Origin of the sequence: Affinundibacterium fentianense, from assembly GCF_018139545.1 — a bacterium.
Lineage (GTDB): Bacteria > Pseudomonadota > Gammaproteobacteria > Burkholderiales > Burkholderiaceae_D > Undibacterium > Undibacterium fentianense.
Window position 1 is genome coordinate 519,043 of record NZ_JAGSPJ010000001.1, and the last position, 93,523, is coordinate 612,565.

Below are 93,523 nucleotides of genomic sequence, written 5' to 3' on the forward strand. Positions count from 1 at the left end.
CATCCCCATCATCACGACATTGGTGATTTGACGCTCACCTTTTGGACCGGGCTCAATACCTTTAGTTCTGCGCAGTTCAAACTCAGCCATCCATAATTGGCCAATAATTTCGCCCACGCTTAAATTACGATTAAATCCTTGTTTGCCGGTCGAACAAAAACGGCAATTAACTGCACAGCCAGCCTGTGTAGAAATACACAAGGTGCCACGATTTTCCTCCGGAATAAATACAGTCTCAACCGCATTTCCGTTACCTACATCCACCAACCACTTACGAGTACCATCACTCGACGTGTGATCACTGATGACCGCTGGCGCGGAAATATGCGCGCGACCAGCCAACTTCTCCCGCAAGGATTTTGCCAGATCTGTCATTTCATCAAAATTGCGAGCGCCGAATTGGTGTATCCAGCGCTGCAACTGCTTTGCGCGAAACGGCTTCTCACCCAACTCGCCGCAATACGCCACGAGTTGTGCAGGATCAAAATCCAATAAGTTGGTGAGTGCCGTCATCTAAATCTTCTTAATTAATACTTTTCAATTAATTTCGCGCATGGAGCGAATACCCCAAACAAAACCAATACCTACGTTAAACTTACTTCAACACGAATATTAACGTGAGTACACATTCAATGCTGGGAAGAAGTAAGCGATTTCAACAGCTGCAGTTTCCGCAGCGTCAGAACCGTGAACTGCATTCGCATCAATAGACTCAGCGAAATCAGCACGGATTGTGCCTTTTTCAGCCTTCTTAGGATCAGTTGCGCCCATCAAGTCACGATTTTTCAAAATCGCGCCTTCGCCTTCCAACACTTGCACAAAAACTGGGCCAGAGATCATGAAATCAACCAGATCTTTAAAGAATGGACGTGCTGCATGAACAGCATAAAAACCTTCCGCTTCCGCACGAGACAATTGTGTCAAACGAGCTGCCACAACTTTCAAGCCAGCGCCTTCGAAGCGACTGACGATTTGACCGATTACATTCTTTGCCACTGCGTCTGGTTTAATGATTGATAATGTACGTTCGATAGCCATCTAAAAACTCCAATAAAAAGAAAGGGTTAAGACAAAATTTCAAGAATTCATCTAACCTTAGATTTTAGCACGAAACCCTTAACTCTAGGGAACAAGTGCCAATATGCAATCTTAAAAAGAAACTCATTTTGCAAAAATAGCATATTAATTAAACCACCTCACCATTGAATACCCAAAACACTCACCTCTAGATGTCGGGGCGACAGGTAAATGTCATAGGTCAAAAATTCAAACTTGGTGCTTCTTCACTGCAACTGTTAGACTTCGGCTTCACTCTTTTTTAAATTTTGCACGACGCCATGATGCCTCTAACCAAACGCTTTTCAGATCTACCGCTCTCTTCGAGTTTGATTCAAAATCTGGGGAGTCTGGGATATCACGAAATGACGGATATTCAGGCAGCAAGCATTCCCGTTATGCTCGAACAAAAAGATCTGATCGCACAAGCAAAAACTGGCAGTGGCAAGACTGCTGCGTTCGGGATTGGAATCCTAAGCAAGCTCAATCCAAGCTACTTTGCCACCCAAGCTTTAATTATCTGCCCAACGCGAGAACTCGCAGATCAAGTTTCAAACGAACTACGTAGACTGGCCCGCGCAACGCCTAATATCAAAATCCTGACACTGTGTGGCGGCACCGCAATGCGCCCTCAAATTGCATCGCTGGAACATGGCGCTCACATTCTCGTTGGAACGCCTGGTCGTCTACTTGACCATATTGGAAGGAAAAGTGTGAATTTAAGCACCGTCCAAACTTTGGTTTTGGACGAAGCGGATCGAATGGTCGATATGGGATTCTATGAGGATATTGTTGGAATCGTTGCAGCATGTTCGCCCCGACGTCAGACATTGCTTTTTTCTGCCACATATCCTTCTGATATGCGAATGGCGACTGCTAGTTTTTTGCGCGACCCGATAGAAATTCGCGTTGAGAGCCAACATGCAAAGCAGCACATCGAACAACAATTTTTTTTAGTAAGTGCGGAAAATCGGAATTCAGCAGTCAGCAAACTATTGCTTCACTTCCATCCTATTTCAAGCATCGCGTTCTGCAACACAAAGATTCACTGCGATGAATTAGCCGAAGAACTACAACAGCAAGGCATTGCTGCGCTTGCATTGCACGGAGATTTGGAGCAACGCGACCGTGATGAAATTCTCATCTTGTTTGCGAACCAAAGTTGTTCAGTTCTCGTCGCGACCGACGTGGCTGCACGCGGAATTGATATTCAAGCACTCGGTGCGGTCATTAACGTCGACGTATCGAAAGATGCGGAAGTTCACGTTCACCGAATCGGCCGCACTGGTCGCGCTGGCGAACGCGGCCTCGCATTAACATTGGCGACGTCCAGTGAAAGGAAATGGGTCAAGCTCATTGAAGATTATCAAAACCAAGCAGCGAATTGGCAGCAACTTGAAGATCTGTCGACTAAACACATTGCGTTAACTGCACCCATGATTACTGTCTGTATTTCAGGCGGCAAGAAAGACAAGCTACGACCCGGAGATATACTTGGCGCATTAACAGGTGACGTTGGCCTCAGCAAGGACCAAGTTGGAAAAATCCACATCTTGGAATTTATCTCTTATGTCGCGGTCAAACGGGAAGTGATTGATATCGTCCTAAACAAATTATCAAGATGCAATATCAAGGGCCGCCAATTTAAAATTCGTGAAGTCACTTAAGCTTTATTTACGACTCGCCCAAAGCGCCATTTTTCTACCCGACTCTGACTCTCACTTAATTTATGATTCGAATACTCATAGCCGATGACCACACCATTATGCGCGAAGGCCTAAAACGCATACTCGATGGAAATGACGACATTCAAGTCATTGGCGAAGCAATCGATGGACATGACACGATTACCAAGGTTCGTTCCGAAGCGTTTGATGTTTTACTATTGGATCTATCGATGCCTGGGAGGAGTGGTGTCGATTTGATCCACCAGATTAAGGACGAGTTCCCCAAGCTGCCAGTACTGATATTAACGATGCACGAAGAGGAACAATATGCTGTCCGTGCGATTCGCGCAGGTGCAAATGGGTATCTAACAAAGGAAAGTGCTGGTACACAACTTGTCACAGCGATTCGCAAAGTGGCCGCTGGCAGACCCTACATTAGCATGGAAGTTGCAGAGCAACTTGCCATGTCAGCGATGCCAACCAGCAATCATCATCAGTCCGCACACACCTCTCTATCAGACCGCGAGTTTGAAGTTTTTTGCCATTTAGCAAAAGGCAAGTCCATCACCGAAATAGGCGAACTCCTTCACCTTAGCGTAAAGACAGTGAGTACACATAAAACACGTATTATGCAAAAAATGGACCTTCAATCTATTTCTGAACTGGTTCAGTACGCTATGACGCATCATTTGTTAAACTAAATTACGCCTCACTCACTTTTCATCTACTTGCCATACAGCATGGCAACTGGTACGCGCAGCCTGTCGGTCTACTTTGATCAAGTGAGGCTTACTCGCTAGGAATATTCCTACATTGGATTGGCAAATTCCCACAATTTAAATCAGCAATCACTGATTTAAATCAAGCATCGATCTCGCCATAATGGACACATGCAATCAACGCAAATCCATTAAAGAGCATCCGTGCCATGAACCTGTTTATCGTTGAAGATTCACTCCTAATTCAAAATCGCCTCGTCAGCTTTATCGAGGAGTTGTCTGATATCAGTATCGTTGGCATCACGCCAGACATCGGGAGTGCGTACGACAAGATTCTAAATGCGCATGCTGACGCCATGATCCTTGATATTCAACTTAGCGACGGCAATGGTTTGAATCTACTCAAAAAGATCAAGAATACACATCCAGAAATTCGAGTCGTTGTTCTGACAAATCATTCGAGCGAAGCAAATCGGATGCAAGCCTTAAGGGCTGGCGCAGACAGCTTCCTCGACAAATCCACCGATTTTGAACAGATCCCCAGCATTCTGCATCGCTGGCAAGCAACCGGACTAGGCCATTAAGCAACGACTAATTCAGCGATCAACCCATTTCCAAATTTAATTTCATAGAGAGTCAATCATGTCGAACTTATCTACAATCGCACAAGCAACACCAGCTCGCTTCGCAGACATTGGAACGATCAATGACAGCTCATGGCGTCAACAAGGTAGCTTATGGTCTAATTTACGTCAGATTTGCGACTTGCTTTCCATTCAAGCTCCCGCTACTGCGGATGACGAAGACACCCTCTTTCAGCATGTCCGTTTTAAAGCTGGTCAACGCATTCATCGAATCGGACAAGCTTTTGATACACTTTACATCGTCAACTCTGGTTTCTTGAAGACTGTTCATATCGATGAATATGGCAACGAACAGGTGCTAAGTTTCCCAATGAAAGGTGACCTATTAGGCATCGATGGCATTCACAAACAACACTACGCATCTGAAGCAATCGCGCTTAGCGACTGCGACATGATTTTAGTGCCGTACAAAACATTTGCAGCACTTGGTCGGCTCCATGTGGAATTAGAACAAGCTATGTTTAGTGTCATGAGTAGAGAAATCGTCAGAGAACAAATGATGATCAGCATGCTAAGTGCGTTGAGCGCTGAAGCTAAAGTTGCTCGCTTCCTAACCAATTTGGGAGAAAGATTCAATCAAATGGGTTACTCTGGACGTAGTTTCAACTTGCGTATGACCCGGCAAGAAATCGGCAGCTATTTAGGACTGACGCTAGAAACAGTTAGCCGTACTTTGTCGGCGCTAAATGAATTGGGAATGATTTCAGTCGAGCAAAGAGAAATCAATATCATTGACCCAACTGCATTAAAAACGCTACGCCGCTTGCCACCTGCAAAGTCAAGGATTAAAGTAACAGAAAAAGTTACAGCCTTAGTCAATAAAAATTTGCTTCCACAATGGAACGGTGAACTTGCGGCTGCGATGAATTGATTTTTCCACGACTTGAAATGCTGAGGTGACCATGACATACAAGACGCTTTTAGTCCACGTCGATGAATCAAAAAGTTCCACAAAAAGAACAGAACTTGCGCTTCAAATTGCAAACAAATTTGATTCTCATTTGACCGGGGTCGCACTCACAGGTATTTCTCGATATATTTTTGAAAGTACGGAATTAGGTGCGGGTGATCCCAACATCATGTTCCATCTATCTGCACTTCGTGAAAGAGCCGATAACGCTGTCAAACATTTCAAACGAATTTGTCTAGAACAAAATTATGAACGCTCAGAATCTTTGATCGCGAATGATGAGGCAAATGGTGGATTAGGCTTACGGGCACGTTACGCAGATTTGATTATCATTGGACAAACCAATCAGAATGAACCATCGCCCTCAGTCATGTCTGATTTTCCTGAATTTATGATAGTGAATTCGGGACGACCAGTGTTGATCGTGCCGCACACAGGCGAAACCAAAGATATCACCGGGCCATGTGCCGTCGCTTGGGATGGAAGCAGAGAATCTGCGCGTGCCATAACAGATGCCATTCCGCTGCTGAAATTAAGTGAACTTGTCCACTTGATTTTAATAAACCCAGAGCCAAAAGAGGGCACACATGGGGAAGAACCTGGAGCCGACCTTGCACTCTATCTCGCTCGTCACGGCATCAAGATTGAAGTAGTTCAACGATTGAGTAAATCAGATACCGGTGGAACCTTGCTGCAAATCTGTCAAGAATTGCAAGTCAACTGGTTAGTCATGGGCGGTTACGGGCATTCTCGCTTCCGTGAAATGATCATGGGGGGGACGACACGTACCATTTTGGAAAAGACCCACATTCCGGTTCTCATGTCACATTAAGCTTCTACCTTGTTGTACCCTGCTTCGACTCAATTGAGCAGGGTCATAACTACCAACGAGTTCGGAACTTCGGAGTCTTCAGCTCAATAAGACCAAGAGAAATTTGTCGTGTGCATTGTCAAAGATTCCTAGGTCGAGGCATCCTTGGTGAACGAAGCGGCAACTTCCAACCTTGTTTTTTCTATATTCAAGAATGCATTTCAATTAATCTTTAGCACACAGTACAATTCCCACTTCTAGTCAATGCCATCGCGTCCACATGAAAAATTTCATCCCCGCAGAATTGAAACGTCTCACTTGGACGAGTTTTGTGCTACTCGCACTCTCAATCAGCCTCTGGTCTAATCGCGAGTTAGTTGCAGAATTTAAGGTGCCACATGCACTAACCATACACACCGCCCTAGAGACGGCGACCATCATCATTTTTGCGTCGGTATTTATCGTCTGTTGGAATGCTTTCGGTGAACTGCGGAAACGAAGTAGCTTAATTCTCGCCGTTACATTCTTATGCGCAGCCATATTTGGTTTTTTTCACATTATTTCTTTTCAAGGAATGCCAGGATTTACCGAACCAATCGACATGCACAAGTCCCTCAGCTTTTGGCTATTATCACGCTCATTGATCACCTTCACGCTGCTTGGGCTAGTCATACACACTGCAGATATCGATGTGCCGAATCATTTCGCACAACTCAGCATTTACCTAGGCTTATTGGCGACTGCAGCAGTAACGCTTTTGGTATTTCAAGCTCCTGAAATATTACCAATTACCTATTTAAAGGATATCGGACAAACGAGTTTTAAAGTGCATTGCGAGATCGTGTTAGTGGTTACGAATAGCATCACTGCATTCCTCTTCTATCAACAAGTGTTCGCGACCAAAAATTTAAGTGTTGAAGGCCATCTTAAAATCAAACGCAGCTTACTTTTTTTTGCTGCAGCGATGATGGCCGTTTCTGAAACTTATTTCTCTCTTTATCGCCTTCCAGACGAATTATTTGTCGCGATTGGGCATGCCTTCCAAGTTTTTGCGGCACTAGCAATCTATCGCGGCATGGTGGGCATCAACATACATGCACCTTATTCCAGTCTAATAGAAAGCACCCAGCATTTGCAATCGGCGGCGGACGAACTGAGAATTCATAAACAACGGTTGACAGGCGTAATTGAGACTGCGATGGATGGTATCCTGACAATCGATGATCAACATAAAATTATCCTTGTCAATCCAGCAGCCGCAAGTATTTTTGGTTATACAGTCAATGATTTACTCGGCTCGTCAATTGAAGTAGTCATTCCAATGCGGCATCGGCATGTGCATGGGCACCACGTTAATCAGTTTGGTGAACGAGGGACTACCCGACGCAAAATGGGCAGTAGCTTTGATGACTACTATGTTACAGGTCTTCATGCCAACGGCTCTGAATTCCCAATCGAGGCGTCGATTTCCAGCTTAATCGAAAATAACAAACGCTTTTTCACTGTAATTTTTCGAGACATCAGTGAACGTAAACTTGCAAAAGAAAAAATGGCACAGTACCACTCTGAACTAAGCCAACTATCATCAGCACTTCAGAGTATTCGTGAAGAGGAGCGCAAACACATCGCGCGTGAACTCCATGATGACCTAGGTCAGCTTTTGGCAGCATTACGAATGGATTTATCACTATTACAGAGGGAACAAAATTTATCCGATAGGTCGAGACGCACGCTAACCAGCATGGACCAACTTCTGCTCACGTCGATCACGACTCTGAGGAGAATCGCGACAGATCTACGGCCGCGCGCGTTGGACGAAGGTGGTTTATTTTTCGCTTTACAAACTCTGCAAAAAGAATTTTCTCAAAGGCATGGTGTTCATTGTGATTTGATTGCGGATGAAGAACAACTGATACTCGATGATGAAAAAAGTACAGCTATCTATCGCATAATTCAGGAATCACTGACGAACGTTGCACGCCACGCGAAGGCAAGTCATGTCAATATTCAATTTTCTCGGAGTCACGACGTCTTATCTTTCATCATTCAAGACGATGGACGAGGCATTGAAGAAGGGGCAATGAACAAAACGCGTTCTTTTGGCTTAGTAGGAATGCGCGAGAGAATTAAAGCGATGCAAGGAGAATTCAAAGTACAAAGCGAGGTCGGCAAAGGAACGCAAATTCAAATTCAAATCCCTCTATTAAATCCAATAAAAATGGGCAATCCGCCAAATTTGCAACATTCAATTAGTGCTGACCTTCATCACTAAGAATCAAGGCAAGAGCTTAATAGAGAATATTCGATGTTAAATCTTGTCAAACAATTTAATCCGCACTATCCACGCCGGCATAGACCATTAAAATTTGCTTGCAGCTTAGAAAAAATCCACTAAGCTTACAACAAAGAATCCGTCGTCTAAAAGCTTAATTTAATTAAAAGGCTCCGCAATGTCTATTGGCGCACTCAATGCAGGTCTATCCGGACTCAAAGCGTTCCAGTCCGCACTCGACAACAACGCAAACAATATTGCGAACGCGTCCACCAAGAATTATCAGGTTGCCAGCGTTAGTTTTCAGGAAGGAGCAAACGGTGGTGTCGTAGTAAATATTAGCAAAGCAAGTGAAGATTTGGCACGCCAAGAAATCATGGGTGAACCGAGCAATTCAAGCAGTACTGATCTTGCGAATGAACTGACACAACAACTACAATTCAAAGCAGGATTCCAGATCTCCGCAAAATTGATCGACACGGCAGATGAGGTCTTCAACTCGATTCTCAAATTGCAAGAATAATATTTCTTCACTCCCCTCTTCTCGCACGAAACAAATCAAACTAATTTCCCACAAGCCACTACCATCATCAACGTGGCGTGACGCATAAGAAATCTGGCATTCTATCCATATTTCCAAAGTACATTCCCACAACACCTAGCGTGATCAAAATAAATGCAAAAAGCATTTGTACAATTTGCATACGACTACTCTGCTTCAACTTTCTCGAGATTGCCTGTGCGACTAGCAAGTGAGGAAGAGCCGCCAAACCGAATAGCACCATCAGCAAAGCACCTGACCACATCGCACCTGACAAGAGAGCAAAAGGCGCAATGGCATACGATAATCCACAGGGCAATGCCCCCCAAGCCATCCCAGTCAAGAACGGCTGGCGTCGACCACTCTGCATCAACGGTATTAATTTTGTGTAGCCATATTGAATAAATTGACCGAACTTCTCTGGTAAAAAATGGCGAAATTGAATTCCAGCGAGCCGAAGTCCCAACAAAATTAAAGCAAAATTACCCAGGTAATAGAACCAAGATGAAATAGTGGAATCGACTTTCCAGCTTAAGCTCGCACCTCCCAAGCCACCAAATGCTGCACCTACCATGCCATAGGTAAATAATCGGCCTAGATGTAATTTTGCTTGAAAAAACCAATATGAGGATGCAGTTCCACTGGAAAAAGAAAGAGATTTTGAAGCGACTTCTGTCAATGAAATAGGGACTATAGGGATCACAGAAGTCGGATTTATTTTCTGCCCATTTGACATGTGACTAAAAATACTAGCGATTCCACCGCACATTCCAACGCAGTGAAAACCGCCAATTCCACCCGCCGCCAAGGCGGCCAAAATGAGCGGGAAAGTCAGCATGTTTTTTAGTAGAAATTAGATAAGCTTCGAATATTTGGCAGCAGTTTGACGCGACAAATATTGATCGAAAATCATACTAAATGCCCGTACAAACATTCTTCCTTTTGGTTTCACACTAATTTTTGCGGAAGTAATATCCATTAAACCTTCATTGGCATACTCTTGAATTCGTTCAATTTCTTGTCCAAAGTAATCAGCAAATTGAATTTGATGGCGTGACTCAATATCATTAATATCGATGGAACTGCAACACATCAAAGTCATGATCAATTCGCGCCGTAATAGATCATCTTGGCTTAAATCAAAACCCTTCTCAACTGGCAATCTGCCTTCATCTAGTGCGGCGTAGTACTCATCCAATGTGCGGACATTTTGTACATATGATGCACCTACCTTCCCGATAGATGACAATCCGAGTGCAATCAAATCACAATCAGCCCGCGTAGTGTATCCCTGGAAGTTACGATGCAAAGACTTATCTTTCATCGCAACAGCCAAGCTATCATCGGGTTTTGCAAAATGATCTAAGCCAATATAGACATACCCCTCGTCTAAAAGACGACGCAGTGACATAAGAAAAATTTGCAATCGTTGTTCAGCAGGTGGTAAGTCCGCCTCATTTATTCGACGCTGCGGTTTAAATCGAGTCGGCAAATGGGCATAGTTATACAAGGCAATTCGTGCTGGTGACAAAGCAATTACCTGATCCAAAGTTCGGGAAAAACTTTCTAAATTTTGCTTAGGCAAACCATAAATCAAGTCAAAATTTATCGAGCCGAAACCCACTGCCCGACTTTGCTCAATACAATTTTTCACCATTTCAAATGGCTGAATTCGATGCACCGCTAGTTGTACTTGTTCATCAAAATCTTGTACGCCAAGACTTGTACGATTAAAACCCACATCCGCTAACAGTTGAAGTGACTCTTCAGTGACGGTGCGAGGATCAATCTCAATCGAGATTTCCGCATCCTCAGAAAAGCTAAAATTAGCGCGAAGCATAGACATCAAGCGACGCATTTCCTCAGAGCTCAAAAATGTCGGCGTGCCACCACCCAAATGCAATTGCGAAATTATTTCTTGGCCAGGCAAATGACGCTTCACCAATTCGAGCTCTTTGGTCAAATAATCGAGATAAATTGCCGACTTGGACCTATCCTTTGTTATCACCTTATTGCAGGCGCAGTAGTAACAAAGCGATGCGCAAAACGGAATGTGAATATACAGAGATAAGGGTGCTTTCCTTGATGCTGAATTCCGCTCTTGCAAGTACTTAACATAGGATGACTCAGTAAAGCCAGTGTGAAATCGATCTGCTGTCGGATATGATGTATAGCGAGGACCTAAAGAATCAAATTTCCTAATCAACTCTTCAGAGATCTCTAAGTTGTCTTTGATAATTTTTTCTGGTGTGGTGGACGATACCATTTTGTTCTATCGAATTTTCTGTAAAAGTAATGCTGTTAGCCAGCTTGATATAACACCAAGTGCCCAAAACATCAAAAAACCAATCGTATAGGCTCCAAGCATGTGGACTTGCAATTTTTCATCTAATACGATCAACTCCATAGGATCTACCAAACTGAAAAATACACCGGTCCCAACACATGCCATCAAAAATGCTGGCCACAAGACGACCATAAGCATCGAGCGAACGGAAATTTTTTCGTGTTGCACTTCGCTATTCTGTTCCAAACTTCACCTCTCTACTTTTTATTTATACGAGACAAGCCAACAACATAATTCTGAGCATACAACAACCAAGGAAAAACAACCACGCCTAATAATATAAATCTCACTCCACTTTTAATTCAATGGAGAAATCGATAGTTTTTTCTCCAAAGGATTATGCCAATCCCCCGTCAAACGCCATTCATTCGTTTCAAGTTTGACGTGAAGAATTTGGATTTTCGATTGGTTCAAGGCTTTCTCAAATTTTGGATCTTGCAACAAATTTGCCTCATACGTTCCAGCACCCACTAGCTTCATTGGCAGACGACGAACAACCTCTTCGACCCCTCCTTCTAAGGCCCCAGAACTGGCCAAACTAATTTGGACTTCTTGCGGCAAAGCTTGGTTCGACTTAACGCTCATCAAAATTTTATTGTTTGAAAGATCCAGCTGTAGAGAAGCGTTTAATGCTAACTCTCGTGCTTTAGCATCACGCTGTAAGTTTGTATTGATCATCAGGCCTTGGCGATAGTAATCCTTTGCCACAACTTGATCGGCGCCACGAAAAGCGATCAAGCCAGTAAACAAACTAGCGCATACAACCAGCAATGGGCCGCCAACAACTAGCAAAAGCCAAGGTTCCTTAAACCAACTGTCTTTCTTAATCGGCTGCGTCAAAATTCCGCTATTCATACTTATTCCTCTATTTGGGGACGATAAAGACAGCTTTTTCCGTCACTGTTACTTTACTATTTTGATCATCTATTACACTGAACTTTATCCGATTTGAGCCGATCGGAGCAGAGCCTGCGGGAATCCGAACTCGCACAGGAAAGGCTCGACTAGTCGCGGCATTAATTGAAATTTGTGTTTCATTAACAATCTCCGCACCGGGAATCCCTTTTACACTGATTTGATACTTTCTTTCAGTTTCTTGCGTATTCATAATTTGCAAGCGATAGACATTCTCGATCGCACCGACCTCGGTAATTTTCGGCATCGCACGATCACGAATCACGTCTACCTTTAGAGGAATTCGGTACGCCAAGGAAATCGCGGCAGCGAGGATAATCATGCCAAGTATGGAACCGTAAATCAGGGTACGCAATCGAAATACATGCTTCCACATCGCATCTTTAGACATCTTTTGGGCTAAAGCATGTTCTGTGGTGTATCGAACCAGACCGCGTTCGTAACCCATTTTATCCATCACTTGATCGCAGCCATCAATACACGCGCCACACGCGATGCATTCATATTGCAAACCGTTACGAATATCGATGCCAGTTGGGCAGACCTGCACACAGATACCACAATCAATACATGCCCCTAGGCCTTCGGCTTTGTAATCTATTTTCTTAGTGCGGGGGCCACGAGGCTCTCCTCGTTCAGTATCGTAAGTAACGATCAATGTATCTTTATCAAACATCGCGCTTTGAAAGCGTGCATAAGGACACATGTATTTACATACTTGTTCACGCATAAATCCTGCATTGCCATAGGTCGCAAATGCGTAAAAAAGAAACCAAAAGGTCTCCCATGGGCCGAGTGAAAATCCAGATAATTCAGTCGCTAAAGTATGAATGGGGGTGAAGTAACCGACAAAAGTAAACCCGGTCCATAAAGCAATCGCCAACCATATCAAATGCTTGGTAGTTTTCAAGCGAAACTTGGTGAAAGACATAGGAGATTGATCTAGGCGAATTCGCGCACTGCGATCCCCTTCGATTTTCGCCTCAACCCACATAAAAATTTCTGTATATACCGTCTGCGGACAAGCATAGCCACAGAACAACCGCCCCGCAATTGCCGTGAACAGAAATAAAGACAAGGCGGAAATAACCAACAAAACCGCAAGATAAATAAAATCTTGCGGCCATAAAATCATGCCAAAAATATAGAACTTACGATTGACTAAATCAAACAAAACCGCTTGCCTATCATTCCAATTCAGCCAAGCCGTTCCATAAAATAAAAATTGCGTAAAAAATACCAAGACCCAACGCCAAGTTTGAAACCAGCCTTTTTGAGTTCGCGGATAGATTTTCTTCCGCTCTTCGAATAGTGCTAACTCAGCTTCCTCGATCGGCACTGGGATGATTGGTATTTTCTTCATAATTAACTTTGGTCTAATTAAATTGCCGGCGGCTAGCCGGCAAAATTACAGCTATTTAGCTACTGGAGCGTTTGGAGTCTCGCTGGTTGCAGATGCACTTTCAATCTGTTTCAACGCTACCGCCTCTGGTTCGCTGACCATCGTCTTACCAGAATTAGAAAGCCCCCACACATACGCCGTTAACAAATGAATCTTGGCATCTGTCAAAATTGCTTTGTGTGCAGGCATCTGATTTCCACGTCCTTTATTGATCGCTTCCATAATATTGTCAATGCCACCGCCATACAACCAAATTTTGTCGGTTAAGTTTGGCGATCCAATCGCTTGATTGCCTTTGCCGTCGGCACCATGGCAGGCCGCACAAACACCAAATTTCCCTTTGCCCAATGCAGCCTTAATTGGATCATGCGCCGCACCTGATAAACTCATCACATAATTGGCAACGTTTTTCACATCATCCTCAGAACCCAATGCAGCTGCCATTGGAGGCATCTGACCTTGACGACCTTCTTGCAAAGTCAACTTGATCGTTTCCGGTGACCCGCCATATAACCAGTCCGTATCAGTAAGATTAGGATACCCCTTTCCACCTTGCGCATCCGATCCATGACATTGTGCACAACTATTTAAAAACAAGCGTTGACCAATCTCATGTGCTTTAGGATCAGCAGCGACTTGTTTAACGTCAGTATTTAAATACTGGTTAAACAAGGGACCATATTGTGCTTCGCCATCCTTCATTTCTTTGGCATAGGCGCCTTCCTGACTCCAGGAAAACGTTCCTTGGTATGCACCCATTCCAGGATAAACAACCAAGTAACCAACACTGTAAATCAGCGTCAAGTAAAACAACCACATCCACCATTTTGGTAAAGGATTGTTTTGCTCCATCAAAGATTCGTCCCAAACGTGACCAGTCGTTTCAGCAGGCAAAGGCTTGCCATCCGAACCGATTTTCACCTTTACTTTCGATTGCGACCATAACAAAAATGCACATGCCGCGATACTGATTGCAGTAACGATGGCGATCGCGGTACCCCACCATTCACTTATAAAGTCTGCCATGGCTATTTTCCATTCTCTTCATCTTGTGGCAATTGTGCCAATTCTTCAAATCGGGCCTTGTTATTGGAACTAAAAGCCCAGTATAGGATCCCGATGAAGGCAATCATGCTGATTACCGTCATCGCACTACTTAAGATTGTAAAATTCACTTTCGAATCTCCTAATCAGCTCTAGTTATCCTAGTTTTTGTTCTTAATTGCTGTACCCAACACCTGCAAATACGCAATTAAAGCTTCCATTTCGGACTTACCTGCAACATCGTCTGAAGCTTTTGCGATATCTTCGGCTGTATAAGGCACGCCTAATGTTTGCATCGCGCGCATTCTAGGAGCCATTCCAGCACCATCAACAGATGCTTTCAATAACCAAGGATAGGCGGGCATATTTGATTCTGGCACCACAGAACGAGGGTCAGTCAAGTGATCCTTGTGCCATGTATCGCTATAACGTCCACCGACGCGCGCCAAGTCTGGACCAGTCCGTTTACTACCCCACTGGAATGGATGATCATATACAGACTCGCCCGCCACTGAATAATGACCATAGCGTTCGGTCTCAGCGCGGAAGGGACGAATCATTTGTGAATGGCAACCATAGCAGCCTTCACGTAAATAAATATCCCGTCCAGCCAATTGTAAAGCTGTGTAAGGTTTAACGCCTTGCACTGCCTGAGTTGTCGACTTCTGAAAAAACAGTGGCACGATTTCAACCAAACCACCAACACTGATCGTCAAAATAACCAGCACCAACATAAGACCGATATTGCGCTCGATCAAATCATGAGTAAATTTACGCATTGAGATTCTCCTGATGATTACTCGAGATTAGGCGTGAGCCGAATTTGCTGGCAATGCTGGAATCGCATTGTTTGCAGGTTTAGCGAGCATCATCGTTTTAGCAACGTTATAGACCATCAACAACATACCGCTGAGGTACAACACGCCGCCTGCTAAACGAATGACATAGTATGGATAAGTTGCTTTTACAGATTCAACGAATGTATAAGTCAAAGTGCCATCTTCATTCACCGCACGCCACATCAGTCCCTGCATCACACCAGCAATCCACATCGCAGCGATATACAAAACGATACCAATCGTCGCAATCCAGAAATGTATTTCAATCAAACGCTTGCTGTACATTTCAGTTTGCCCAAACAGTCGCGGAACGAGATAGTACAAACTACCAATCGAGATAAAGCCAACCCAACCTAACGCACCGGAATGAACATGTCCAACAGTCCAATCAGTGTAATGCGACAAGGCATTCACTGTTTTGATCGCCATCATAGGACCTTCAAATGTCGACATACCATAGAACGACAATGAAACGATTAAGAAGCGCAAAATTGGATCTGAGCGTAATTTGCTCCACGCCCCAGATAAAGTCATGATGCCGTTGACCATACCACCCCAAGATGGAGCCAGCAAAATCAACGAGAACAACATACCGATGGACTGCGCCCAATCTGGCAACGCTGTGTAGTGCAAATGATGCGGACCTGCCCACATGTAAGTAAAAATCAATGCCCAGAAGTGAACGATAGACAAACGATAGGAATACACAGGGCGACCAATTTGCTTAGGCACGAAGTAGTACATCATCCCCAAGAAACCAGCAGTCAAAAAGAAACCGACCGCGTTATGACCATACCACCATTGAACCATCGCATCTTGTACGCCAGAATAAGCAGAATACGATTTCAAGAATGAGACTGGCATTGCAGCACTGTTGACGATATGCAAAACCGCAACAGCAACAATGAATGCGCCAAAGAACCAATTCGCAACATAAATGTGCTCAACCTTACGCTTTACGATCGTACCGAAAAACACAATAGCGTAAGAAACCCACACTAAAGCGATCAAGATATCGATTGGCCATTCTAATTCAGCATATTCTTTACCTTGCGTAAAACCTAGAGGCAAAGTCACAGCTGCAGCCACAATCACCAACTGCCAGCCCCAGAATACAAATTCAATCAAAGGACCACCAAACAAGCGCGCATTTGTCGTACGTTGCACGACGTAAAACGAGGTTGCAAACAAGGCGCAGCCACCAAAGGCAAAAATCACCGCATTTGTGTGCAATGGGCGCAAGCGTCCATAGCTCAACCAGGAAATACCGGATAAAAATTCTGGCCAGGCAAGTTGAGTTGCAATCAGCACGCCCACGAGCATGCCGACTACGCCCCAAACTACTGCCATGACAGAAAATTGGCGAACAACTCGATAGTTGTAGGTGTTTTCATTGTTTATTGTCATGATCTCACTCGGTTAATAAAATTACAGATGCAGGATAGCAATCGTTCCCCTGAGCTACATTGATACAAATCAAATATAACCTGTATTGCAAAGCAACTTTTCATTGAATAGAAGATTTACTTCAGAACACGATAAAAACACCACAATTAGCGTTCAATTGGACAAAAAAAAAGACAGTCGCGAGGACTGTCTTTTTATCTTCTAGATCGTTGAATTAAGGTGCATTCGTACCAGCTTTACGGTTTAGCGCCGCACTATTTATTTCAACTTTTGCTTTTTTCTTCAATGCTTCGATATAGCTATATACGTCCTGTTGTGCGGTAGCATTTTCCAATTGCTGCGCCTCACTTGCTCGACGTGCAGAATCCGGTGTACCGCTTGCAACTTTAGAGATACGATAAATTTCGTAGCCAATTCCGGGCACATCAATTCCCACGAAAGCAGGTAGTTTTTGAACATCTGCTTTAACGATTGCAAGCAAAGACTCATTACTAAAATCTGCCTTCTTCAAACGCGAAACTGTTTTCACCTCAGAAAAGCCTGCGGCGTTGTCCGCTGTCTTCAACGCTTGTAGTTTCGCCTCACCGGTTTTTTTCGCAAGTGCCAACGCTTCAGTTTCAGTGACACGCGCCTGAATAACAGCCTTCACCTCATCAAAAGGCCTCTTTGATGCAGGTTTATACTCCACCACACGCCCAGATAGCAAAGTGTTTGGCGCAATTTCGATCGCCTCGATGTTATTTTTCTTTTTCAACGCATCTTCAGAAAAGATTGCAGTCAAAAATTTAGTATTATTTGCAATCATTGTAGCTGGCATTCCTGGAATAGGTTGGCGATTTAAATTGGAAACCTTTTCTATTTTTAGCTTCAATTTATCAGCCACCGCCTGCAAGCTATCAGACTGCTCATAGACCGTGTTCGTAAACACCTCTGCAGCTTCAGCATATGCCTTCGATGCTTTTTGTTTTTTAATGTCAGCCACAAGCTGGGCTTTCACTTCTTCGAGCGGCTTGACTGCTTTCGGTTTAATTGAAGTCAGTTGAATGATGTGTATGCCGTAAGCGGTTTGCACCAAGGAACTGATTTCGCCCTCTTTCAATTTGAATGCCGCTTCATCAAAATTTTTCTCCATCGAACCGCGCGCGAAGAAATCTAAATCACCACCGCGTTCCGCTGAACCGGGATCTTGAGAATTTTCTTTAGCTAACTTTGCAAACTGCGTCGGATCTTTGCGAACTTGTGCTAATAATGCTTCTGCTTTCGCCTTAACAGCCCTAGCCTCGGACTCAGGAGCATCTTTCTTCAGATTCAACAAAATATGACTTGCCCGACGCAATTCATCGGTCGTGTAATTCGTCTTATTTTGTTCATAGTGACCGGCAACTTCCGCATCACTCACAACGATTTGCGCTGCCAAAGCGTCATTACTTAAGACAACATATTCAGCATTGACTATTTCAGGAATTTCAAACTGCTTAGGATTCTTGTCATAGTAGGCACGCATCATTTGTTCGCTTACTTTGACTTCAGATGCAAAATCTTTTGCTTTGAAGTTCAATAACTGCACATCACGTTCTTGCTCAGAAATCGACGCAATCCGTTCAGCGACGGTTTTTGGACTGATCGCGGTATTTTGAATTGATCCAATTAACTGCTGTAAGACGAGATCCTGACGCAAACTGGACTCGTACATTGCTGGCGTCATATTCTGCATCGCCAACAAGCTCTTGTAACGCTCGGTATCAAAACTATTATCAGGTTTCTTTAAACCTGGCGTTTCCAAAATATTTGCTTGCAAAGCTTGATCAGTCACCGTTAACTTAGTTTTAGCAGCTTCGACGATCAATGCTTTTCGAGCGATCAAATCATCCAAAATTCCTTTGCGAGCCTCAGGCGTATTTAACATTTGCGCATCGAAATCCGGCCCGTACGCTTGTTTCAAGCGATCTAGTTGATTGCGTAGTGCTTGGTCGAATTCTTGTTGACTAACGGCTTGCCCTGCCACCGTTGCAACCGACGTATTCGCGTCACGTGAACGCAAAAAACTGTCGACGCCAAATAGCGCGAACGAAGGGAAAATGATCACCAAGAGCACGCCTTGCATGATGCGTTTATGGGTACGAATATACTCAAACATGATTGACCAATCAATTCGAAATTTACAACTTGAAAATATAAAAAAAGGCGAACAAACGTTCGCCTTTTAGATGTTGGCGGAGCGGACGGGGCTCGAACCCGCGACCCCCGGCGTGACAGGCCGGTATTCTAACCAACTGAACTACCACTCCAAATACAGCACTATTAAAGTCTGGTGGGCGCTGAGAGGCTCGAACTCCCGACCTAAGCCTTGTAAGGGCTCCGCTCTACCAACTGAGCTAAGCGCCCGACAATTTAATAGTTGTGCAATCTGATCACTCAAATTGCTAAGTGCATTAGTTTACCGCATCTTTCAAAGCTTTGCCAGGCTTAAATTTTGGAACCTTAGCAGATTTGATTTTAATTGCTTCGCCAGTACGTGGATTGCGACCAGTACGTGCAGCACGCTTGCCGACAGAAAAAGTACCAAAACCAACCAAAGTCACAGTCCCGTTTTTCTTCAAAGTTGTTTTCACAGCCGCAATCACCGCATCCAATGCACGAGCTGAAGCAGCTTTCGACAAATCCGCGGATTTAGCGATATGGTCGATCAATTCAGTTTTATTCACTTATGGTCCCCTCACAAAAAATTAAGACTTCGATGGTATTTCCGACTATTTATTTCAGCACATACTTACTCTACAAACTAGTGGAAAATTTGCATGCGGTATTAGATCAATTCGATCTATATTGTGTCAAGCAGTTTGCATGCTTTTTTATAATCTACTTATAAAAAAGGCCGTCAACGCGTATCGAATAAGACATTTAGCGGTATTTCGATTTACATTTTTCTTCAGCGTTGCGCATCAGTGCTAAACATTTCTGTCGACGCAATTACAAAAGAATCTGCGAACCGATTCGTACAAAATAGAAGAATATCAAATAATCTCAGGCGGTTTTCGGTCCCACAATCCTCGAAAATCGCATATAGTTGTGCCCTTTCTAGCGATTTATTACGGTTTATTTTCATGATGAAATTTGATGTAGCGATTGTTGGCAGCGGATTAGCAGGTTTATCAGTAGCATTGCATCTGGCAAAAACACACAGTGTGGCAATCATATCGAAGAGAACGCTACTCGATGGCGCAAGCAATTGGGCGCAGGGTGGAATCGCTGCCGTACTTGACTCGCATGATAGTCATGAACAACACATCCACGACACAATTATTGCTGGTGGGGGCCTATGTGACGAGGCTGCCACTCGTGCAATCATAGAACAAGGTCGGGCCGCAATTGATTGGCTGATCGAACAAGGTGTTCCATTTACGAAAGACCAAGATGCAGAATTGGGATTCCATCTGACCCGCGAGGGCGGACATAGCCAACGGCGTATTATTCATGCGGCAGATGCAACGGGGCATGCCGTACAAGTCACCCTAGAGCAATTGGTGAGAAATCACCCGAATATCACACTGTTCGAACATCACTACGCAATTGACGTGATCACATCCTCTAAAATCGGCGATGAATCCGCTACACCTCGCTGCTGGGGTTTATACGTTCAAGACGTCAAAACGGGTACAGTTCATACCTTTGCAGCCCAACACACCGTGATGGCAACGGGCGGCGCAGGTAAAGTCTATCTGTACACGACGAATCCAGATACGGCGACTGGAGATGGAATCGCGATGGCGTGGCGTGCTGGCTGCCGCGTCGCCAATATGGAATTTATGCAGTTTCATCCAACTTGTCTGTATCACCCATATGCAAAGTCATTTTTAATTACTGAAGCGGTACGCGGCGAAGGTGGCATATTGAAACTGCCTCAAGAAGCGGGTAGCGCAGCCGGGTCGAGATTCATGCTCAATCATGACGACCGCGCCGAACTTGCGCCGCGTGATGTGGTGGCACGCGCTATTGACTTTGAAATGAAGAAACGAGGTCTCGACTACGTAGAATTGGATATCAGTCATCAACCACCAGAATTCTTAAAAGAACACTTCCCAACGATTTATGCTCGCTGCCTAGAACTCGGGATTGACATCACAAAACAAGCGATTCCGGTCGTTCCTGCTGTGCATTTTACATGTGGTGGCATCGTCACCGACACAATTGGAAGAACCGATATCCCCGCACTTTATGCGGTTGGCGAAACTGCTTATACCGGGCTACACGGCGCCAATCGACTTGCCAGCAATTCACTGCTCGAATGCCTCGTCATCGGCAAAGCCACAGCCGAAAATATTGGAGAACAAGAAAAGATTACGATTCCAGACTTGCCAGCATGGGATGAAAGCCGAGTCGCCGATGCGGATGAAGAAGTTGTGATCGCTAACAATTGGGATGAGCTACGCCGTTTTATGTGGAATTATGTTGGCATCGTCCGCACGACCAAAAGACTAGAACGAGCAAAACATCGCATCAAACTATTAAAAGAAGAGATCGATGAATACTATGCCAACTTCAGAATTTCCAATCATTTGCTGGAGTTACGCAATTTAGTCGACGTCGCATCCTTAATTGTCAATAGCGCACTGTCGAGAAGAGAAAGTCGTGGCTTACATTACAGCCGTGATTATCCGAATACCTTACCAAAGGCCTTACCAACGGTGCTGTCTCCGAAACTCAAAATAAAAGGCTCAAAAAAATAGTCAATGATAAAGTTAAGCGCAGGCCATCCCGCATTGATTCCATACCAATTCAATGCGGTATCCGCTGGCAGATCTCGCTAATCTACCAAACCATCAACATCACGAATCTTATTTAGAGCCTCATCAATCCGATCAACTGCCACGATTTGTAATCCCTCAATTTTTTGTTTGGGCGCATTCGATTTTGGAATCATCGCAATTGAAAATCCCAATTTTGCAGCTTCCCGCAAGCGCTCCTGACCTCTCGGCGCAGGACGAATTTCGCCAGCCAAGCCCACCTCACCAAAAACGACCAAGCCTCGCGGCAAAGGCTTATTTCGCATTGACGAGTTAATTGCCATCAGAACCGCCAAATCAGCCGCAGGCTCTGTAATTTTGACACCCCCAACTGCATTGATAAAGACATCCTGATCAAAGGCAGCCACACCTGCATGACGATGCAAAACAGCGAGCAACATCGCAAGACGGTTTTGCTCCAGCCCCACAGAAAGTCGTTTTGCATTTGGCGCATGGGAGGTATCCACCAATGCTTGGATTTCCACCAAGAGAGGTCTCGTTCCTTCTTGCGTTACCATCACACATGATCCAGCCACCTGCGTATCGTGTTGCGACAGAAAAAGTGCGGATGGATTAGACACGCCTTTCAATCCTCGCTCCGTCATAGCAAAAACACCTAGTTCGTTGACCGCGCCAAAGCGGTTCTTGATTGCTCTAACCAAACGAAAACTGGAGTGCGTATCGCCTTCAAAGTAAAGCACAGTATCCACAATATGCTCAAGAACACGCGGCCCAGCCAGCGCACCTTCTTTGGTCACATGCCCGACCAAAATCATGGTGATATTCATCGTTTTAGCAACACGAGTCAATTGCGCTGCGCACTCTCTTACTTGCGCAACGGATCCTGGTGCGGAGCTTAATGCATCCGAATACAATGTCTGAATAGAATCAATTACGACAACTTGAGGTTTATGTTCGGCTAATGTATTTAAGATCTTTTCAAGTTGGATTTCCGCTTGCAAAGACAAATCTTTGGTCTCGACAGCCAAACGTTTTGCCCGCAACGCTATTTGAGCCCCGGACTCCTCACCGCTCACATACAAGACTTTTTTTATCCGCGCCAGGTTGGAAAGTGCTTGCAGTAATAAAGTCGACTTACCTATTCCGGGATCTCCACCGATCAATACCACACCACCTGAAACTAATCCTCCACCCAACACACGATCAAATTCTTCTATTTCGGTCCCAAACCTTGGGACGTCTTGTGCCTCTATTTCCGCCAAATTCAAAATGGGTGCACTTTGCGCTAGGCCTTGATATTTGTTCGAGAACCGATTTCCTACCTCCTCAACCAAGGTTTCGACCAAAGTATTCCACTGCTGGCAAGATGGACATTGCCCAGCCCATTTGCTTTGAACTCCGCCACATTCTGTGCATGTGTAATTAGTTTTTTGTTTAGCCATTCAATTTGCGCCCCGCGATGCCATCAACATCAGCTGAACCTAGTGTGTGAAAACACTGATATTTTACCCAGTATTGATTGAAATGCTTGTGGTATTTCAAGGAAACTGTACGAATTTCATGGTATAAAGCATCCCTGCTAGGCAAAGCAAATGAATAAGCAAAGGTCGACAGGACGAATGAAACGCGGTTTTTATACAATCATGGCAGCGCAGTTTTTCTCTTCGCTTGCTGACAATGCATTACTAATTGCTGCGATTGCACTCTTAGTCACTATGGATGCTCCAGCGTGGATGACTCCTCTATTAAAATGGAGCTTTGCGCTCTCCTACGTTTTACTCGCTGCATTCGTTGGCGCTTTTGCTGATTCACGCCCCAAGGGTAAGGTGATGTTTTTCACCAATTTAATTAAGATCGCAGGTTGCGTGATGATGTTCTTTAACGTTCATCCCGTAATCGCCTACGGCGTCGTCGGTTTTGGTGCGGCAGCCTACTCTCCAGCCAAATATGGAATTTTGACGGAACTATTACCCGCAGAAAAATTAGTCGCTGCGAACGGATGGATCGAGGGACTCACAATTAGTTCTATCATTCTTGGGGTCGTACTTGGTGGGAAACTTGTTGATCCCCAAATTTCAATTCGACTATTAAGTTTCGATTTTCCCTTAATAGATTTCGGAATCAACACCACCAATCAGTCGGCACTATGCGCAATCACAGCTTGTTATCTAATCGCTGCAATATTCAATCAGTTTATCCCGGATACCGGCGTCAAATATCAAAAACAGAAATCTCATCCTTTGTGTCTTCTTCGTGACTTTACCCATTGCTCCATCAAGCTTTGGCAAGACAAACTAGGTCAAATTTCTCTCGCCGTGACGACACTTTTTTGGGGGGCAGGTGCGACATTACAATACTTAGTATTGAAGTGGGCCGAGGTCAATCTTCAAATGCCTCTGAATAAAGGCAGTGAATTGCAAGGTGTTTTTGCAGTTGGGATTGCAATCGGGGCCCTTTTCGCAGCGCGAATCGTCCCCCTCAAAAAGTCATTATCGGTCATGCCACTTGGTGTCCTTATGGGACTGGTTGTGACGACAATGATCTTTGTAACGAATGTCTGGTTCGCGTACCCTCTCCTAATTTTTATTGGCGGTCTCGCAGGATTTTTTGTAGTGCCAATGAACGCCTTACTTCAGCATCGAGGGCATGTTTTAATGAGCGCTGGACATTCTATTGCGGTGCAAAATTTCAACGAAAATTTATCGATACTAGTGTTACTTGCTCTCTATGCTGTAATGGTGTCGCTGCAACTTCACACCCATATCATTATCGTTATTTTTGGTTTATTTGTCGCATCAACCATGTATGCCGTCATGCTCAAACATCGCGCCAACCAAAAGGAATTCGATTCAGTCGCACTAATAGGCGAATGCAAACATTAAACGCCAGCATATCGAAATTTAATTGACTCTCTCATGTTAAGCGAGAAGTACGGACGGTTTGGTACGCTTTCGCCGGCCAACTGTTGGCGACGACCATACCACGACAAATCTCTTGCATGACATCTCCATTCCGCTTCATGATAGCGACCAAGATTGGCGTGTCATCCGACGAAAAATGGCGGTGTAAAGTTTCAAGAATGAGACTCTTATCCATCACACTCTCAACGCTTACCTGAGCAGGCGCCAGCCATTGCAATCGATCCAGCTTCAAAGCGAAGGGAATAGCTAACTGCTCAAATTCTTGCATTGTCCACCAAAATCCCTTGCAATGATCAATGGCAATGCCATCGACTAATTCTTGCCGCTCCGAACTATGATAGAACAACCAACCTTTAATCAGCGCTTTCGCGCTGCTGATGCGTGTGCTCACCAATTTTTTTGCTGCATCATGCTGTGAAAGCGTTAGCTGGCGCTGCATGATTTTTTGCATTTTTGCACCAAGACTATCATTCAAATTCGGACCGAGATAATTGAACAAACTTGCTCTACCAAGTTCACTCTCATCACCGTAAAACAGATAGAATTTTGTCGCCAACTCGAGATGCTGCAATCCGTTATCTGCGTACAGCAAATAATCAAATTCGCCGATAGTCTCAGATCGCTCATTGCGCACCTGCAAGCCTTGTGCATATAACAAACCAACATGATTGAAGTAAAACGACAGTAGCCTTTCAGCGTAATGTCCGAGTCTTAGGAATTGATGAATTTTAAGTGACTCATGTAGCGGGGTTGGATGTGCATTAAGCTGAGACAGCCAAAGCTTCAACTTCTCAGATTCAATCATTTGAATTGCACCGACTTGTTGCCACCAGATCGGCGAACTCTGACATAGCAAATCGGGCGACGTCAGAATCCACGCCAATGCACGCACATGCGGATCAGTGAGGTGCTCCCACTCACGATGAAACTGAAATTGATAAGTATGCATTGCATCACCTCACATTCGTTAGTGTGATTCAAGCCAAATACAGATTTACTGCCACAATTCACAAAGTTGACGCCAGGCGTCCTTTTTTAACTCCGGATTTTGAATCATTGATATGGTGTTGGGTAGCTTCACCAATCGAATCCCTTGATAATTTACACCCGTCGGTAACATCGGATCATGGGATTTAGACGCAGCAAAAATTTGATAAAAAGTCGTGCGTTCGCCGCCGAGCAACACAATAAATCGAGGTTTGCGCAATGCAATTTCGATCTGTAAATGATGAAAACAAGCAAGCTGACTTTGATAGACCTCTTCCGGAATCGCTTTCACTCCCTCATCCTGGTTCACTCGCGCGCGAATCAAAGAACTCTTGTGAACCGTCGATATGCCCAAATTATAGATACTATTGACGATATTCTGTACCAACTTCGCATGTGCATCATTTCCTTCGCAAACCGCAAATTCCGTGACTAGCAGCACTTCGGATTGCTGAACAAATCCTTCAACTTCCTGTTTTCCATATCTTTGACAGAGATGGCAGCGATCACACAATTGCACGGAGCGTGCAAACTGATCTGCACTCAAATTAATTGCATCTAAATTTTGAATTGGATAGTCGTTAATTTGAACTTCATCATTGTTGGCAATAGCAAGTCGATCGTCAGTTGGTCTCTGCACTCTATTTGCATCCTCAAACCGTCCCCCAGACTCGGTCGCAGAATTGTCAAGAATATGCGCTCCTTGGCGTTCACGCCAAATCTCGCCGATCCCTAAATTACGTAAAAAATAGTCCCTCATGACACGCATCTTTCAAAAAAACTGCAACTTATGACGCCTAGACTAAACTCATACGCATAACAATCGCATCTTCCCTTTGTCCATTATGTGCGGGGTAATATGCTTTGCGACGCCCAATTTCTTCAAAGCCAAATCGTTGATAGATTTCCCTCGCTCTTCGATTACTGATACGCACCTCGAGGAGAATAGAGTGAAATTGTCTTGATGCCGCAAAATCCTTTAGATATCGCAATAAAATCAATGCATAGCCTTGACCTTGCTTGCATTGATCGACAGCGATAGTCAAAAGATGCAACTCATCAACTACCGGCATTAAGACAAAATAGCCAAGCAATTTATCTGAAGCATCGCGAATACCACATACCGCATGCCCCTGTTCGAAAGAATCTAAAAAATTACCGCGGCTCCAAGGGTGTGTGTATACAAGCTCCTCGATCGCCATAATGGCATTTAAATCCTCAATACCCAAATTACAGAATTGATACCTATCCATCGCTGCAAGTGAAAATGTCTGATTCATCATCAATTAAGAAGTCCGTGCCGACTCTCTCTCTAGCGTTGTAAGTGCCACCTTATTTCGTAAATAAAGTGGTTGCGCCATTGCCGGACTACATATCAACTCATCGAACAGAGCTTGTTTCGCGATTGGCAATATGAATTCTGCGGATGGTGATTCATATAAACATTTCACCAATGGATTTGAACATGTCAATCCAGTGCCGAGAACAATAGGGAGTTTTCTTTCAAACGAATAATTTTCGGATTCTGCCAGTGGGCCCAAACGAAGTTCGCCCACTAATTGCCAACGCATTCCATCAAATTGATAATGTCCTGAATACACTTCATTCATACGCGCATCGAGACAGCAAACAACATCCGTGACATTGAAGTGTCGACGCGCCGCCTCGGCCATAGGGATAAGACTGACAATTGGCAATACAGGTTTGTCCAAGCCAAATGCAAGCCCCTGAACAACGCCGCAAGCAGTTCTAACCCCCGTAAATGCGCCGGGACCGCATCCAAAAGCGAGCGCATCAACGTCGCGCAAGTCAATTTGAGCCTCGCCCAAAATTTCTTGTATGGCTGGAAGCAATCCAAACGAATGAGTGCTCACACCAGCCAACGTGCGTTTAAAAATCTGAGATTGGGAAAGCAATGCGACCGATGCAACATCCGTCGAAGTTTCGATAGCTATGATTGTTTTCATAGTTATATTTTACTCTTCATTCACAAAATAGTTGATGCGTTTCGCCAAGTAAGTATTGCGTGAGCATGGTGACAAACAAACTGATCAGGTAAAATAAGTTATGGATAAATCGAACTCGATCGACGACCTACAACTCGTCAAACTGAAACTAAATCAAACTCCCTGGCTAATTTGCTGCCTCTGCGCTGCATGGTGTGACACTTGCCAGATGTATCGCCGCAACTTTGAAGTAGTTCAAAGCCACCATCCTGAAAAATGCTTTGCTTGGCTTGATATTGAAGATCACGCCGACTTAATAGAGGATATCGATATCGAGAATTTTCCAACCATTCTCATTCAACACGATAACAAAATATTGTTTTTTGGCACGATGTTGCCTGACGCTAGTTTAGTCGATCGCCTCATTATTTCACTAGAAGATCGAGTCAAAGATAACAATGCAAGTGATATCCCACCGACCATACAAAGCTCATTCGGCAACCCGAATTGGGATTTGCGTCAAACTCTATCTACTCTGTGACTAAAGCCTATTCTTTCCATAAGTAAGAAGTAATAGTGCACAGCCTTTATGAAGTCAGCTCACCGACTTTCATCGCTAAAATAACGAAAAAAGGGACTAGATTTTCATCTAGTCCCTCTGATCTGGTGCGGCTGGCAGGAATCGAACCCACGACCCCTTGGTTCGTAGCCAAGTACTCTATCCAGCTGAGCTACAGCCGCGAAAAACAAAATTATAGCAGACTATTATCTAAAAATGAAGTATCTAATTCGATGAAATAAAGATCTCTACGACCAATCGATATTTAAACGAACCGTCTCGATAGAGAACTATCACAAATTAACTCAACGAAAAAAGGGACTAGATTTTCATCTAGTCCCTCTGATCTGGTGCGGCTGGCAGGAATCGAACCCACGACCCCTTGGTTCGTAGCCAAGTACTCTATCCAGCTGAGCTACAGCCGCGAAGACCAATATTCTAACACAAGTATTCGAATTTTATTGGTCAATTATTCTTAAATCCTCAAGCATTTTTAAATTTAACAATTCCTTGATTAGATTTCTACCTGGGCCCCAACCTCGATAACGCGATTGCTCGGAATCTGATAATAATCAGCAGCATCACGCGCATTCCGCGACATAGTTACAAACAAACCCTCGCGCCAACTCGCCATTCCACTGCCCGGACTAGAGATAATAGTCTGCCGAGAAATGAAATATGACGTTTCCAAAGGCTCAAACTCCAAACCGAAGGGAGCGCACAATGCCAGCGCATTCGGGATATCCGGCTCATTTTTAAATCCATAGTACACATCAATTTGAAAACAATTATTTTTTAAATCGCTCACTTTGATGCGTTCACTAAATGGAACCCATGGAATTTCTCGATTATGCAAGGTAATAAAGATAACGCGCTCGTGCAGGATTTTATTATGGGACAAATTATGCAACAAAGCATGTGGCACGCCATCGGCCTCGCCACGCAAAAAAACCGCGGTTCCCGCCACACGAACTGGCGGGGAGACAAACAGCGACTCCAGAAACTCCTCCAACGGGATCGCATGTTTTTTTAAGTTATCAAAAACCAACGAACGTCCGCGCCGCCAAGTCAACATGACAGTACAAATCCCAATACCCAAGGCAATTGGGAACCAACCACCACTAAAGAATTTCAAAGCATTTGATGAAAATAGTGCGATATCAATTAAGAAGAAGAAACTGGTCGATGCAATACACAAAGCCAAATTGTATTTCCAACCAAAACGAATCACAAAAAATGTAAGGATAGAAGTGACTAACATTGTGCCAGTATTCGCAATACCATATGCCGACGCCAAATTAGACGCAGAGCCAAATCCAATGACAGCAGCAACCACCGCAGCCAGTTGCAACCAATTCACGACTGGAATATAAATTTGGCCAATCTCCTTCGACGAGGTATGAACGATCTTCATACGTGGTAGAAAACCGAGAGAGATTGCTTGCTTTGTCATTGAGAAAGCACCAGAAATAGTCGCTTGCGATGCAATCACGGCTGCCATAGTTGACAAGACGACCAATGGATAAATACTCCAATCACCCAATTGATTGAAAAATGGATTTTCAACTGCCGTCGGCTCAACCATGAGCAAAGCCCCCTGCCCCAAATAATTGAGGCCCAATGCCGGAAATACGATAAAAAACCAAGCAGTACGGATGGGTTTGGCACCAAAATGTCCCATGTCAGCATAAAGAGCTTCAGAGCCAGTAAATGCCAAGACAACCGCACCTAGTGCAATAAATGCAGACCATTTATGCAAAACCAAAAACTCAACGGCATAGAGTGGGTTAAAGGCAGCCAGAATCCCCGGCATTCGAAGAATATTGTACAAGCCCATGGCGGCCAATACGGCAAACCATAGAACCATTACGGGACCAAATAGCTTGCCAATCGTCGCTGTGCCTCTCGATTGTACCGCATAGAGACCAACTAGGATCATTAGCGTTATGGGTACAACAAATGGCTTCAATGCTGGAGTCGCAACCTTGATCCCCTCAATGGCCGATAGAACGGTCATTGCTGGTGTGACGACGCCATCCCCATAAAATAAGGACGCACCAACCACTCCTAAGATCACGAGTGGAAAATACAGTTTCGAATTCTTGCCGACCGATTCCAGGGTTAAAGCAGCAAGCGCCATAATCCCCCCTTCACCGCGGTTACTTGCTCGCAATACCAACGTGACATATTTCAATGAAACAATAAATATCAATCCCCAAAGGATCAACGAAACGATGCCAAGAATATTTTCTAAACTTAATGCGAGCCCATGCTTGTGATCAAAAACTTCTTGCATGGTATAGAGAGGACTTGTGCCGATATCGCCATAAACGATACCGATTGCAGCCAGGGTCAACGCCGAAAGGCTGCTCTTAGTTTGATCGTGGGCCAATTGGTTTCCTTGTAATTATTGGTGCATTGCACAATAGTCGAAGGGCAAGCGAAATTCAAGATGCATTATCAAAAAAAAGACAGCCTACGCCTAAAAAAGATTTTACGAAAGCACAAAAGAAAAATGCCCGCTTAATTTACATTAAGCGGGCACCAATTCTTTGGCGGAGACGGTGTCTGCTTAAAAATATTCCAACACAATCCAATCACAACTTAAATATCATTAAAAATCAATAGATTAAACAAAACCCCGTCCAACAAAATCCAATCAAAGCTATCAAAATCCACTGAAAAATGGCATACTGAATGGCATACTGAAATTATCAATCCACCTTAAAAACATCGTATAAATGGCTACATTAACAGATGTCAAAGCACGTTCAATTACCTCTGAATCTGGAATTCTTCCCCACGGAGGAGTGACAGGATTAGCGTTACACCCATCCAACACTAAAGGATCGGGCAAATGGGTTTTACGTTTTGTCAGTCCAATTACACAAAAACGCCGAAACGCTGGATTAGGAAGTTACCCCGAAGTTAGCATCGCCCAAGCTGCCAAAGCAGCTATAGAAATGCGATCACAAATTGAACAAGGGATAGACCCTCTAGAAGAAAAAGCAAAGATTGCAAAAGTATCGAAAGCTCCGACTTTTCAAGAAGCATCTAAACTCCTGCACGCAGAGCTTCTACCAAGTTGGAAGAATGATAAACATGGGCAACAATGGATTAACACTCTAGAACAATATGTGTTCCCAATTATCGGCAAATTACTGCTTGATCAAATTCAACCGAGACACATCGCAGATACTTTACGCCCCATTTGGCTAGAAATACCTGAAACGGCTGGTCGAGTTAAACAACGCATTCATGCTGTTATGGCTTGGGCTTGGGCACACGAATATTGCCCGTCAAACCCTGTCGACGTTGTGCAGTACCTACTTCCCCCTCAACCTAGCAAATCAGTTAGAACTAAGCACCAACCTGCAATGCCCTGGGCGGATATACCATTGTTTATCAAAACGCACTTAAGAAATGGAAACAAGTATGACGTCACACGACCCATGCTGGAATTCCTAATTTTAACTGCGGCACGCTCAGGTGAAGTCAGGGAAATGACATGGTCTGAAGTTAACTTTCAAGAAGAGACTTGGATCGTACCTGCTGAACGGATGAAAGCTAAATTACTACACCGTGTTCCCCTTTCAAAACGTGCAATCGAAATTTTACGATCTCAACAAGGTTTTCATGAGGAGCTAGTATTCCCTTCTCCACGTAAACAAAAAGAACTATCTGACATGGTACTTACTTCATTTTTAAGAAGAGTAAAAGCGAAAAGCGATACTCCCGGAAGATTTGCCACAGCACATGGATTCAGATCAAGCTTCCGTGATTGGTGTAGTGAGCAAGGATATGCTAGGGATTTAGCTGAAAGATCATTGGCACATACTGTCCAGAACAAAGTGGAGGCAGCATATCATCGGACAGACTTACTTGAGCAGCGTCGAAGTCTACTTGAAACTTGGTCTCATTTTTGCACATCAAGAAATCAGCAAATAGTCTGACAACTAACATCTGAAGCATGCTCAACTTACAATGAATGCGAAACTTCAACGAAGAGAATGTCGAAGACCCAGAACACATAAAATTTTTTCAAGCAAAATGCAACCTTAGATAATCTCTACTCGGACAAATTTCTATCAACTCGGCTCTGACCAGACTGCTTTGTACACCAGATCAATCGGGGAAAAACCGCTTTGAGCTCATCTACTGATACATCAATCGATAATTACGACCCGCTACAAGAAGCCACACTATAACCAAAAGAATCGTCACAAAAATCGTTGACCCAGTTCCACTGAGACGCTCCGCCCAAATCACCAATGCTCACCATACTGACCCAGCACTTACACGTACATATTAACGACGCGAATGGTACACAAATTGCACCACACCGCAGAACTTGTCAAATAAACCCTACCATCAATAATGTCACATTCTTGCTATGAGGACTGGAATAACTTACTTAAATTTGAATCCCAAAATCCCGAGCACCATACCTAACACATAAAGAAATCTTTTCCTTTCTAAAAAGAGACTCAATCCGTAAATCACTTCTTTGTTACGAAGTGATTTACGGACTTCATCAATATCAAACTAAACCAAACTAACCGTCGCGTCCTTCAAATTAGCGACAGGCTGCAAGGTCTGATTCACTGTTCCAAACTGTGCACTTGACACAAGATTCAATGCAGGTGCCATTGTGAAGCCAGACAAACTGCCCGTTTTCGTATATTGATAAGCAAGGTCACCACCCATTGCAGCAGTGTCGCTACTATTCAAATAAAACTCCAACAGCGACGCAGACAATGCCCAACTGGTCAATGAAGGATTCGCCGCTCTGGCCTGATCAAACTTGGTCACCAAACCATCAAAATTGAATTGTTCAATCTTTTTGTTATTTAGCTTATTAGTCGATGCAGCGTTATAGTCCGTCGTGCCTTCAATCACTACCTGTAAATTGGCGATGCTGTGATTGTTGACGTTGGCGTACCAGTCTTTCATCGTGACTTGTTCACTCGTGCCTGTGACTAAGATTAAGTCATTGCCCGATTTCTTGAACAGTAAATCGGCGTATTTAATCCCTTTGCCGAGCGATAGCGTGTTGTCTTTGCCTGTGCTGGCATTGACGATGTCCATACCATCACCGCGATTAAAGGCAATCACATCGGTTCCGGTACTGGTCGTGATCGTATCGTTGCCTAGGCCACCGGCGATGAAGTCATTGCCAACGCCTGCGGCAATGACATCAATTCCTGCACCGCCATCGAAGATATTATTGCCGGCAGTGTCGGTCAAGGTGTCGTCGCCTGCTGCGCCTTGCAAAATATCATTGCCTGCGGCACCGTTAAGAACATTATTGCCGCTATTCCCAGTCAATAAATTATCTAAAGTGTTGCCAGTGCCGTTGATAGCCGTTGTGCCGGTCAGTAGCAAAGCTTCCAGATTGGCGATCAGTGTGTAGGTCACTGAGGATTTGACTTGGTCATTGCCTTCGCCCGTATTTTCTGTCGCAACATCGCTAGCGTTATCGATGATGTAGATATCGTTACCCGCACCACCCGACATGGTATCGGCACCTGTGCCGCCATCGAGAATATTATTGCCGCTATTGCCGACTAGGATATTCGCCACAGTATTGCCGGTGGCGTTAATCGCTGCACTACCAGTTAAGGTGAGATTCTCTATGTTGGTGCCGAGGATGTAGCTGATACTACTTTGGACAAGGTCAGTACCAGCACTCGCAGCCTCAGTGACCACGTCTGCTGTATTGTCTACGATATAGGTGTCGTCCCCTGCACCACCTATCATGTTATCCGCGCCAGTACCACCGTCCAGTATATTGTTACCAGCATTGCCCGTGAGGGTGTTCGCTAGCGCGTTACCGGTGCCGTTAATGCTTGCCGTTCCGGTCAGCGTTAAATTCTCGACGTTGGCAGACAATGTATACGACACACTGCTATTGACTTGGTCGGTACCTTCTCCGCTGTTTTCGGTGATGAGGTCGCCGATATTGTCGATCACGTAGATGTCGTTACCTGCACCGCCAATTAAAGTATCGGCACCGGCACCACCGTCCAAGGTGTTGATGGCGCTGTTACCTGTAATAGTGTTGGGCAATGCATTGCCTGTGCCGTTAATGGCGGTGGTTCCGGTGAGAATGAGATTTTCAACATTCGCAGGTAACGTCAGGGTGACGCCGCTCTTGATGGTGTCAGTACCTTCATTCAGGTTTTCTGTGACGACATCAGTGACCACATCGACCACATACGTGTCATCACCTAAACCACCAATCAGGGTATCTGTGCCTGCACCGCCATCAAGGACATCGTTACCAGCATTACCGGTCAATTTATCATTGCCCGCTAATCCGCTTAGGGTGTCGTTGCCTGCGCCACCGGTGAGTGTATCTGCACCGCTGGTACCTGTGAGGTTGAGATTGGTGACGCTGACGACCAAGTCGAATACATCAGAGGCTGAGAGGTTTCCTGCATCTTTCGCCGTTACCTTCACGCTGATAGTTCCAACTGCACTCGGCGTACCACTAAATGTTCGTGTACTGGTATTAAAGCTTAGCCAAGATGGTAAAGCTGAACCATCGGCTAAAGTCGCGGTATAACCGAGTACATCGCCTGCATCTGGATCAGTAAAACTTGTACTTGGGACTGTATAAGTAAATGCCGTTGAAAGTGCGGCAGTTTGATCAACTAATGGTGTCGCTAAGACAGGCGTACGATTTGCTGCACTCACCGTCATCTTTAACGACTGACCGATGGCTAGTCCATAGTTATCAGTACCCCACAACGTCAGGTTCAAGGCTCCAACATTGCCTGCCGCTGCCGTTCCAGACAGTACTCTGGTGCTCGAATTAAAGCTAAGCCAGCTTGGCAATGCAGAGCCGTCTTGCATCTTCAGGCTATAGGTAACCGAATCACCAACATCGGTATCTACGATAGTATTCACGGGAACAGTGAATGAATACACTGTTCCCACTATCGTTGTCTGATTTGGCACTGCTGTTGCTATGGTCGGTGCCTTGTTGTTGGTCGCACGATCAACCATCGTTTGAATCATCACTTGATTCCAGGTGACCGCATTCGAGAATTCAACTTTATCGATTTTGTAATCGGCTGCTTCGCCATTCAAAGTTGTATTCGCTGCATAGTAATTACTGATACCAATTTGATCCGTTGTACCTTTAATCTTGAGGAATAAGGTATTACCCGACTTAAACGCAAGCACATCGGTATCCACAATATTGCCAGCAAAACGAACAACATCTGTTGCCGTTAGCAAGTCTTTATTGTCAACAGTGTCTTGCCCATCTCCACGATTGTAGACATAGATATCATTGCCTAATCCACCTGACAAATAATCATTCCCTCTAGCACCAGTGAGAACGTTACTACCCTCATTCCCCCAGAGTCCATTATTCAAGGCATTACCAGTTGCGCTGAGATCACTCCCACCATCTAACGCCAATCTTTCGACATTATCACTGAGTGTGTAGCTGACATTCGAGCGGACAAAATCATCGCCCTCATTCAGATTCTCGACAATGACGTCACCTTCATCTTCGATGCTGTAATAATCATCACCTGCACCACCCACGAAAGTATCTTTGCCATACCCCCCATACAGTGTGTCATTTCCAGCCAGACCATAAATCGTGTCGTTACCAATACCACCTCGCAGCGTATCATTGGCAGATGTGCCAGAAATGGTCTGATCTTGATCCAAATAAATTGAAAATGTTGTCGATGTTTTTAGTTTTCCACTATCCTCTACGCTTACCTGCAAATAGATCGTGTCTGTGGCATTTAGGATGCCGCTAAATGTTTTTGTCGTCGCATTAAAACTCAACCAAGCTGGCAACGGAGTACCATCAGCCAAAGTAGCCGAGTAATTTAAAGTATCGCCAACATCCATATCACTAAATGAATTGCTTGGAATAGTGAAATTAAACGCCCCACCATTCTTACCGGCCTGATCACGAATGCCATTGGTGACGTAAGGCGCATGATTAATATTCGCGGTAGCCTTATCGAGAAGGTCTTGCACATTCCAAATCGTGCCGTCAGCAAATTGCACTCGCTCTACGCCATTTTGATAAAGGTAATAGGTAGACCAAGGTGTCTTACTTTCACTGCTTCTCAAAATAATTTGATCTTCGGTATTTCTAATTTTGAGATAAATCGCAGATTCACTTTCCCCAATACCAAACTCAACCCGCACATCGGCAGGCAAGATCGTATTATCAAAAATAATGGTATCTAACTCTGTTGCTGATGGTGTCCCTTGTTCCTCTACAAAATCTTGACCGAAACCACGCGAGAATCGATAAATATCAGCACCACTACCACCGACAAGAACATCATTACCGATACCACCAATCAAGGTATCATTCCCTAGGCCACCAAATATCTTGTCATCACCACGATTCCCATTGAGGGTGTCGTTACCGCTATCGCCTTGAATAACATCATTGCCGTCAAGAGAATCAATGACGTCATCCCCACCACTGCCAGCGATCAAATCATTTCCAGAAGTTGGAGAATTCGCATTTCCAGATAATAGACGTGAAACAATTGTAGAGCTATCCCAATAGCTACCGTCGGCGAATACAATTTTTTCTATCGTATTAGTGAGCTGCAATGAGGATTGATCGACAAAGAAATTGTCGATGTCGAAGACATCCGCGCTTCCTTGTAAGCCAACCGACAATGTCGTCCCGTTGCGGCTAAAAAGCACTTCGTTTGCATGTACATCCAACGTGAATGCAACTCGATCACCGGCGGAATTAGCCCCCCAATCGCCACTATCAGAAATCAGGCGATCATGACCATAGCCATGACCAAACACAAATGTCGTATCACCCTTTCCACCGTATAAGCTGTCATCGCCTTCACCACCATCTAAGGTATCAGCGCCTGAATACGAGACCAAGGTGTCGTTACCTAGCCCGCCAATCAATTGATCTTGATCATTGACGAGTCCGTACTGATACGAATCAATTTTTCGTGAGCCCTCTTTAGAACAATCGTAGATAACGTCGTTCCCAGCTCCACCAATTAACGTATTGCTTGTTGAATTACCAGTGATGATGTTGTCAGATGCGTTGCCCGTAATCGAATTGGGACCATTTAATTCATAAGCCCAATCTTCTAAAGCAATGTTTTCTATCTGCTGATAATCTGACAGCTTATAGTTACCCGGTTTATTAAATGCAACCGTATCATTGCCTTCACCGACGTTCTCATGAATGACATCATTCACATCAACAATATAGGTATCGTCACCCAGACCTCCGCTTAAATGATTTATCGCAGAATTTTTGCTGCCATCTAAGCGATTACTCAACTCATTACCTGTGCCATTGATCGCGTTTGTGCCTGTCAGGCTAAGGTTTTCTACATTTGCAGGAAGTGCATAACTAACGCTGGACTCAATCGTATCTCCCTTAAACGCACTCAATGAATCAGAGCGATTCGTCAACAAGGTCTCAATGACAATGTCATCCACGTTATCGACGATAAAGGTATCGTCGCCACCACCGCCTATCATCGTATCTTTGCCCAAGCCGCCGTCAATGATCGGATTGCCACTTGAAATACCAGAAGCATCAATCACGTTATCCAGTTCGTTACCATTGAAATGATTCACGATATACGTGCTGGTCGGGAAATACCATGCATACATTCCTTCGCCACTGACCACCAGTTTTTCAACATTGGCTGGTAAGGTCGCGTTATAGGCCGTTGTAGTGATGGTATCGTAACCTTCATTAGCATTTTCAATGACGGTATCATTTATTTTGTCAGCATTAATCTCGTCTAATTTAGCACCATTACGATCCATAAATCCACGAGCGAAATAGAGATCATTGCCTTTACCACCAGTCAGGGTCGCGTGATCATAATAAAAATCTCCCAGGCCATTTTTACGTAAAATATTATCGCCACTATTGCCCGTAATGGCTCCACTTCCCCAACTAGATGCGTTGAGATTGAGTACGCCCGATAACTCAATATCTGCGACCAAATTATTGGGCAACTCGTAAGAAACTGAACTCACGATGCGATCATGCCCGCCTCTTTCTCCAGACACTTGATCGAGTGAATGATCAACCGTAAACGTATCGTCACCGGTTGTAGCAGTGAAATTGGACACCGTACCAGATTGATTAATCAATTTAGTCAGGATATCTGCTTTAGTCCAAACGACACCATTTCCGAACACAATAGATTCGACCGCCATATCTTCGGTAGTAGAAAAATAATCGGCAATACAAAGTTGTTCGTTAGAACCATCAATCACGAGAATCAAGTCATCGACATTATTTGCGTTATAGTAGGCAGAGTTCACACTAGACGTGCGATACAAACTGACGTTCACTGGCAAAACATCGGCATCCAACACGATTTTATCTTCACCTCCGACACCAACTCCTGCAGTTCGATCAATCACAAAATCACTTCCTTGATTTCGACCAAATCGATAGGTATCGTTACCTGATCCACCTAACAGGATATCGTTACCACTGCCACCAAATATCGTGTCATTGCCTTCGCCGCCGATCAGGAAATCATCGCCAGCATCACCTTGCAAGAAATCATCACCGATATTACCGACTAAAGTATCATTTCCGCGCAAGCCGACAATCGTGTCATCAAGACTCGTTCCCCGAATCGTGTCATTACCGTTAGTGCAGGTCAGTTTCGTAATGAGGAAATCACGCAAGGTCAATTTATCACCATTGTCGAATTGAATTTCCGAGTTCAAATACGCCTGGTCACCTGCCCGACTATAAGCAGTGAAAAAGATAGAACTATTATTTCGGGTGTCTGTGATCGTGACATCGTCACCTTCTCGTGTAATAGATAAGTTATCTCGCTCGATACCCGCGCCGAAACGTATGATGGATTTCCCGGTAAGATCAATTACTGTATCTGCGCCCCAATTTAATTCAAATTGATAGAAATCATTTCCAGTTTCACCTTTCAACACATCGTTGCCTAAACCGCCGATCAGGAAATCATCGCCAGCAGCACCTTCGAGCAGATCGTCACCATCAAATCCGTTAAGAACATCATTGCCGATGAAGCCTCGCAGATAATCCTTCTGTGAGTTTCCAATCAAAGACAATGCCTGAATGTCATTGGCGTTCATTGAAGATCCATTGGAGAACATGATCTCGCTAATCATCGAATTCCAATTCGAATCATCCAAATTGTTGAATGCATTTTTGATACGAAGCGAATCATTATTTCCTATGATAGAAATCTGCAAATCAGAGCCGATTCTCCTAAACGTAAGATCAGTGCTTACGAGCGATCCAAGAATTAATAATCTATCTACATGATCGACAGTTTCGTTATAACTTTCGATTCTATCCTTCCCACTTCCTAATCCCCATGCATACACATTATCTCCACTCCCACCACTCAAAATATCGTCGCCAGAGCCTCCCCAAAGAAAATCGTTACCATTTTCTCCAAAAAGCGAATCATTACCATTTCCTGTAAGAATAAAGTCGTCGCCATCATCACCTCGGACTAATTCGCTTAATATGTTCCTGATTAAAATATCATTTCGTTTCGAAGATTGAGTAGAGGACTGTGTAACTTCATTAAATTTGACAGTCCATTCAGTCATCTCTTGGGAAAATGATTCCACTTGAGAACTCGAAAAGCTCATCAATTGCTTAAAGATAAAAATTTTGGCGTCCCACCCCATCTCCAATAATGACTTTGAACCAACTGAACTCACAAACTCAAGTAGATCAACAATACCCTCTCGCCCTTTCTGACTTATCTCAGCTAAAAAACGGCCCTCAATTTTTTCATTAGAGAAGTCTCCCTCAATAATCGACGAGTCCATAATATCCAAATAACCACGCATTCTAGTTTGGGGAAGCAATGATTCGTAAATATCTGACTTTAAACGATCGTATGCCAACTCTATCGATGCAATTTGCGCCCCGGTAAGAGTAACCGACAGTGCCCCAGAGGAAGGTGTAAGATATTCGAATCGAGCCTCCCCCGTCGGCCCGCCGTATGAAAATCCCATAAATCGTTCCACAACACCGAGTTTTCGCATAAAACTCTCATAATCAGCATTGCCGGGAAGGTAAGTGGCTAAATGGTAGCTTAACGAGACACCGCTTTCTGACAAATCAAGAGCTTGTTGCCGATAAGACTTCATATCAGAAGTATCAGCCCACAATTGAATGAATTGATCTAGGTAATCGATCTGAAGACTGCGAGTTGTGAGGTTTGAATAAATTTGGACAAAATCTCCCAAACTAGACGATAAACTTATTGACTCACGCAGATTCCTGACACGACCAGAGCCAAAGAGATCAGGCAACGATTCTGCTTGCGAAGTAAGTGGAATCGCGTCGACAAATTTTCTATAGAACGTATCAACTAGTAGGTCTAAATTCGCAACTGCTGAGGTCGTTTCACTCAACTGCCCAGCTGATCCACTTGTACGTGTAAAGGTTCCAGTTGCAGTCTGAACATTTCCATTGCCAAGATCAAGTCGACCACCAATCGAACTAACATTAATCGAAGACACTCCTATCTCAGCGAGCGTGCTCAATTCCTCAATTTGACTTACCCCATCTTGATTTAAATCCCGCCATACTCGCAAATTCTTAAATTCCGCATCGTCCGCATCAATTTTGCTATCACCATTCGCATCCAAGTCAGACAAAGCGTCAAACCCGTTCTGAGCAAATTCCCCATTCTTTTTTAGTGTATCTACTCCCAAAAGCTCCCGACCAGAATCGATACTGCCATTTCCATTTTTGTCGATTGCTAACCAACCATCATCAGGTTTGATCCAACCACTACCAGTCTTGATACCATCGTTATTGTGATCAAACAATATTATCGTTCCATCACGCGAAGATGTTGTTTCAATTCCATCACCATCTAAATCTATAGCGAGAGGATCCCTTACCGGCGGACGTGTACCAGCAGACCCAGCGTTGCCAGCCCCGCCCCCCATACCACTCGCCCCCCATCCGCCACCAATTCCTCCAATCCCGCCCGCAGGTATTCTGAGCACTCTCGGGCCGCTTGCGATACGTTTTATATTTCCACTTTGAATACCTTTTGCTCGCACCCAATTTGGAATCATAGCTGGTATCGCGGGAAGCATTCCGCCACTAGGCACAACGCCAGCATTCACCAACACTTTAGTCGCGAAAGTCGTACAATTGTTCATCCCCTCCAAATTATAGGGGCCCGGATTCGCTTTAATTTTCTCGGCAAAATCAATAATTTTTTGGACTTGAGCGTCGGAAATTGAATACTCTTTCGAGAAGTCAGGATTAGGATGTAACGTATTGTCTTTAGTTTCGACCCTGCCTTCGGACCAAGGAGAAGGTGTCTGTCCGAAAAGAATATCATTTGGAGTAAAGCCGTAAGAATGATCTACACCCTTGGAGTCGGTAACAACAACCCAAACGTGCCCAAACATAGTTCCATCAGTTCCTCGATTAATCTGATTTATTACAACTTTTGAATCTGGCATTTCATTTTCCTTAATAATTTTTCACTTCAATTGATCTGATAAATTTGCGCTCAATAATGGTTACGTCAATTTCAGGCCTTGATTTTGACAATGCAACTACTTGAAATATCACTCTGAATCTTGGTTTTTTATTCTTACAATTAAAGTAAATTTCCAATTCGGTCCGATCATGGTCTGAAAGTGAATTCGTAAAATCACAAGGAAAAAGGGCTACTTTGACTACTTTATCAAACAACGGACTACGAACAGTCTGATCTGGAATTTCAATCAAAGTACAATCGCTTTCAGAACCAAACCAACTTACAATTCCGCATTTTGAGTCACCATCTCGAACCGCAGAAACACCAAAATTATTTTCGAGGTCTTGCTTATTCAGCTGCGCGTTAACGATAAAGACAAGATTTTTTGATAAATCTGAAGGGGTTGACGCAACAAAACCAGAAAAAACAATAAACATCACAGATATAAAAATCACAAAAAAAATTAACCAAAAACCTATTTTTTTCATTGAATCTAATGTAGCAACCTTCATGAAAACACAAAGTTTAGTTATTAAATTTATCATCATATATCCCAAAACCTTAAAAATATTTACCTTACGATAAAACAGCATGTACTATTTTCAAGCATCTTCATTTGCTTGGCTTCATCGCAGTCAATGCGAATAGCACGCGAATATTTCAACGCTCCCGCCCAGCCTCATTCACCGTTTTTTGCACAGGCGATAACAAATACTCCAGCACACTACGCCTTCCCTGATTGATCTCCGCCACAATTTGCATACCTGCATTCAACTGGTACTTCTTGCCTTGTGCATCGATCAAACTTTGTTGATCCAACTGGATGCGTGCTTTGTAGGTGGCTGTCACGCTCGCATTGTTTTCATTCGTTCCTGTCGCATTACTATTGCTAGCTGCAGTATTGGGCTTGTTAACTTCCGTGGCATCGGCACTGAGATGGGTTAGCTTGCCGCTTAACATGCCGAAGCGTTGAAACGGATAGGTGACGACTTTGATTTGGACTTTTTGACCCACTTCCACAAAGCCAACGTCTTCGTTTTTGATACTGACATCGGCATACAGTTGTTCGCCTTTGGGAACGAGCGTCATGACGACACTGCCGGGTTGCACCACTGCGCCAACCGTGGTGGTGGCGATGTCTTTGATGGTGCCGTCTTGGGGGGCCTTGAGTTCCATCAAGCCTTGTTTGTAATTGCTTTTGTCTAATGTGGGTTGGAGTTGACCGATCTTTTGTTGAAGGTCGGCGAGTTCTTTTTGTAGTTCAGATTGGTAGGTGCTTTTGATTTGTGTGAGGCGTTTTTGTTGGGCGCTGATGGTGGCATTGAGAGCGGCTACTGTGGCTTGCTGGGCGTCGAGATTTTTTTGTGTTTCGATAGCGGCGCGCTGTTTTTCTGCGCTTTGTGAATTGGCGACGATGCCTTCTTTTTCTAATTCGGCATAGGCGTCAGCAGTCTTTTTATGGGAAGGTAAGATTTGTTCGTATTTGCTTAAAATCTCTAGCGCGCTTTTACGTTCGTGTTCGGCTTTTTGAAGTAGAGAGAGTTCTTGATCGAGATTATCGCGTAGAGTTTTTCTGTGGGCTAGATATTGGTTATGGATTTGATTGAAGAGCGCATTGTCGTCTCCTGCTTTGCTTTGCATAGCTTGATCATTGAGTTCAGCTTGTAGTCGGCGCACTTGCATTTGTTGGGTGCGCAGGTCATTGCTGATGCTGCTTTGATCGGCGTTGGCTAAGGTGGTATCTAAACGTGCAATGACTTGCCCTGCTTTGACATTGTCGCCTTCATTGACCAGAAGTTCTTTGATGATGCCAGATTCAGCGGGTTGTACGATTTTGACTAGGGTTTGTGGGACTAATTTGCCTTCGCTACTGGCAATGATGTCGAGCTTGCCAAAGGCTGCCCAGATGATGAGGATGAAGACTAGTATCGATACTGACCATAGGACGATGCGACCTGTTTGACTAGGCGGATTATTTTGAATAAGTTGTAGTGGGTCGTGCCAGCGCGTGGGTGGGCGTAATTGGATAACTTGGGCGCTTAGTGTTGCTGGCGCAGCTTGCACATCTTGCGCTGGGTTATTGGTATTTGCTTGTTTCATTTTTTACCGTATTAATTCTTATGTTTATTGTGCACGTCACATCTTTATTCGCGGCCAATCCAATTAAGTAGATGCTCTAAGCATTGCTACCGACTGCTGGTGCTAATGCGACACGTTGTGCTCCCTGTGCACCCAGTCGATACACAGCGTCAACATGCAAACCTTTGGGTAAGCCGTGCGTAATGAAGAGCATAGTCACTTTGCCGCGCAGGCCGTTGATAGTTTGCGCGAAGTGCTCTGCCGTATTGATATCGAGTGCACTGGTGGCTTCGTCGAAGACTAAGATACTGGGGCGTTTGAGTAAGGCTCGGGCGATGGCGATGCGTTGTTTTTGTCCGCCAGATAAGCCAGCACCGCGTTCGCCGATTTCGGTTTGGTAGCCTTTCGGTAAAGCTTCAATGGTTTGATGGATCTCGGCCATTTTGCAGGCAGCAGCGATTTGCTCGAAACTGGCATCTGGACTGGCCATTTGTAGATTGTCGTAAATGGTACCGGAGAATAAGGTGGTCTCTTGGGGCACCACGCCAAAGTGAGCGCGTAACTCGTTGGCAGATAAATAGCGGATATCGACGCCATCTACCAAGATGCGCCCGGCAGTTGGTTGGTAGAAGCCTTGCAGTAGTTTGGCGAGCGTGCTTTTGCCACAACCGGATGGTCCCATGATGCCGATGGTTTGACCGGGTTCTACTGTCAGGCTGAGATTGTCATAGACCAAGGGTAATTCTTCAGCGTATTTGAAGGCGATTTGTTCTATCTGCACTTTGCCACTCTTTTTACCGTCACGGCTTGGCACCATGGAATAAGGCTCTGTAGGCGCGTTCATCAAATCGCCCAAACGATCCACCGATAAACGGGCTTGTTGAAATTGCTGCCATAAACCGACCAAGCGCAACATCGGTTGTGATAAACGTCCTGAGAACATTTGGAAGGCGACCAGCATCCCTATCGTGAACTCAGTGCTATGCATGACGGTGTAGGCACCTATCGCGAGGATAAACAGGGTCATGATTTGCTCTAATAGATTGGAGACGGTGTTATAGGTATTAGCGAGTTGTTTGGTGTCGAAACCAGCTTGCAGATAGCTGGCTAGATAGCCGCTGTATTTGCTATTCAATTGGGGTTCTAGTTGCAGTGATTTGACCGTTTCTAAGCCGACGATGTATTCAGTCATAAAAGCTTGATTGCGGGCACCGAGTTGAAATTGTTGTTGTAACTTGGTTTGAAACATCGGGGCGACGATGGCGCTGAGCGTCACAATCACGGCGAGTATGGCTAACACGATCAAAGTCAAGGTCACGCTGTAATAGAACATGATCGCCACGAAGATCAATAAAAACGGCAGATCGAGAATGATCGTCACCGCAGCACTGGCGATAAATTCTCGTATGGTTTCTACACCGTGCATACGGGCAGCAATCACACCGGTGGAACGGTGCTGAAAGTACAGTGGTGGGAGTTTGAACAGGCGTTCAAATACGGCAGAACCTAAAACCGCATCGACTCGATTGCCAGTGTGCAGCACTAAGTATTGTCGCAACCACGATAAGCCTGCGGAGAAAATCATAAAAACTAACATGCCGATGGCAATCACGATCAGCGTACTTTGAGTGCGATGAACGACGACTTTGTCGATGATAGCTTGGGTGAAAAGTGGTGTTGCTAGTGCGATGAGTTGAATCACTAAAGAGGCCAGCAAGATTTCTTGCCAGAGTTTTTTGTGTTTTAAGAGTTCGGGGATAAACCAACTAAAGCCAAATCGTCGCGCTTGGCGTTCTTGTTCTGCGCTGTCGGCGTCGATACCGGAATCTATTTTTGGAGTAACACGGGTGATTTGGCCGGTATAGCGTAATTGAAATTGCTCTAGCGTGATGGTTCGTGGAGCGCTGTCGGTTTGCTCCACCACCAACACATGCGTGCGGTCGGCTTGCAGAATTAAGGCCGGTGAGATGAGATTGCTTGAACTAGCTACCGTACTGCTTTCAAGTTCTGACGACATCGGCGCACGACACCAGGTAATGAGCGGAAAGGATTCTTGGTGCAGTTTTTTGGCAGCGCATTTGTGAGTGCTGGCTGTTAGACCCGTTTCATCCAAAGCATGATGCAAGGCCTGATTACTATAAGGAGCTGCACATTGCTGTTGCGCAAGTTCTAAGGAAAATGGCTTGCGGTGCAAGGCACAGAGACCTTGTAATGCCCAAAAAAAAGAAGTCTGATTCAGTTCTTGATAATTCATCGCTATTAAATTCGTTACAACTAGTTACAATCACGAACATGACGTTATAGCAATGCAATTTTTTTATCAATAGCAATCTGATATTATTTCTAGGAAATTTTGAAATTTAAATTCTTTATCAAGTTTTATTCATCACAATCAGCAAAAAAAATGATGCCATAAACTGTTTTGTGACTTTAAAAAAGCCCTCTGAAAAAGTGGCACAGTCATTGAACGACTGTGCCACTCTACTCCATTTCAGTTACAGTTTCTCAAATCAAGAATCTTAAAATCAGATAGTTTCACCCAACCAATTGTCTTGATTGGAGCATCCTCAACTCCGGGCACAGTAGCAAGTTGTACAAAACCATTAGCTTCAGCCTTGATGGTAAATGCATCGAAAGTTGTGAGAACTTGCTTTTCGCTTGGCGCAGGAGTTGGCGAAATGTAGATGGGTTTGATAAATTCTAATCGACCACCTTTACCCGGTTTCGATTTTGGATAGACACATTGCCCCACGTTTGATGCGGCAAAAACTTGACTGCAAGCCGCAAGCAATGCAATTGAGAGAACGATTGAACGCATTTTTATACCTTTCACATTTGTTTAAAAAAATTGACCAAAGTTTTTTGGTCGAGAGGCAGCGGAAATTTGAGTAAGTCAAAAATACAATTAACTCAATCAACCGCCATAGTTCTACACACCTACACAGCAGTTAGCAGTACCAAAACAAAACAAGTAATCCAGACGAAAAAATATGCTGGGCTTTGCTTTAATGCTCCCGCGCGCTTGAACAAATAAACTGGTACTAGCCAAACCCAACTGCCAAATTTCCCAGTGTCAGTACCAGAGAGCTTCAATTTCTTTTCATCCCAAAATGAAAGCCCAATATTTAAGAAGAGTGTTACATACCAAAACGTGCCATTGGCAATTGCCGCCTCTGCCGCTTGCTCATTCGTGTGGTACACAGCACCTGCAATAAAGTGCTCTAACAAGAACCCTAGAATTGGCGCAAATGCCAAAACCCAGACGAGCGTGTTATTGACATGATCACCAGTAAGTGGCGGTGGTGATGTGCTATCCAAATACGTCTTGAGTTCTGTATTTTCGATTTGAGTCCAATTGGGAAATCCTTTACGCCAAACCAGCGCGCCATGCGTCAAAAATTTATTCCGAATTAAAGTAATCATTTCTTCTTCGGAAATCGCGCCGATCCTCTGCCCCGCATTTTCATAGAACCATTGATTTTGTTCCGTACTCGATTGCATTTCAGTTGTAGTCATATTGCGTCCGCATTTTTAATAAGTTTTAGAAGAAGTGGATGAATTACTTTGATGGGTCGTTTGTGTCATTGAGAGCTAATTGCACACCGTCTTCTCGTACCACGCTACCGTCAAAAGTGATGGTTGAACTGCCTCCCATTTTAGGAATGACGATTTCAATCAAGTTCTCTGATTGTTTGAAAGTAGCGTCGGTTGAGCAGGTTCCAAAATAAGGTGTGAAATTGAGATTCGCTTTCTCGATGGTGAGGAAGAAGAATAATGCCTCACAGCTGTTACCCATGCCCCCTGAGGTTCTCATCAAGATGACTTCTTTTCCACCTGCCAATTTGAAACCACGCACAATCTCGTGCCACTGAGCGCCTTCACTTTGAAAGATCGCTTTGTTATTTAACGTGATGGAGGCCTGATCCATTCCAGGTGTACTTGCCGCGAATGTTCCTATTGAAGTCGTAATACTAGGGAGAAGTCCATTGGCATAATAAACATTCCCTTCCGCTATCGTATTTTGTCCCGAACTAACTTCAGCGGTTGAAGGTGAACTCGCCTTCGGTGCCGCATCTTCAAGAATAGATTGCAATTGTGCTTCCGCTTCCTTCGCTTTGTATTGCTTGTAAGCTGGAGCGCCGACTGCAACGACAATGCCCAAAACAAACGAAGCACAAGCAAGTCCAATTCCCCATTGAGACCATTTTTTCTGTACTGAATTGAAATGATCCAAGTCACGCCATGCACGATTTTTCCAAGCCATTTCACGGCCTTTAACTCCCAGCCAAATCATGACAACGATATTGACGTAAGGGATTAGCGCTAACAGACCTATCCATGTACGATTTCCAATTGCCCATATCCAGCTAAGAAAGAATGCTCCCCAACTCCATCCTTTCACACCCGCAATATCATGTATCGGTGCACTAACTGGATTGTCAGTTTGAGAGTTTGAGGGCAAGTCAGGAGGTAAGGTACCCACCGATTCTGCGTTGGTTCGAAGATGTGGAATTTCTGGTGGAAATGCTGAAGACAATTCGGCAGCAGACATCTCAGATGATTGAGTCGCCCGTTTCGGTGCTGCCTGCGCAGAGCTAGATTTATCGCCATACATTTTTAAAAACATGATTAGCGAACGAATGCCGACAAATATCAACAAAGGGCCTTGTACAACATATAGACCCATGAAATAGCAAATTAGAGAAGCCGCTGAAAACAATAGCAGCAAGAGCCAATCTAATTCTTTGGTGCCTGCGAAATTTTCTTTCTTATGCAGAACAAATAATCGAATACTCAAACCAGCGCACGCACCTGTCGTGATGCTGATGATCGATGTCGACCGTGTGAAATATAAAAGAGCGACCGTTAAAAGCGATATAGCAATCAATGCTATATGAAAATTTTTATTTGATTGATTCATTGCTGTGACTTTCTTATTCGGAGTTAATTAAATTTTTGTGTGCTTATGCGATGAAACTGAAGAATCGTGTATCTACAAAATGCGATGAACTCATTTCCAATCAATCTAACCAAGATATGCCGCTTGATGGTTCGCACAATTTCGAGATACGCAGTCCATAACAGTCTATCAACCTAATTGGTTGATAGTCAACCTTATAAGCACTTCATGTTTTTTGGTTGAACGACGACCATTTGGGTTGATCGGAGGAGCGGCATGAAGGTAAATGAAAAGACTTTGGCGAAAGGAATAGGGCATGCAATTTCAAAACGCCGTATTGCGAGTGGACTAACACAAGAGGATGTGGCAGAACGACTTGGTGTTGGTAATGAAGCGATATCAAGAATGGAACGCGGCTCCGTCATTCCAACAATCTTGCGTTTGGTAGAATTGGCCGAGATCTTTGATTGCCCAATAGGTGAATTACTTTTTGAAACCAGTAACCGCCCTGAAGATCAAGCACAAGTCATCACAAAGATGTTGGAAAAGCTAACATTGAATGACCGTATCATTGTTCTTGATATCTTAGAGAAACTTACAGACAGACTACGGCGCAAGTAACTCAACAATCACAACCAAGATGAAGCGGAATCGTCTGTTATAGAGCGTTCGGCGTGCCGAGCACAATGTCGGACTGGGCAACAACTGATTCAAGAGCCGCCGTTGGTATCGTGATTTTCGAACCTTTCCTTGCGAGAATTTGATCGAGCTTGCCAGTCAAATTTGATGGCACATTCTCAATTGAAGTTGCCTGACGAGCATCGTTACCATCCAGTTCGCCAGCATTCACATAAAATTCATCAAGCAAGTTTTTAACTTGCTCAGAATCTTCTTCAAATAGACCATTTTTGAAACCTGAACGTGCAGTCTCGTCTAAGACGTTCTGATCAAACCCATATTCCCGCCTCTTTGAATCTTCCGCTCTGGCCTCTATGAGAGCTTGTTCCAGTGATACCCCATCGCGAATCGTTATATCGACATAATAGACTGGGCTGCGATGACTCATAGTCGTGCTCTTGCCACGTAACTTCAATTGCAGCGGTAAACAAGCAAGACGATCACCTGACGTTGCCTGATAGTACGAGAGCCGCGCTGTCAATGTACGGATACTGTTATAGCCAGTCGTTCTAAAGATAAACGTACCAAACTCATCATCGTCATTCAGTTTTACGTTTAGACGACCAAACGGCTTGCAAGTGCCACCCTCTGCAAATTCGCATTGATCCGGCGATGGACAAGCTAAATTTTGAATGCCACTACTACTATAGCGGCGACAGGTTTCTCCATTACCTACGCAAATTGGACGACCAGTTTTTCGGTCAAAAAAACAGTATTCCGCACGCAGATTTAACGCAGGATCATTAAAGAGCAAACGTACAGGAATCGACCTTAACTTATCTTGTCCTGATGTTTTAAGTAATTGATCGTGAACCGGATGTTTAATCCAGCCATCTTTGCCCTGAATATTCGAGGTGATAGTGAAGAAATCTTCTTTCACTGGAAGACGCTTACCATTTTTCTCGACCACACTACCAATGGCGATTCGCCCTAATGTAGGGGGAGTGATTGCTAAACCTTTTATCATGATGATGTATTCCCATAAAAAATGCCCGTACTCGGATCAACACGAGACGGGCGTGGATTGAGTAATTTAATTGTTGCGATGATCAAATAGAGAACCTCGCTACGTTGAAATAAGGAACCGACGATTACCAGGCTTCACAAGTGGATAGCGTTCAGGAATGTCAGGCTGGTCAAGCAGTAACTTGGCAATGTCAATACCATGGCTATCTTTTGATCGCCTGAAGCTGACCTTTCCAGTCTCGAAGACGGCGACACTTGCGTCCCCCATCTTCTCTTGAATCTTTTGTTTCAACAGTGATTCCAACTCTTCACGATTGGCAATGTCTGCACGTAAGTTGACCAAGTCAGCGAACGTGGCAGACATTTCCGTATCATCGGCAAAATCGATGGTGTTGCCAGTATCCTTCGGATAAAGGTAGCGCAAAGCGCGATCTGCTGATTCAGAGCCATCAGCGGGTGGTGGAGTATCAGTTTCGACGTAGTGCCAGAACTGCCGTTCCAGCTTGATTAAGCGTGCAATCAATTCATCGTCACGATGTATGCGGTAGACGCGAATTTCTTGACCACAAATGAGCACGCAAACATCCGCAGATCCTTTTCCTGTCACTGCTAGTTGATGCTGTACTTGACAGACAACGTAGTCCGGCACGCCGTCACGCCAAAGGCGCGCACCAAATTCTCCAGCCGTTTTACATTCAAGGATTTGCACATCATTCGCGCCAACGACTTCGCGATCGATATTCGCCAGCATCCAAGATTTATCTTCGTCAGCATGCTGTAACACGGCATTGATTTTACGAACCCGATTGCCTGTACGCTTGGTGTAGTGCGCTGCGACGATTGGTTCTAGTAAGCTCCCCCAATACGTCGGGCTTGTTTCATCATTGGGATCGATTTTAGGCATATCACCATCACGCCCCGTTTTGATCATCCACAATTCTAAGGGTGATTGATAAGGGTTGAGGCCGACAGCGGTACCAGCATCACTGCTGCCAATTCCACGTTTTCTGACTTCTAACCATTCGTCACGACTCAAGTCTTGAGTTTTTACAAGGCGGAGTGCTGGACGATTTACTTTAGATGATTCTATTTTCTTAGCTATGTGCATAATGTATTCTCCATAGACAAAATAAAAAGCCCGGTGAGCATTCACTCGACCGGGCAGGGATTTAGCATTTTCAGTTTATTGTGCCCATAATGCTGAAAGACACGAGTTGTTATTAACACTCAGATAAAGTGCTGCAAGACTTAGGCAATCATGAGCAGAGCTTGATCAAGCGCTTTTTGCTTGAGTGATGCCCCCTGACCAAACCAAGCAGAATCAAGCCGATGATCAATCGATTTGGCGCGACGTTCATGGTCAACAAACTCTGTAATGGAATTGAGTAGGCCAAACGCCGTATCTTTCGACGAGGCGAGTTCGGCTCCTCGACCACGTCCATCGTAAAGCTCCTGCACTTTCTTAATCGCACGCTCATTTGACAGTCCTGTTGCAGTGGTGTTGGGATCTGTGAATACCTTCAGAAAATAATTCATCGCCTCGTGTGATTTCACTTTACGCTCCGAGAGCGTTTTCATGCGATACATAAATGCATCCCATGAGGCCACAGAGACGCCCAATTGACGTTTGACGGCCTGCGCATCAAAGCTCGTGCTGTGCGGTACCTTAACGGCATTGCTGCCACTGTTTAATGCGATAGCTAATGTATTCTGGCAAACGACGCGCACACTCGTAAATTGTGCCGTGGTCGCCAGCGTTCCATCACATGCAGTGGCAAGCAATAAATAACCGTTGACGACATCATTTCCTTTTAATGCGGCTGTTTGATTGGTCTTCGCCAACGCCCACACCTTGCGCCCATCTTTGAGTACGCCTGCCGTTTCCAGTTCAAAGCCAGATATCTGCGTCAAGTCGCGATAGAACTCCAAAATTTCTCGCGGTTGCACGACTTGATAACGGTTGGAAACCACTGATAGAGCTGTTTTAGTATCCGAACGGTACAAAACTTTTTGCTCCGGAAAAGACATAATGGCACCAAGGCCACCTGCGCTTTCTGTCATGAAGCGCACTGGTGATTCCTTGATGTCAAATGCCATTCCTGCTTGCTGTGCCCATACTTCTATTGATTGTTTCTTGGTAAGTTGATTGCCTAGTCCGTGCCAGGGTACTGCGTCGACGTAAGCCATAGTTTGAATTTGATGTGCCATGGATGATTTCCTTAAAATTGAATGAGTGAAGTCCCGCCGTTGAAATAATCGACGGCATCTTTGAATGAACTATTTGGAATGTTGCAAATGATTGCGTAGATGAACTACGGGAGAATTGACTTAATTTTGCTACTAAGCGAAGGCTGTGGATGAATCTGAAGGAATACTAAATTCGTGATGACAAATGAGGCACTGATAGTTACTGAAAAGGTGCTCATCAAAAGTTTCACCTATTTTTGAGCCAGCGATGCATCCTGTAGACCCTCCAATTAAGCCGCCGAAAATAGCACCTGCCATACTGCCTAAAACTGCTCCAGCGGGGCCAAAAACAACCCCAACAGTCATGCCAATCTCAGCACCGCTCATCGCACCAGCAGCGCCAGCCGCAGCGCCTGCGACTGTGCCGATGGTGCCTCCTGCTTTTTTACCGTAGTCTTTTGTTTCTATTCTTAGTGAGTCACAACTTGGACATTGAATTGCCATGAATAATTGCTCCTTGTAGTTGATGGTAATCGTCATGAAAACGCGAATGAAAAATGCGTTATCAGTAATTGAGCAAAGAGATTTGCTTCATCACACTAGTAGGATATATATCCGAGATTTTTTAGTTTCTAACACTGAGTGATAGTTTCGAAAAATCTAAAATCAGTCCAGTAAACTACCTTATCCCTACTTTGATTAGCGACAGGTATCTGTCAATTGAAATTAATTACTTTTAAGAAATTGATTTACACCGCGAAAAGGCATGACAATTTTTAAGCATGCATATAACATTTACAATCCTTACAAATTCGATCTTTTTAAATAGTGTCACAAATGAATCAATCCGATGATCTCAAGCTAAAACGAGCAGTGCAACTTCTTTGCTCGACTGGAATACGTCGTCCGATGTCAATGGAGAAAATAAAAATTTGGTTGAAACAGTTCGATCCTGGACCAGAACAAACCTTAGCGTTATTAATTCTTCGTCATCTTATCTATAGAACGACAGATCAAATTGAGTCTTCCTTAATTCAAGCACTTCGTAAAATGACTTTACATTTTGCGACTAACAACTCTGACCGCGAAGAATTCAACTGGAAAGATATTTTAGGCGGGAAAACAAATTTGAGTTTCATTTTTGGCCCACCAGCGCACGAGTATACGAAACCAGGAAAAAGCGGTGAACTTGTAATTCGACTACTCAAACAGATTTTTCCGTTAGATTCAAATCAAATTCAGTATCCGGGGACGATAACTAAACTCGAAGAAGACGAGCGCTACCTGATGATAGATGACGGAACATTCACTGGAGATCAACTCAGTGGGGTTATTGAACAATTTGGTGGAATGATGAAATCACCAGGGAAGACTGGGATTATCGTCTCCATAGCGCATGAGAAAGCACTAGAAAAGCTTCAAAAAACTTACCCGGGTATTCCTATTTTTTTTGGTGAGAAAATGAGTCATCTAGACGGACTACTCGAATTATCAAATCGCTGGATTTCTGAGGGGAATTGGCCTTATATAGAAATAACGCCCTATGAAGTCTATCAAAGTGTAGTTGAAACTAAATGTCGATTCGAAGAAAAACAACCATTGGGCTATGCTGGACTTGGTCTCTTGGTCGCTTATGAACATGGCATTCCTGACGATTCATTGCAATTTTTGTGGTGCAAATCTGAATCTTGGACACCACTTTTTAATAGGTAATTGAGATGAAAATTCTGGACCACGCAATTCTCGCGAAAACTCGGGCTGAGGAGCACGAGGCTGATGTATGGGGGAAATTTTTCATACCTCCATATTTTGAAAAACTCAGTTTAAAAACTGCTACTCGATCAACCTACATTGTTGGGAAGCGTGGTTGCGGAAAAACCATGCTTCTCAAATATATGGATTACCACACTGCGTTTTCTCCGCGTCGAGCGACCATACCAAATGAAGAGCTTCAGCATGTCGGAATTTACTGGCGTGTTGATACTCAATTTTGTAATTCATTGAAGGCAAGAGGCGTAGACGAACTACAATGGATATCAATTTTTGAAAGCTACTTCTCGCTAGTTGTATCAATTGAAATTATCAGAGCCACCCGCACGATCGCGAAGAGTACCTATAAAGGTTTTAATGAGCAAAATATTGCAGAACTCAAATTCAATTGCGCCACTGATTTCCATCCTGATTTTCCAATCGAACCTGATAAATTAGAAAAATATTTAGAAGGTAGACGAAGGTTATTTTCAACTTGGATATCTAACATGTCATCGATGGAACAGCCGTTGCTGCCCCCAGGACGAGCATTCATTGAGGCACTTATTGCGGACTTAAAGAACACATCTGCCTTGCGCGACATATCTTTCTATATTTACGTTGATGAGGTTGAAAATCTAGTACCGTATCAGCGACGTGTACTAAATTCATATCTCAAGCATAGTCAAAAACCATTTATCGTCAGTTTCACTTCAAAAGAACTTTCCGACGAGAGTTCAACAACTGGCTCAGAATCTGTAAACGCTACCCATGATTTTCGACTCATTACACTTGATGAGATGCTAGATGATCAATGTAGAAATGTTTTTTTTGCGGAAGTATACCTTGCAAACTTAGAGCTCGCTGCAGGTAATCAACAGGGGTATTTTATCCAATCAATGTTATCACCAGATGGTCTAGCAACACGCCAATCAGATTCCTATCGTGAACAAATATTACGAAACATTCGAAGTCGATTTCCGTCCAAGACATCAAAAGAATTAGCTAAAGCAGCGCTTGAAGAACCACGAATCAAAAGAATACTGGAAGAAAGAATTGGACGTGCTTTGGAAAAAAAGAAGTCACATTTGAAGTCTAGTGTCTTCATGCATTATCAAGATATTCCCGAGGCCTTAGTGATCGTGCCTGCTTTACTTAGCCGCCCAAAGCACACATCAGAATATGTGATAGATGAACTTGAAAAGTATCGCAAAAATGGATCAGGTGCGTTTGATACAACTTGGATTCATAACAATTTAGTTGGAGCATTGCTTGAACTTTATCGACCATATCAAACCATTTGCCCAATTTACAGTGGGTTTGACACGTTCTGTACGATGGCAAGCAATAATTTACGGCACTTCTTAATTCTTGCCTATAAATCGCTTGAGGTTAGCGAACTGCTTGATCAAGATGTCGAAATCTTCACGGTGAATACGCAGGCAAGAGCCGCATATGAGGCCGCAGACAAATTAATCGACGAGATCAAAACTTTCGGACAGTACGGAGAACGTCTTCGTATGTTTGTTTTGCGCTTAGGAGGCGCATTCCGTGGACTTCAAGCTCAACAGGCAATGAGCGAGCCAGAGCAAAATCAATTTACTATAAATTCCGGATCTCGCTCACTATTACAAGATGAAATCCAGTTTATACGTGAGGCGATGAAGTACGCAATTCTTATTGAACAACTCGAGACAAAAACTAAGAGCCTTGTAGGTGCAGACATCGTTGATTACCAGCTAAATCCAATCTACGCTCCTTACTTTCAAATCAGTTATCGTAGAAAGCGAAAAATCGAAATATCGGTAGAAGACTTTCACGTGCTCTCGCTGGGAACTGAAAATGACTATCGCGCATTTTGCTCTCGTATCTTCAAAGATGATCAGAACCAAATTGCAACTTCACAAATGGGGCTGTGGCAATGACATCCGCACATTTCTTTTGCAGTAGTCATAACGATGCTTCTCAATTGGGCATCTTGCCTGGTAGTGTAATTTTTCATGGAACAAGCATAGATGAACGGGGCATTTTAGCATTAAGTATGGAAAGTACTCCTGAACACGAAAAAATACTTGTCACGTATGATATTGAGGATATGACCTTAAGTGTAGCTGGACATACTTCTAACGCTGATGAATGTGTCAAACTTTTAGAAAAGTATGTAAGTGCGCGTCAAATCATATTGGAAGCTACTACGCTGGGATTCGCAGAATTGTTCAGTTTAGTTCGCGCCTTTATTAGATTGAACGTGAAAACCTTTCTGATCGTTTATGTCGAACCACAGGATTACACAAGACCTAAGGGAGAAGAATCATTTGCGCTTTCGGAACTAATTTCTGGATATCACCCAATTCCTCACGCGATCGTAGACTTATCTAGCGATGAAGTTGAGGCTGGCGTATTTTTTTTAGGATATGAACCAGAGCGTATAGCGCGCGCACTCGCTGAATATCAAATGATTGCCACGAAGTCTGTAAAGGTCGTTTTTGGGGTGCCCGCTTTTCAAGCTGGATGGGAACTCAATGCTATTATTCCACACCTTCCGATGTTATCAGAGCAAAGTAACTTTGACGTAGCATATTGTTCAGCAAATGACCCGGCTTCCGCTTATGATTGTTTAGAGAGAACTCGTAGTTCACTCTCACCCGGCGCAAAGATGTTTGTTGCTCCAATAGGAACCAAGCCTTGTGGGATTGCAACCGCTGTATTCACGAGTCTTTTTCCAGATGAGGCAGGTATAATATTTGATCATCCCCAAAAAAAGAAAAGTCGCTCCTCTGGAGTAAATATCTGGCACAAATACAGCATCAAAATTGGTGAATCTAGTACCTGATTTTGGGATTAGACTAATTCATGAGCTGTTTAGAATATAGGATGTGTTGTTTTGATGTCTTCATGTAAAATTGATTTGGTGCGATGCGCTTAGGCTCATGTGAATCGAGATCTCTCAAAAAAGGTAATATGGTACTTCCTCCTCAGCTTAATCTGATTCGACCAAGTACTACTTCCGACTCATGGGGGCGGTACTATACAGAACAAAACATTAGCGACATTTTGATTGACTCTATTGGCGATCTTAGGCCCAAAGTAATCGTCGAACTCGGCGTCGGACGTGGATCGATTTCTAGTTCGGCTGTAAAGAAATGGGGAAGTGCTCGCCTCGTGACTGTCGATACCGATTATGGAACTGCGCCAGAATTAATAGGACTAGATAGTACTCAGCACGCGCATTTCATACATGACGCTTTAGATGATGAACTTGCATCTAAAATTGGACTGTCCTTTGGAAGCGTAGATCTTGGATTATGCAATCCTCCTTATGTTCGTCCGAAGTGGAGAACTGGTTATGGTGCAATCCTTGAAGAAGCCGGTTTATCTGGAGCCCTTGACTCTGTTCGAGATGCAGGTGCTGACTTATTATTTATTGCGCAGAACCTTCGATTGCTGAAACGCAGTGGCAAACTTGGACTAATACTTCCGGATGGACTTTTAACCGGTGAAAAATTTGGCCGAGTGCGCTCAACTCTTTTAAATCAACATTTGATAAAGGAAGTAATCCAGCTTCCACGTAGAGTCTTTGCTGGCACAGATGCACAAACCCATTTATTGGTTTTGGCAAAGTCTGGTGGTGCGACACAAGAGGTAATTTTACGAAATTTGTCAATTGAGGGAGTGTTATCACAACCGCTGAAAATTTCAGCTGATATGGCTACACGGCGTCTTGATTATAGTTATCACTTCTCAAGGAAAATTGCGTCAAAATCCAACAAAAAAAATAGCGATGTCTTGATTGAGAAGCTGTGCATTAACCTTACTCGTGGTTCATTTAACTCAAGTCAATTAAATTCACTTGTAGTACCCATTTTCCATTTGAGCGATTTCCCCAACGATAATCAGGGAATTACCCCTCGAGTACCTAAACGCTTTCTTCGCTCACCTACATCACTATCAAAATTGCCTAGCAATGTACGAATTGCAACGGATGGTGATATTCTCATCGCAAGGATAGGAAGAAATCTCCACAATAAAATTTGTCTAGTTGAAGGTGGAGGGTGCGTGATTAGCGACTGTGTGTACTCGCTAAAAGTATTACCCAAGCATCGAGAGAAAGTTATGAGTTTTTTTTGCAGCGATATTGGCCGTCAAGCCTTGCTCACTGCCGCTCACGGTGTAGGAGCGAAGTACCTATCTCGCTCAGACCTTATGCAGATAACTGTGCCTATCTAAATCAAAAATGAAAATCATTGAAACAAACAGTGTTCCGAACGAGGAGTATTCAGCACTTGAGCAGAGAGCCGACTATATACCGGCTGCTGACTTAATATCGGAAACTGCTCCAGATAGTGAAATTTTCAGGAGTGTATTAAGAGCCTTGTTAGCTCCTTCACTAAAGACCATAGTTGGGCCGCGCGGATGTGGGAAAACTCATATGATGCGCTATGCATGGATAACCTGTCTAAACGATCAAACTAAACCATTTGCGGTGTACGTCTCGTTTAATAAATACTACCGTTTGGAACCACTACTCGTCTCTCGCGCATCTCCACCAGATGAGTTTCATGCATGGTCGTTGGGCTTGGTAATATTGGCCACATATGGAAGCCTCGATTTCATTGGGAAGGGAAATTCTGATGTGCCACAACTTGAAACGACATTTGGATTACAAAAAAGTAAACTTGAGTCACTGATTGCTGCTCTCGAGAGAAATCAACCACTATCACCAGAAGAGGTTGTACTTTCAAGATTGATTACAGTTACCAAAGTGCAACAATTATTAGAGGCCGCATCGTCTATTGCAGGTCGAAAACGTACAGTGCTTTTACTAGACGACGCCGCATTAACACTGACACCAGCATATCTTATCGAATTATTGGATGTAGTACGCGCTCTTAAAACCTCAACTATTGCTCCTAAAGCTTCAGTTTATCCAGGCACAACCGAATATAGTCCACGCTTTCACACCGGACAAGATAGCACAGATGTATTTGTTTGGACTTCTGTTGAGGCAGAAGAGTATGCCACTAGCATGGATCAGATCGCTCGTTGCCGTTTTTTAGATTTCGACCAACTACCTAGGGAAATTATCGAGATTTTTCGCTTTGCTGCTTTTGGTATTCCAAGAGCTTACCTTACTATGTTGCAAGCATTCAAAGAAAACCCTAGTAAATATACACAATCAAAAGTCAATCAGGTTATTGAAGCTCATCTCTCTGCCCGTCTTGCTGAATTTAGATCTCTTTCAACCAAAGTCCCAAAACTTGCTCATCTTTTAAGTACAGGTGAACAAATTTTAAATGGAATGGTGAAGGCCATAAAGGACTCAAATGTTAATCGGGATATAGTCCAACTAACTGTAGGGGTACCGAAAGAAGACCTCACGCCAATTGTCCATAGAATGTTTCAACTACTCATTGAAGCAGGATTGATCTTTGACGCCAAAGAAGTTAAACATGGGACTCCAGAAAGAATATATCGGAGATTCATCCCTCATGGGGCAGCACTTTTGAACAACCGAGCACTTACTTCAAATGATGCTGGAGGGACACTAAAGAGTACAGTTGAGGCAATTCATGCCCGCCGTGCAAAGCACCCCATAAGAAAAAAATTGGAAAAATATGTCGATGTACCGTCTGCACTCGGTGAACTAGATTTCGCACTACCACCATGCCCAAGATGTGGTGAAAAACGCGTCAATGAAACTCAAAAATTTTGTGTTAACTGTGGCACTCAATTAGTTGCAGTTTCTACTTTTGATGCTTGTATGAACGTACAAATCGAGAAGGTGCCAGGACTCACTGAATTTCAAATTAGGCAAATGAAAAATGATTTGCCACAACTTCAGACAATTAGAGACTATTTAGCTATGCAAAACCCAGTAGCAGAATTATTAACCGTATATGGTTTTGGTCGACGTCGAAGTACAAGAATTGCAGATGTACTTCTTAGTTTCGTAGATGACTTTCTTTCCTAGAATATGGCGACCTCAAATGTTTCAGCGGATTATTCCGCAATCACAAATATTGGATTGCTGGGAATCAGCCCTTGCCCAGACACCGTTAGCCTATTTGATTGTAATTATTCAGAGGTATCCACTTCAGCAGTTGACATCTATATCGAAAATTGTAGAGAAATAAATAAACTTTGGGCTGGTTCAAGTAGTGTTTCTCCGGAATTTTCTAGACTGTTACTCCTTGGTTACGTATCTGCAGTAGAAAGCTATTTTAGAACAATTATTAGCACCGTAATCAATACAGATGATAAAGCTCGCGCAGATGCACATACATATACTATCTCGTTTGGTGCAGTACTCTTTCAGAATAAGCAATCTATGGCAGAAGCACTTCTCGAGGGCATTTCATTTGCGAGCGAAGAAGCTATAAGAAAGGCTTTCTTAAAGTTTCTTGCAATCAAAGATATCCCGGAAGACATTAAGTCATTACTTCTAGAATTTGAAAAAATTTGTCATATGCGGCATTGTTGCGTTCATCGTTTTGGGAAACTTGGTACACAAAATGGAATCGCACTAGGCCTAGAACGCCATAAGCGAGTACTTGAAAAGCCGTTAACTCTTGGAAAAGATGCGCTTGGAGATATTGCATCTTGGTTAATGTCATTTGTGAAGGCGATTAACAATTTCATGTTTAGGACTCTGCTTGATCGAAGTAATAGTGATAAAAATCCCTATAAAATAAATTGGACTTGGAATTATTCCAAAGATCGTGCAATCTTTTTAAGATTTTATAAAATGTTTGCATCAATTAAAGATGGCACTCCATCGCCAAGTATAAATGAGCTTTACCAAAGATTCCTTCTTGCAAGAAAACCCAGACCAAAAGCCCCAGGTAATTAATTAGAACATAAGTTTTGGCTCGACAGATCGAAAAGACCACAGTTGAACGAACTAAACCTCTGATCGCCCATAGGCTCGTTTCGCTCGCCTCGCATCTTTCACGAATACATTAGGCAAAAAATAGAAATCCTTCAACATCAAGTATTCCAAATCAGCTGATAAACTTCTTAAGACATCATTTTCGTTTGCGGCAATAACACCTACCCCTGACGAGCGCCGCATCGTAACGCCCTTTTTACAGATCAAATAACTGCCCTGATTATTTGTTACTGATTCCGCCCAAAACTTGCCAAATTTATCCGCAATAAAATCGGTCAACAACAAATCAGATTTCTCTAGCAGTAGAACAAAATGAAAATAAGTACCTTTCAATTTCGAATACTCAAGCTTCCAGATATAGCCGATCACATTTCTAAAAAGCGCATTGCGATGATTATCTTTCAAAAAAATCTTAAGCAACGCATGCGCAGCATCTATGTCAACTGGCTGTGGGTTAGGACACCGTGAAGTCAGCAAATCGATACGAACAATATGCAGTTGTGCATGCATTTTAAAAAGCGATGAAATATGCGATGAAACACTTTGGCAGTTATGCACCGCACTTTTTCTCCGACTGTCCAATCGCCTCCGGTAATCATCTCCCTTAGCCGCCTCCATAAGTTTTACAATAATCTCATTGTAAGAATCGATCGCGCAAACATTTGATCGTCGTCCACTAGATCGTAAAAACTGACCAACCTGATCCCAAAACAGTTCGACTTGTTCACTGTAACGAAATGGCCGTTTAAACTCTAACTCGTCAAACATTTCAGAAAACTTATCAAAGTATTTAGCCAGCCGCTTCTGAGTCAGGTCAGTCGAAGATTTTTCTCCAAGATATAGGCTACTTCTGATTTCAAACTCAACAGAAGTAATGAAATTCATGAATTCATGAATTTTGGCAATCACTTTGAAGTGATCCGACAATTCATCGTCCTCAAAAATCATACGTTCTTTGCCAATACCAGCCACTACTCTAAAATTGTCTGCCGCGATCCTGGGATAAATTTCAGAACTTGCGAAATCAAGATGTGAGATGTTTATCTTATTCATCAGGAAAATATTAAATCGATTCAACTTCCAATTGATCAGAGACAGAGGCAATCATAATTGTTCTTGGCCGCCCTCTTCTGACTTCATTGATTTTCGGAAAATGCTGCTTCCTGATGATTTTACGATATGGCTCAGCGTCTGATCGGATCATTTGCTGCTCTTTGCAGACGTAGTGAATCACCATATTCAACAAATTGACTTGTAAATCATATTCTTGCCAATGTATCGGACCAATCCCACAAATTCCTTTCTGACGATATTGTTCAATTTTCGCATTCACGTTCCAATAAGTGCCGCGACCAAGTGTGATTTTGTTTTGCCAATAATCACCTATCTGCTTAGCATGACCAATGTGATTTGCACCGTTACGCCTTGCCCCATTAAAAAATAGAACTGAATGAATATGAATTCCTCGATCCACACCATACTCCACTTTAAATATGTAACCGAGCATGTGATCAAACATCGCATTATTACGCATGTTAGCAACCAAGTGATCTAAGTCATCCAAAGCCTCAGAAAGACTCACTGTTCTCGCTATCCCCTTCTGGTACTCAAAATCAATCCTTAACACAACGATTCGGCTATGCGCTTTAAATAATGCCTGTACAAAGCTTGTGTATTCTCCTTCCCTGTAGTTGATCAGTCTAAGGGTTCTTATCAACTTAGTTTTAAATCCAGCGCTATTTCCCTCCCGATATATGACACCTATAAACTGAACGAATAAAGTCCAATGCTCATCAGATTGTGTATTGAAATCCACCTTACTCAAACGACTACCAGCAACGTCATCACAGATCATCCCCAAAATTTCACATGAGTCAATAAACAAGTTAATACAATTCGTGTATCTGTATCTCCTTGGAAGCTGACAGATTGCATAAAGAAAACCAGGCATTCGAATAAACCCTGTCACAAACCACCTCGGGACATTACCGTCAGTTCGGTTCAACGTTAGCAAAGTATCCATCTGCTTTGTTTTGATTACATCAATTACAAAGAACTCCAGCTTTTCCAAATAGTCTGAATTCTCCATTGTCTTGCCATACTTTGTCTTCATGACATTCATTTCATTCTTTTGTCTAGATGACAAAGTAGTACTCTCAAGAAGTATTGCTTCTTGAACATTTATAGTTTCGACTTCCATACTTAGGGTCACTTAAAGAATAGTGCCTTTCACTTGTTTGTTTAATGACAAATGAACGAGCGAGATTCATCACTCTTTGAAGAGTGATCATCATTGATTAGGGATTAATTGAATTACAAGGAATGTTTACTACTTGATGAACTACATATTTACTAACTTAACAACTTAGATTAGTAGTCTTTGATTGATACTATTTGATGAATGAACTTAGATTAACTTAATTAACCATTGATTGAATCAGTAATTAATCAATACTTAGTAATTAACAAACAACAACATACTGTACCTAAATTCAAGTACTTGAGGCATTGTCGGCATTTACTGCATTTCCGAAAAGAAACTAGCCATGAGATTTGAATTTGAAAATCTTTAGATATACAGAGATATTGCTTTTGATTAAGATAACTTAATACCTTAAAGATGCAATGTTAAAAGCTAGCAATACTGCGACTCGCCGCAATACGAGTCTCGATCCAAGCATCAACTTCTGAAGCAATCCAAGCCACGCTCCCCCTATTCCCAACTGAAAGTGAGATTGGTTTTGGAAAAGTTGGATCAAAATATTTTGAATTAGGGTTGAGACGGTTATATATGCTGGCTCGCTTCAGCCCAGTAATTTCTTCAAGTTTAAGTCTACGATACAGTCTTAAATTTATTATCGGATTCATTTTGCTTCCCTTTGCACACTTGAATAATGAAAAGCAACAAACGTTATGTTTGCGCACACCATTCATGTACGCAATAATTTTTTACCATTTCCTAAATGCATGACTTGAGGAAGTGCTAGGCACAAAAAACTTACATTCAAACTAAGTGCGGTCATCGATTGAAATAAAGAATAAATTCATTTGCGGCTAACAGAGACGAAAAAGACAGCGCTGTAAATTGCTTTGAACTATATTCCTATGCTTTTCCGATCGTGCCTCCTCTTATCGGAATTAACTTCGCAATATTGACAGAAGTAATTTTTGTGTATTTTCACGTATGATTGTGTGTTTCCTGTCGTATTTTTTTAGAATTTTTTTGGGTAATAGGGACTGCGAAAGCTAGAATGAAATCTGATCTCTGATGAACCATCAACAATCAAAATGCGATCTCAATAATCGGCTACACGACTAGGATGGCGCACGGTTAAGCATTTCAAATGCAACGAATCATGGCAAATGTGCCAACAAAATAAATCAAGACAACTTTTCTATATTTCCAAAATGAATTCAAGTATCCGAAAACACAAAGTAAATAGAATCAACAGCGAAGTTGAGTTTGAGACTTGTCTCGCGCAAAAGATGACGGAGTTCAATAAAAACGCGGAACACGAAAATGGTGCTGAGCAAGAGCGGAAAAAGGATTCATTAGACCAAGTCAATAAGGTCAACGACCAGAAGCGGCAATTATCAAAAGCAAAAATAAATCTTGGAGATGGTTTATTTCTACTAATTGGGAAACATGGCGAAAAGACCTTCCACTACCGACTTTCGATGAACGGTATTGATACATCCGGAAAAATTGGCGACTATCCAGGAATCAGTTTCGACTCTGCAAGGAAAATTTCAGACAATCATCGCGCGGAAATTAGCAAATTCAAAAATGATCAAAAGCTAAGCTCTCTCAAATTGAAAATTAAAGAGAGAAGAGTTAAGACGAAGAAGGCGGAAATCCCTTGTTTTTTCCGCTTAGCAGGCCCAGGAATACTTTATGAAAATCTCTTGAATACAGGTATCGCCTCCCTAGAATTCAAAGCAGCCGCTTTGCTAATCCTGCTACTGCCAACGCACTCTGAATTTCTACTCAATGCGTCCAGAAGTACCTACGACCTGTTGGCGAAAACCATAACGATTAGAGATTCAGCTGACCGAAATATACCCATCCGATTCCAAGTGCCGGATAACCTAGCTAACATTATTCAAAATTCTTTCGTATATCCAACTATTACTGAAAGGCCACCCAAGCTATTTCCCAACCTATCCTTGATGTCACAAAAGGAAAGACAAAAAATTTTAGCTAGCATCTACGCGGATGAGTGCATTCGCTCCGAGATAACACTATCGGGTCTTCGTGATTTTTTTGCATTTGCGACTGAAAAGTACGGAGGGTTCAATAAAGATTTTATTCGTCGCCTAACAAACCGGAGCGACTCTACTGAAAATTTAACCTACACGGTTATTGATTATTCGACCGCCTATCGGAATGGTGCAGAAAACTATTATTATCATCGACAAGAACAAGCTGCCATATCTTGGTTCGCAGACCAAATTTTACGAGGAAATCAAGCATTCGATCAGACGACTTCAAATAATATCGTGTAGAACTCAAAATCGAAAGGCGATAGGATCTCAATGCGCCAGCAATATATAAATTAATCTGGTTAAGATACAGTCTAAAATAGTCTAATTGAAGCCAGCGACAAATGGCATACTGAATGGCATACCGAAGGAAGTAGAAAAAGAAAAAGCCCTTGAAAATCAAGGGCTTAATCAATAATGCTGGCGGAGACGGTGAGATTCGAACTCACGATCCAGGTTACCCCAGATGCTTCCTTAGCAGGGAAGTGCCTTCGGCCACTCGGCCACGTCTCCACACTCTCATGGCACCGAAAAAACTACGCCACAAGCGAGAACGAGATCATAGCGGTTAGTTCATTATTGGTCAACTACCCACCATAAAATTGTTTCTTAAGCAGCCTCTAATTCAAATGCTTTATGCAAAGCACGCACAGCCAATTCCATATATTTCTCATCAATCAAAACGGAAATTTTAATTTCTGAAGTGGAGATCATCTGAATATTAATTCCCTCATCTGACAATGTGCGGAACATTTGCGACGCAATTCCCACATGACTACGCATACCAACGCCGACGACGGAGACCTTCGATACTTTGGCGTCACCAATGATATTGCCCGCGCCAATATGTGCTTTCACGCTCTCATTTAACACTTCCATCGCTTTATTGTAGTCACCGCGCGGAACCGTGAACGTAAAGTCAGTCTTTCCATCGACAGACTGATTTTGAATAATCATATCAACCTCGATGTTGGCGTCCGCAATCGGCCCCAAAATTTGATAAGCAATACCTGGCTTATCAGGCACGCCAAAAACAGTTAATTTTGCCTCATCACGATTAAATGCGATGCCAGTAATTGTGGCTTGTTCCATATTAGTATCTTCCTCAAACGAAATCAGTGTACCGGAGATAATCTCTTCGGCTAAGGGCATTAATGGGTCAGTTAAAGATGACAACACTCGCGTTGGCATGCGGTAATTACCGGCAAACTCGACAGAACGAATTTGCAAGACCTTTGAGCCCAACGACGCCATCTCCAGCATCTCTTCAAACGTCACCGTATTCAGTCGCCGCGCATCAGACACGACACGAGGATCAGTTGTATAAACACCATCGACATCCGTGTAAATCAAACATTCTTGCGCCTTCAATGCAGCAGCAATGGCAACCGCTGAGGTATCGGAACCGCCACGTCCTAACGTAGTAATATTTCCTAAATCATCGACCCCTTGAAATCCAGTGATGATAACGATTTTCCCATCGGCCAAGTCCGCACTCACCTTGGCATCATCGATTGATGCAATGCGTGCTTTCGTGTAGGAGGAGTCTGTTTTGATCGGAACCTGCCAGCCTGCGTAAGAAACTGCTTTCTTACCAAGCGCTTGCAAAGCAAGCGCCAGCAATCCAACCGAGACTTGCTCTCCAGTCGATGCAATCATGTCTAACTCGCGGGGGTCAGGATCCGCACTTATTTCTTTTGCTAACCCAATAATTCGATTTGTCTCGCCCGACATTGCGGACGGCACAACGACGATTTGATAACCAGCGTCATGCCATTTGGCGACGCGTTTAGCGACATTTTTAATGCGGTCGGTCGACCCCATTGAAGTGCCACCGTATTTGTGGACGATTAAAGCCATAAAATTTCAGAAAAAGTGACGAAAAGAGGAGAGATACAGCCAAAAACAACCCATGACTGTACATGCTGCTCTGCAAAATAACAAGGCAACAGCGCTCGTTTTTTAGGCAACGATTCGAACAGGCCTAAGAAAGCGTAGAAAGTTATAAAAAATACGGATCTAAACCGACAATAATTTTGTTAGAGCGCATCAAGATGAAAATCACATTACATCTCGACGGCCGCAACAAAATAAAAGGACTAAGCATTCATTAAGACAAAATAAACAGACCTTAACGAAAATTAGGAGAAATTGAAAAAAAATCTGACGAAAAACAAAAAAATAAAAGATGAAATAAATTTTCATATTTGGACGACACTCGATCCAAAAATGAAATTTTTTCATAACTGGTTTCCATATCGATATAAGCAAAATATTGCTAGGGAGATGCATTAAGCTAACAAAAGCTTGGCATCCGGCAGCTTTTGAATTGAGTGTCTCTCCAATCAAAAAAGCGGGGCAACCAACATCGCCCACCCTATATGCATGATTTAGGTACGAAATACCAATTAACTTGGAGACTTAATGAACCTATCCACCAATCTTCATATCGACGCCAACTTCAATCGAACTTAAAAATTTAATCGGTCTTTTTTTGCCCCAAAAAAATTACTCTATGGAGAAGAGTTTTTTCCATCCAGCATGTCCCAATGCTCGAACCGTCGCAATATTTTTATCATAGATTAAATCAGCTTCCGGAAACGCCTCAACTGCCTTATCAATACTTTCTTCTCGGATCAAGTGCAAAGTTGGAAATGGCGAGCGGTTCGAGTAGTTGTCTATATCATCTATTTCAGTTCCATCGAATTGGTAATTCGGGTGAAAACTCGCAATTTGCAAAATACCTTCCAAATCACGCTCTTCCAAAACCGCATCTGCGACCTCTAAAAACTCGTTATAGTCCAGAAAATCTTGCATAACAAAGGGATGAACTAATAGTGTTGTATCTATCTTCTCCGGACTGGCCTCCGCCAAAACTTCGAGTTCGGCAACCAAATCGTTCAATAGTGCTTCTGGCGTTGATGCATGGCTAACGAAATAACGTATCTGATTCTTGATATGAACACCTTTTGCAAACGGGCACAAGTTCAATCCGATCACAGCTTTTTCCAACCATTCCTTGGTATCCTCGATGACCTTATCATCATTCAATAATGCACTATCCATGTGTACTGTCCTTTGTATTAAATCGCAATGTTGTCACACCATCTGGCCCACCTAACAAACAAACATCGGCACCTTCGGCGGCAAACAAACCAACAGTGACGACGCCAACAATATTGTTGATTGTTTTTTCCAAAGCGACAGGATCTTCAATCTGCAATCCCAGCATATCGATAATAATGTTTCCATTGTCCGTCATCACGGCCATACCATCTTTGACCCGCAATCGTGCTTCGCCACCAAGCGAGTTGAGTGCCCTTATAACGGACTCTCGCGCCATTGGAATCACTTCGATTGGCAAAGGAAACTTTCCCAACTTGTTAACTAACTTTGAGCTGTCGGCGATACATACAAAGGATTTTGCAACCGAAGCAACAATTTTCTCTCTCGTCAATGCGGCCCCACCTCCCTTAATCATCCAACCTTGCTCGGTGATTTCGTCCGCGCCATCAATATAAACTGGCATCGACGTCACGTCGTTTAAATCATAGACAGGAATTCCATGTCCTCGCAGCCTCGCCGCTGTCGCTTCTGAAGATGCCACGGCCCCCTTAATTTTATGTTTGATCGTGGCTAATTCATCAATAAAAAAATTCGCCGTAGACCCCGTTCCCACTCCAACGATTTCGTCTTCTACGACAAATGCAATCGCTGCTTTTGCAACTGCTTGCTTCAGTTCATCTTGTGTCATTTGTATACTCACTGATTAATTCGAATTTCGACATTGTAAACGATGGGCACGACATAACACACGAATCCAAATGAATCGAAAGCTCGTGCCTTTCCATTTGCAGAATTAGATTTGCAAACTCGGCTCTTCCATCGCAGCAATTTGCTCCCGCATCTCTAACACGCGATCCTGCCAATATCGTTGAGAATTAAACCAGGGAAATGCTAATTTGAATGCAGGATCGCCCCATCTTTGTGCAAGCCAAAACGAATAGTGAATTAAACGTAAGCTCCGAAGTGGTTCAATGAGCTGAAGTTGCCTCGGATCGAAATCAGCAAAATCTTCATAGCCTGCTAAAAGGTCACATAATTGGTTTTGTCTTTCAACCCTGTTCCCAGATAACAGCATCCAAAGATCTTGGATTGCAGGCCCCATTCGGCTATCATCAAAATCGACGAAATGTGGGCCGGGGTGACTACCAGACTCTGTCCAGAGTACATTGCCGAGATGGCAATCACCATGCAATCGTATTACTTGTACTTCCCCTGCCTGTCGATAAAGGGTGTCCACACATTCCAGCATTTGTCGTGCAGTCGACTCATAGGCAGGAAGTAAGTCGCTTGGAATGCAATCGTTTTCCAATAAAAATGCCAAGGCTCGCGAACCCAATGTTTCGCGATCGATCATCGGCCGATGACAATACTTAGAGCTTGCGCCGACTGCATGTATTCGGCCGATGTATCGCCCCAGTCGTTCTAATGTACCAACCCGTTCAAGCTCGGGTGCACGCCCGCCCTGCTTTTCAAAAATAGCAAAACGGAAGCCCTTAAAAAATCGTAATCCAACGCCATTATCATTGAGGAGCGCCGGGACGACAGGAACCTCAGATAAAAATAAATCTTGAACGAATGAATGCTCTTCTAAAATTTGTGCATCAGTCCATCGCCGAGGTCGATAAAATTTAACGACTAGCGGCGGTCCGTCTTCGATCCCCAATTGATAAACTCGGTTTTCATAGCTATTCAAAGCCAATAGACGCCCATCACATTGAAATCCTTGATCAAGCATAGCGTCCAATACGCAGTCTGGGTCGAGCATCAAAAAGTTCTCTGGCTCGGCCTTGCTTAGTCGATTTATCATATTATTTATTTCCATACCTGTGATTGTACGTGCATTCTCACCACGAAACGATCACAACGCGCTACACTTCGGAAATCGTCGCTGGTACCGATTGGATCAGACCCGACAAACCCTTTCATAGTAAGAGCGAGCAACATGCATTTAGACGAACCCCTGAGCGATAAAGAGTTCAACGAACTCGACAAATTTTTAATGTCAGACGCCGTAGGTGATGATGGGATGACTATGGACGCTCTGCATGGCTACCTCACGGCCATTGCACTAGGACCAGAAGCAATTCCAATGACCGAGTGGCTGCCTCTTGTTTGGGGATTACCCGAACAGGCCGAACCGAAGTTCAAGTCGCCAAAAGAAATGCAAAGAATCACCAATCTCATTGCTCGCTTCATGAATGAAATTCAAATTACATTCGAAGTCGCACCACAAGAATACGAACCACTTTTTTGCGTCATGGAGCAAAATGGCAAAGAATTGATCGACGGGGAGACCTGGGCTTGGGGTTTTTGGGAAGGCATGCAACTGCGTGCTGAAGCTTGGGAAGCGGCGTGGGAATCACCAAGTATCGCTCCCCTCTTAGAACCAATTTATCTCTTGGGAGCCGAAGAAATCGAAGAAAATGAAACTACCTTGGTCGACACGCCAGAAAAATGTCATCATTTGGCACTAAAACTGGAGGCGTCAATTAGTGAAATTCGACGTTTCTGGGCTCCTTTGAGGAAATCTGGTGTCACAACAATCAAGCGCGAAGCGCCAAAAGTTGGCAGAAACGACCCATGCCCTTGCGGAAGCGGAAAAAAATTTAAGGTGTGTTGCGGCGCAGAACCGACGATCCATTAAATCGAAACGATGCCAGTGAAATGAACTGAACATTTCTTCTATAGGCATTCCGCAACATCGATGTTAAGCTCGTTCCCTGTTTTCTCAACAATCTGAAGTCTTTAGTGATACATCGCCACATGCAAAACTTAAGACATTCATTTTAGACTTAGGAGCATCTATGAGCCTTACCGAACAATTCAATCAAGCGCAGGCTGATTCAAAAAATTTACCTGAGCGTCCAGACAACATGACCTTGTTGAAGATCTACGCGTTATTTAAACAAGCGAGTAGCGGTGACGCCAGCGGTGATCGTCCTGGCATGACTGATTTTGTCGCAAGAGCAAAATTTGATGCTTGGGCAGAATTAAAGGGAACGAGCTCTGAAAACGCGATGCAACAATATATCGATTTAATCGAGTCATTAAAGGATTAATCTTTTACTTCACCTCGTTGAACCGCTTAACTCTTCTGATAAAAAAGGCGAATTTTTCGCCTTTTTTTGTTTCCAAAAGCCACGGGTCGAAGCCGATTACACTCAAGTATCTCGACTATTTTGCTCAAAGCCTAAATGCAAAGCCTGACGATTTATTAAGTTAGGTGGGATTTCTCCCTTCACCGCCGCAATCACATTATTGATTGCTTGACTAACCATCGCCCGACGGGTCTGTTCAGATGCGCTGGCGATATGCGGCGTCAGTACCACATTCTTAAGATCCAAAAATGCCCGGTTAAAATTGGGTTCATTCTCAAACACATCTAAACCCGCGCCGGCAATTTGCCCTGTGCGCAATGCGTCAATTAACACATCTTCATCGACGATTCCACCTCGAGCGATATTGATTAAGGTTGCGCTTCGTTTCATTCTACTGATTTCAGCCACACCAATTGAGTGCCGAACCTCTGGCGTAAAAGGGAGTGCTAAAATCAAATGATCGGAGGCGCTAAATAAGGTCTCTCGGTCGACGTACTCAGCACAGTGTGCCTTCAGCTCGATATCGGGATCCAAGCGCTGACGATTGTGGTAGATGACCTGCATTCCAAATCCCGCTGCACGGCGGGCAATTGCCTGTCCGATTCGACCCATACCCAAAATACCAAGTGTCGACCCGTGTATATCCGCCCCAAGAAAAAAATCGACGCTCCACTTCTTCCACTCGCCATCTCTTAGAAATGCTTCAGCCTCGGTGACACGCCTAGCGGTCGCCATCATCAGCGCCCACGCAAAATCAGCGGTGGTTTCGTTTAAGACGTCTGGCGAATTTGTTGCCATCACCCTATTTTCTGTGCAGGAAGCAATATCAAAATTATCATACCCAACGGCGATAGTTGAGATAATCTTTAGATCATCGTTGATGCTTTTCAATCGCTGCAGGAGACTTGAACTAATTTTCGCACTCGAAGTGCAAATCATCCCAAATTTACCATGCAAACGCTCGATCAACTCGTCTTCTGTAAAAATGCGATCTTCTTGATTTATCTCAAGATCAAAGTAAGGAGTAAGGCGAGACAAAAGATCAGGAAACATCGCTCGCGCGACCAATAATTTAGGGCGGATAGAATTCATAGTTAAGTCAAATAATGTGGAATCCAAAAGAGCAAAATCGCTCTATGTCAGAGTCTGGACACTCGGCATCCTTAGGTCAAACACGCATAAGCAAGTACCCTCATGACCAAACTCTTGCCGGAACTTACATTTGCTTATGCCAATTTTATCTAAGTCACAATTGTGAGTTAAGTCGATTTGCCTTAAAATACAAGGCTTTGCAGCTACACTACCATTTATTGTAGCGCTTCACCCACGATTTTCTTATTGATAGGCCCTGTTATGACACACGTTGTGACCGAATCCTGCATCCGTTGCCGCTATACCGACTGCGTCGATGTTTGCCCCGTAGACTGCTTCCGCGCAGGCCCAAATTTCTTGGTAATTGATCCAGACGAATGTATTGATTGTGCTGTCTGTGTCGCAGAATGCCCCGTCAACGCGATCTATGCTGAAGAAGATGTTCCAGCAGATCAACAACAATTTATTAAGATCAATGCTGACTTAATCCGCAGTTGGCCCTCGATCACCAAGACAACCGCACCCCTGGCTGATGCTGATGAGTGGAAGGATGTCAAAGACAAATTACAATTCCTAGAACGATAATTTTCACCCCATAAGGCGTAATCTTCGCCATATGGAATTGTGCTAGACGTAATCAATTAATTTGAGTGACTCAACTGTTGCTCTTCATCAGAAAAAGAAATGCTAGTCGTATGGACAATATTCAAAACCCCGCTGTAATTGAAGCCGATGCCGTGATTGTAGGTGCTGGTCCAGTTGGTTTATTCCAAGTATTCGAATTAGGTCTATTAGAGATCAAAGCACACGTTATCGATTCACTACCAGTGGTCGGCGGTCAATGTGTAGAACTTTATCCAGACAAACCAATTTATGATATTCCTGCCGTCCCAGTTTGCACTGGTCAGGAATTAACCGATAACTTGTTGAAGCAAATCGAACCATTTGAGCCAACTTTCCATTTAAACCAAGAAGTCACCTTAGTTCAGAGACGTCCTGATGGTCGTTTTGACTTAGAAACTTCTTTAGGCAATAAATTCATTACCAAAACAATCTTCATTGCTGCAGGCGTTGGCTCATTCCAACCACGCACATTAAAAGTTGAAGGAATTGAAGCGTTCGAAGGCTCACAAGTTTTTTATCGTGTCAAAGATCCGAGCCGTTTTGAAGGCCGCAATCTTGTCATTTGTGGTGGCGGCGATTCCGCACTAGATTGGGCATTGAATTTAGCAGGCAAAGCAGAGTCCGTTATTCTTTTGCACCGTCGCGATGATTTCCGTGCGGCACCAGCATCAGTCGCAAAGATGAAAGAAATGTGTGACAACTATGAAATGCAGTTGATCATCGGCCAAGTCACTGGTATCGAAACAAAAGACGACAAGTTAGCAGAGATCAAAGTAACCGGCGCTGATGGTGTGACACGCCGTCTTCCACTCGACGATCTATTGGTATTCTTTGGTCTGTCACCCAAACTCGGCCCTATCGCCGAATGGGGATTAGAGATCGAACGAAAACAGTTAAAGGTAATGGATACGGAAAAGTTCGAGACAAATGTGCCTGGTATCTTCGCTGTCGGTGACATTAATACTTACCCAGGTAAGAAAAAATTAATTTTATCTGGGTTCCACGAAGCTGCGTTGGCCGCTTTTGGTGCAGCTCCCTACATTTTCCCAGAGAAGAAGATTCATATGCAATACACGACAACGTCGCCCAAATTGCATAAAATTTTGGGCGTCGAAACACCCGTGTTCGATTAAAAAAAAATCTTCGCCAAACAAAAAACGCAAAGCAGTCGCTTTGCGTTTTTTTCGTCCATCAGAAAATCTCTGAATCGCCTGTTTCACTCTCCCGGTAGCGCATCGCAATTTCTTTAAAATCATTTGTGATCGACAAAAATGCATCAAGCATCTCAGGATCGAAGTGGCTTCCTCGCCCTTTTCGCATAATCTCAATTGCCTCCTCATGGGAAAAGGCTGGCTTATAAACACGCTTGGAAATTAAAGCGTCATATACATCGGCGACTGCCATCAAACGCGCAGAAATTGGGATAGCATCACCAACTAAGTTTTCTGGGTACCCTGAACCATCCCATTTTTCCTGATGAGAATAAGTAATCTCTCGAGCAAATCGTAAAAATTCATTACTTTCTCCGAGATAGCGTTCCACCGACAAAATCGTCTCTCTTCCATAGGAGGTATGCAATTTCATTACTTCAAACTCCTCAGAAGTAAGTTTCCCAGGCTTTAACAGAATGTTGTCGGGAATACCCACTTTTCCAATATCATGTAGCGGAGCTGATTTATACAATAACTCAATATTTTCATCAGTCAATTCAGACGAGAAACGTGGCGAATTTTTTAGTTGGCGTGCCAACGCGGCCACATAGTTTTGCGTTCGTCGAATATGATTACCCGTCTCATTATCTCTGGTCTCCGCCAACGAAGCCATCGCCATAATAATCGCATCTTGCATTTTTGCGAGCTTGCGAGTTCGGTCTTTAACTAAACTTTCGAGATGCTTATTTTGATCTTGCAACAAGTTACGTGCGCGAACCAAATTAAGTTGGGTTGCGACACGTGCTAATACAATAGGCGGACTGACCGGCTTACTAATGTAGTCCACCGCTCCCAATTTCAAGCCCATTTCTTCATCTGAAACTTGACTCTTTGCTGTTAAGAAAATAATTGGAATTTGATTCGTTTGCGGATTATCTTTTAATCTCCTGCAAGTCTCGTAGCCATCCATTTCTGGCATCATGACGTCTAACAAAATCAGATCGGGACTTGGATCAATCGATGCAATGTGTAAGGCTTTTAGCCCATTTGTTGCAATTTTGATTTTGTACTTATCCTTAAGTAAGGCAGAAAGTAAGGTGATATTGTCAGGCGTATCATCGACAATAAGTATCACTTGCTTTGCATCCTGATCGTGCGTTTCGTTCATATCTCACCTTTGACTAAATTGAACTCGCAATGTACTCATGTTAACTTCTATCTCAAAGACATTGGAGATACCAATATACTGATCGACAATTCTTAATGACTAAAGAATTTAATCTAACTTGAGCCCCAACATATGTGCATTACCTTTCATGATCGATTGTATGACGTCAAAGTCATATTGCGAGGCAGCTCGCATAATTTGTTTTTGTACATCAACACCAAAGGCCATGTTCAACTCTTCGACAGATTCACTCAACATTTCCAATGCATCGCCATCATAATTACTCACCAGTTGGTAACAAGCCCGCAATTTCTCAAATAAAGCTTCCCCACTGAGATTCTTGTCTGCGTGGCGCTTTTCCCCTACTTCTTGACTTAGATTTTCTCTTGTCAATGCGCGTTCGATCTCGGCAATCACATCTCGCAACTGTCGCTCTGTCGCTTCCAACATTGCTTGCATTGACGTATAAGTTGCCCCACCCTCAATTTGCGATTCTATTTTTGCAGCAGGCAAGTGAATATCTGCGCCAATCAAACCCGCTACGCCTTTCAATGTATGAGCGACACGTTCCGCGTCTTGATGATTGCCTTGTTGCAAGGCATCTCGAATTTGTTCCACTGCACCACGCTGGTCATGCACGAACAATCTGAGTAACTTACAATACAGCTGACGATCACCCATTGTTCGACTTAAGCCTAGACGCGTATCGACACCTTGAATGAGTAAAGACCGATCACTTGCACTAGTATTCACGACTATCCGATGGTCTGTACTGGTGATAACGTAAGAGCTACACCAATCTGCAACTGCTTGGTACAGTTCATTCGGGTTGATTGGCTTAGCGATATGCGCATTCATACCGGAATCAAAACACTTTTCTCGTTCAATCAACATTGCATGGGCGGTCATTGCAATAATCGGCAACTCTTGAAACTGTGGATTAGCACGAATTAATTTTGTCGCCTCGTGGCCATCCATCTCAGGCATCTGGACGTCCATTAAGACAAGCCCATAATGATTCGAAGGAAGTGAAAATAAACGTGCGAGCGCGTCTTTACCATTGAGTGCGAGATCAACTTGAATTTCTGCTGCTTCGAGCAATTCTTTGGCAATTTGTTGATTGACTAAATTATCTTCGACAAGCAATACGTGGAGGTTACGGCATCGAAAGATGCCATTGGTAGAACTCACGGAATTAAAATGTCGATGATAGGAAAAGAGATTGACCAAGCAATCAAATACGCTTGATGCATTAAATGGCTTATCTAAATAGGCATCGGTTATGGTTGCTTCTTCACGATAGTTCAAACTTTCCCTTGCTGTCGCTCCAACTAGCGCAAATTTTGGATGAAGTCGCAAAGGCAAAGACCGAATTTGAGATATCAGCTCCGCTCCATCCATGTAGGGCATATGCAAATCAATAAAGGCAGCATCGAATTGCTTATTCGCTTTTTCGGCATCCCAAATAGCTTGAATTGCCTCCTCTCCCGTCTGGACTGACAGGTAATCTAAACCATAAAAGCCCAATTTTTCGCAAAGTAACTTGGCTGCACGAGCATGATCGTCGACAACCAAAATCCTAACTTGTTCAAATAGATCGTACGGATTTTCATCTGCATTAGAATCAATACTATCGAACGCAATGTCGACGCTGACAGTTGTACCAACTCCAAGTTCGCTTCGCAAGGAGATACTTCCTTGCATCAATTCGACCATTCCTTTGGAAATGGAAAGTCCGAGTCCAGTTCCACCATATTTTCGGGTCGTCGATTCATCGCCTTGACTGAAAGGCATAAAGAGTTTTGCCGATTGGGTCTCACTCATTCCAAGGCCTGTGTCACAAACATCAAACCTAAGCTTGACGCGATTTCCCAAATGTTCCACACAGCCACAACGTAAAATGACATCACCTTCAGAGGTAAACTTAATTGCGTTGTTAACCAAATTTATCAATACTTGACCTAAGCGCAAAGGATCACCACGCAAGCGCTTAGGCACTTTAGCATCAATATCAAACAGATATTCGAGCCCCTTTTGTTCTGCTTTTTCCGAAGTTACAACGGCGACGCTGTTCAAAACCTCGTCGAGTTCAAACTCAAGCATCTCGATATCTAACTTGCCCGCCTCAATTTTTGAAAAATCAAGGATATCATTGATAATTCCCATCAAGGACAAACCGGCCTTATGTATCTTTTCGACGTAATCTTTTTGTTTTACTGTCAGTTCAGTTTTCAATGCGAGATGCGCCATACCAATGATGGCGTTCATTGGCGTTCGAATCTCATGACTCATATTTGCGAGAAATAGCGATTTCGCTGCTGTCGTCTCCTCAGCATGACGTCGAGCCAACTCAGAAACCTTAAGATCATTTTGCATCTGCAATGTTTGCAGACGCATTTGTTCGTCCATACTTTCTTTAAGTTGTGACTCCAACAATTTTCGCTGAGTGAGATCTGACACAAAACTTAGAGTGGCCGGTTGCGATTCCCATTCAATTAATACAGAGGAAATCTCCACCCAAATAATTTTTTGTGTATATCGGTTCTGCAAACGAATTTGATAATACTGCTCAACTGATTCGCCCAATAAACGACGTTGATGACGCGCGACAACGAGCGCAACATCTTCCGCATAAATTGACGATGTAAAAGACATGCCAATCAATTCTTCGTGAGAATATCCAGTCAAGGTTTGGATAATGCGATTTGCGAACGCAATTTTGGCGTTTTGAACGACGATAATTCCTTCTGTGACGTTGTCGATCAATAAGCGATAGTTGTATTCCGATCGATGGAGATCGTCTTCTAATTGACGACGTGCGGAAATATCCATCACCACCCAAACGGTACCGTATGAAAGATCTTTTTTATTCACAGCACGGCCGGAGAACTGAACCCAAAATAGACTGCCATCCGCCCGTTTCATCTGCAATTCCGTTTCGAATGCATCGCCTCGCAGAACGGCATCACTGACCGCAGAGCCACAAGATAAATAGCTGTCTCTGGAAACATAAAATGGCTCAAGAGAACCACCCAGAACGGCAGCACGCTCAACCCCGAAGATTTGACACAAGGGGGTATTCACCCATTGCACGCGACCTTGGCTATTCAAAAAAATCATCCCAACGATAGAGTTCTCGAGAATCGTTTCACGCTCAGTCAACATACGTTGGAGTTCATCCGCGAGTGACTTACGCTCTTCACTCATTTTCTCATTCAAGCGCCGATCTTGTTCAGCCTCTTTAAACTCGCTACGGACCTTTTGATATTCCGATTGAATCTTGCTTGCATGCGCTTGTATGCGATGCGACAGTTCTTGATAGCGTTTTTGCTCGTGATAAGCGCTTTCCCAATTGCCTAGTTCTGCATAGATTTCGGATAGTTCATTTATCGCGCATAAGGGTAAATGGATGTAGCCGCTTTCACCCATTGTATCGATAGCGGTTCTTAGTTGGCGAATGGCGAGCTCAAATTGTCCTGTTTGTCGAAAAAGAAAACCACTCACCCACCAAACATAAACTTGAAGGTGCGGGTCTTCAAGTTGATCCATCGATTGAATCGCGCGTTGGCTGAAATCGAGTGCTTCTTCAAGTTGTCCGCGTTTTGCCAAATTATATGCAGCGACGGATAGATAAAACGATCGGTATGACCCAACGCCATCGGTCCTTGAATCTCCCTTCTCAATCCATTCAGAAACGGCCTGATATGCCTCATCGAACTTTCCCAATGCAATCTTACAGAGCGACAGCATCGTCGAATTAAATGGGAGCAACCATTTTTCCGTCGAATGCACGGACATCGAGCGCGCATAGCTTAAATATTCTTCAGCATCAGAATAATTTCCAGTGACATACAACACTTCACCAAGATTCGCGGTAATTTGTGCTATCCGCGCTGCAGAACCAATTCGACTCGCCTCCTCGAGAGCCCTATAAAAACAACGAATCGCCTTAATGGTGTCGCCCCGTTCTTGGTACAAAATCGCTGTGATGTTCAGCCCCAAGATAATCAGACGCGGTGGCGCCGAGTGAATCGACGGGATAAGTGATGACTCAACCAAGGCAAATGCAGTTTCCACTTCCCCTGCCTTACGTAAGACAATCACGCGTCCTATCTGCGCGATCAACTTACCGTTGACTTCTTTGTTTGAAGTAAATTCTTCCTCAAGCGCCTCAAACATCTCCAACGCGATGTCCAGCTGATTATTAAAATAATGCGAAAAAGCACGCACGAGCTGCCCTGCCATGATCAGCAGAGTGTTTTGATTGGCCTCACCGTCGGCGATTAGCTTTTCAGCTAGCGCGCAGCCGTCTGGGATCGAATCCCTTAAGATATCGAGAGCATCAAGTGATTGCTCCAGCCAATCAGTCTTGCTCTGAAGAGAAATTGCTTGCATAGCCTCATTAAGTCTGCGTATTGCTATCGTCGGGATCTGGTTGGATATCACCCAAATTTTGATTCTATCGTGAATGTGAGCATAAATACATTTGCGCTAGATAGAGTGATTCAAAATCCACGGTGAACATTCTCTAAAACAACACTCGACCTAGTTTCACTATTGATTTCTCTTCTACACCAATTGACGATGCTCTACTCTCGAACAGGCAAAACGGGATAAGTCAGCTCCGTGCATTTCTTATCGAGAGGAGAAATTCATATTCTTCAATATTCAAGCCTGCAACTGATATGATCACAAAAAGCCGAGCTTTCTTTATGCTTTGCACGAGTACATTTTGCCTTTAGAGACGTTGCAAATTGAATAATAACCAAACCAAAATGAGAATTTTGCTGGCTGAGGACAACGACTTCAATCAAGAAATCGCTGTCGAATTGCTTACGGAAGCGGGCTATGAAGTGACTGCTGTCGAAGATGGGCAAGCCCTTCTCGACATTTTGTTTGCCAAACCCCCACGCTATTATTCGCTCATTTTGATGGATCTGGAAATGCCCGTCATGGATGGACATGAAGCCACAGTACAGATTCGCAAGCATGCCCAATTTGCCTATTTGCCGATCATTGCTTTGACGGCCCACAAGACTGACGAGACTAAGCGGCGTTGCCAACAAGAAGGAATGCAAGACTTTTTAAGTAAGCCATTCGAGGCATCCGATTTTTATCAGATTTTATCCACTTGGCTAGAAAAGAACGAGCACGACCTCACACGACAGGAGGAAGGTCATGCATTGACTGAACTCCCCGCACTCAAATCCATTGATGTAGAGCGTGGTTTTGCACTGTCCGGAAGGAACCTCGCACTGTATTTGCATTTACTCGACCGATTTCGCCATTCTCAAGTCGACATGCTATTAAAACTCCGAGAATTCGATTTTTCTCAACTCTTTAGCCTCGAATTCAAACGACAAATTCATACTCAAAAAGGCGTTTGTGGGACTATCGGTGCCATACAACTCGCGAGCGCTTTGGAGTATTTTGAAAGCCAGCTAATCAACAAGATCATCGCGACAGAAAATGACAATCAATTTCAATCCGAAATAAAATCGCAACTCAGTCAAATTTGCAAACTGCTTGAGTCGACCATCGATGAAATCAATGATTTTTTCGCAAACGACAAAACACCTCAAGCTGTCCCTGCGCATCCCGCGTCGGACATTTCAACGCCACAAGAATTTCAAGAACTAAAACGCGAATTGATCGCTTTACTGGAAACAGGCAGTGCAGAAGCGATTGATTTGTTCGAACTTCACCGCTTGCAATTCGAATCGCGTCTGACCAAGTCATTGTTCGACGCGTTCTCAGAGGCCTTACAAAACTATAACTTCGATCAGGCTTGCTCAATTTTAAAGACATAACAATATCAACCATTAATCTTTGATTACCGAATTCTCCTTCTCCAAGCTAGGTTCAAAACAAAGATAATATATTTATGTCGCAGTGCAATAAATTAGCGTTATACTTGACCCTGCTAGTCAATCTTAATCTCTCAAAGGCGAATCGATAAAATTGATTCGCTCGGGAATGCAATTCCGTTAATAACCAGGAAAATGCGAACATGCTTTATCAAATTCATGAACTGAATCGCTCGTTTTTGACACCACTGACCAAATGGGCAGATGCATCGTCAAAGCTTTTTGCCAATCCCATTTCGCCTCTTGCGTACACGCCCTATTCACAAAGAATGGCAGCAGCTTATGAGCTGCTTTTTCGCTTGGGCAAAGAATACGAAAAGCCAGAATTTGATATCCAATTTACCCAAATTGACGAAGAAACCATCGAGATTGTTGAGGATGTTGTTATTGCAAAACCATTTTGCAAACTCATCAATTTCAGAAAAAATACAGCCAGCGCCAAGAAAAAATCAGCGCAATTGATTCAACCGAAAGTCTTGATCGTCGCGCCCTTATCAGGCCATCATGCGACGCTCTTGCGTGATACTGTGCGTAGCTTGTTACCAACCCACGACGTGTATATCACGGACTGGATCGATGCACGGATGGTTCCACTCTCCGCAGGGCCATTTCACTTGCACGACTACATCTACTACGTACAAGAATTCATTCGCCATTTGAGTCCAGATCTCCATGTCATTTCGGTTTGCCAGCCAACCGTGCCCGTTCTGGCAGCGATCTCGTTAATGGCATCGGAAAATGATCCGGCTCTGCCTAAAACAATGACGATGATGGGTGGGCCAATCGATCCACGTAAATCACCAACGCAAGTCAATGCGCTTGCAACAGAAAAGAAATTTTCTTGGTTTGAAAATTCGGTGATTTACAACGTCCCAGCAAATTATCCTGGCTTTGGGCGCAAGGTATATCCAGGATTCTTACAGCACGCAGGATTCGTCGCGATGAATCCTGACCGTCACGCACAGAGCCATTGGGACTTCTATCAACACCTAGTCCAAGGCGATGACGAGTCAGCCGAGCAACATCGTAAATTTTACGATGAATACAATGCTGTCCTCGATTTGCCTGCGGAATACTACCTTGAAACCATCAAAACGGTCTTTCAAGAATTTAGACTTCCAAAGGGAACTTGGGAAGTTGAAGGCAAATTAGTTCGACCACAAGACATCAAAACTGTTGCGCTTTTCACAGTTGAAGGTGAACTGGATGACATCTCTGGACCAGGCCAAACCCAGGCAGCACATGATTTGTGTTCAGGCATTCCAGCGACAATGAAACAAGACTTCGTTGCCCCAGGCTGTGGTCATTATGGCATTTTCTCTGGACGTAAGTGGCGTGAAATCGTCTGTCCCAAAGTGATCGATTTCATGAAAAAGCATGGCTAGAAAAATAAACGATTAATTAACAACTAATCCACAAAAAAAGAGAGCGGTTCGTCCGCTCTCTTTTTTTCCCACTAAAAATTGGCTACGTGAAACAAATTGGGTTATACTGAATTCTTTCCGTAAAACAAGATTAGTTACTCGATCGATTCGAATTTGTCATAAAGGCATGAATCAAATTGTCTCGGGTAATTTTTTTTTGAATAACCATGAAAAAAATCAGGCCCCTTATTCTCTTTCTCGGCATGCTCTGTAGTTGTCATTACAGTCTGGCAGCTGAAGAGTCAAAACCTGAAACCTCAAAAACCCTAACGGCACTTAAAGAATTTAGAGATCGTACGTCTGATTTAACAATCAACGCGATGAGCTTGTTGGGGATCAAATACAAACGCGGTGGAAATACGCCAGAGAATGGCTTAGATTGCAGCGGTTTTGTGCGCCTCGTCTTCAAAAATTCGAACGAAACGGGATTACCTCGCACCGCCAAAGAAATCAGCGACAAAGGCGACAAAATTGAATCAAAAGAGCTCAAGCCTGGCGACCTAGTTTTTTTCAATACACTGAAGAAAAGTTTTTCACACGTCGGCATCTATCTGGGTGACAGCAAATTTATTCACGCTCCATCCGCTGGCGGCAAAGTGAGGATCGAAAGTTTAAATGTCGCCTACTGGAAAAAACGTTTCAACGGTGCGCGCCGCATTAACGATGAAGAGACAAAGAATTAAGCTCATTTCTCTTGAAAGATGCGGATTTTCTCTTTGAGTTCTGGGACGATTGCTAAAGCAGCCTTCTCACCGGCCAAAATCGCCAAATTTCGCCCATTAAAATCACTTCCCTTCATCGTCGGCAGATCAGGTTTTATCACGACGTCCGCATTCTTCAATTCAAACTGATTCAGACTTTGTCCCATAATTGTAAAAGTCTGCATTAATACTTCTAGTGAACTGGTCGCTGCTTGCGCCTCTGGTGCAGAAGAAATATTAACGGCAATGACGATGTCAGCCCCCATCTCCCGCGCAAAACGAACCGGCACGGGTGACACCAGCCCACCATCGACATAAAAACGATCATTAATACGCACCGGCTGGAATACCCCTGGTACGGACGAGGATGCTCTCACCGCTAATCCCGTGTTCCCACGTTGGAAAAGAACCGGCATCCCAGTGTTGAGATCGGTCGCCACCGCACCGAAAGGCTTTTTCAGTTTTTCAATTGACGTTTGGCCAACCATTTTATTCACGTAGTTTTGCAAAGCCTCGCCTTTTAGCACACCACTACTCTTCGAAAAGAAAGGCAAAGACCAATCTGAGATGGTCGCCTCATCCATATCTAAGGCCATCTTTTGCAGTACAAACCCACTGTTACCTGCCGCATACATCGCACCAACAACACTTCCAGCACTCGTGCCCACCACCAAATCAGGAACAATCCCTTGCGCCTCTAGAACTTTAATAACACCGATATGTGCAAAGCCGCGCGCAGCACCACCGCCCAATGCCAAACCAATTTTTACTGGGCGCAGCGTTTTCACGGCAACCACTGGCTCAGTTTTGATAGGATTTTTGGGAACAGTCGCAACAGGGACAGGCGTACTGCAGGCTAAAGTCAAGGCACAAACTACCGCTCCCATGACAATATGACGAAGTGGATAAGCCAACGAATTAATCAGGGACATGGTCATTTGGAGAGAGTAAATTTGTTCGTTTCCAGAACGGAACGGATTGCGAAAAGAAAGGAACTGAAGAGAGGTGAATGCACACGTGATTGGCCAGAGTCAGATCGGTAATTGACACGACAAACGCATTCCATCTTCTTCGAATTTCCCTTTAAAAGTCGCGGAATTATACAGCAAAGGTCATCCATGAGTCGAAGTCTAACGGCAGGATTCCAGCCTTAAACAATATCCGAGTTGGTCAATCCGACTTATTCAGCAATCGCTTATCTACACGCCCGAAGCCATCTCGAACATTGTCATCGCACGTAATTGCCAAAACAAAACTGCGATACATGTGCATTTCACATTCCGCGCCAAAATCCGCCTCAATTAACCAATATGACTAGCTTTGATATTTCTCCTCGTTAGAAAGACACGGCACTCGATTGACACCTCTTTGAACTAGATGCTACGGGACTCTCGCTAATTTTATGCATGGGTTGCGGGGTATTCATCGATGGATAATTTAGGATCAATCGTCGACCGCTGAGCTGAGAGTAAAACCAATCACGAGCGTTCACGCTCTTTAAGGAGCGATGCTTTCGCCCCTTAACCATCGCTACGCAAGGCTGCAATTGGGTCGAGCATCGATGCTTGTTTAGCCGGAAAAACACCGAATACAAGACCGACTGCCACACACATCGCAACCGCGATAAAAAGACTTAACGGCGACCAAGCAACGGACCAGCTGGCGAGAGTTGCAATGCTATAGGCAGCGACGACACCCAAAGCTAAACCTAACAGCGCGCCACTTACAGCGATCACCAGAGCTTCGGCAAGGAACTGTTCTACCACGTCACGCCGACGCGCACCAAGTGCGCGTTTCAAGCCAATCTCACGGCGACGCTCTAAGACATTGGCGAGCATGATATTCATAATGCCAATGCCGCCAACAAGTAGTGATACCGCTGCGATGGAGCTCATTACGATGGTGAAGATTTTTTGCGTTTGTTGATTTTGACGATAGAGCCCCATAGGCACGATCAGGTTGGTGTCGTCCGCGCCTGCATGACGCTCCTGAATCAAAGTTTGTAATACGCGTGCCGCAAGATCAGGTGCAACTTTACCGTCCAAGCGCAAACTAATGCCATCCGCTTCGTCTTCTATCGGGGTAAAGAAAAAACGCGCACGACCACTTTCCCACGGTACAAACAGGCGCTCATCATCAAGTCCCAGCTTCACCCCTTCAAACTCACTTTTTCCTGCACTGCGATCAGCTAACACCCCCACTACTTGTAACCAAGTGTGATTCAGCTTCACGCGTTCGCCAATGGGATCGAGATCGCCAAATAGCGTTTTTGCCAGACGGGCACCGATGACACACACTGGTGCCAAGGTCTCACCATCTTCTTTTTCAAACCAACGTCCTTTGGTTACATTCAATCCACCGTGCTCGGCATAGCTTTGTGACACGGCAAATGCTCGACCCGTCACAATGTTTGTTTGATACACCAACTGATCGACTTTTATTTCTTTCTTCAAGGCGACGGATTGCGCGCCTGGAACCACCGCCAAGGCCGCATTAGCATCCGCCTCCGATAAACCGAGCGAGCGTGTACGTACTTCTTTCAATTTATCATTCGGAATCGACTTGCTTTCGACGATGACGTTATTCAACCCCAACTCGGCAACTAAACGCAAAGCTTCACGTTTACTACCTTCACCTACCGCTAGCATTGCAACGATCGCAGCAACCCCGAATATCATGCCAAGCAGCGTCAGTCCGGTACGTAATTTACGGCGTTTTAATTCCGCTACCGCTTCAAGAATGAGCGCGCGATTCATGCTTTACCTTCTTTCTTGATTGGGCTATTGCCCTCTTGTTTGCCGCCAGTTTTGCTAGCCTCTTGGTTGGCGCCGACATTTTTATCGGTCTCATTTTTCGGCGTCAACACAACCTCATCGCCAACTTTCAAACCACTCTTGATTTCTGTTCTTACTGGTCCACGCATGCCGATCTCAACTTTGCGCGTTTCAAAGCGTGTACCTTGACCTACCAAGACGGAATAGGCGTTTCCATCTTGCATGAGTGCGATATTGGGAACGGAAATCAATTTGGCTCGATTGACCAAGTTGACCTTTGCCGACACCGCTTGCCCTGGTCGCAAATCGAATTGCTTCACCAGTGCATCCTCAATCATGACTTCAAAATCCAAATATTTCACTGGCGTATCGCGCGACTTGGTACTTGCAGTTTTTCCGACTTTCGTCACTTTGAGATTAAGTTCATTGCCTGTGCCAGATAAACGCATGCGCACCTCTTGCCCTTCCTTCAGTCCATAGGCAGCCCCTTCCGCAATCGAAAATTTGGCTACTTGTTTATCCAAATTGGGCAGGCTACCAAAATCATCGCCCGCCCATAGACGCGCTCCGACCTCGGGCAGTGATCCATCCCAACGTGGCTTCAAGATGAACACGCCATCATGCGGTGCAGTCAGCTCCAAAGAGGCAAGGTTTTGGCGCTTTTGTTTCAATTGCAGCCCTATGCTTTCCTTCTGCGAATTAACAACGGCTTGGTCTGCCGCTTGCCGGAGTCCGAGCTGCCCTTTTTTCCACGCAAGATAGCCTTGTTTATCGGTCAGGAGGCCAATATCAACGAGCTTATCCAACACCGAATTTTTTGCAAAAATTTTGAGATCTGCATTCGCATATTGGCGACTAATACTAAGATCAGTTTCAACCCTTGCGCTTTCTGAACTGAGTTCGGCACCGCCTAAGTCCGCTTGGGCTACGATTGCGGTTTCACTGATTTCTTTGCGCAACAGATCAAATTCCGCTTGTGACAGCTGCACCCGCGATTCTGGCGCGTCAAACACCGCAATAACATCACCTTTTTTGACGACACTACCATTCGGCACCAACCGCAACATCTGACGATGATCCCAACCCTCACCAGGCACGTTCAAAGGTGTGCTGGTAGCGGCCTTAATTTCGCCTTCGGCATATAGTTCTTCATGCCATGTACTCTCTTGCACCCTTTCGGTTGGACGAATTTCATCACTATTTTCGGCACTACACGCTGTCAACATGGCGGCGAAAGCGAATCCCCAAGCATGGTAAGCAAAACTTTGGCGCGAACGTTTTTTTTGCAAATCCATTATTTCGCCCCCTTAGTTGTGGTCGCAGAAGAAGCTCCTGCATTACTTGTCTCGGAGTCCAATTGCACTTGTACCGTCGTACCAGGCTTGACCGCTTTTGGTGGCTCAATAAACTCCAATTCTATGTCGCGCACAACGATGGGCTGACTCGAAGACTTACCATGAAAAACTGCGCCCATCGCGGTAATTTTTGCGCTGAGCACAGTATTGGCACCAGGCACAGTCACTTTAGCTAGTTGCCCTAACTTAATCATCGAGACCTGCGCTTCTGGCACTTTCGCCTGCACAAAGAGTCGATCTGGATCAGCGAGATTGGCGACCGTACTACTCATAAAGACGCGCGAGCCAACCGCAATTTTTTCTCCGTTGAAATTATTCAAGTGGATCACCGTACCTGCGCGCGGTGCTAGTACGGTCAAATCACGAATACCTTTATCGAGCGTTTCAATGGTCGCATGCAATTGCGCGATTTCAGTCTTCATCCCTAGCACCTCTTGTTCTTTGGCGCGTTTCTGCGCATCGCGTTGGCGCGCTGCGAGCAATGCAAGTTGAGCAAACATCTCTCGATCAATCACCAATTTATCGTAGTCCACGCGCTTTACGAGTTCACGCGGCATCTGCGCCTTTCGCTCCGCCTTTTCCGCATTACTCTTGGCTTCACTCACCGTAAGATCGGCGGCCCGTAACACTTCCGCATGATCGAGCTTCAATTTCTCTAGCGCCCTCTGCTTCTCTTTGAAAGTACTTCGATGTCCCTCAACGCGGGTCTGTACTTCGTTGGCTTCAAAAACGGCAACAGGCTCCCCAGCTTTCACTTGTTTTCCCTCTGGCGCCAACATGACCAAGTTGTATTCCCAAACATTTTGGATGCTCGGTGGTGATAGTGCAGAAGATTGGCGCGACAAAACATCCGCTTCGAGATTGATCGATTTATTGCTGATGTTGGGCTTACTCCGAGTACTTACTTGATTTGCCTGAGTTTGACTGGCGAGTTCGAGCGCAACGCTCATCCCATGCTGCAAAGGCAAAGAATGTGATTCGGCGATATTCACGATAGTCTTAAAATAACGCCCCTTACCCCAGCTTGCCTTAGCTTCAGGCGCACCAACAATCGATTCGATTCTTGCTTTCACCGCCACGCTAGGAAAGGCATCAAAACGCGCAATGAGCTCTTGTCCGAGCTTTACAAAAGGTCGATCGACTTCCAGCAAGTAAGCGTAGATTTGTAAGTCTCCGCTCCCCATCACATAACCCGCAGTGGTACCAACCTGCCCCATGCCGCCCTCGTCAAGGCGACGGCCAGACCAATGATCATACCCATGGATCACCACGCCATCCCGTGTTGCTCGCACTTCCGCCTGCGCCATATTGGCTTTAGCAAACGCCTGCTGCACTTCAATTTTTCGCACGGCCAACTTGCCATCTTCTAACTTGCGGTGAATGGCCTCCTTCGCGATTGCTAGCGCTTTTTCCTTGACCTCTAGATCCCGCTTACTACGTTCCAATTCACCTTGATACTTGTCGTAGTCGAGTGCAGCGATTTGCGCCTTCGGTAAGGCGGCATCGACCTTGGCTTTCCCTAACGCGGCTTTCGCCAGAATCAAGGCGCGTTCGGCCTCAATTTGTCGGACTTCTAGTTCCGCAACTTCACGCGCATTCGTTTGTTTTGCTTGCGTCATCTCCAATGCGATACGATCAAGATCAGCACCCGCACGCGCGTCAATACGCAACACAACATCACCACGCTTGACCTGCGTACCTTCGGGTACGAAATAGCGGATATTGACTGGCGATACATTAGAACTTGGAATGGGAATGGGCTGCGAATCATTAGCACGGAGTTCACCCGCGAACAGCACTGGTCGCGTTTTCGCGGCTTTACCAGAGGTACCAAGCGCAGTCGATGGGCGAGGCACACTTGATGCACTCGTTGCGCTTGCACTAGCAACTTTGTCGGCCGCACTCACGTAGCCAACGCTGAACACAAAAAGACAAAGATGCAGAGCGAGGCGCCGCATACAGAGTCGTCCCTGATCAGAAGCGAATCCACGCGCAGAATAAGTCTTAAGCATTGACCACCTCCGCTACCTTCCCATCTTTTAAATGAATCGTACGTTGTGCTTGCGCAGCGATATTCGGGTCATGGGTCACCAACACCATGGTCTGCCCTTTACTGTGCAATTCCGCAAGCAAAGCCAACACATCGGTCGCACTTTTGGAATCGAGATTGCCGGTTGGTTCATCAGCCAATAACAGGGCGGGTTGATTCAGCAATGCCCGCACAATCGCTGCTCGCTGCAACTGTCCACCCGATAATTCACCGGGAAGATGGTCAATCCGATGCGATAAACCCACCCGCTCAAGCAGCTCCCGCGCTCGCGCTTCGGCCGCTGGGTCCTCCTGCGCTGCGTAACGTTGTGGGAGTAAGACGTTCTCTAACACGGTCAGACGGGGCAAGAGATGAAAGGATTGAAACACAAAACCGATGCGTCGATTACGCAAGTCTGAAGACGCATCATCATCCATACTAGCGATCTCATCGTTCTCAAGATGATAGGTGCCGGAGTCAGGTTTATCGAGCGCACCAAGCACGTTCAACAAAGTCGATTTACCCGAACCCGATGGCCCCATGATGGCGACAAATTCACCTTTTGCGATACTGATATCGACTCCATCAAGGGCGCGAATTTCATTCCCACCTTGCTTGTAGCACTTACGAATGTCTCTGAGTTCTATCATGTGACCTCATCAAAGTAATCTTGTCAAAATTGCATAGCAAGCGAGTATCCTTAGCCATACGACAATTGTCAATAAATTCAGTTCATGAGGTGATATGAAATTTTGAAAAATCACACCTTAAAACAGGATCAAATCGATCCAATTTGTACGCCGCCGTCTATGAAACAATCAGCTTCACATGCCGTATTAGGAAAATTACTTAAATGAGGAAATTGCCCGCCCTGCTATCACATTCTTTTCTCTAAAGCAGACTTAGCGACTGAAATGGCCAATGCAAATAGCGTTGATAATCTTCACAGGCAAAAACACTGAGTGAGATTGGCACCTCTTTGTACGAGACGCGGCCGGATGCACGCTAACCTAATGCGTGAGTGACGGGGCATTTTTAAAGATAATTTAGGTGGAGACAACAATGTAACGCAGACCTTTTTGCAAACGTAAGTTGCGTTGTCATTCACATGTTCCTCTCACTTTATTTTCTAGAAATTGATTTAATGAATCCGAAATTAATTTTCGTGCGCTGCTCACTTTTACTAAAGATTTCTTAGGGAGATAAAAACTTGCCGACAGTCCGTTCTGCAAGTTGGTATTGATATCACATGATGCATAAGACTCATGTTTGTAAGTACTACACGAATAAAAATCATCAAATAAATTGACCACGTTGGGTGGAACAAGGAGGATATTTCTCTGACCACCAGGATCACTATTGGTATAAAACACCTTAAATCCATCAAAAGTTTCACCACTAAATTTCGGCGCCATAGAATCCCATCGCGTCTTTGGGTCTTGAAGAACACCGAACGAAACATTTACAAACAGCTCATTACAATTGACACGGCAATCACGATCTAATGTTTGCTTATCAAACAAAAAAATAAAATTCGCTGAATTTGATAACTTCGGTGTTGACCGACTTAAGAATTTTTTGGGAACCCACATCTTAGATTCACCAACGACAATTTCTAAACATCCTCCGGTGCGGCTCTCCATAAAATCATCGTTCGAATAATAAAAACATAAAATGCCAATGACTAATAGAAGAAATAGAAATATCCAGCGAATGGCTCTTATTTCTAAGATAAATTTACTCATTAAACTTCTCCATACCTTGTACTCAAAAGGTAATCCCCTCATTTTTAATGCGGGCGATAAGTAGAAGCTAAGCGGCAAGTGCTAGCTTTTGTTTCGGGGTAATGCCGCCGATCCCTGTGTTGGGGCGGTCATGATTGTAAGTCCATAACCATTTAGTTGCAAAATTCTGAACCTCTTCGAGCGAATCAAATAAGTGATGAGCCAGCCAATCGTAGCGTACGGTTCGATTGTAGCGTTCAATATAGGCGTTCTGTTGTGGCTGCCCTGGTTGAATAAACTCGATTTGAATTCCACGTTTTTCAGCCCATGCTTGGGTGACGTTGCTGACATATTCTGGTCCATTGTCACACCGAATCATCTGTGGCTGACCGCGCCATTCAATGATTTGGTCGAGCGAACGTATGACGCGTTCTGATGGCAATGAAAAGTCCACGTCTATTCCAAGCCCTTCGCGATTGAAATCATCAATCACGTTAAAAAGACGAATGCTGCGACCATCGCTTAGCTGATCGTGCATGAAGTCCATCGACCAAACTTGATTAATCTCAGAAGGGACTGATAACGGCTGCGGTCGTTCTCTCACTAAGCGCTTGCGTGGCTTGATCCGAAAATTGAGTTCGAGTACACGATATATCCGATATACCCTCTTGTGATTCCATCGAAAGCCTTTCACATTACGTAGATGTAAAAAACATAGGCCAAAGCCCCAATTGCGTTGGCTAGTTGTGAGACGAATGAGCCAGTCCGCTATGACATCATTCTCACTGTTGAGCTTGGCTTGATAACGATAGCAAGTTTCGCTAATGCTGAAAGCCAAACACGCCACCTTGATCGTTGCACGCCGATGCTCAACCGCCCAGCGCGCCATCTCTCGGCGTTGAGATGGCGCTACCACTTTTTTGCTAATGCTTCCGCCACGATTTCTGCTTTGAGTCGCTCCTCCGCATACATCTTCTTGAGCCGTCTATTCTCCTCCTCTAGTTCCTTCATGCGCGTCATTAAAGAGGCATCCATACCACCATACTTTGCCCGCCACTTATAGAACGATGCTGCGCTCATGCCATGTTCTCGGCAAAGTTCAGGAATAGGAGTGCCAGCTTCTGCTTGCTTCAGGATTGCGATAATCTGGCTGTCGGTGTAACGCGATGTCTTCATGTAAAACCTCTAAAAATCATATTTAGAAAATTCTACTTATAAGTCCGATTATTTGCTGGGGGGATTACCTTCTGGAGGTAAAACAATTGACCTAGCTCGATTAAAAACCGCTTATACCAAACTTACGGTCGCATCCTTCAAACTAGCAATAGGCTGCAACGTCTGGCCTGCTGTTCCAAACTGCGCATTTGAAACAAGATTGAGCGCAGGAGTCATACTAAAGCCAGACAAATTGCCTGTCTTTGCATACTGATAGGCTAGATCACCACCTATCGCCGCGGTGTCACTGCTGTTCAAATAAAATTCCAGCAATGACGACGACAATGCCCAACTTGTTATGGAAGAATTTGCTGCTCTGGCTTGATCGAATTTGGTCACCAATCCATCAAAATTGAATTGCTCAATTTTTTTGTTATTGAGTTTATTAGTGGATGCCGCGTTGTAGTCCGTTGTGCCTTCGATCACCACTTGCAGATTCGCAATGCTGTGATTGTTGACGTTGGCGTACCAGTCTTTCATGGTAAGCTGTTCGCTCGTGCCTGTGACTAAGATCAAATCATTGCCTGACTTCTTGAATAGTAAATCAGCATATTTGATGCCTTTACCTAGCGACAGTGAATTGTCTCTGCCTGTGCTGGCATTCACAATATCCATGCCGTCGCCACGATTGAAGGCGATAACATCCGCTCCTGCGTTCGGGGAGATCGTATCGTTACCTGCTCCGCCAATCAAGGTATCGTCACCACCATTACCAGTCAAAGTATCGTTATCTGCCCCACCATCTAGTACGTCATTGAATCCCGCTCCCGTCAAGATATCCGAACCAGCCAATCCATTGATACGATTTGCTGCATCTGTAACACCCGTCAGATTATCAACTCCACTTGTTCCATTTACCGTGATTTTTGACGTGATGACGCCATAGTCCCATATCCTCCCATCAGCAAATTTCACTTGCTCTACTGTGCCGTAATTTGTATTCCCGTAAAAGTAGTTCGGAATACGAATCGAATCAGTCCCACCGAAACTTAATATCAAATCATTTGCGGATCGGGACAATACGACCATCTCAGGTGTTATGGCGGCACCCAATTGCAATATATCTCCGCCTTGATTAGAACTCTCGTTCAATGTATCGACACCATCACCGACATTAAACTGGAAGGTATCATTCCCAGATCCACCATTGAGGGTGTCGTTACCTGCTCCGCCAATCAAGGTGTCGTCACCACCATTACCAGTCAAAGTATCGTTATCTGCCCCACCATCTAGTACGTCATTGAATCCCGCTCCCGTCAAGATATCCGAACCAGCCAATCC

The 93,523-nt window shown here is 44.0% G+C and carries 74 protein-coding genes and 5 tRNA genes (1 of these 79 cut by a window edge); 26 read left to right on the plus strand and 53 right to left on the minus strand.

Going from position 1 to position 93,523, the window contains the following annotated elements:
• Window positions 1-513 carry the 5' end (the start) of a dual-specificity RNA methyltransferase RlmN gene (rlmN, locus tag KDM90_RS02290; RefSeq protein WP_212673970.1) on the minus strand. It extends 642 nt beyond the left edge of the window, so only the first 513 of its 1,155 coding nucleotides appear in the window; the start codon lies at window positions 511-513; its stop codon lies off the left edge, out of view.
• A gap of 99 nt (window positions 514-612) precedes the next feature.
• Complete coding sequence (gene ndk / locus KDM90_RS02295; RefSeq protein WP_186915269.1) at window positions 613-1,038, minus strand: nucleoside-diphosphate kinase; 426 nt, start codon at window positions 1,036-1,038, stop codon at window positions 613-615.
• A 299-nt stretch (window positions 1,039-1,337) separates the two neighbouring features.
• Here ndk and dbpA point away from each other — a divergent pair, with 299 nt between their 5' ends.
• The 7 genes from dbpA (at window position 1,338) to KDM90_RS02330 (ending at window position 8,602) form a co-directional block, all read left to right on the plus strand.
• A complete protein-coding gene (gene dbpA / locus KDM90_RS02300; RefSeq protein ID WP_212673971.1) occupies window positions 1,338-2,723 on the plus strand; it encodes an ATP-dependent RNA helicase DbpA in 1,386 nt (461 codons plus the stop codon).
• 62 nt (window positions 2,724-2,785) lie between these two features.
• Entirely contained in the window at window positions 2,786-3,424 is a 639-nt protein-coding gene (locus tag KDM90_RS02305; RefSeq protein ID WP_212673972.1) for a response regulator, read from the plus strand.
• A 227-nt stretch (window positions 3,425-3,651) separates the two neighbouring features.
• Window positions 3,652-4,026 (plus strand): response regulator, encoded by a 375-nt coding sequence (locus KDM90_RS02310; RefSeq protein ID WP_212673973.1) that lies wholly within the window; start codon window positions 3,652-3,654, stop codon window positions 4,024-4,026.
• A 58-nt stretch (window positions 4,027-4,084) separates the two neighbouring features.
• Complete coding sequence (locus KDM90_RS02315) at window positions 4,085-4,957, plus strand: Crp/Fnr family transcriptional regulator (RefSeq protein ID WP_212673974.1); 873 nt, start codon at window positions 4,085-4,087, stop codon at window positions 4,955-4,957.
• A gap of 31 nt (window positions 4,958-4,988) precedes the next feature.
• The gene (locus KDM90_RS02320) at window positions 4,989-5,828 is read left to right on the plus strand and encodes a universal stress protein (protein WP_212673975.1); all 840 of its coding nucleotides are present in this window, start codon (window positions 4,989-4,991) and stop codon (window positions 5,826-5,828) included.
• Between the two features lie 259 nt (window positions 5,829-6,087).
• Window positions 6,088-8,079 carry an MASE3 domain-containing protein gene (locus KDM90_RS02325; protein ID WP_212673976.1) on the plus strand — a complete coding sequence of 664 codons (1,992 nt, stop codon included), beginning with the start codon at window positions 6,088-6,090 and terminating at the stop codon, window positions 8,077-8,079.
• A 178-nt stretch (window positions 8,080-8,257) separates the two neighbouring features.
• Window positions 8,258-8,602, plus strand: coding sequence for a flagellar basal body protein (locus KDM90_RS02330; RefSeq protein WP_212673977.1), 345 nt, complete (start codon window positions 8,258-8,260; stop codon window positions 8,600-8,602).
• Window positions 8,603-8,669: 67 nt separating this feature from the next.
• On the opposite strand, the gene KDM90_RS02335 is transcribed toward KDM90_RS02330, so the two are convergent.
• The 13 genes from KDM90_RS02335 to KDM90_RS02395 form a co-directional block, all read right to left on the minus strand.
• A complete protein-coding gene (locus KDM90_RS02335) occupies window positions 8,670-9,458 on the minus strand; it encodes a sulfite exporter TauE/SafE family protein (RefSeq protein ID WP_212673978.1) in 789 nt (262 codons plus the stop codon).
• 15 nt (window positions 9,459-9,473) lie between these two features.
• Window positions 9,474-10,886 carry an oxygen-independent coproporphyrinogen III oxidase gene (gene hemN / locus KDM90_RS02340; RefSeq protein ID WP_212673979.1) on the minus strand — a complete coding sequence of 471 codons (1,413 nt, stop codon included), beginning with the start codon at window positions 10,884-10,886 and terminating at the stop codon, window positions 9,474-9,476.
• 6 nt (window positions 10,887-10,892) lie between these two features.
• Window positions 10,893-11,153: a hypothetical protein gene (locus KDM90_RS02345; protein ID WP_212673980.1), complete on the minus strand. Its 261-nt coding sequence runs from the start codon at window positions 11,151-11,153 to the stop codon at window positions 10,893-10,895.
• A 111-nt stretch (window positions 11,154-11,264) separates the two neighbouring features.
• Window positions 11,265-11,822 carry a FixH family protein gene (locus KDM90_RS02350; protein WP_212673981.1) on the minus strand — a complete coding sequence of 186 codons (558 nt, stop codon included), beginning with the start codon at window positions 11,820-11,822 and terminating at the stop codon, window positions 11,265-11,267.
• A gap of 10 nt (window positions 11,823-11,832) precedes the next feature.
• Window positions 11,833-13,245 (minus strand): cytochrome c oxidase accessory protein CcoG, encoded by a 1,413-nt coding sequence (gene ccoG / locus KDM90_RS02355; RefSeq protein WP_212673982.1) that lies wholly within the window; start codon window positions 13,243-13,245, stop codon window positions 11,833-11,835.
• Between the two features lie 51 nt (window positions 13,246-13,296).
• Window positions 13,297-14,310, minus strand: a complete 1,014-nt coding sequence (gene ccoP, locus KDM90_RS02360) for a cytochrome-c oxidase, cbb3-type subunit III (RefSeq protein ID WP_212673983.1) — start codon at window positions 14,308-14,310, stop codon at window positions 13,297-13,299.
• A gap of 2 nt (window positions 14,311-14,312) precedes the next feature.
• Window positions 14,313-14,459 carry a cbb3-type cytochrome oxidase subunit 3 gene (locus KDM90_RS02365; RefSeq protein WP_329605282.1) on the minus strand — a complete coding sequence of 49 codons (147 nt, stop codon included), beginning with the start codon at window positions 14,457-14,459 and terminating at the stop codon, window positions 14,313-14,315.
• Window positions 14,460-14,489: 30 nt separating this feature from the next.
• Window positions 14,490-15,107 (minus strand): cytochrome-c oxidase, cbb3-type subunit II, encoded by a 618-nt coding sequence (gene ccoO, locus KDM90_RS02370; RefSeq protein ID WP_212673984.1) that lies wholly within the window; start codon window positions 15,105-15,107, stop codon window positions 14,490-14,492.
• 27 nt (window positions 15,108-15,134) lie between these two features.
• The gene (gene ccoN / locus KDM90_RS02375; protein ID WP_212673985.1) at window positions 15,135-16,574 is read right to left on the minus strand and encodes a cytochrome-c oxidase, cbb3-type subunit I; all 1,440 of its coding nucleotides are present in this window, start codon (window positions 16,572-16,574) and stop codon (window positions 15,135-15,137) included.
• Window positions 16,575-16,788: 214 nt separating this feature from the next.
• Complete coding sequence (locus KDM90_RS02380) at window positions 16,789-18,711, minus strand: SurA N-terminal domain-containing protein (protein ID WP_212673986.1); 1,923 nt, start codon at window positions 18,709-18,711, stop codon at window positions 16,789-16,791.
• A 74-nt stretch (window positions 18,712-18,785) separates the two neighbouring features.
• Window positions 18,786-18,862: transfer RNA gene (locus KDM90_RS02385), tRNA-Asp, on the minus strand.
• Between the two features lie 21 nt (window positions 18,863-18,883).
• A tRNA-Val gene (locus KDM90_RS02390) sits at window positions 18,884-18,959 on the minus strand.
• A 47-nt stretch (window positions 18,960-19,006) separates the two neighbouring features.
• The gene (locus KDM90_RS02395) at window positions 19,007-19,279 is read right to left on the minus strand and encodes an HU family DNA-binding protein (protein ID WP_212673987.1); all 273 of its coding nucleotides are present in this window, start codon (window positions 19,277-19,279) and stop codon (window positions 19,007-19,009) included.
• A 402-nt stretch (window positions 19,280-19,681) separates the two neighbouring features.
• On the opposite strand from KDM90_RS02395, the gene nadB reads away from it, so the two are divergent.
• Window positions 19,682-21,301 carry an L-aspartate oxidase gene (nadB, locus tag KDM90_RS02400; RefSeq protein WP_212674475.1) on the plus strand — a complete coding sequence of 540 codons (1,620 nt, stop codon included), beginning with the start codon at window positions 19,682-19,684 and terminating at the stop codon, window positions 21,299-21,301.
• Window positions 21,302-21,378: 77 nt separating this feature from the next.
• On the opposite strand, the gene radA is transcribed toward nadB, so the two are convergent.
• Window positions 21,379-22,761, minus strand: a complete 1,383-nt coding sequence (gene radA / locus KDM90_RS02405) for a DNA repair protein RadA (protein WP_212673988.1) — start codon at window positions 22,759-22,761, stop codon at window positions 21,379-21,381.
• A gap of 177 nt (window positions 22,762-22,938) precedes the next feature.
• Between radA and lplT the strand changes: the two genes are divergently transcribed.
• Window positions 22,939-24,201 carry a lysophospholipid transporter LplT gene (lplT, locus tag KDM90_RS02410; protein ID WP_212674476.1) on the plus strand — a complete coding sequence of 421 codons (1,263 nt, stop codon included), beginning with the start codon at window positions 22,939-22,941 and terminating at the stop codon, window positions 24,199-24,201.
• A 31-nt stretch (window positions 24,202-24,232) separates the two neighbouring features.
• On the opposite strand, the gene KDM90_RS02415 is transcribed toward lplT, so the two are convergent.
• Genes KDM90_RS02415 through tsaB form a run of 4 tightly spaced genes read right to left on the minus strand, consistent with a single transcriptional unit; the run spans window position 24,233 to window position 27,194 of the window.
• Entirely contained in the window at window positions 24,233-25,189 is a 957-nt protein-coding gene (locus KDM90_RS02415) for a DUF1853 family protein (RefSeq protein ID WP_212673989.1), read from the minus strand.
• A gap of 45 nt (window positions 25,190-25,234) precedes the next feature.
• Window positions 25,235-25,987 carry a uracil-DNA glycosylase family protein gene (locus tag KDM90_RS02420; protein ID WP_212673990.1) on the minus strand — a complete coding sequence of 251 codons (753 nt, stop codon included), beginning with the start codon at window positions 25,985-25,987 and terminating at the stop codon, window positions 25,235-25,237.
• A 37-nt stretch (window positions 25,988-26,024) separates the two neighbouring features.
• A complete protein-coding gene (gene rimI, locus KDM90_RS02425; RefSeq protein WP_230409557.1) occupies window positions 26,025-26,510 on the minus strand; it encodes a ribosomal protein S18-alanine N-acetyltransferase in 486 nt (161 codons plus the stop codon).
• Window positions 26,511-26,513: 3 nt separating this feature from the next.
• Entirely contained in the window at window positions 26,514-27,194 is a 681-nt protein-coding gene (tsaB, locus tag KDM90_RS02430; RefSeq protein ID WP_212673991.1) for a tRNA (adenosine(37)-N6)-threonylcarbamoyltransferase complex dimerization subunit type 1 TsaB, read from the minus strand.
• Window positions 27,195-27,294: 100 nt separating this feature from the next.
• On the opposite strand from tsaB, the gene KDM90_RS02435 reads away from it, so the two are divergent.
• Entirely contained in the window at window positions 27,295-27,714 is a 420-nt protein-coding gene (locus KDM90_RS02435) for a thioredoxin family protein (RefSeq protein ID WP_212673992.1), read from the plus strand.
• 123 nt (window positions 27,715-27,837) lie between these two features.
• Here KDM90_RS02435 and KDM90_RS02440 read toward each other — a convergent pair.
• The 3 genes from KDM90_RS02440 to KDM90_RS02450 form a co-directional block, all read right to left on the minus strand.
• Window positions 27,838-27,914, minus strand: a tRNA-Arg gene (locus KDM90_RS02440).
• A gap of 166 nt (window positions 27,915-28,080) precedes the next feature.
• Window positions 28,081-28,157, minus strand: a tRNA-Arg gene (locus KDM90_RS02445).
• An 89-nt stretch (window positions 28,158-28,246) separates the two neighbouring features.
• A complete protein-coding gene (locus KDM90_RS02450; RefSeq protein ID WP_212673993.1) occupies window positions 28,247-30,124 on the minus strand; it encodes a potassium transporter Kup in 1,878 nt (625 codons plus the stop codon).
• Between the two features lie 349 nt (window positions 30,125-30,473).
• On the opposite strand from KDM90_RS02450, the gene KDM90_RS02455 reads away from it, so the two are divergent.
• Window positions 30,474-31,685 carry a tyrosine-type recombinase/integrase gene (locus KDM90_RS02455; RefSeq protein WP_212673994.1) on the plus strand — a complete coding sequence of 404 codons (1,212 nt, stop codon included), beginning with the start codon at window positions 30,474-30,476 and terminating at the stop codon, window positions 31,683-31,685.
• 592 nt (window positions 31,686-32,277) lie between these two features.
• On the opposite strand, the gene KDM90_RS02460 is transcribed toward KDM90_RS02455, so the two are convergent.
• From KDM90_RS02460 to KDM90_RS02490, 7 genes are all read right to left on the minus strand, one after another.
• The gene (locus KDM90_RS02460; RefSeq protein WP_212673995.1) at window positions 32,278-41,223 is read right to left on the minus strand and encodes a putative Ig domain-containing protein; all 8,946 of its coding nucleotides are present in this window, start codon (window positions 41,221-41,223) and stop codon (window positions 32,278-32,280) included.
• Between the two features lie 10 nt (window positions 41,224-41,233).
• Window positions 41,234-41,836: a hypothetical protein gene (locus KDM90_RS02465; RefSeq protein ID WP_212673996.1), complete on the minus strand. Its 603-nt coding sequence runs from the start codon at window positions 41,834-41,836 to the stop codon at window positions 41,234-41,236.
• A gap of 67 nt (window positions 41,837-41,903) precedes the next feature.
• Entirely contained in the window at window positions 41,904-43,343 is a 1,440-nt protein-coding gene (locus KDM90_RS02470) for an HlyD family type I secretion periplasmic adaptor subunit (protein ID WP_212673997.1), read from the minus strand.
• Window positions 43,344-43,419: 76 nt separating this feature from the next.
• On the minus strand, window positions 43,420-45,576 hold the full coding sequence (locus tag KDM90_RS02475; RefSeq protein ID WP_212673998.1) for a peptidase domain-containing ABC transporter: 2,157 nt from the start codon (window positions 45,574-45,576) through the stop codon (window positions 43,420-43,422).
• Between the two features lie 237 nt (window positions 45,577-45,813).
• Window positions 45,814-46,155, minus strand: a complete 342-nt coding sequence (locus KDM90_RS02480) for a hypothetical protein (protein WP_329605283.1) — start codon at window positions 46,153-46,155, stop codon at window positions 45,814-45,816.
• Window positions 46,156-46,259: 104 nt separating this feature from the next.
• The gene (locus KDM90_RS02485; RefSeq protein ID WP_212673999.1) at window positions 46,260-46,838 is read right to left on the minus strand and encodes a DUF4339 domain-containing protein; all 579 of its coding nucleotides are present in this window, start codon (window positions 46,836-46,838) and stop codon (window positions 46,260-46,262) included.
• A 43-nt stretch (window positions 46,839-46,881) separates the two neighbouring features.
• Window positions 46,882-48,243, minus strand: a complete 1,362-nt coding sequence (locus KDM90_RS02490) for a hypothetical protein (RefSeq protein ID WP_212674000.1) — start codon at window positions 48,241-48,243, stop codon at window positions 46,882-46,884.
• Between the two features lie 255 nt (window positions 48,244-48,498).
• Between KDM90_RS02490 and KDM90_RS02495 the strand changes: the two genes are divergently transcribed.
• Complete coding sequence (locus KDM90_RS02495) at window positions 48,499-48,843, plus strand: helix-turn-helix domain-containing protein (protein WP_212674001.1); 345 nt, start codon at window positions 48,499-48,501, stop codon at window positions 48,841-48,843.
• Between the two features lie 37 nt (window positions 48,844-48,880).
• On the opposite strand, the gene KDM90_RS02500 is transcribed toward KDM90_RS02495, so the two are convergent.
• The 4 genes from KDM90_RS02500 to KDM90_RS02515 all read right to left on the minus strand — a co-directional run bounded on the left by KDM90_RS02500 (window position 48,881) and on the right by KDM90_RS02515 (window position 52,557).
• Window positions 48,881-49,867 (minus strand): recombination directionality factor, encoded by a 987-nt coding sequence (locus KDM90_RS02500; protein ID WP_212674002.1) that lies wholly within the window; start codon window positions 49,865-49,867, stop codon window positions 48,881-48,883.
• 99 nt (window positions 49,868-49,966) lie between these two features.
• The gene (locus tag KDM90_RS02505; protein ID WP_212674003.1) at window positions 49,967-50,974 is read right to left on the minus strand and encodes a YqaJ viral recombinase family nuclease; all 1,008 of its coding nucleotides are present in this window, start codon (window positions 50,972-50,974) and stop codon (window positions 49,967-49,969) included.
• Between the two features lie 140 nt (window positions 50,975-51,114).
• Window positions 51,115-52,074, minus strand: a complete 960-nt coding sequence (locus KDM90_RS02510; protein ID WP_212674004.1) for a DUF932 domain-containing protein — start codon at window positions 52,072-52,074, stop codon at window positions 51,115-51,117.
• Window positions 52,075-52,206: 132 nt separating this feature from the next.
• Window positions 52,207-52,557 carry a hypothetical protein gene (locus tag KDM90_RS02515; RefSeq protein ID WP_230409558.1) on the minus strand — a complete coding sequence of 117 codons (351 nt, stop codon included), beginning with the start codon at window positions 52,555-52,557 and terminating at the stop codon, window positions 52,207-52,209.
• Between the two features lie 333 nt (window positions 52,558-52,890).
• On the opposite strand from KDM90_RS02515, the gene KDM90_RS02520 reads away from it, so the two are divergent.
• The 6 genes from KDM90_RS02520 to KDM90_RS02545 all read left to right on the plus strand — a co-directional run bounded on the left by KDM90_RS02520 (window position 52,891) and on the right by KDM90_RS02545 (window position 60,652).
• A complete protein-coding gene (locus KDM90_RS02520) occupies window positions 52,891-53,766 on the plus strand; it encodes a phosphoribosyltransferase-like protein (protein ID WP_212674006.1) in 876 nt (291 codons plus the stop codon).
• A gap of 5 nt (window positions 53,767-53,771) precedes the next feature.
• Window positions 53,772-55,727, plus strand: coding sequence for an ORC-CDC6 family AAA ATPase (locus KDM90_RS02525; protein ID WP_212674007.1), 1,956 nt, complete (start codon window positions 53,772-53,774; stop codon window positions 55,725-55,727).
• Entirely contained in the window at window positions 55,724-56,635 is a 912-nt protein-coding gene (locus KDM90_RS02530; RefSeq protein WP_212674008.1) for a hypothetical protein, read from the plus strand. Before KDM90_RS02525 ends, KDM90_RS02530 begins: the two co-directional genes overlap by 4 nt.
• A 128-nt stretch (window positions 56,636-56,763) precedes the next feature.
• On the plus strand, window positions 56,764-58,029 hold the full coding sequence (locus KDM90_RS02535; protein ID WP_212674009.1) for an N-6 DNA methylase: 1,266 nt from the start codon (window positions 56,764-56,766) through the stop codon (window positions 58,027-58,029).
• A gap of 7 nt (window positions 58,030-58,036) precedes the next feature.
• Window positions 58,037-59,773, plus strand: a complete 1,737-nt coding sequence (locus KDM90_RS02540; protein ID WP_212674010.1) for a zinc ribbon domain-containing protein — start codon at window positions 58,037-58,039, stop codon at window positions 59,771-59,773.
• Window positions 59,774-59,776: 3 nt separating this feature from the next.
• On the plus strand, window positions 59,777-60,652 hold the full coding sequence (locus KDM90_RS02545; RefSeq protein ID WP_212674011.1) for a hypothetical protein: 876 nt from the start codon (window positions 59,777-59,779) through the stop codon (window positions 60,650-60,652).
• Window positions 60,653-60,703: 51 nt separating this feature from the next.
• Here KDM90_RS02545 and KDM90_RS02550 read toward each other — a convergent pair whose 3' ends face one another.
• The 3 genes from KDM90_RS02550 to KDM90_RS02560 all read right to left on the minus strand — a co-directional run bounded on the left by KDM90_RS02550 (window position 60,704) and on the right by KDM90_RS02560 (window position 63,559).
• On the minus strand, window positions 60,704-61,576 hold the full coding sequence (locus KDM90_RS02550; RefSeq protein ID WP_212674012.1) for a YagK/YfjJ domain-containing protein: 873 nt from the start codon (window positions 61,574-61,576) through the stop codon (window positions 60,704-60,706).
• Window positions 61,577-61,754: 178 nt separating this feature from the next.
• Window positions 61,755-62,891, minus strand: a complete 1,137-nt coding sequence (locus tag KDM90_RS02555) for a YagK/YfjJ domain-containing protein (protein WP_212674013.1) — start codon at window positions 62,889-62,891, stop codon at window positions 61,755-61,757.
• A gap of 428 nt (window positions 62,892-63,319) precedes the next feature.
• Complete coding sequence (locus KDM90_RS02560) at window positions 63,320-63,559, minus strand: helix-turn-helix transcriptional regulator (RefSeq protein ID WP_212674014.1); 240 nt, start codon at window positions 63,557-63,559, stop codon at window positions 63,320-63,322.
• Window positions 63,560-64,054: 495 nt separating this feature from the next.
• Between KDM90_RS02560 and KDM90_RS02565 the strand changes: the two genes are divergently transcribed.
• Window positions 64,055-65,197 (plus strand): Arm DNA-binding domain-containing protein, encoded by a 1,143-nt coding sequence (locus tag KDM90_RS02565; protein ID WP_212674015.1) that lies wholly within the window; start codon window positions 64,055-64,057, stop codon window positions 65,195-65,197.
• A 178-nt stretch (window positions 65,198-65,375) separates the two neighbouring features.
• Here KDM90_RS02565 and KDM90_RS02570 read toward each other — a convergent pair.
• The 5 genes from KDM90_RS02570 to KDM90_RS02590 all read right to left on the minus strand — a co-directional run bounded on the left by KDM90_RS02570 (window position 65,376) and on the right by KDM90_RS02590 (window position 69,827).
• Window positions 65,376-65,467, minus strand: a tRNA-Ser gene (locus KDM90_RS02570).
• A gap of 96 nt (window positions 65,468-65,563) precedes the next feature.
• Window positions 65,564-66,814, minus strand: a complete 1,251-nt coding sequence (locus KDM90_RS02575) for an aspartate kinase (RefSeq protein WP_212674016.1) — start codon at window positions 66,812-66,814, stop codon at window positions 65,564-65,566.
• A gap of 648 nt (window positions 66,815-67,462) precedes the next feature.
• On the minus strand, window positions 67,463-68,020 hold the full coding sequence (locus KDM90_RS02580; protein ID WP_212674017.1) for a DUF1415 domain-containing protein: 558 nt from the start codon (window positions 68,018-68,020) through the stop codon (window positions 67,463-67,465).
• On the minus strand, window positions 68,013-68,708 hold the full coding sequence (gene rpiA, locus KDM90_RS02585; protein WP_212674018.1) for a ribose-5-phosphate isomerase RpiA: 696 nt from the start codon (window positions 68,706-68,708) through the stop codon (window positions 68,013-68,015). The genes KDM90_RS02580 and rpiA overlap by 8 nt, the downstream gene beginning before the upstream one ends.
• Window positions 68,709-68,813: 105 nt before the next feature.
• On the minus strand, window positions 68,814-69,827 hold the full coding sequence (locus tag KDM90_RS02590) for a serine/threonine protein kinase (protein ID WP_212674019.1): 1,014 nt from the start codon (window positions 69,825-69,827) through the stop codon (window positions 68,814-68,816).
• 135 nt (window positions 69,828-69,962) lie between these two features.
• Between KDM90_RS02590 and KDM90_RS02595 the strand changes: the two genes are divergently transcribed.
• A complete protein-coding gene (locus KDM90_RS02595; RefSeq protein WP_212674020.1) occupies window positions 69,963-70,664 on the plus strand; it encodes a UPF0149 family protein in 702 nt (233 codons plus the stop codon).
• Between the two features lie 160 nt (window positions 70,665-70,824).
• The gene (locus KDM90_RS02600; RefSeq protein ID WP_212674021.1) at window positions 70,825-71,079 is read left to right on the plus strand and encodes an acyl-CoA-binding protein; all 255 of its coding nucleotides are present in this window, start codon (window positions 70,825-70,827) and stop codon (window positions 71,077-71,079) included.
• Window positions 71,080-71,181: 102 nt separating this feature from the next.
• Here KDM90_RS02600 and KDM90_RS02605 read toward each other — a convergent pair whose 3' ends face one another.
• Window positions 71,182-72,201 (minus strand): 2-hydroxyacid dehydrogenase, encoded by a 1,020-nt coding sequence (locus KDM90_RS02605; RefSeq protein WP_212674479.1) that lies wholly within the window; start codon window positions 72,199-72,201, stop codon window positions 71,182-71,184.
• 270 nt (window positions 72,202-72,471) lie between these two features.
• Between KDM90_RS02605 and fdxA the strand changes: the two genes are divergently transcribed.
• Together fdxA and KDM90_RS02615 are read left to right on the plus strand one after the other, a co-directional pair.
• A complete protein-coding gene (gene fdxA, locus KDM90_RS02610; RefSeq protein WP_212674022.1) occupies window positions 72,472-72,795 on the plus strand; it encodes a ferredoxin FdxA in 324 nt (107 codons plus the stop codon).
• A 110-nt stretch (window positions 72,796-72,905) separates the two neighbouring features.
• A complete protein-coding gene (locus KDM90_RS02615; RefSeq protein ID WP_212674023.1) occupies window positions 72,906-73,967 on the plus strand; it encodes an NAD(P)/FAD-dependent oxidoreductase in 1,062 nt (353 codons plus the stop codon).
• Window positions 73,968-74,025: 58 nt separating this feature from the next.
• Here the strand turns inward: KDM90_RS02615 and KDM90_RS02620 are convergent, their stop codons facing one another.
• Window positions 74,026-75,153: a response regulator gene (locus KDM90_RS02620; protein ID WP_212674024.1), complete on the minus strand. Its 1,128-nt coding sequence runs from the start codon at window positions 75,151-75,153 to the stop codon at window positions 74,026-74,028.
• A 108-nt stretch (window positions 75,154-75,261) separates the two neighbouring features.
• Complete coding sequence (locus KDM90_RS02625; protein WP_212674025.1) at window positions 75,262-79,548, minus strand: response regulator; 4,287 nt, start codon at window positions 79,546-79,548, stop codon at window positions 75,262-75,264.
• Window positions 79,549-79,928: 380 nt separating this feature from the next.
• On the opposite strand from KDM90_RS02625, the gene KDM90_RS02630 reads away from it, so the two are divergent.
• From KDM90_RS02630 to KDM90_RS02640, 3 genes are all read left to right on the plus strand, one after another.
• The gene (locus KDM90_RS02630; protein ID WP_212674026.1) at window positions 79,929-80,963 is read left to right on the plus strand and encodes a response regulator; all 1,035 of its coding nucleotides are present in this window, start codon (window positions 79,929-79,931) and stop codon (window positions 80,961-80,963) included.
• Between the two features lie 200 nt (window positions 80,964-81,163).
• A complete protein-coding gene (locus KDM90_RS02635) occupies window positions 81,164-82,405 on the plus strand; it encodes a polyhydroxyalkanoate depolymerase (protein WP_212674027.1) in 1,242 nt (413 codons plus the stop codon).
• Between the two features lie 206 nt (window positions 82,406-82,611).
• On the plus strand, window positions 82,612-83,127 hold the full coding sequence (locus tag KDM90_RS02640) for a C40 family peptidase (protein WP_230409560.1): 516 nt from the start codon (window positions 82,612-82,614) through the stop codon (window positions 83,125-83,127).
• A gap of 2 nt (window positions 83,128-83,129) precedes the next feature.
• On the opposite strand, the gene KDM90_RS02645 is transcribed toward KDM90_RS02640, so the two are convergent.
• The 8 genes from KDM90_RS02645 to KDM90_RS02680 all read right to left on the minus strand — a co-directional run.
• On the minus strand, window positions 83,130-84,077 hold the full coding sequence (locus KDM90_RS02645) for a patatin-like phospholipase family protein (protein ID WP_230409561.1): 948 nt from the start codon (window positions 84,075-84,077) through the stop codon (window positions 83,130-83,132).
• A gap of 588 nt (window positions 84,078-84,665) precedes the next feature.
• The gene (locus tag KDM90_RS02650; RefSeq protein WP_212674028.1) at window positions 84,666-85,901 is read right to left on the minus strand and encodes an ABC transporter permease; all 1,236 of its coding nucleotides are present in this window, start codon (window positions 85,899-85,901) and stop codon (window positions 84,666-84,668) included.
• On the minus strand, window positions 85,898-87,214 hold the full coding sequence (locus KDM90_RS02655; RefSeq protein ID WP_212674029.1) for an efflux RND transporter periplasmic adaptor subunit: 1,317 nt from the start codon (window positions 87,212-87,214) through the stop codon (window positions 85,898-85,900). The genes KDM90_RS02650 and KDM90_RS02655 overlap by 4 nt, the downstream gene beginning before the upstream one ends.
• Entirely contained in the window at window positions 87,214-89,286 is a 2,073-nt protein-coding gene (locus tag KDM90_RS02660; protein WP_212674030.1) for an HlyD family secretion protein, read from the minus strand. Before KDM90_RS02660 ends, KDM90_RS02655 begins: the two co-directional genes overlap by 1 nt.
• The gene (locus tag KDM90_RS02665; RefSeq protein WP_212674031.1) at window positions 89,279-89,953 is read right to left on the minus strand and encodes an ABC transporter ATP-binding protein; all 675 of its coding nucleotides are present in this window, start codon (window positions 89,951-89,953) and stop codon (window positions 89,279-89,281) included. Before KDM90_RS02665 ends, KDM90_RS02660 begins: the two co-directional genes overlap by 8 nt.
• Window positions 89,954-90,403: 450 nt before the next feature.
• Complete coding sequence (locus KDM90_RS02670; protein ID WP_212674032.1) at window positions 90,404-91,048, minus strand: hypothetical protein; 645 nt, start codon at window positions 91,046-91,048, stop codon at window positions 90,404-90,406.
• 67 nt (window positions 91,049-91,115) lie between these two features.
• Window positions 91,116-92,203 (minus strand): IS3 family transposase gene (locus KDM90_RS02675; RefSeq protein ID WP_230409562.1). Its coding sequence is split into 2 segments (ribosomal slippage): window positions 91,116-91,951 and window positions 91,951-92,203, totalling 1,089 coding nucleotides; the frame shifts between segments, so codons are not numbered across the junction.
• 111 nt (window positions 92,204-92,314) lie between these two features.
• Window positions 92,315-93,523 (minus strand): calcium-binding protein (locus KDM90_RS02680; RefSeq protein ID WP_268977725.1); only part of this gene is annotated, 1,209 nt, incomplete at its 5' end.

Bases quoted from the DNA above. Each gene is read 5' to 3' on its own strand.
- KDM90_RS02435 (WP_212673992.1), top strand. From the start codon at position 27,295: ATGGATAAATCGAACTCGATCGACGACCTACAACTCGTCAAACTGAAA.
- KDM90_RS02580 (WP_212674017.1), bottom strand. From the start codon at position 68,020: ATGGATAGTGCATTATTGAATGATGATAAGGTCATCGAGGATACCAAG.
- KDM90_RS02550 (WP_212674012.1), bottom strand. From the start codon at position 61,576: ATGAATTTCATTACTTCTGTTGAGTTTGAAATCAGAAGTAGCCTATAT.
- KDM90_RS02655 (WP_212674029.1), bottom strand. From the start codon at position 87,214: ATGGATTTGCAAAAAAAACGTTCGCGCCAAAGTTTTGCTTACCATGCT.
- nadB (WP_212674475.1), top strand. From the start codon at position 19,682: ATGAAATTTGATGTAGCGATTGTTGGCAGCGGATTAGCAGGTTTATCA.
- KDM90_RS02620 (WP_212674024.1), bottom strand. From the start codon at position 75,153: ATGAACGAAACGCACGATCAGGATGCAAAGCAAGTGATACTTATTGTC.
- fdxA (WP_212674022.1), top strand. From the start codon at position 72,472: ATGACACACGTTGTGACCGAATCCTGCATCCGTTGCCGCTATACCGAC.
- radA (WP_212673988.1), bottom strand. From the start codon at position 22,761: ATGGCTAAACAAAAAACTAATTACACATGCACAGAATGTGGCGGAGTT.
- KDM90_RS02630 (WP_212674026.1), top strand. From the start codon at position 79,929: ATGAGAATTTTGCTGGCTGAGGACAACGACTTCAATCAAGAAATCGCT.
- KDM90_RS02380 (WP_212673986.1), bottom strand. From the start codon at position 18,711: ATGTTTGAGTATATTCGTACCCATAAACGCATCATGCAAGGCGTGCTC.
- KDM90_RS02320 (WP_212673975.1), top strand. From the start codon at position 4,989: ATGACATACAAGACGCTTTTAGTCCACGTCGATGAATCAAAAAGTTCC.
- KDM90_RS02590 (WP_212674019.1), bottom strand. From the start codon at position 69,827: ATGATAAATCGACTAAGCAAGGCCGAGCCAGAGAACTTTTTGATGCTC.
- KDM90_RS02470 (WP_212673997.1), bottom strand. From the start codon at position 43,343: ATGAAACAAGCAAATACCAATAACCCAGCGCAAGATGTGCAAGCTGCG.
- KDM90_RS02315 (WP_212673974.1), top strand. From the start codon at position 4,085: ATGTCGAACTTATCTACAATCGCACAAGCAACACCAGCTCGCTTCGCA.
- ccoG (WP_212673982.1), bottom strand. From the start codon at position 13,245: ATGAAGAAAATACCAATCATCCCAGTGCCGATCGAGGAAGCTGAGTTA.
- KDM90_RS02510 (WP_212674004.1), bottom strand. From the start codon at position 52,074: ATGGCACATCAAATTCAAACTATGGCTTACGTCGACGCAGTACCCTGG.
- KDM90_RS02500 (WP_212674002.1), bottom strand. From the start codon at position 49,867: ATGATAAAAGGTTTAGCAATCACTCCCCCTACATTAGGGCGAATCGCC.
- KDM90_RS02475 (WP_212673998.1), bottom strand. From the start codon at position 45,576: ATGAATTATCAAGAACTGAATCAGACTTCTTTTTTTTGGGCATTACAA.
- rimI (WP_230409557.1), bottom strand. From the start codon at position 26,510: ATGATGAATCAGACATTTTCACTTGCAGCGATGGATAGGTATCAATTC.
- KDM90_RS02460 (WP_212673995.1), bottom strand. From the start codon at position 41,223: ATGCCAGATTCAAAAGTTGTAATAAATCAGATTAATCGAGGAACTGAT.
- KDM90_RS02645 (WP_230409561.1), bottom strand. From the start codon at position 84,077: ATGTCCCTGATTAATTCGTTGGCTTATCCACTTCGTCATATTGTCATG.
- ndk (WP_186915269.1), bottom strand. From the start codon at position 1,038: ATGGCTATCGAACGTACATTATCAATCATTAAACCAGACGCAGTGGCA.
- KDM90_RS02530 (WP_212674008.1), top strand. From the start codon at position 55,724: ATGACATCCGCACATTTCTTTTGCAGTAGTCATAACGATGCTTCTCAA.
- KDM90_RS02635 (WP_212674027.1), top strand. From the start codon at position 81,164: ATGCTTTATCAAATTCATGAACTGAATCGCTCGTTTTTGACACCACTG.
- KDM90_RS02465 (WP_212673996.1), bottom strand. From the start codon at position 41,836: ATGCTGTTTTATCGTAAGGTAAATATTTTTAAGGTTTTGGGATATATG.
- KDM90_RS02455 (WP_212673994.1), top strand. From the start codon at position 30,474: ATGGCTACATTAACAGATGTCAAAGCACGTTCAATTACCTCTGAATCT.
- KDM90_RS02490 (WP_212674000.1), bottom strand. From the start codon at position 48,243: ATGAATCAATCAAATAAAAATTTTCATATAGCATTGATTGCTATATCG.
- KDM90_RS02640 (WP_230409560.1), top strand. From the start codon at position 82,612: ATGAAAAAAATCAGGCCCCTTATTCTCTTTCTCGGCATGCTCTGTAGT.
- ccoO (WP_212673984.1), bottom strand. From the start codon at position 15,107: ATGCGTAAATTTACTCATGATTTGATCGAGCGCAATATCGGTCTTATG.
- KDM90_RS02420 (WP_212673990.1), bottom strand. From the start codon at position 25,987: ATGAGGGACTATTTTTTACGTAATTTAGGGATCGGCGAGATTTGGCGT.
- KDM90_RS02595 (WP_212674020.1), top strand. From the start codon at position 69,963: ATGCATTTAGACGAACCCCTGAGCGATAAAGAGTTCAACGAACTCGAC.
- KDM90_RS02485 (WP_212673999.1), bottom strand. From the start codon at position 46,838: ATGACTACAACTGAAATGCAATCGAGTACGGAACAAAATCAATGGTTC.
- KDM90_RS02310 (WP_212673973.1), top strand. From the start codon at position 3,652: ATGAACCTGTTTATCGTTGAAGATTCACTCCTAATTCAAAATCGCCTC.
- KDM90_RS02305 (WP_212673972.1), top strand. From the start codon at position 2,786: ATGATTCGAATACTCATAGCCGATGACCACACCATTATGCGCGAAGGC.
- KDM90_RS02415 (WP_212673989.1), bottom strand. From the start codon at position 25,189: ATGCATACTTATCAATTTCAGTTTCATCGTGAGTGGGAGCACCTCACT.
- KDM90_RS02565 (WP_212674015.1), top strand. From the start codon at position 64,055: ATGTGCCAACAAAATAAATCAAGACAACTTTTCTATATTTCCAAAATG.
- rpiA (WP_212674018.1), bottom strand. From the start codon at position 68,708: ATGACACAAGATGAACTGAAGCAAGCAGTTGCAAAAGCAGCGATTGCA.
- KDM90_RS02540 (WP_212674010.1), top strand. From the start codon at position 58,037: ATGAAAATCATTGAAACAAACAGTGTTCCGAACGAGGAGTATTCAGCA.
- KDM90_RS02625 (WP_212674025.1), bottom strand. From the start codon at position 79,548: ATGCAAGCAATTTCTCTTCAGAGCAAGACTGATTGGCTGGAGCAATCA.
- KDM90_RS02350 (WP_212673981.1), bottom strand. From the start codon at position 11,822: ATGAATAGCGGAATTTTGACGCAGCCGATTAAGAAAGACAGTTGGTTT.
- KDM90_RS02535 (WP_212674009.1), top strand. From the start codon at position 56,764: ATGGTACTTCCTCCTCAGCTTAATCTGATTCGACCAAGTACTACTTCC.
- KDM90_RS02560 (WP_212674014.1), bottom strand. From the start codon at position 63,559: ATGAATCCGATAATAAATTTAAGACTGTATCGTAGACTTAAACTTGAA.
- ccoN (WP_212673985.1), bottom strand. From the start codon at position 16,574: ATGACAATAAACAATGAAAACACCTACAACTATCGAGTTGTTCGCCAA.
- KDM90_RS02600 (WP_212674021.1), top strand. From the start codon at position 70,825: ATGAGCCTTACCGAACAATTCAATCAAGCGCAGGCTGATTCAAAAAAT.
- ccoP (WP_212673983.1), bottom strand. From the start codon at position 14,310: ATGGCAGACTTTATAAGTGAATGGTGGGGTACCGCGATCGCCATCGTT.
- KDM90_RS02575 (WP_212674016.1), bottom strand. From the start codon at position 66,814: ATGGCTTTAATCGTCCACAAATACGGTGGCACTTCAATGGGGTCGACC.
- KDM90_RS02665 (WP_212674031.1), bottom strand. From the start codon at position 89,953: ATGATAGAACTCAGAGACATTCGTAAGTGCTACAAGCAAGGTGGGAAT.
- tsaB (WP_212673991.1), bottom strand. From the start codon at position 27,194: ATGAAAACAATCATAGCTATCGAAACTTCGACGGATGTTGCATCGGTC.
- KDM90_RS02520 (WP_212674006.1), top strand. From the start codon at position 52,891: ATGAATCAATCCGATGATCTCAAGCTAAAACGAGCAGTGCAACTTCTT.
- dbpA (WP_212673971.1), top strand. From the start codon at position 1,338: ATGATGCCTCTAACCAAACGCTTTTCAGATCTACCGCTCTCTTCGAGT.
- hemN (WP_212673979.1), bottom strand. From the start codon at position 10,886: ATGGTATCGTCCACCACACCAGAAAAAATTATCAAAGACAACTTAGAG.
- KDM90_RS02325 (WP_212673976.1), top strand. From the start codon at position 6,088: ATGAAAAATTTCATCCCCGCAGAATTGAAACGTCTCACTTGGACGAGT.
- KDM90_RS02335 (WP_212673978.1), bottom strand. From the start codon at position 9,458: ATGCTGACTTTCCCGCTCATTTTGGCCGCCTTGGCGGCGGGTGGAATT.
- KDM90_RS02525 (WP_212674007.1), top strand. From the start codon at position 53,772: ATGAAAATTCTGGACCACGCAATTCTCGCGAAAACTCGGGCTGAGGAG.
- KDM90_RS02495 (WP_212674001.1), top strand. From the start codon at position 48,499: ATGAAGGTAAATGAAAAGACTTTGGCGAAAGGAATAGGGCATGCAATT.
- KDM90_RS02670 (WP_212674032.1), bottom strand. From the start codon at position 91,048: ATGAGTAAATTTATCTTAGAAATAAGAGCCATTCGCTGGATATTTCTA.
- KDM90_RS02545 (WP_212674011.1), top strand. From the start codon at position 59,777: ATGGCGACCTCAAATGTTTCAGCGGATTATTCCGCAATCACAAATATT.
- KDM90_RS02515 (WP_230409558.1), bottom strand. From the start codon at position 52,557: ATGGCAATTCAATGTCCAAGTTGTGACTCACTAAGAATAGAAACAAAA.
- KDM90_RS02615 (WP_212674023.1), top strand. From the start codon at position 72,906: ATGGACAATATTCAAAACCCCGCTGTAATTGAAGCCGATGCCGTGATT.
- lplT (WP_212674476.1), top strand. From the start codon at position 22,939: ATGAAACGCGGTTTTTATACAATCATGGCAGCGCAGTTTTTCTCTTCG.
- KDM90_RS02650 (WP_212674028.1), bottom strand. From the start codon at position 85,901: ATGAATCGCGCGCTCATTCTTGAAGCGGTAGCGGAATTAAAACGCCGT.
- KDM90_RS02505 (WP_212674003.1), bottom strand. From the start codon at position 50,974: ATGCACATAGCTAAGAAAATAGAATCATCTAAAGTAAATCGTCCAGCA.
- KDM90_RS02330 (WP_212673977.1), top strand. From the start codon at position 8,258: ATGTCTATTGGCGCACTCAATGCAGGTCTATCCGGACTCAAAGCGTTC.
- KDM90_RS02660 (WP_212674030.1), bottom strand. From the start codon at position 89,286: ATGCTTAAGACTTATTCTGCGCGTGGATTCGCTTCTGATCAGGGACGA.
- KDM90_RS02555 (WP_212674013.1), bottom strand. From the start codon at position 62,891: ATGGAAGTCGAAACTATAAATGTTCAAGAAGCAATACTTCTTGAGAGT.